This is a genomic window from Chitinophaga varians (assembly GCF_012641275.1).
GTDB lineage: Bacteria > Bacteroidota > Bacteroidia > Chitinophagales > Chitinophagaceae > Chitinophaga > Chitinophaga varians_A.
This window is the reverse complement of record NZ_JABAIA010000002.1, coordinates 979642-1094984: the sequence shown is the minus strand read 5'-3', so window position 1 is coordinate 1094984 and position 115343 is coordinate 979642. Positions and strand designations below refer to the sequence as shown.

92 protein-coding genes (2 of these 92 only partly in view) are annotated in these 115343 nt (G+C 51.5%); 41 read left to right on the top strand and 51 right to left on the bottom strand.

Features of this window, described 5'->3' with window-relative positions; genetic code table 11:
• From HGH92_RS19130 to HGH92_RS19100, 7 genes are all read right to left on the bottom strand, one after another.
• Positions 1-406 carry the 5' end (the start) of a fasciclin domain-containing protein gene (locus HGH92_RS19130; RefSeq protein WP_168872358.1) on the bottom strand. The gene continues 818 nt to the left of window position 1, outside the view, so the window shows 406 of its 1224 coding nt (coding positions 1-406); its start codon is at positions 404-406; its stop codon lies off the left edge, out of view.
• A 27-nt stretch (positions 407-433) separates the two neighbouring features.
• The gene (locus tag HGH92_RS19125) at positions 434-1516 is read right to left on the bottom strand and encodes a fasciclin domain-containing protein (protein ID WP_168872357.1); all 1083 of its coding nucleotides are present in this window, start codon (positions 1514-1516) and stop codon (positions 434-436) included.
• 22 nt (positions 1517-1538) lie between these two features.
• Complete coding sequence (locus HGH92_RS19120; RefSeq protein ID WP_168872356.1) at positions 1539-2711, bottom strand: hypothetical protein; 1173 nt, start codon at positions 2709-2711, stop codon at positions 1539-1541.
• Position 2712: 1 nt separating this feature from the next.
• Positions 2713-4416: a DUF4397 domain-containing protein gene (locus HGH92_RS19115; protein WP_168872355.1), complete on the bottom strand. Its 1704-nt coding sequence runs from the start codon at positions 4414-4416 to the stop codon at positions 2713-2715.
• Positions 4417-4447: 31 nt separating this feature from the next.
• Positions 4448-7927, bottom strand: coding sequence for a TonB-dependent receptor domain-containing protein (locus HGH92_RS19110; RefSeq protein ID WP_211092673.1), 3480 nt, complete (start codon positions 7925-7927; stop codon positions 4448-4450).
• 85 nt (positions 7928-8012) lie between these two features.
• Entirely contained in the window at positions 8013-8978 is a 966-nt protein-coding gene (locus HGH92_RS19105) for a FecR family protein (protein ID WP_168872354.1), read from the bottom strand.
• A gap of 109 nt (positions 8979-9087) precedes the next feature.
• Positions 9088-9657, bottom strand: a complete 570-nt coding sequence (locus tag HGH92_RS19100) for an RNA polymerase sigma factor (RefSeq protein WP_168872353.1) — start codon at positions 9655-9657, stop codon at positions 9088-9090.
• 212 nt (positions 9658-9869) lie between these two features.
• On the opposite strand from HGH92_RS19100, the gene HGH92_RS19095 reads away from it, so the two are divergent.
• The 6 genes from HGH92_RS19095 to HGH92_RS19070 all read left to right on the top strand — a co-directional run bounded on the left by HGH92_RS19095 (position 9870) and on the right by HGH92_RS19070 (position 17171).
• Positions 9870-11069: a glycosyltransferase family 87 protein gene (locus tag HGH92_RS19095; protein ID WP_168872352.1), complete on the top strand. Its 1200-nt coding sequence runs from the start codon at positions 9870-9872 to the stop codon at positions 11067-11069.
• A gap of 74 nt (positions 11070-11143) precedes the next feature.
• On the top strand, positions 11144-12196 hold the full coding sequence (locus HGH92_RS19090) for a sensor histidine kinase (RefSeq protein ID WP_168872351.1): 1053 nt from the start codon (positions 11144-11146) through the stop codon (positions 12194-12196).
• 9 nt (positions 12197-12205) lie between these two features.
• A complete protein-coding gene (locus HGH92_RS19085; RefSeq protein ID WP_168872350.1) occupies positions 12206-12925 on the top strand; it encodes a LytR/AlgR family response regulator transcription factor in 720 nt (239 codons plus the stop codon).
• A gap of 23 nt (positions 12926-12948) precedes the next feature.
• Positions 12949-15186 (top strand): CocE/NonD family hydrolase, encoded by a 2238-nt coding sequence (locus tag HGH92_RS19080; protein WP_211092672.1) that lies wholly within the window; start codon positions 12949-12951, stop codon positions 15184-15186.
• 253 nt (positions 15187-15439) lie between these two features.
• Entirely contained in the window at positions 15440-16255 is an 816-nt protein-coding gene (locus HGH92_RS19075) for a hypothetical protein (RefSeq protein ID WP_168872349.1), read from the top strand.
• Between the two features lie 103 nt (positions 16256-16358).
• Positions 16359-17171, top strand: coding sequence for a hypothetical protein (locus HGH92_RS19070; protein ID WP_168872348.1), 813 nt, complete (start codon positions 16359-16361; stop codon positions 17169-17171).
• Between the two features lie 142 nt (positions 17172-17313).
• Here the strand turns inward: HGH92_RS19070 and HGH92_RS19065 are convergent, their stop codons facing one another.
• On the bottom strand, positions 17314-18474 hold the full coding sequence (locus tag HGH92_RS19065; RefSeq protein WP_168872347.1) for an SGNH/GDSL hydrolase family protein: 1161 nt from the start codon (positions 18472-18474) through the stop codon (positions 17314-17316).
• 316 nt (positions 18475-18790) lie between these two features.
• On the opposite strand from HGH92_RS19065, the gene HGH92_RS19060 reads away from it, so the two are divergent.
• The 7 genes from HGH92_RS19060 (at position 18791) to HGH92_RS19030 (ending at position 29378) form a co-directional block, all read left to right on the top strand.
• Positions 18791-19390: an RNA polymerase sigma factor gene (locus HGH92_RS19060; RefSeq protein WP_168872346.1), complete on the top strand. Its 600-nt coding sequence runs from the start codon at positions 18791-18793 to the stop codon at positions 19388-19390.
• Positions 19391-19554: 164 nt separating this feature from the next.
• On the top strand, positions 19555-20712 hold the full coding sequence (locus HGH92_RS19055) for a FecR domain-containing protein (RefSeq protein WP_168872345.1): 1158 nt from the start codon (positions 19555-19557) through the stop codon (positions 20710-20712).
• 242 nt (positions 20713-20954) lie between these two features.
• On the top strand, positions 20955-24350 hold the full coding sequence (locus tag HGH92_RS19050) for a SusC/RagA family TonB-linked outer membrane protein (protein ID WP_247654980.1): 3396 nt from the start codon (positions 20955-20957) through the stop codon (positions 24348-24350).
• A 17-nt stretch (positions 24351-24367) separates the two neighbouring features.
• Positions 24368-26293 carry a RagB/SusD family nutrient uptake outer membrane protein gene (locus HGH92_RS19045; RefSeq protein WP_168872344.1) on the top strand — a complete coding sequence of 642 codons (1926 nt, stop codon included), beginning with the start codon at positions 24368-24370 and terminating at the stop codon, positions 26291-26293.
• 30 nt (positions 26294-26323) lie between these two features.
• Positions 26324-27529 carry a DUF5000 domain-containing lipoprotein gene (locus HGH92_RS19040; RefSeq protein ID WP_168872343.1) on the top strand — a complete coding sequence of 402 codons (1206 nt, stop codon included), beginning with the start codon at positions 26324-26326 and terminating at the stop codon, positions 27527-27529.
• Positions 27530-27547: 18 nt separating this feature from the next.
• Entirely contained in the window at positions 27548-28225 is a 678-nt protein-coding gene (locus HGH92_RS19035; protein ID WP_168872342.1) for a DUF4998 domain-containing protein, read from the top strand.
• 28 nt (positions 28226-28253) lie between these two features.
• Positions 28254-29378, top strand: a complete 1125-nt coding sequence (locus HGH92_RS19030; RefSeq protein WP_168872341.1) for a DUF4855 domain-containing protein — start codon at positions 28254-28256, stop codon at positions 29376-29378.
• A gap of 32 nt (positions 29379-29410) precedes the next feature.
• Here HGH92_RS19030 and HGH92_RS19025 read toward each other — a convergent pair whose 3' ends face one another.
• The gene (locus tag HGH92_RS19025; RefSeq protein ID WP_168872340.1) at positions 29411-30730 is read right to left on the bottom strand and encodes a hypothetical protein; all 1320 of its coding nucleotides are present in this window, start codon (positions 30728-30730) and stop codon (positions 29411-29413) included.
• Positions 30731-30855: 125 nt separating this feature from the next.
• Between HGH92_RS19025 and HGH92_RS19020 the strand changes: the two genes are divergently transcribed.
• Complete coding sequence (locus HGH92_RS19020) at positions 30856-31947, top strand: hypothetical protein (RefSeq protein ID WP_168872339.1); 1092 nt, start codon at positions 30856-30858, stop codon at positions 31945-31947.
• A gap of 78 nt (positions 31948-32025) precedes the next feature.
• Here HGH92_RS19020 and HGH92_RS19015 read toward each other — a convergent pair whose 3' ends face one another.
• The 3 genes from HGH92_RS19015 to HGH92_RS19005 are packed head-to-tail and all read right to left on the bottom strand — an operon-like array spanning position 32026 to position 36884.
• Positions 32026-33237 (bottom strand): PepSY-associated TM helix domain-containing protein, encoded by a 1212-nt coding sequence (locus HGH92_RS19015; RefSeq protein ID WP_168872338.1) that lies wholly within the window; start codon positions 33235-33237, stop codon positions 32026-32028.
• A 9-nt stretch (positions 33238-33246) separates the two neighbouring features.
• The gene (locus tag HGH92_RS19010) at positions 33247-34488 is read right to left on the bottom strand and encodes a DUF4374 domain-containing protein (protein ID WP_168872337.1); all 1242 of its coding nucleotides are present in this window, start codon (positions 34486-34488) and stop codon (positions 33247-33249) included.
• Positions 34489-34514: 26 nt separating this feature from the next.
• A complete protein-coding gene (locus HGH92_RS19005) occupies positions 34515-36884 on the bottom strand; it encodes a TonB-dependent receptor (RefSeq protein WP_168872336.1) in 2370 nt (789 codons plus the stop codon).
• A 307-nt stretch (positions 36885-37191) separates the two neighbouring features.
• On the opposite strand from HGH92_RS19005, the gene HGH92_RS19000 reads away from it, so the two are divergent.
• Positions 37192-38145, top strand: a complete 954-nt coding sequence (locus HGH92_RS19000; protein WP_262888799.1) for an NAD(P)-dependent oxidoreductase — start codon at positions 37192-37194, stop codon at positions 38143-38145.
• 61 nt (positions 38146-38206) lie between these two features.
• Positions 38207-38965 (top strand): class I SAM-dependent methyltransferase, encoded by a 759-nt coding sequence (locus HGH92_RS18995; RefSeq protein WP_168872334.1) that lies wholly within the window; start codon positions 38207-38209, stop codon positions 38963-38965.
• A gap of 103 nt (positions 38966-39068) precedes the next feature.
• Here HGH92_RS18995 and HGH92_RS18990 read toward each other — a convergent pair whose 3' ends face one another.
• From HGH92_RS18990 to HGH92_RS18980, 3 genes are read right to left on the bottom strand one after another with little or no spacing between them, the layout of a single operon-like run.
• On the bottom strand, positions 39069-39989 hold the full coding sequence (locus HGH92_RS18990; RefSeq protein ID WP_168872333.1) for a molybdate ABC transporter substrate-binding protein: 921 nt from the start codon (positions 39987-39989) through the stop codon (positions 39069-39071).
• A 5-nt stretch (positions 39990-39994) separates the two neighbouring features.
• On the bottom strand, positions 39995-40456 hold the full coding sequence (locus HGH92_RS18985; RefSeq protein ID WP_168872332.1) for a DsrE family protein: 462 nt from the start codon (positions 40454-40456) through the stop codon (positions 39995-39997).
• A 10-nt stretch (positions 40457-40466) separates the two neighbouring features.
• Complete coding sequence (locus HGH92_RS18980) at positions 40467-41462, bottom strand: c-type cytochrome (RefSeq protein WP_168872331.1); 996 nt, start codon at positions 41460-41462, stop codon at positions 40467-40469.
• A gap of 187 nt (positions 41463-41649) precedes the next feature.
• Here HGH92_RS18980 and HGH92_RS18975 point away from each other — a divergent pair, with 187 nt between their 5' ends.
• Together HGH92_RS18975 and HGH92_RS18970 are read left to right on the top strand one after the other, a co-directional pair.
• Positions 41650-42363 carry a 2OG-Fe(II) oxygenase gene (locus HGH92_RS18975; RefSeq protein ID WP_211092670.1) on the top strand — a complete coding sequence of 238 codons (714 nt, stop codon included), beginning with the start codon at positions 41650-41652 and terminating at the stop codon, positions 42361-42363.
• A gap of 24 nt (positions 42364-42387) precedes the next feature.
• Positions 42388-42633: an Ada metal-binding domain-containing protein gene (locus HGH92_RS18970; protein ID WP_247654979.1), complete on the top strand. Its 246-nt coding sequence runs from the start codon at positions 42388-42390 to the stop codon at positions 42631-42633.
• On the opposite strand, the gene HGH92_RS18965 is transcribed toward HGH92_RS18970, so the two are convergent.
• From HGH92_RS18965 to HGH92_RS18930, 8 genes are all read right to left on the bottom strand, one after another.
• Complete coding sequence (locus HGH92_RS18965) at positions 42630-43748, bottom strand: ABC transporter permease (protein WP_168872329.1); 1119 nt, start codon at positions 43746-43748, stop codon at positions 42630-42632. The genes HGH92_RS18970 and HGH92_RS18965 overlap by 4 nt on opposite strands.
• Complete coding sequence (locus HGH92_RS18960; protein WP_168872328.1) at positions 43745-44851, bottom strand: ABC transporter permease; 1107 nt, start codon at positions 44849-44851, stop codon at positions 43745-43747. The genes HGH92_RS18965 and HGH92_RS18960 overlap by 4 nt, the downstream gene beginning before the upstream one ends.
• A 9-nt stretch (positions 44852-44860) precedes the next feature.
• The gene (locus HGH92_RS18955) at positions 44861-45604 is read right to left on the bottom strand and encodes an ABC transporter ATP-binding protein (protein ID WP_168872327.1); all 744 of its coding nucleotides are present in this window, start codon (positions 45602-45604) and stop codon (positions 44861-44863) included.
• A complete protein-coding gene (locus tag HGH92_RS18950) occupies positions 45601-46536 on the bottom strand; it encodes an ABC transporter ATP-binding protein (RefSeq protein ID WP_168872326.1) in 936 nt (311 codons plus the stop codon). Before HGH92_RS18950 ends, HGH92_RS18955 begins: the two co-directional genes overlap by 4 nt.
• Positions 46537-46543: 7 nt before the next feature.
• Positions 46544-47485, bottom strand: a complete 942-nt coding sequence (locus tag HGH92_RS18945) for an HlyD family secretion protein (RefSeq protein ID WP_168872325.1) — start codon at positions 47483-47485, stop codon at positions 46544-46546.
• 15 nt (positions 47486-47500) lie between these two features.
• Entirely contained in the window at positions 47501-48775 is a 1275-nt protein-coding gene (locus HGH92_RS18940; protein ID WP_247654978.1) for a TolC family protein, read from the bottom strand.
• A gap of 67 nt (positions 48776-48842) precedes the next feature.
• Complete coding sequence (locus tag HGH92_RS18935) at positions 48843-49454, bottom strand: TetR/AcrR family transcriptional regulator (RefSeq protein ID WP_168872324.1); 612 nt, start codon at positions 49452-49454, stop codon at positions 48843-48845.
• A 191-nt stretch (positions 49455-49645) separates the two neighbouring features.
• Positions 49646-51901: an outer membrane beta-barrel protein gene (locus tag HGH92_RS18930; protein ID WP_168872323.1), complete on the bottom strand. Its 2256-nt coding sequence runs from the start codon at positions 51899-51901 to the stop codon at positions 49646-49648.
• Positions 51902-52007: 106 nt separating this feature from the next.
• Between HGH92_RS18930 and HGH92_RS18925 the strand changes: the two genes are divergently transcribed.
• Positions 52008-54824, top strand: coding sequence for an FAD-binding and (Fe-S)-binding domain-containing protein (locus HGH92_RS18925; protein WP_168872322.1), 2817 nt, complete (start codon positions 52008-52010; stop codon positions 54822-54824).
• Between the two features lie 213 nt (positions 54825-55037).
• On the opposite strand, the gene cas6 is transcribed toward HGH92_RS18925, so the two are convergent.
• Positions 55038-55838 (bottom strand): CRISPR-associated endoribonuclease Cas6, encoded by an 801-nt coding sequence (gene cas6, locus HGH92_RS18920; RefSeq protein ID WP_168872321.1) that lies wholly within the window; start codon positions 55836-55838, stop codon positions 55038-55040.
• 411 nt (positions 55839-56249) lie between these two features.
• Between cas6 and HGH92_RS18915 the strand changes: the two genes are divergently transcribed.
• Entirely contained in the window at positions 56250-57236 is a 987-nt protein-coding gene (locus HGH92_RS18915) for a terpene synthase family protein (RefSeq protein WP_168872320.1), read from the top strand.
• A 14-nt stretch (positions 57237-57250) separates the two neighbouring features.
• Here HGH92_RS18915 and HGH92_RS18910 read toward each other — a convergent pair whose 3' ends face one another.
• Positions 57251-59020, bottom strand: coding sequence for a hybrid sensor histidine kinase/response regulator (locus HGH92_RS18910; RefSeq protein WP_168872319.1), 1770 nt, complete (start codon positions 59018-59020; stop codon positions 57251-57253).
• A 150-nt stretch (positions 59021-59170) separates the two neighbouring features.
• Here HGH92_RS18910 and HGH92_RS18905 point away from each other — a divergent pair, with 150 nt between their 5' ends.
• Positions 59171-59533, top strand: coding sequence for a hypothetical protein (locus HGH92_RS18905; protein ID WP_168872318.1), 363 nt, complete (start codon positions 59171-59173; stop codon positions 59531-59533).
• A 5-nt stretch (positions 59534-59538) separates the two neighbouring features.
• On the opposite strand, the gene HGH92_RS18900 is transcribed toward HGH92_RS18905, so the two are convergent.
• Positions 59539-62457: an endopygalactorunase gene (locus tag HGH92_RS18900; RefSeq protein ID WP_168872317.1), complete on the bottom strand. Its 2919-nt coding sequence runs from the start codon at positions 62455-62457 to the stop codon at positions 59539-59541.
• A 208-nt stretch (positions 62458-62665) separates the two neighbouring features.
• Here HGH92_RS18900 and HGH92_RS18895 point away from each other — a divergent pair, with 208 nt between their 5' ends.
• Positions 62666-63046, top strand: coding sequence for a VOC family protein (locus tag HGH92_RS18895; RefSeq protein ID WP_168872316.1), 381 nt, complete (start codon positions 62666-62668; stop codon positions 63044-63046).
• A gap of 3 nt (positions 63047-63049) precedes the next feature.
• Here HGH92_RS18895 and HGH92_RS18890 read toward each other — a convergent pair whose 3' ends face one another.
• Both HGH92_RS18890 and HGH92_RS18885 read right to left on the bottom strand, forming a co-directional pair.
• Positions 63050-63673 carry a chloramphenicol acetyltransferase gene (locus HGH92_RS18890; RefSeq protein WP_168872315.1) on the bottom strand — a complete coding sequence of 208 codons (624 nt, stop codon included), beginning with the start codon at positions 63671-63673 and terminating at the stop codon, positions 63050-63052.
• Positions 63670-64362, bottom strand: coding sequence for an HAD family hydrolase (locus HGH92_RS18885; protein ID WP_168872314.1), 693 nt, complete (start codon positions 64360-64362; stop codon positions 63670-63672). Before HGH92_RS18885 ends, HGH92_RS18890 begins: the two co-directional genes overlap by 4 nt.
• Before the next feature lie 55 nt (positions 64363-64417).
• On the opposite strand from HGH92_RS18885, the gene HGH92_RS18880 reads away from it, so the two are divergent.
• The gene (locus tag HGH92_RS18880) at positions 64418-65080 is read left to right on the top strand and encodes a Crp/Fnr family transcriptional regulator (protein ID WP_168872313.1); all 663 of its coding nucleotides are present in this window, start codon (positions 64418-64420) and stop codon (positions 65078-65080) included.
• 38 nt (positions 65081-65118) lie between these two features.
• Here the strand turns inward: HGH92_RS18880 and HGH92_RS18875 are convergent, their stop codons facing one another.
• The 3 genes from HGH92_RS18875 to HGH92_RS18865 form a co-directional block, all read right to left on the bottom strand.
• Positions 65119-66432, bottom strand: coding sequence for a sulfatase-like hydrolase/transferase (locus HGH92_RS18875; protein ID WP_168872312.1), 1314 nt, complete (start codon positions 66430-66432; stop codon positions 65119-65121).
• Positions 66433-66489: 57 nt separating this feature from the next.
• A complete protein-coding gene (gene uvrA, locus HGH92_RS18870; RefSeq protein ID WP_168872311.1) occupies positions 66490-69018 on the bottom strand; it encodes an excinuclease ABC subunit UvrA in 2529 nt (842 codons plus the stop codon).
• Positions 69019-69438: 420 nt separating this feature from the next.
• Positions 69439-71589, bottom strand: a complete 2151-nt coding sequence (locus tag HGH92_RS18865; protein WP_168872310.1) for a T9SS type A sorting domain-containing protein — start codon at positions 71587-71589, stop codon at positions 69439-69441.
• Positions 71590-71840: 251 nt separating this feature from the next.
• Between HGH92_RS18865 and HGH92_RS18860 the strand changes: the two genes are divergently transcribed.
• Positions 71841-72899: a serine hydrolase domain-containing protein gene (locus HGH92_RS18860; protein ID WP_168872309.1), complete on the top strand. Its 1059-nt coding sequence runs from the start codon at positions 71841-71843 to the stop codon at positions 72897-72899.
• Positions 72900-72903: 4 nt separating this feature from the next.
• Here the strand turns inward: HGH92_RS18860 and zwf are convergent, their stop codons facing one another.
• Entirely contained in the window at positions 72904-74424 is a 1521-nt protein-coding gene (zwf, locus tag HGH92_RS18855; RefSeq protein WP_168872308.1) for a glucose-6-phosphate dehydrogenase, read from the bottom strand.
• A gap of 163 nt (positions 74425-74587) precedes the next feature.
• Between zwf and HGH92_RS18850 the strand changes: the two genes are divergently transcribed.
• Positions 74588-76093, top strand: coding sequence for an ADP-ribosylglycohydrolase family protein (locus HGH92_RS18850; protein WP_168872307.1), 1506 nt, complete (start codon positions 74588-74590; stop codon positions 76091-76093).
• Positions 76094-76095: 2 nt separating this feature from the next.
• On the opposite strand, the gene HGH92_RS18845 is transcribed toward HGH92_RS18850, so the two are convergent.
• On the bottom strand, positions 76096-76785 hold the full coding sequence (locus HGH92_RS18845) for a VIT1/CCC1 transporter family protein (protein WP_168872306.1): 690 nt from the start codon (positions 76783-76785) through the stop codon (positions 76096-76098).
• A gap of 134 nt (positions 76786-76919) precedes the next feature.
• Here HGH92_RS18845 and HGH92_RS18840 point away from each other — a divergent pair, with 134 nt between their 5' ends.
• The 3 genes from HGH92_RS18840 (at position 76920) to HGH92_RS18830 (ending at position 83025) form a co-directional block, all read left to right on the top strand.
• Entirely contained in the window at positions 76920-77318 is a 399-nt protein-coding gene (locus tag HGH92_RS18840) for a hypothetical protein (protein ID WP_168872305.1), read from the top strand.
• A 192-nt stretch (positions 77319-77510) separates the two neighbouring features.
• On the top strand, positions 77511-81875 hold the full coding sequence (locus tag HGH92_RS18835) for a CusA/CzcA family heavy metal efflux RND transporter (RefSeq protein WP_168872304.1): 4365 nt from the start codon (positions 77511-77513) through the stop codon (positions 81873-81875).
• A 1-nt stretch (position 81876) separates the two neighbouring features.
• On the top strand, positions 81877-83025 hold the full coding sequence (locus tag HGH92_RS18830) for an efflux RND transporter periplasmic adaptor subunit (protein ID WP_168872303.1): 1149 nt from the start codon (positions 81877-81879) through the stop codon (positions 83023-83025).
• A gap of 72 nt (positions 83026-83097) precedes the next feature.
• On the opposite strand, the gene HGH92_RS18825 is transcribed toward HGH92_RS18830, so the two are convergent.
• Entirely contained in the window at positions 83098-85482 is a 2385-nt protein-coding gene (locus HGH92_RS18825; RefSeq protein ID WP_168872302.1) for a glycosyl hydrolase family 95 catalytic domain-containing protein, read from the bottom strand.
• A 170-nt stretch (positions 85483-85652) separates the two neighbouring features.
• On the opposite strand from HGH92_RS18825, the gene HGH92_RS18820 reads away from it, so the two are divergent.
• Positions 85653-85958: a hypothetical protein gene (locus tag HGH92_RS18820; RefSeq protein ID WP_168872301.1), complete on the top strand. Its 306-nt coding sequence runs from the start codon at positions 85653-85655 to the stop codon at positions 85956-85958.
• Between the two features lie 4 nt (positions 85959-85962).
• Here HGH92_RS18820 and HGH92_RS18815 read toward each other — a convergent pair whose 3' ends face one another.
• From HGH92_RS18815 to tkt, 3 genes are all read right to left on the bottom strand, one after another.
• Positions 85963-86742 carry a porin family protein gene (locus tag HGH92_RS18815; protein WP_168872300.1) on the bottom strand — a complete coding sequence of 260 codons (780 nt, stop codon included), beginning with the start codon at positions 86740-86742 and terminating at the stop codon, positions 85963-85965.
• A 98-nt stretch (positions 86743-86840) separates the two neighbouring features.
• Positions 86841-87587, bottom strand: coding sequence for an HAD-IIB family hydrolase (locus tag HGH92_RS18810; protein WP_168872299.1), 747 nt, complete (start codon positions 87585-87587; stop codon positions 86841-86843).
• On the bottom strand, positions 87565-89595 hold the full coding sequence (gene tkt, locus HGH92_RS18805; RefSeq protein ID WP_168872298.1) for a transketolase: 2031 nt from the start codon (positions 89593-89595) through the stop codon (positions 87565-87567). The genes HGH92_RS18810 and tkt overlap by 23 nt, the downstream gene beginning before the upstream one ends.
• 161 nt (positions 89596-89756) lie before the next feature.
• Between tkt and aspA the strand changes: the two genes are divergently transcribed.
• Positions 89757-91175 (top strand): aspartate ammonia-lyase, encoded by a 1419-nt coding sequence (aspA, locus tag HGH92_RS18800; RefSeq protein WP_168872297.1) that lies wholly within the window; start codon positions 89757-89759, stop codon positions 91173-91175.
• 62 nt (positions 91176-91237) lie between these two features.
• On the opposite strand, the gene HGH92_RS18795 is transcribed toward aspA, so the two are convergent.
• Both HGH92_RS18795 and HGH92_RS18790 read right to left on the bottom strand, forming a co-directional pair.
• Entirely contained in the window at positions 91238-94462 is a 3225-nt protein-coding gene (locus HGH92_RS18795; protein ID WP_168872296.1) for a S41 family peptidase, read from the bottom strand.
• Positions 94463-94562: 100 nt separating this feature from the next.
• Positions 94563-95597: a cyclic nucleotide-binding domain-containing protein gene (locus HGH92_RS18790; protein WP_168872295.1), complete on the bottom strand. Its 1035-nt coding sequence runs from the start codon at positions 95595-95597 to the stop codon at positions 94563-94565.
• Positions 95598-95706: 109 nt separating this feature from the next.
• Between HGH92_RS18790 and HGH92_RS18785 the strand changes: the two genes are divergently transcribed.
• The 4 genes from HGH92_RS18785 to HGH92_RS18770 all read left to right on the top strand — a co-directional run bounded on the left by HGH92_RS18785 (position 95707) and on the right by HGH92_RS18770 (position 98390).
• Positions 95707-96084 (top strand): DoxX family protein, encoded by a 378-nt coding sequence (locus HGH92_RS18785; RefSeq protein WP_168872294.1) that lies wholly within the window; start codon positions 95707-95709, stop codon positions 96082-96084.
• A gap of 185 nt (positions 96085-96269) precedes the next feature.
• Positions 96270-96566 carry a DUF2089 domain-containing protein gene (locus tag HGH92_RS18780; protein ID WP_168872293.1) on the top strand — a complete coding sequence of 99 codons (297 nt, stop codon included), beginning with the start codon at positions 96270-96272 and terminating at the stop codon, positions 96564-96566.
• A complete protein-coding gene (locus HGH92_RS18775) occupies positions 96566-97120 on the top strand; it encodes a hypothetical protein (protein WP_168872292.1) in 555 nt (184 codons plus the stop codon). The genes HGH92_RS18780 and HGH92_RS18775 overlap by 1 nt, the downstream gene beginning before the upstream one ends.
• Positions 97121-97136: 16 nt before the next feature.
• Entirely contained in the window at positions 97137-98390 is a 1254-nt protein-coding gene (locus HGH92_RS18770) for a serine aminopeptidase domain-containing protein (RefSeq protein WP_168872291.1), read from the top strand.
• Between the two features lie 2 nt (positions 98391-98392).
• Here HGH92_RS18770 and HGH92_RS18765 read toward each other — a convergent pair whose 3' ends face one another.
• From HGH92_RS18765 to HGH92_RS18755, 3 genes are read right to left on the bottom strand one after another with little or no spacing between them, the layout of a single operon-like run.
• Complete coding sequence (locus HGH92_RS18765) at positions 98393-99583, bottom strand: glycoside hydrolase 100 family protein (RefSeq protein WP_168872290.1); 1191 nt, start codon at positions 99581-99583, stop codon at positions 98393-98395.
• Complete coding sequence (locus HGH92_RS18760; protein ID WP_168872289.1) at positions 99580-100722, bottom strand: glycosyltransferase family 4 protein; 1143 nt, start codon at positions 100720-100722, stop codon at positions 99580-99582. Before HGH92_RS18760 ends, HGH92_RS18765 begins: the two co-directional genes overlap by 4 nt.
• Entirely contained in the window at positions 100719-101363 is a 645-nt protein-coding gene (locus HGH92_RS18755; RefSeq protein ID WP_168872288.1) for a PIG-L deacetylase family protein, read from the bottom strand. Before HGH92_RS18755 ends, HGH92_RS18760 begins: the two co-directional genes overlap by 4 nt.
• A gap of 249 nt (positions 101364-101612) precedes the next feature.
• Here HGH92_RS18755 and HGH92_RS18750 point away from each other — a divergent pair, with 249 nt between their 5' ends.
• Both HGH92_RS18750 and HGH92_RS18745 read left to right on the top strand, forming a co-directional pair.
• A complete protein-coding gene (locus HGH92_RS18750) occupies positions 101613-102518 on the top strand; it encodes a hypothetical protein (protein ID WP_168872287.1) in 906 nt (301 codons plus the stop codon).
• 10 nt (positions 102519-102528) lie between these two features.
• Positions 102529-102825 (top strand): helix-turn-helix domain-containing protein, encoded by a 297-nt coding sequence (locus HGH92_RS18745; RefSeq protein ID WP_168872286.1) that lies wholly within the window; start codon positions 102529-102531, stop codon positions 102823-102825.
• Positions 102826-102863: 38 nt separating this feature from the next.
• On the opposite strand, the gene HGH92_RS18740 is transcribed toward HGH92_RS18745, so the two are convergent.
• From HGH92_RS18740 to HGH92_RS18700, 9 genes are all read right to left on the bottom strand, one after another.
• Complete coding sequence (locus HGH92_RS18740) at positions 102864-103355, bottom strand: 4'-phosphopantetheinyl transferase superfamily protein (protein ID WP_168872285.1); 492 nt, start codon at positions 103353-103355, stop codon at positions 102864-102866.
• Entirely contained in the window at positions 103352-103606 is a 255-nt protein-coding gene (locus HGH92_RS18735) for an acyl carrier protein (protein WP_168872284.1), read from the bottom strand. Before HGH92_RS18735 ends, HGH92_RS18740 begins: the two co-directional genes overlap by 4 nt.
• Positions 103607-103610: 4 nt before the next feature.
• Complete coding sequence (locus tag HGH92_RS18730; protein WP_168872283.1) at positions 103611-104888, bottom strand: beta-ketoacyl-[acyl-carrier-protein] synthase family protein; 1278 nt, start codon at positions 104886-104888, stop codon at positions 103611-103613.
• On the bottom strand, positions 104889-105314 hold the full coding sequence (locus HGH92_RS18725) for a 3-hydroxyacyl-ACP dehydratase FabZ family protein (RefSeq protein WP_247654977.1): 426 nt from the start codon (positions 105312-105314) through the stop codon (positions 104889-104891).
• A 26-nt stretch (positions 105315-105340) separates the two neighbouring features.
• Positions 105341-106132 (bottom strand): SDR family oxidoreductase, encoded by a 792-nt coding sequence (locus HGH92_RS18720; RefSeq protein ID WP_168872281.1) that lies wholly within the window; start codon positions 106130-106132, stop codon positions 105341-105343.
• Positions 106126-107178, bottom strand: coding sequence for a type III polyketide synthase (locus HGH92_RS18715; RefSeq protein ID WP_168872280.1), 1053 nt, complete (start codon positions 107176-107178; stop codon positions 106126-106128). The genes HGH92_RS18720 and HGH92_RS18715 overlap by 7 nt, the downstream gene beginning before the upstream one ends.
• Positions 107175-107885 (bottom strand): methyltransferase domain-containing protein, encoded by a 711-nt coding sequence (locus HGH92_RS18710; RefSeq protein ID WP_168872279.1) that lies wholly within the window; start codon positions 107883-107885, stop codon positions 107175-107177. The genes HGH92_RS18715 and HGH92_RS18710 overlap by 4 nt, the downstream gene beginning before the upstream one ends.
• Positions 107886-107956: 71 nt before the next feature.
• Positions 107957-109090, bottom strand: a complete 1134-nt coding sequence (locus HGH92_RS18705) for an NAD(P)/FAD-dependent oxidoreductase (RefSeq protein WP_168872278.1) — start codon at positions 109088-109090, stop codon at positions 107957-107959.
• A 70-nt stretch (positions 109091-109160) separates the two neighbouring features.
• Positions 109161-109520 carry an STN domain-containing protein gene (locus HGH92_RS18700; protein WP_168872277.1) on the bottom strand — a complete coding sequence of 120 codons (360 nt, stop codon included), beginning with the start codon at positions 109518-109520 and terminating at the stop codon, positions 109161-109163.
• 414 nt (positions 109521-109934) lie between these two features.
• Between HGH92_RS18700 and HGH92_RS18695 the strand changes: the two genes are divergently transcribed.
• The 5 genes from HGH92_RS18695 to HGH92_RS18675 form a co-directional block, all read left to right on the top strand.
• Positions 109935-110480, top strand: coding sequence for an RNA polymerase sigma-70 factor (locus HGH92_RS18695; RefSeq protein WP_168872276.1), 546 nt, complete (start codon positions 109935-109937; stop codon positions 110478-110480).
• 45 nt (positions 110481-110525) lie between these two features.
• Positions 110526-111641 (top strand): FecR family protein, encoded by a 1116-nt coding sequence (locus HGH92_RS18690; RefSeq protein WP_168872275.1) that lies wholly within the window; start codon positions 110526-110528, stop codon positions 111639-111641.
• A gap of 118 nt (positions 111642-111759) precedes the next feature.
• Positions 111760-114399, top strand: a complete 2640-nt coding sequence (locus tag HGH92_RS18685; RefSeq protein ID WP_168872274.1) for a glycoside hydrolase family 2 protein — start codon at positions 111760-111762, stop codon at positions 114397-114399.
• Position 114400: 1 nt separating this feature from the next.
• Positions 114401-114763, top strand: a complete 363-nt coding sequence (locus HGH92_RS18680; RefSeq protein WP_168872273.1) for a hypothetical protein — start codon at positions 114401-114403, stop codon at positions 114761-114763.
• A 142-nt stretch (positions 114764-114905) separates the two neighbouring features.
• Positions 114906-115343, top strand: the beginning of a protein-coding gene (locus tag HGH92_RS18675) for a GNAT family N-acetyltransferase (protein ID WP_168872272.1). The gene runs 816 nt beyond the window's last position; only the first 438 of its 1254 coding nucleotides appear in the window; its start codon is at positions 114906-114908; the stop codon falls past the right edge of the window.

Genomic DNA, 115343 nt, shown 5'->3' with positions numbered 1-115343 from the left:
TACCGATCACTTCTGCAAGAGAAGCCGGATGTATCTGATTAGCGCTGATGTGGAAAGACAACAGGCTGTCCAGCTGTTCCGGCGCAGCCTGATTGATTTTTTCCATCGTCCATCCTGCCTGTTCAAATGCCTTGTCTGTTGGCGCAAAAATGGTGAACGATATCGTGGCCGCTGCGTCCAGGCGGGCATCTATCTTCGCCCGTTTCCAGGCTGCTTTAAAATAGGTATAGGGAGATTTTTCCAAAGTCTCTTTCAAACCCAATACCGGTCCGGTGTAAGGCACCGGCTCACCGACAGGGTCCGGTTCAATATCCTGCTTGCGGCATGCGATGGTCAGCACCAGCAGTACAGGTAAGCAGTATCTCAACAGCTTGCCTGGTATGTTAACAGCGGTAAAAAATTTCATTTTCAATCAGCTTTAAAACGGTTTGTGCTATTTGCGTAAAGTGGCGGGGTCCAGTAACAGGTCATCGATACGATGCACCAGCCCATTGCTGGTCAGCTGGTCGGCCCCGATGGCAAAACCCTTCCGGTAATGCAGCGTAGATGGCCCGTTGGTGCTGAAGTTCTGCTGTATCACGTCCATCATATTGATCAGGATATTCTCAGAATTATCGTACCAGTTGTACTCATAATAAGGCTTGATGGCAAAATTCCCGACGTTGATCATGGAAGAGATAGGACCATAGGTACCGGAAATCTGCACCCAGTCGGTGGAGAAGATACGTTTGGACTTTAACGCCAACGAATATATGTTAAAGGCGACCGCCTCGTATTTATCCGGGTCCAGGCGCGCCGCACTGTCTGCCGTGATGTTGTATTGGCGAAAGGCGTCGTTGTCCGGCACAAATACGGTAAACGGCCCTTTGTCTTTCAGTCCGTCCCACAGCTTACAGCGCTTCATCACGGTGACAAAAATGGACAGGCTGGTGTCTGCCTGCAAATATTCCTGGATGGTTCCCGGCCTGTAATTAAGCGGCTTGCGGATAACATGCACCACACCGTTAGACAGTGCCACGTTGCGTTTAGAATCAGGGTACACCAGGGCGCCGTTCACGAAAACATTTCTTTTGTCAGGCGGCGTATAAGTCGCACCGGGATTGCCGGACGACGACACAAACATCTCTGCGCCCGCCAGGGTCATATATTTATTGCCCATCTGCAACGGGAATTCGGAGATATACTTACGGTCTTTGAACACATGGTACTTCACCATTGTACGCAGGCTTTCCGGGTCCATGGCATCAAAATCAGCCGGACTGGTAATGCCTATATCATTAAAAGCTTTGTTGTCCGGAACGAAGCAGGTGAAAGGACCGGGCTGGTTCAGGCTGTCCAGCAGACCCGCTTTTTGCAGGGCTGCAGCAAACAGGCTGAGGTCATAGTTATTGTGAATAAACTCCCCCATAGCACGGGCAGGAGCAGTGTCCCTCGGAGGTGTCAGATCATCTTTCTTACATCCTGTCATCATCAACAGGAAAAAGAAAAACAAACAGGACAAAGTATAATATCGCATAATCATCTTTTTTAAGGCCTGTTTAGTACACAGGTGGTTCATACTTACGCTGGATGGTCATCAAATAAAATTTACCATTGACATATTCGATAGTATTGACAGTGGCGAAAGACCGGTTTAAATACTTGCCGGAACGGATGGTCACCACCATACCGGTGAGGAAATCCGCCACCGTGCGATAGGCGACATCACCGGGCATACCGGCAGGCCCTATCCGCAGCTCGGAGAAGCGCCCGTTGGATTCGCCCATATATTGTATAAAAGGATTGTTCTCGTAGGTATAGGCAGGTGACAGAAAGGTAAAAGTCTGCGCCATCCTTCCGTCGTATATCTTATTGGCAGTGGTGTCCGGGAACAGCGGAAAGCTGTAATACGGATGTACGGCCGGGTCATGGGAGCGCACTACCTTGTCCATCAGTACACCTATATGACCAGCAACAGGCAAGGGACGGTTCTGCTCATTGACCTTGCCCAGTGAATAATACACATTCATGGTGTCCCGTATCTTCAGGTTAAAGACTTCGGAATTGTTTCGCAATTTTCCGCGTTCAAAAAATCCTGAAGAACTGAGGTTATAGAAATTGACATATACCATCGAATCAGAAAAAGGCTGGTTGATAAATGTCTCCTTTCGTACATAGATACCCGGTGTTTTAGTATCTACATCTTTTTCCAGTACGTGCATGGTATATACTTCCCTGCTGCCGAAGTCAATGGTGGTATCAATGATGACCTGGCTGCGCAGGTCTTTCGGCAGCTGAAAGAAGGGCACCTCGCTGATGGGACGGCTGATGAACATCACGCGGTGTTTGCCTGCGGGCACCTGTGCCCAGCTGGACAGGTCGTAGCCATTCAGCACCGGGCCGGCCAATACTTTGGCACTGCCGGGATACTCTGTCTGAAACAGCGTGGTGTTGACCGCATCCGGATAAGGCCTTGCCCATGCGGCGCGTTTATCGAGGAAATCACCGGTAGCTTTGGCGGCAACGGGAATGCCACCTGCATCCAGCTCAGGGTCCAGCAGGAACGTGAGGAACGGTTGCGGCGCTTCCTTGTTGTCAACAGTGATATTATAGTCCAGGTTATTGAATATCCGCAGGTAGGCCGGCTCGGCAATGGTGGTGTATTCCGTTTTCCGGCAGGCCGCACCCACAGCTATCCACAGTAAAAGCAAAAGGATAATTCTGTTATTCATGTTACTGATTATGTTTGATGATGATCATCCGGGCCTTTTCGCTTCCCGGCTTGCTGGTATTGAGGTTGCCGACCAGTGCCACGGTATATACACCGGTTTCGCTGATAGGCGAACGTCCGGCAGGATACAGTTCCGGGCGGGCGATAAAATCACGGCTCCGCAGTGGTGTAACCTCCCGCAGCCAGTTGCCCGGTATCACATTTTCCGCAGACGCATAGGCCAGCACGCTTTGATAAAAATTGGCATCCAGCATCACGTAAGGGTTCTTCACCACCGGGACACCCAGTTGCAGGCGCTGACCGGCAAGCGTAGTACCCAGCACCTGCCCGTCATCTGTTGTGAAAGTGGCTTCCGGCAGATCAGGACAGAAATTCATAAAGCGTATCCAGCTGGGGAATTCGATTTTAGTAGTGCTGTAGCTGCCATCTTCCGTGGCGCCGGAATAAAAGGTGTTGCTCAGGTTATTGGCCACTATGCTGATCGCCGCTTTACCGTTTTTTTCATATACCCATATCGTATTATTATCACCCGGTATCAGCGACACCGTACTGTCGGTCAGTGCCGTGCCGGCGGCGTCGGTCACTTTTACCACGTGCATGCCCGTTATATATGGTTTAAAAGCGGAAGCTGCTGAAAAAGAGAGGGCATTGCCCAACATATTTCCATCCACCGATACGCTGACAGATTTGCCAGGCAGCACATTGACAGCCTGTAACCGGGCATAGGTATTGTTTTGCGGCTCTGCATCAGCGATGATGCGGAAAGCATTGTTTTTGCCGGGATAAGTTTCGCCATTGTCACTACCGGTAGGATAACGGAAACTGGGCTGATCGGCTACCACAATGGTATACACACCCCCTGGCTGATAAGTCTTTAACGGTGCGAAGGTGAGCTTGCTGTCCACAAAACCGTTTACACGGGGCTTGGCTTTTACGCCAGGTAACATGATGGTGCCCGTCGGTGGGTTGATCACGTTGAACTCCTGCGTGCTGCCTCCTACGCCCGGCACCATTTGACCGTCCATGGCCATTACCTTCAACTGATAAGTGCCGTAAGGCAGTTCCACATATTCGGAATACTGTCCCACTCCAATATTATCCAGTCCGGCTACTGTTGTGCCATCAGCCCACACTACGCGCATATTGCCGCCGAAGGCTGCGCTGGAAGAGCTGAGGTTCAACAGCCGCACTTTACAGTGCTCCGGGTTCGCCGGCGGTGATACTGAGCGTGGAATAGCAAACAATGAATCCGTCAATTGCCCGGTATTAGGCGCGAAATAAGTGAAGTAATAATCCACCGGATGGTTAAAATCATCCTTCGCCACAAAACCTCTGGTCAGCGCCAGCGAGAAACTACGTACAAAGGATGCAAAACGTATATCCTTCACCGTTCCATCAGCACTAACAAATTGTTGCGGGATGGTATAGGTAAGGCCCATACGGCCCGTTTCCGGGAAAAAAGGCGTGCCCTTCGTGGTGTTTTCATCATAGTAACCCTCATAATTGGGCAACATAAAAGCAGACAGCTGCTTTCCATTCACCATCAGCTCCGTGGCCCCGCGCAGGTTCACAATACGAACGCTGGAAGCTGCATCGGCCTGCGGATTAACGCGGTTGTCATACGTAAAGTCCTCTTTTTTGGTGCAGGACGTCAATACGCCGGCACTCAACAGGTACAACATCACCGTGTGTAAGCATCTTTTCATTGTATTCAGATTAGCTTGTTTCAGTTAGTATTTACAGGGTGTAGCTCAGTCCCAGCATGATCTCGGTACCGCGTTTGTAACTGCGGCGGATATACTCTTTTCCGTAGTATTTGCCACCGGTGTTGGGGTTGGCATACACTTCCTGCAACGGACGGTCCAGGATGTTTTTGGCATACCCTTTAAACATCAGGCGTTTGTAGATACGCTGGCTCAGCACGAAGTCCAGGACAGGATTGGGCCTGGTGTACAGGTCAGGCGTACCATCGAGGTTCACCTGTATCAACCGCTCTCCCACCATGTTGAACGTCGTAGTCACATCGGTACCTGACTTGCTGTTGAAATAGTTGAGGAACACGTTAATGGAATAAGGGGCCTGTTCAAACAACGGGCTGTTGGACGGCGCGCGGCGGTCCAGCGCCTGTGAGGCCTGCATTCTTTCTGCTGTCTTTTTGATTTCGCTTTGCGCGAGCAATAGGTTGGCGCCCAGGTTAAAGTGGTTGAGCGCCGGCACCAGGGTGCCCAGATTCTTTACGGCTTCCAGCTCTATCCCGTATACGCGTCCTTTGTTAGGATCGTTCTGGAACTCAATAGCGGGGAATTCCGGGAAACGTGCATCCAGACCGGAAGTCTGTTGTTTATATACTTTCGTCAGCTGGTTATCGATCTCTTTATAAAAAACAGAAGCAGACAACACCTCTCCGGCGGAAGGGAACCATTCCCAACGGAAATCGTAATTGGTGGTCAGCTGGTTTTTCAGTTTCGGGTTGCCTACTACCAACGCAAACTGGAACGGATCGAAGTCAAAAACGTTGGTCAGTTCCCGTAGTTCCGGACGCGCCAGGGAATTGCTGTAGCCCAGGCGGAAATTCATTTTCTTGTTCAGTGTATAAGTCAGGTTAGCAGAATAGTAAGGCTTGTAATCTGTTTTGTAGATGGAGTTGGGTTCGGTATATACCAGGTTCACTTTGTTGCCGTCTTTGTCGGGCGTACTAATGGAGGGATCGAGGAATACGCCGGAAGTGTCTACCGCGGCCTGGATGTCTGTCAGCTCGAAACGTACGCCGCCCGTGAGCCGCAGGTTGTCCGTCAGGTGCAGGTCGAGCATGCCATAGAAAGCGCGTGTTTCATAAAACCCTTTATAGTTGTTGGGGGATTTCTGGATATTATACAGGAAACCACCGACAACAGGCTGGCCTTCGGGATTGTAAGCAGACGGCGGACGCACACCGATACGGTCATAACCTACGAGGCGGTTCAGGTCACCATTTACTTCATACAACGGCAAAGCCTTGTTGGCGGAGTAATTGGAGCCAGGCAGGAACAATACGTTCTCTGTGAATTCGCGCTTGCGGTGCAGATAGTTGGCACCTGTTTTAAATTCCTGCCTTAGCCCCGCCACTTTAAAAGGGATGGTCAGATCAGCTTTATAGTTATAGTTTGTTTCATGCAGCTTACGGAAACGGCGGCCGTTAGGATCGGCCTGGATAATGCCGTAAGGACCATAGCCATTTACATAGCCGGACACCAGGGAGTACAAGTCCGGGGTATACGCCCAGTCATAAGTGCCGCCCGGCATCTGGGTAGGCTTCTGATAAGCACCGCCACCAACGGGTTTGTAGTCCGCCAGGTTCACAAAACGGTAATCCGGATCATCCTGACTGGAAGAGGAAGTAGCCAGGTTATAACTCAATCGCGGGCTGTATTCCCCTTTCAGGAACTTGTGTTCACCCTGCAGGTTAAAAGTATTAAGGGTACGGTAGCTCTGTTTGAGAGAGTAGATGATATTAGAGACGGTGCCTGGCAAGCCGGTATACTCATATGCGCCATAGAGGTTGGTGGCTTTGGTTTCCGCGCCACGGCTGCCCAGGTACTGCATGCTGATTTCGTGCTGCGGGTTAAAGCGGTATGCCAGTCCGCCCAGAAATCCATAGTTAAGGGTTTGAACACCGGTATTCTCTTTATACGTGAGATACTTTCCCAGGTGAATATTATTAGGGGTGATATAGTTCGGGATGATCCGCGGACTGTACACATCGTTGCTGCCGGTGAGCACCCCCTGGTAGATGCTCCACTGGTTGAGTTCTCCACCGTGGGTATCTGTTACGCGGCTGTAATAGTTGGCGCCGGCAATGATACCTACCTGGTGTTTTTTAAATACTTTGAAGTTGTTACCGTAGGTGAGTGCATACTGCTGGTTGAGCGGTGCCGATTTGTATTGTGTGGTCAGCACGGGATCAAACTGATGCATGATGCGGTTAATGCGGGCAGCCTCGGCCTGCATGGCGGGATCGTTGCGGCTGAAGGCGATTTTGTCCTGTATCTCGCGCAGGCCGTTGGGGTATTGTTTGGCGAGTGCCTGGAATTCGTCGCTAAGGCCTTTGCTTTTGATTTTTCCGCCGAGGAAACCACTTTCACTGTTATAGAAACTGTTCATTTTTCCACCGAGGCCTACCTGTGTATTGAAGCCGCTCTGGATGGTGATATTGAACGTTTCACGGTCGGGGATGGATTTTGTTTTCAGCTCTACGATACCGGCGGAAGCATCTGCCGGTTTATCGGGCGTGCTGCTTTTATAAACGGTGATATTGTCCAGCAGGCTGGAAGGCACCAGGTCGAGGGGGATAGCGCTGCGGTCCGGATCGGAAGATGCGAGGCGTACGCCGTTGAGTTGTCCTATCACGCTGCGGTCGCCGAGGCCGCGGATGGCCACGTATTTCTCATCGGTGATCGTTACGCCGGACACACGCTGCAAAGCCTGCGTGGTGGTGATACTGGCGGTTCTTTCGATGTTCTGTGCGGAGATACCGTCGGATATCACGGCCGCGTTTTTACGGTCGTTAAGCAGCGACGCTTCCGTATTGGTACGGCGACGGGCTTCCACCGTTACGCCGCCGAGTGTTTTGCTGTCGGGCTGGATATGGATGTCCAGCGCTTTGCTGGCGCCTACTTTCACCATTCTGGTGGCATAGCCCACGAAGTAGACCACCAGTACGTCCACGGTGTCTTTTACTTCTACGGTGAAGCGGCCGCCGGCATCGGCGGTGAGATGATTACCGTTGCTCTGTACCAGTATCTCTGCACCTCCGATAGGCATGTTCTTTTTAGCATCTCTAACGACACCGCTTACAGTGCGCCATTTGCGGGGCGTTTCCGTTTTGGGCTGCGCTTTGCGGATGACGATCTTTTTATTGTCGGCCATTTCAAACTCCAGGCCGGTGCCCTGCAGCAGGTACACCACCACTTCCTGTACGCTTTTGTTGTCGAAGCCGATGTTGTATTTTTTGCCGGTGGCATTCACTTCGGCCGGGTTGTAAAAGAAAGTGACGCCGCCGCGTTGCTGCACCATTTCGAGGCAGCGGACCAGTCCTTCGTTTTTAAAGCTGACACTGATCTTTTTAGCCAGCGCGTTGTCCTGGGCGGCCGCTGTTGTCAGGAAACTCAACACCAGCGCAAGGCTGCACACCCATCTCCACCCTGTCTGTTTTAATCCCGGTAAAATTTTTTCCTTCATTCGTTTTGATTGTTTTTTGAAAAAGATCCCCCGTTACCACCGCTGGCGCGGTGGTGTAAACAGGTGAGTGTTTTAGTTTTAGCTGTTAGTTGCTGATGTTTATTGTTCCGTCTTTATGTTTCTGAATGGTCAGCCGGTAAGACAAGGCGATCACTTTCAGCATGTCCGGCAAAGGATCGCCGGCATCGAAGGCGCCGGTAAATTTCAGCTGACGGATGCTGGTATCGCTGACCTGTATTTTTACTTTGAACAGGTTTTCGATTTCGCGGAAGACTTCCGATAGGGACGCATTATTAAAAACGAGCTGCTTGGTCGTCCACCCGAGGTCTGCTTCATGATGACGGTTGATGTTCACGACGCCGCCGGCTTCATCATAGAACAGTTCCTGGTTGGCCGTCAGCTGTGTGACGGGGAAACCCTTCGTTTCGGCAGAAACGGCCACGCGGCCTGTTTTTACGCTTACCCTCGCCGCCTGTACGTGGCTGCTGTCGGTCATCACAAAGGAGGTGCCCAGTACCTGTACCTGCAGGTGCGGGGCGATAATAGTGAACGCTGCGGAAGGGTTGTGTGTGACAGTAAAGAACGCTTCCCCGTTGAGCCGCACCTGGCGCTTTTTTCCACGGAAATGGCGGGGATAGCTGATTTCGCTGCCGGCATTGAGTACCACGACGGAGCTATCCGGCAGTACGACCTGCTTTACCTGGAAAGCATGTGCGGTAACTGTTTCCAGCGGCACGGGATCTATAGCGTCGAGGATATCGTACTGGTATTTCCAGGCGAGGGAAGCGCCGCCCAGCAGCACGATGCAGGCCGCCGCGATGCTGCGCATTTTTGAAAAACGTATAACCTTTCCTGTTGGTCTTTCGTTCATTTCAAGGCGCAGGCGCTCCAGCACCTCCTGCCGGTAAGCCTCGCTTTGCGGAGAGGCGGCTGTTTGCCGGGCTTCGTCCAGCGCTGATCCGTACCATGTTTCTATCAGCGCAGTTTCCTTACCCGAGGCATTTCCTGCCAGGTACCTGTTGATGATCCGTTTTAGTTGTGCTACATTCATAATGACCGTATATCAGGCGTTCCATGCCTTCGGGTAAAAAACTGAACTTCTCTATCTATATGTTCCCGGAAAAGAGGACATTGTCCCGTGCGGTCAGGTTAAGGAATTATTAACAAACAAAAAGGTCGGCCAAAATAAGGGCAACAGCAATGTGGTGGCGGAGTGTCTTCAGCGCGATGTGCAACTGGTTACGGACGGTTTTTTCGGATACGCCCATCCGTTCAGCTATTTCAGCGATGGACAGCTGCTGGCGACGGCTCAGCAGAAACATTTCCCGGGTGCGGGGTGGTAGTGTTTCCAACTGGGAGGATATCTCATTAAAAAGGTCGGATTCATGAAGTTTATGCCAGATGCTGTTGAGCACTGGCAGGTAATGTTCGTGTACCCGGTCCAGGTGTTCGGGTTTGTCGAGTATTTCCTTTAGCCGTTTCAGTGACTGGTACCGCACGGCCTGTAACAGGTAATGTTGCAGGGAACCGGTGATCTCCAGTTGTTCCCTTCTTCCCCACAGGGAGATGTACACCATTTGCACCACGTCTTTGGCGTCGTCTTCTGATTTGAGTATGCGTTCCGCTAATGCGTACAATAGCTGCCAGTGCTTGTTGAAACAGGTTTCAAAAGCCTTTTTATCGCCATCCTTGATCTGTTGGAGCAACTCGAAATCTTCACGGGTTTGCATGAGCAACTGCTTTTTTTGACATTGCCCTGCAAAGTAAAGCAATCCGTTTTCGGCGTTATTTTAATTTAATGTTATCAATTATTTTTATCAAGCGACACTGTAACTCCGTCGTTTTTAAATACAATTAAAAACAATGTGATAATTTTTCAGTCCGTTAATGGAGGGAATAATCAATACCTGCGTTTATGATACAGAGAGTTAATTGATTTATTGTGCCAAAGCAACATTTACCTACGCCTGTATTTTCACTGTCCGTCGCCAACCGGCTGCCATCATGGTTTCAACGTCCGCTGACAGTGACTGTACTGTATTTCATCGGTACGCTGGTATTGTTTATCCAGTCACTGGCGACACAGCGATATAATAACTTTATTATTTTCCGCAGCTCGTGGGACCATATGCTGCATCATATGCCATTATATCAACTTTATCCCGATACCTATTTCGACTATTTTTTATACCACCCTACTTTCCCTATACTTTTTGCGCCACTGGCCATTTTACCGGTCACGCTGGGGCTTTTTGTCTGGCTGATGGGCAGCGCCGGTCTTTTTCTGTACGCCCTGCGTCAGTTGCCGGTAGCTGCCAACAAGCGCTATATCATCAGCTGGCTGTTGTTGCTGGAGCTGTTGAACGCCATCCAGTCCTCGCAGACGAACCCCATCATGGCAGCGCTGATGTTGCTCACCGTGATTAACCTGGACCGTAGCAAACCTATGCTGGCCGCGCTGTTCACTTGTATTTGTTTTTTCATCAAAGGATATGGCGCCATTACCGGCCTGGTATTTCTTTTCTACGACAGGAAGCTCACCTACCTCAGTTACTGTGCATTGTTTGGCATCATCGGCACCGTGCTGCCGCTGGTGGTGATGTCGCCGGCGGAGCTGTTACAGGCTTATCATGATTGGTTTAAGCTGATCACGAGCCCTGTTATTCTGGAAGACGGTTCCGTACGCGGAATGATCTACGCGATGCTGCATCTGCCACAACAATCCGGAGGCATCATCGGGAAGACCGTTACCGCACTGGCTTTTTCAGGCCTCGTGTCCGCACTTTATTTTGCCTGGAAAAACAGGCCGTTGCACTATCACTGGATCATTGCAGGCTACCTCCTGCTCTGGGTGGTACTGTTTAATCAAAGTACCGAATCACCTACCTATATCATGGCGGTGACCGGCGCGGTGGCCGGACTGATGATGCTGCCCGAACGGCCGCTGTCTGTCATCCTGCTGGGACTGCTGGTGTTCGTCACCTCCCTCTGTCCTACTGACCTCGTGCCTTCCTTTATCAACAAGGTAGCCGTGAACTATCAGCTGAAAGCGCTGCCCTGCCTGCTGGTGCTGCTGTATTTTCAGTATTACCTGTGTTTCACCCAACCAGATGATACTTCGCGGCAACGGCTGGCCGTATAGGCGCTTATCCCCGTTTTACGGCGCTCCTGTACTTTCCTTTTTTATGTCCGGCGGAACGGCTTACTTTGTCCGGTATGAAAAAGCTGACGCCTTTATCACCTTACTGGCAGTGCCAGCTGGCCGGCTGGACGATCGCCGCCCTTTACTGGGAGGTGGACGCTTTTCTGCGCAGCCCGACTTTCAGCTACTCCTTTGCAGCGCTCAATTTCGTAGCAGACATCGGCGTCAACCTGTTGCTGACGCATAGCTACCGCCGGTTTGCGCTGCAACACGGCTGGCATCTGTTGCGCCCCAAACCATTGATGCTGCGCATTATTCCTGCCATCGTAGTACTGGCGCTCTGCTTCGCCCTCGCGGTGACGCTGCGTTTCTACTGGTGGGGCCCTCATGAACAAACATTTTTCCGGTACCTGCAAACCTACAGCCAGGTACCACTGATGACAGGCATCCGTACCATGGCTATCTGGGTGCTCGCATGGCACCTGTATCATTATGCCCGGCAACAAAATGCGGCCGCGCGTGAAAACGCCCGGTTACAGCTGCTGGCAAAAGAAATGCAGCTTGATAATCTCACAGCTCAACTCAATCCGCATTTCTTTTTTAATTCGTTAAACAATATCAAATCACTGGTGCTGGAAGATCCAACGCTGGCACGCAGGGCCATTGACCTGCTCTCCGATCTGCTGCGCAATGCGTTGTACAAACGGTCCGATCAACTGGTGACGCTGGAGGAAGAACTGCAACTGGTCGGCGATTACCTGGAACTGGAGAAACTGCGTTTCGAAGACCGGTTACAGGCAGATATCCGCACAGACCCTGCACTGACAGGCATTGCCGTGCCACCGCTCAGTATTCAGACGCTGGTGGAAAACGCTATTAAACACGGTATCGCACATAGTATAGCAGGCGGTTGCGTCACTATCAGCGTCGCGAGGAACGGCGATCAGATCTGTTTGTCGGTACAAAATCCGGGGGTATTACAATCGACCGTTGCCGCCGGGCTGGGCATCCGTAACCTGCGCGAGCGGCTGCAGCTGCAGTTTCAGGGGCGTGCCTCTTTTCACATAACAGCGTTGCCGGAACAACAGGTATTGTCTGTTATTTCCATCCCCTTTGTGAAGCTATAATAAAACAGCATGCAAAAGATACAGGTAGTGATCATAGACGATGAGCGCGCCGCCCGGGAAGAAATCAAACGGGCGTTGCTGCCATACACCGATTATGAAGTGGCGGGGGAAGCCCGCCACGTGCCCGAAGCCCTGGCGCTCGCCAGGGATGTACAGCCCGGCCTGTTGTTTCTTGACATACAAATGCCTGGCGCCAATGGCTTCGAGCTGTTGGCCCAACTCACGAATGTGCCTGACGTTATTTTTACAACAGCCTATGACACTTACGCCGTTCAGGCTTTCGACAGCAATGCGCTGGACTACCTGTTGAAACCTTTCCGTACAGAACGGTTTGCACAAGCCATGGAAAAACACCGCACCAAAGTGCGGGAACGGGCCGCATTGTCCGGCAGCACGGTACCCGACAAACAATTATTCATCAAAGATGGCGATCAATGTTTTTTCCTGCGGCAAAACGATATCTTCCTGATAGAGTCGGTGAACAATTACGCCCGTATCTGGTCAGCCGACAGGCAGGCGTTGATCAAAACCTCGCTGAACCAGCTGGAAGAGCGGCTTGATCCGGCCTGTTTTTTCCGGGCCAACAGGAACCAGTTGGTGCATGCCCGTTATATCACCGATATTACGCCTGTCGATGGAGGCCGGCTGCAGCTGATTATCCGCGGAGACATATCCGTCATCGTGTCCGGCCGGCAGACCGTCCGTTTCAAACAGTGGAATAAAATGTAATCCTCCCTTTAATACTTTGTAAGATGATTTTCAAGAGACTTATTCTCCTGCCGGCATTGTTATGCCTGTACGGGAACATCATTGCACAGTCCTTTGCATTTCCGCGCGAAGCTGCCACCCATCCGGAAATGCTCGCCCGCGAAATGCCCGTCCTGGCAGCAAAGTTGCTGCCACAGCTCCATCCCGGGCAAGATACATGGACTTACCTGCAGCAGTTGCTGATGGTGCAGCTGACCACGCGGCAATATGCCGCAGCCCTCGCCACCATTCAGCAGTACCGCGATGCCTATGCGCAAAGTGATCCCGAAAAAGCAGCCGTGCGGTTTATTCAATACGAAACCTATGCGCATGCCATGCAGCGCAGACAGTCCACGGATGATGCCTTCCGGGAATCGTTCCGGATATCACTGTCACGGCTGCACGCCAACAGCAGGTATGACATTGATAACTGGTATACCGCCGACAGCGCCTTCCTGGCCGCCGACCTGCAGCGGCAGCTGGCCCAGCTGGCCGCACAGGACAGTATTTCCCTGCCAGACGCCATACAGCTGTGCCGGCGGTATACTGCGTGGCAACTGATGCCTCGTATTGCCGCTATGGCCGCGCCGCTGTTACGGCAGATGAACCGTGACCACTACCTCATCCGCGACAGCCAGCTGATAAATACACGCGATGGCGCCCGTGTGTCTGCGATAGTAGTGAGGCCCAGGCGTCAGCAGGGACCGTTGCCCGTTATTTTTTTCTTCACTATCTACACCGAAGTGGCTAATCTCACCATAGCCAAAGAAGCAGCCGACAAAGGTTATGTGGGCGTAGTGGCCAATACCAGGGGAAAACGCCTTAGTCCGGAAGCAACGGAGCCTTACGAGCATGACGGCCATGACGCCCGCGACGTGATCGACTGGATCAGCAGGCAGCCCTGGTGCAATGGCAGCATCGGTATGTACGGCGGCAGTTACGTAGGCTTCACGCAATGGGCGGCCGTCAAGGACGGCGTGCCGCCTGCGCTGAAAACGATTGTGCCTTCCGCCGCCGTGGTGCCAGGTTATGACGTGCCAAAAGAAAACAATGTATTCATGAGTTTCGTATATCCGTGGATACCTTATGTGACCAATAACAAATTCCTGGACAATGTAACATACAACGACCGGAACCGCTGGCGCAATATGCAGTTCAACTGGTATCACAGCGGCGCGGCCTATCAAACGCTGGACAGCGTGGACGGCACGCCCAATCCCATCTTCCGTCGCTGGCTGAAACATCCGGCTTATGATGTGTACTGGCAAAACATGACAGCTTATAAGGAAGACTTCTTCCGGATCAACATTCCCATACTGAGTACTACCGGTTACTTCGATGGCGCGCAAATCGGCGCCATGTATTACTTCCGTGAGCACCTGCGGTACCGCCCCAACGCCGAGCACTACCTCGTTATCGGCCCGTTTGATCACCTGGGCTGTCAGCATGTGCCGTCACCTTACCTTAACGGCTATACGTTAGATAGTGTGGCACGCATCAGTATCCATCAGCTGATTTACCAGTGGTTTGACCACATCCTCAAGGGCTGCCCCAAACCTGCGCTGCTGAAGGACCGTATCAATTACCAGGTAATGGGCACCAATCAGTGGAAACATGCGGCCTCCCTGCAGCAGATGAACAATGACACACTGACGTTTTACCTGGCGCCTCAACAGTTGTCACAACGACCACCAGCTGATACAGCATTCATTTCACAGCAGGCAGACCTTTCCGGCAGGAGCGGTCCGTTTACAGGCAACTACATTCTCCCCAGCCTTGTCAACAACAGCATCAATACGGCCAATGGCCTTGTGTTTATAAGTGAACCATTGCCGGCTGATATTTGTATCAACGGGTCTTTCCTGGGCCGGCTGCAGGTCATTCCTAATAAAAAAGATATAGACCTTGGTATCAACCTATATGAGCAAACATCCGACGGGCGGTACTTTCAGCTTTCCTATTTCCTTGGGCGGGCCAGCTATGCCGTCAGCCTGGAAAAGCGTCAGCTACTGACACCAGACAGCATCAATGATATTTCGTTTAGGAATACCCGTATGATCAGCAAACGACTATCAAAAGGCAGCCGGCTGGTAGTGGTGATCAATATCAACCAAAATCCGTTTGAACAAATCAATTATGGCACAGGGAAAGATGTCAGCGAAGAAACGGTTAGCGATGCCGGTGCGCCGGTGAAGCTGCGGTGGAGAAATGACAGCTATATTAAAATCGGTATCTCACACTAGAAAAGATCACTTGACAAGAATATATTTATTGTAAAATTTTTATTTACAAACAGTTTGATATAATCAATATAAAATATATTTTAGCATCCGACAGTAACAGACCCAGTTTGTAAACCATAAAAAACGAGGAATAATACATCACACATAACAACCTATGAAAAACAGTTACCAGGCCACGGGCATGGAGGTTACCGTTTTTGACTATTATCAATAAGCGAACTATTCAATTATCAAATCACATACATAACAACCTATGAAAAAACAATTACTCGCACTGGCGGGCATCGCCGTATTGTTTGCAGCCTGTTCCAAAAAAGATGATGCACCTGCTGAAAACCCACTCACCGGCCTGCTGAAAGGCATGTACAGCGTAACAGACACCAGCCGCATTGAATACAACAACGACAAAACCGTATCCAAAATATCCTACGGATGGATCGATGGCACAGATGTTGGCGGCGGTATCACCACCGTGAAATACGCTAACAACAGAGTATCTGAAATCTGGGAAACCACTTACGCGGAATCAAAAGTATTTGGACCGAACGAACTGGTTGCCCAATTTGTATATGTTGACAACAAGATCCAAAAGATCATCAATCCGGCCAAAACCAACGACTACCTGTACTATGATTCCGCACGTTATAATGCCAGCGGAAAAATTGAGAAAGTATTCAGTATCGGTGGCATGAAACCCAATATCTATAAAAACAGCACAGACTCCATCGTGTGGACAGGTAACAACATTACCAAGGTAATACACGAGAGCTTCTATTTGCAGGATGGAGTTGAGGTGCTTAGCTCTACCTATACGGACACCTACACGTTTAACGACAAACCAAACTGGCAGGGGCCTATCGGAGCAGCCGGCATGGAAGGCGGTTTTGCCCCCGAAGCGCTCAACGCCAACAACATCCTGACACATACAAGAACGCAGGAAGGACAGGCAGACCGTACCAATACGTATGCCTACGAATACGAGAAAAACAAAGTCATCAAAAGAACAGCTACCTATGTGTTTGACCAACGTGCCGGTACAGAGGTATCAGTTTTTGAATACTATAAATAATTAAGATCACCATCAACAAAAGAGCCGTAGCATCAGTCTACGGCTTTTTGGTGCAGTATGAAAAACCACTTGATAAATTAACATCCAGATAAATTAACAACCCATGAAAAAACAATTATTAGCATTAGCAGGAGTTGTACTGCTGTTTACCGCCTGCTCCAAAACAAACACTCCCCTGCAAGCCGGTCTCACCACATCTTCCGGGCTGCTGAAAGGCTTCTACAGCGAAACAGACACCAGCCGCATTGAATACAACAATGACCAGACTGTATCCAAAGTAACTTACGGATGGGTAGACGGCAGAGACGTAGGTGGAGGTATTGACACAATGAGATATGCCAATGGCGTACTGTCGGAAGTCTGGCAGAGCGACTATGATGAATCAAAAATATTCAGCCCCAGTGCGCTGAACCTCCAGCTGGTGTATGCTAACAACAGACTTCAGAAGATCGTCCATTTGAAATACCCCGCCTACGATTCGGCACGTTACAATGCCAATGGAAAAATCGAGAAAGTATTCACCTACCGGGGTCTTCCCGGCGCCTGGCAGCTGGGAGAGACAGACTCCCTGGTTTGGACGGGCAACAATGTTACACAGGTGATTTACAAAAAATACAGCCTTCACAACGGGGTTGAATCTGTCTATGCAACTTACACAGACACCTACACGTTCGACAGCAAACCTAACTGGCAAGCGCCACTCGGGTTTGGTACTATAAGTGACAGGCTTGTGCCCGAGGCGATGAATGCCAACAATATTCTAACAGCAACAAGGACGGAAGCGGGACAGCCTGTCCTTACCAATTCCTACATATATGAATACAATGCTCAGAATAAAGTCACCAAGAGCACTGCTACCTACCAGTTTGTAAGGGTCCCTGGTACGGAAGTAACCGTTTTCGAATATTACCAATAGCCGTTACCGTTATTAAAATAAAAAACCGTCTTCATACCAAAGGCGGTTTTTTATATCCTTTGAATTTCTCTTTTTCCGCGGTATGCAGTGTTTTGTCCCATTAGCCAGCGGGGTGTGCCCGAAGGAATAATAATATAAATTTTCACCGGTTAACCAGAAAATGAACAATACGGCAGACACTGCCTGGCGTAGTCGTTATTTTTAGTGTATGCGTCCCCGTAGTCAGCCCGTCGCCCAGCACCAGGTACCATGGCAGATAAAGGCTGCGGCTCCATTGTGTGCGGGTGTCCAGCTGTTGCTCCGCCTGGCCGTCAATACTATACCGGATAATACCCGCATCGGGGCCTGACAACAGCGCCACGCCCACCGCACGGCCGGTGAAAGGCAGCTCCAGAGAGGCCTCCGCAGTACCGGACACCAACATAGGCACTTGTACAAATCCAGGGCGGGTATGCACCTTGTCTGAGGGTTTCCAGGATTCATCCACCACAAAACCCTGCAGATGATTGGCCATATGTACGTCCACGTAGTGGCCGCCGGCATAGTTGAACGGCTCCGTCGCCCGCGGCATTTTCGCGGCCACGGACTTCTCCGGCACCGGCCTGTTGAACGCGCTGTCCAGCAACTGCCGGATGGTATTGAAATAAATCTCCTGTCCAAATGGCGACGGATGCAGGTCTTTAAAATCATCTTTCCAGGAGAATTCGCCTGCATCAATACGGGCGGTGACTTCTTTCGCCAAATTGACAAACGGCAGTTGGTAATGTCGGGCCATCTCCTCATGCAGCGCCACTTCTGCCGGTATTTTCCCTGCGCGGTAGTCCGTCATTTTATCTTCATCCACGAAAGCCATCAGTACAATATTCATACGCGGATTAGCCGTGAGCGCATGGCGGATAATACCTTCCAGCGCCCGGCGCTGCACCGTTGCCGGCGTACCATTCACCTTGTCATTCACCGCTGCTTCCACAAAGAGCAGGTCCACCTGGCCTTTGTCCAGCACGTCCTGCTGTAACCGGAAAGCATGCGGCAGACTGCCCAGCGAAGGGATACCGGCATTCAGCAAGGTGAAGGCCGTGGCCGGATAAGTGCGGACAAGATAATCCCCTACCCTGCCGCGCCAGCCTTCCATATTGGTAATGGAACCGCCCAGAAAAGCCACTGTAGCCTGCTTACGGGCACTGATCCGGTACCAGGCATTATCCAGGTTGCCATAGCGGACAATAAAAGCTTCACTTTTTAACTGTGCCCACGCAGGAAGCAGGGCCACTAATGATAACAATAGCAGAAATATTTTTTTCATAACGGAACATTCTGCCGCCAAGATAATCAATCAATCCCAGGGCTAAAGCCCTGGGCTACATTTTGTGGATGTTCTGATGTAATGCATTGTGATTGATTTTTCATACACTGCAAACCACGTATAGGTGGCTGCTTCTCACGCTGAAAGCGCTTCCCGTTACTTTAGTACGCTGCAAACCAGGCAAACCACTTATTGTAGCCCAGGGCTTTAGCCCTGGGAATTCCGGCATTTTTCTGAATTTGAATATTAATTTGATTTAGCTATCTTAAAGCTGCTAATGCTGCCAACAGCGATGATGTAATTTCATGGACCTGATATGAACAACCTGCCTGATGATGCTGCAATGATGACCGGCCTGTGCCAGGGCGACAGGGCGTCTTTTGTACTGCTGTATGAACAGCATGCCGGCGAGTTATATCGTTACATTTATCTTTTTATCCGTTCCCGTGAAGATGCGGAGGATATCCTTCAGAATGTTTTTACCCGTATCTGGATGAAACGGGAGACCCTGGGAGAAGTCCGTTCCATGCGCAGTTTCCTCTTCCGTGTCACCCGCAACCAGGTGCTCAATTATTTCCGCAGCGCCAAGGTGAAGATGCGGGTACAGAAACTGATGGCCACTGAAGATGCCGCCGAAAACGCCGATGCCGGCGAGCTGCTGCAATACAAACAATATTATGAGCTGGCCAAAGACGCTATCAACAAACTGCCTAAACGCCGGCAGGAGGTATTTCGCCTGAGCCATGAAGGCGGACTCAATACGCACGAAATTGCCGACCAGCTGCATATCTCTTCTTCCGCGGTGAAACAACACCTCTATGCCGCTTCAGACTTTATCCGCGACTATTTGCAGAAACACGGCGATATCACCGCTTCCCTGCTGATTTTCCTGACACTCTTCGACAATTGTTGCTGACCATCGGCTTAAAATCCGTCCACCCCACCTACTTATCTTGTGGGCATACTTTAAATACGATTTAGGTATCTCGCTAAGAATTAAAAAATTTTTTTTCTAACTGACCTGTCTTATTTTGGGAGACGCGTGTCTTATTAACAGCTGTGCAACCAAAATGTCGCTTTATGAACAATGAAGAAGCAGGCCTCTTCGTAAAAAGATACGCTGCCGGGACCGCCACTCCTGAAGAACATGCGGACTTTGAGCAATGGATATACGAACAACCACTACAGGAAGTACAAAGCCTGCTGGATGAATATACCCTGTTGCTGGAACAGCATCCTGTATGGCTACCTGCCAACCGGGAACTGCTGGAACGCATGTTGCGTGAACTGGACCTCCAGCAACCGGCCCGGATCGTTCTTTTGCCATGGTGGAAAAGAAAACGTACGCTCGCTGCAGGCGTGGCCCTTCTGCTGGCCGCCACCGGCTATGCGCTGTGGCACCAGACTGCTTTCCGCAAACAGTCCCTGATGGCTGCGGCAACCATTATCCCCGCCGGCAGCAGCCGCGCTACCCTGCAACTGGCAGATGGCACCACCATTGAGCTGGACAGCGCCGGCGCGCCAGGGGCCATAAAGCCCAGCCACGTGTTGAAAATAGCTGCCGGGCTATTGCAGTACGATCCGCAGCAACAAACTGCCAACACCGTATTTAATACCCTTTCCACCCCGCGTGGCGGGCAATACCGGCTGCTGCTACAGGATGGCACACGGGTATGGCTAAACGCAGCTTCTTCGGTCCGCTTTCCGGTAGCGTTTAACGGTAACGCCCGTACGGTGGAAATCAGCGGTGAAGCATATTTTGAAGTGGCGCCACAGGTGAACAAACCCTTTATCGTAAAAGCAGGCGCCATGCAGGTCAACGTGCTGGGCACCCATTTCACAGTCAGCGCCTACTCGGAAGAAAACCAGGTACGCACCACCCTCGCAACAGGCAAAGTGGCCGTCACCGCCGGTAATAACACCCTGCAACTGTCACCCGGTCAGCAGTCCGTACTGCCTAAAGGCAGCGACGCCTTCACCCTCCGTACCGTAGATACCGAACAGGAAATGGCCTGGAAAGACGGACGCTTCATTTTCAACGGCAACATCCGCGACATCATGCCGCAACTGGAACGCTGGTACGACATACAGGTGGAATATGAAGGCAACATCAGTAACCAGGCATTTATAGGAGATATTTCACGGAATGAAAACCTGAGCGAAGTACTGAAAATACTGGAGCTCACAGGAAACATACATTTCAGGTCGGTTAACAGAAAGATTATCGTATCACCGTAAAAACAGCATATCGTATCAACCAAAATTAACAACATGTAATTCCATCAGAACAGGATAACCGAAGAAAAACCCAGACGCGGTCGCAACGCGTCCGGGGAAGTATTGCCCGGTCTTAATCCTTCATCAGTGGACTGAATGAATTCTTAACACATTAAACCAAGCGTACCAAATTTATGCTTTTTAAACAAAAGGTCAAACGGGGTATGCAGGCCACCGGCTTGCCCCCCACAATTCTGCTGTTTATGAAACTGACGCTCGTCCTGATGATCGCAGCTACCTTACAGGCCACCGCCGGCGCCTTCGGCCAGCAGGTGACACTTCACCAGAAAAACGCCTCCCTGCTGGAAGTGCTGAAGTCTATCCGCAAACAAACCGGATGCAGTTTTATCGGCGACCGCCAAATGCTGCAACGCACACACGGGATAGACGTCACCGTGACCAACGCCACCCTGGAAGAGGCCCTGAAAGCCTCCATGAAAGAGCTGCCCCTCAGCTGGTCGGTGGTAGGCTCCACCATTATCATCCGCGAAAAGGAAACGCCCACGCCTGTACGTAACCCGGCAGTGGCAGACTCGACTATCGTTATCCGCGGAAAAGTTACCGACAGCAGCGGCATGTCACTGCCCGGCGTGTCCGTTACCCTGAAGTCAGACCCCAAAAAAGGCGTACAGACAGACGCAGGCGGCAATTTCACCATGCGCATGCCCACGAAAGACGTCCTCGTCTTCACGTACATCGGCTTTGACAAAAAAGAAATACCGGTGGCCCGCAGCGGCATCATCACCACTGTCCTGGACCCGGTAGACAGCAAACTGAATGAAGTGGCCGTAGTGGCCTACGGCACCCAGAAAAAAACCAGCATGGTAGGCGCTGTCACCACCATCAACCCTAAAGAACTGAAAGGTCCCACCAGCAACCTCACGACCATGATGGCCGGCAGGCTGGCAGGTGTGATATCCTTCCAGCGCAGCGGAGAACCCGGCCGCGACAACGCCGAGTTCTTCATCCGTGGCATCACCTCCTTCGGTAGCGGCAAGGTAGATCCGCTCATCCTCATCGACGGCATGGAAATGACACCTAACGATCTCGCCCGCATCCAGCCGGATGACATCGCAGGCTTCTCCATCCTGAAAGATGCCACCGCTTCTTCGTTATACGGCGCCAGGGGAGCCAACGGCGTTATCCTCGTTACCACCAAGTCAGGCCAGCTGGGCAAGACAAGGTTTAACGTACGCGTTGAGAACTCCACCTCTTCCAATACCCGCAACTTCAAACTGGCAGACAACATCACCTATATGAAACTGGCCAATGAAGCTGTCATCACCAGGGAACCGCTCACCACCAGGCCTTATACACAAAGCCAGATAGCGCATACCGCCGCCGGTGATGATCCGTACGTTTATCCCAACAACAACTGGATCAATGAACTGGTGAAGAACACGACCAACAACCAGCGCTACAACCTCAACCTCAACGGCGGCGTGGAAAGAGCGCAATACTATATCGGCGCCACCTACAACATCGATAACGGCGTGCTGCGCACCATCAACGATAATAATTTCAACAGCAACGTTAAAACACGTAACTACGAAATACGCTCGAACATCAATATAAAACTCACTCCCACTACCGATGCCGTGGTCCGTACCTCCGGCAGGTTCTCCGACTACAACGGGCCTATCGGAGGCGGCGGCGAAATATTCCGGCAGGCCATGAGCGCCACGCCCGTGCGCTTCCCCGCCTACTTCCCCGCCAGCTTCGCGCCCGATGAAAAACATCCGCTCTTTGGCAATATGAAAGCCGATGACGGCAGTTTTTATACCAACCCCTTCGCCAACGCGGTGTCCGGCTTCCAGCAGGAAACATCTTCCACGCTGATCGCACAGCTGGAACTGAAGCAGAATTTCAACTTCATCACCAAAGGGCTGTCAGCCAGAATGATGGCCTATACCAAACGGTACTCCTTCTTTAACATGAGCCGGAAATTCAACCCGTTCTACTACAGCGTTAGCATCGACCCGGAAGAAGGCCTCCGTGGCCTCACCCTGCTCAACGAAACACAGGGCACGGAATACCTGAACTACAGTCCCGGCGACAAGCAGGTGACCACGTTCACTTACATGGAAGCAGCAGTGAACTATGATAAAGTGATCAACGACCGGCACGCTATCAATGGTATGCTCATCACCATCCTCAACAACCAGCTGAGCGCCAATGCCGGCTCCCTCATTGCTTCGCTCCCGCGCCGCAACCAGGGCGTATCCGGCAGGTTCACCTACGCATATGACGACCGCTACATGATGGAATTTAATTTCGGCTACAACGGCTCCGAAAGATTCGACAGAAACCACCGTTGGGGCTTCTTCCCGTCTATCGGCGGCGGCTGGACCGTCAGCAACGAGGCGTTTTTTTCCGGCCTGCTGCCCGTCGTGTCACGGCTGAAACTCCGCGCCACATATGGGCTGGTGGGCAATGACCAGATCGGCAACAACGATGATCGTTTTTTCTATCTCTCTGATATCGACCTGGGTGGCGGTAACGGCTATACGTTCGGTGAGAATTTTACAGAAGGCAGACCCGGCGTCCGTATCAACCGTTATGAAAACAAAAACATCACCTGGGAGAAAGCCTACAAAACCAACCTCGGCTTCGAACTGGAGCTGTTTAAAAACCTGCACCTCGAAGCAGATTTTTTTCATGAGCGCCGCACCAATATCCTGATGTCGCGCGCTTATATCCCCACTACCATGGGACTGTATGGCACCCCGCAAGCCAACGTCGGCATCGCTGAAGGCCGCGGCGTGGACATGACGATGGAATACAAACGCAACTTCGGCAAAAAGACATGGCTGCAGGTAAGGGGCACCTTCACTTATGCCACCAGCAAAATACTGGTCAATGAAGAACCGCTGTACCCCGACCAGAACAAGTACCTCTCCCGCGTTGGTTATCCTATTGCACAGACGTGGGGCCTCGTGGCCGAACGTTATTTCGTCGATGAACATGAAGTGCTGAACTCTCCCCGGCAGAACTACGGCAAGTACATGGCCGGCGATATCAAATACAAAGACATCAACGGCGACGGCCAGATAACCGATCTCGACAGAGTGCCCATCGGTTATCCCACTACACCAGAAATCAACTACGGCTTCGGTTTCACCTTTGGATACGGCGCGTTCGATATCAGCGCGTTCTTCCAGGGCTCCGGCCGTTCATCCGTCTTCATCAACCCCGGCGCCATGGCGCCCTTTATCACCGGCCACTACGGCTCATCCCCAACCATGGACCAGCATGGCCTGCTGCAGGTCATCGCCGACGACCACTGGTCAGAAAACAACCGCGACCTGTATGCCTTCTGGCCACGCCTCAGCTACAGCTATCAAAACAATAACCTGCAGACTTCCACCTGGTGGATGCGCAACGGCGCCTTCCTCCGGCTTAAGACCGTGGAACTGGGATATACCCTCCCGCCGCGGGGACTGAAACGCTACGGCCTCAGCCAGCTGCGCCTTTATGCCAATGGCTTCAACCTGCTCAGCTTCAGCAATTTCAAACTATGGGACGTGGAAATGGGAGGTAACGGTCTCGGCTATCCGGTGCAACGAGTGTTCAACGTAGGCGTGAACCTCGGATTCTAACGCTAAATATTTGTCACATGAAGAAAAACTTTCTACACAGCATATACGGAATAGTCCTCACTGCGGGCATGCTCACCACCGCCTGTAAAAAACCGTTCCTCGATATCGTTCCGGACAACGTGGTAACGCTCAAAAACGCCTTCTCCAATAAAACGGAAGCAGAAAAATACCTGTATACCTGCTACGGCTATCTCCCCGATGCAGGGCCCGTTTCCAATATCCTGTTCTTCGGCGCCGATGATATGTGGACCTATTATGAAAACAACTACTTCTATCAGTCGCCCTGGAAGATAGCCCGCGGTGAACAGAACATCGTGAACCCATGGGTGGATTTCTGGAACGGTAACAATCACGCCAGGCCGTATTTCAAAGCTATCCGCGATTGTAACATCTTCCTGGAAAACATGATGGAAGGTGAATCCTACAAACATATTTCCTATCTCAGCCCCGATATGCAGAAACGCTGGATAGCCGAAGTGAAATTCCTCAAAGCTTATTATCACTTCTATCTGTTACGCATGTACGGACCTATTCCCATCACCGATAAAAGCCTGCCCGTTTCTGCTACGCCGGAACAGGTAAAAGTAAAACGTGATCCTGTTGATAAAGTGGTGGACTACATCACCCGGCTGCTGGACGAGGCTATACCTGAACTGCCCGCCGATATCACCAACCGTGGCACCGAGCTGGGACGTGTCACCAAACCCGCAGCACAGATGCTGAAAGCCAAACTGCTGGTACTGGCTGCCAGCCCGCTGTTCAACGGCAACCCGGACTACTCCGCTTTCAAAGACAAAGACGGTCAGCTGCTGTTTAATCCTGATTATGACGCCGCTAAATGGGAGAAAGCAGCCGCCGCCTGCGAAGCAGCCATACAAACCTGCGCCGGCACAGGCATCCGGCTGTACGAATTCACCGATCCTTTTGTGAAGATATCCCCGGCTACGGCCACACAAATGAGCATACGCGGCAGCGTCACCGAACGATGGAACACAGAAACGGTATGGGCGCTCTCCGGCCGCGTGGACAATGTGCTGCAAACCTATTCCATGGTGGACCGCATAGATCCCACCTTCCCCAATCCGACCTACCTGAACTCCTATATGGCGCCTACGATCAAGATGGCGGAGACATTCTACAGTAACCATGGCGTTCCTATCAATGAAGATAAAACGTGGGACTATGGCCGGCGCTATGAACTACGGACAGGCACCTACGCAGACAGGCTGAACATACAGGAAGGCTACACTACCGCACGGCTCAACTTCGACCGCGAAAACCGCTTCTATGCCTGCCTCGGCTTTGATGGCGGCCGCTGGTTCATGCAGAGCAATGCCTCCGATGAAAACGCCTGGAACGTGAAGGCCAAATTCGGACAGCCGCAGGGAAAAGTGTCCGATCAGTTCTACTCTGAAACCGGCTACTGGCCCAAGAAACTGGTGAACTGGAAATTTACGCAGACCAATAACGCCTATACCACCGAAAGTTACCCCTGGCCCGAAATGCGCCTTGCAGACCTCTATCTGCTTTACGCAGAAGCCCTGAACGAAACGGGCAAAGGAACGGAAGCCATTACCTGGCTCGACAAAATCCGTAAACGCGCCGGCCTCGACGGGGTAGTCAACTCCTGGACGAACTACTCCACCAGTCCGGGTAAATTCTCTACCAAAGAAGGCCTCCGCGACATCATACACCAGGAACGTATGATAGAACTGTGCTTTGAAGGATCACGCAACTGGGACCTGAGAAGATGGAAAAAGGCAGTCATATACGAAAACAAACCCGTACTGGGATGGGATGTGAACCAACGGGTGGCCAGCGAATACTATCGCCCCCGCGTGCTGTTCCAGCAAACTTTCGTAGCGCCACGGGATTATCTCTGGCCGCTCCGCGAATACGATCTTACCGTAAATACCAACCTGGTACAGAATCCCGGCTGGTAAACCATCATCCTCTACTAATACATGCAACTTATGAAACGATATCTCTTCTTAATACTCGCTATCAGTTGGCTGTCCGCCTGCAAGGAAGAAATAATGAAACCTAAGCTCGATGACCCCACACCGCCGGAGAATGTGACGAAGATAACGGAAACGCCTACACCGGGCGGCGCCAAACTTACCTACGTATTACCTTCCAACACCAACCTGCTGTATGTGCTGGCGGAAGTCTCCACCAAACAAGGGCTGGTCCGTCAATTTAAGGCCTCCTATTATACCAACAGTTTACAGATAGAAGGCCTGGGTGACACTTCCCCCTATGAAGTGAAACTGTATTCCGTCAACAAAAGCGAGGTACGCTCCTCACCGGTGTCTGTCACCATACACCCGCTGGAACCGCCTTTCACGGACGTATTCAAATCTTTTGCGATGATCGCTGACTTCGGAGGTGTGAACCTGAAGTTCAGCAATCCATCCGGTTCCGAACTGGAAATAGGTTTCTGTGGCCCTGACTCCGTCAATAAAAAGCTTGCCTTGCTGGACACGTATTTCTCCGCCGCCAAAGACGGCAATCATACGTTCCGTGGCCTGCCGGCCGTCAAAGCCCGCTTCGGTGTTTTTATCCGCGACAAATGGGGCAACACCTCCGATACCCTGTTCCGGGAGCTGACACCGCTGTTCGAAAAAATGCTCGACAAGTCAAAATTCAGAGAGATCAAATTCCCCGGCGACGGCCCCGTGTATACGACCGAATGGAACATCGCCACCCGCTTCGTCTGGGACGGCAAATATTCCTCCACGTTCGACAGCCCCTACGACGGCAACGGCAACAACTGGCTTAACCTCTCCACCAACGGCACTACAGACGGCACGCCTATCCATGTCACCATCGATCTCGGGCAAACAGCGCACATCAGCCGTTTCCGCCTCAACAATTATTACCGCTTCATCAATAAAGCCATGCGCAAGTATGAACTGTGGGGCAGCAACAATCCATCCGCCGATGGCAGCTGGGACAGCTGGACCAAAATACTTTACTACGAACAGGTAAAACCTTCCGGGCTGCAGGGCGAACAATACAACGACGCTGATGCCGAAGTATGGCTGCGTGGCGATATGGCCAACTTCCCCGACGGCATGCCTGCCTTCCGTTACATCCGTGTCAAATGCCTGGAAAACTGGATGGGCAATGGCAATCTGTGTTTTTCCGAAATCACTTTCTGGGGAGATACCCAATAACGATCAAAAGTATACCACATGAAAAATCAATCCGTCTTATTATACCTGTTGTGGGGCATGATGATCATCGCCAGCTGTTCTAAAATGGACGCCTACCTGGATATCGCCGGGCGGCAGGAAATATCCTACACCGGCCGCGTAGACTCACTGAAAGTATTGCCCGGCGATGGCCGGCTGCTGCTCACCTGGCTGCTCATCTCCGATCCCAAGATCACCGGCATCACCATTTACTACAACAGCAAAAGAGATTCTGTGATCATGCCCGTCAAAAGAACACAGGGCATAGATTCCATGGACCACCTGTTCAGCAACATGCCGGAAGGCTCCTATAGTTTTGAAGTGTACACCTGGAACAATACCGGCTCCCGCTCAGTGCCCGCTTATATCACAGGACGTTCTTACGGCACTATCTACAAAAACAGCCTGCTGAACCGCGCGCTGACCAACGCCGTCATCAGTGAGGGCGATGCTGTGCTCAGCTGGGGACTGGCAGAAGAAACCGTTACCGGTATGGAGGTGACCTATACCAACAATGCCGGTTCCACTATCACGGTAAAGGAGCCGCGCACCGCCGGCAGTACCACACTGAAAGATTATAAGCCCGGCAGCAGTTTTTCGTACCGCACCTTGTTCCGTCCGGACACGCTCTGCATAGATACGTTCTATACTACCGCCGTTACCCGGACACCACTATAACCATTATTCACTTTTAAACCGGCATATTATGTTAAAACTATCATTACTGTTGACAAGCCTGGCCTTCGCGGTATCTACGGCTTCTGTTACTACTTCCTGCCAGAAGGTACAAATGGTGGCATCTCCGGGGGAAGAAAAAACTACCATCATGGCGAAGCCAAAGCCTCAGCCAGCACCCGTCTTCTATATTTCCGACCTGGCGTTGATATACCAGGGCGGTATCCACCGGCTGCCCTGGACAAAAGACCAGCTTAAACCTTACGTTTTCCGGACTACCAGCACCGGCGCCGTGGAGTGGCTGTTCGACGGCTTTCTGTTCATCGAATTCACAGACGGCATGGGCCATGAGTATGCAGAAGGTTATGAACCCACGCCCGCCGGAAAAACAGAATGGCAATGGCTGCTGGACCGCAACTTCGAAGCCGGGAAAGCGCTGCACGCCCTCGATGATGAACTGGACAGCCTCGCACAACTAAACGTGAAGCCTGCACGAAAAAGAAGGGTGGTATTAACACTGCCTGAACCTATCCGCAGCCTGAGCAACTGGGGCGATCTGAACGGCAAAACGCTCAATTTCGCAGACAGCGCCGACAGAGTGGCCGCCTGCACCTGGTTCGTGGAAACAGCCATAGCCAAATGGCAGGCCGCCAATTTCAAACATATTGAACTGTCAGGCTTCTACTGGGTAGCAGAACAAAATACCGGCGCGGTGGAAATACTGCCTACCGTGGCCAATATGCTGCACAACAAACAACAACGTTTTTACTGGATACCTTATTACGGTGCCGCAGGCGCGGCCAACTGGCAATCCATGGGCTTCGATATCGCCTATCAGCAGCCTAACTATTTCTTCGATTTGTCATCACCCTACTCTATCCTCACCGGTGCCATCAACTTTGCCAAAACCAATAAAATGGCGCTGGAAATGGAATTTGACGATCGCCTGATGACACAGGCCGGCTATCGCCAGAAGTATACCGACTATATGAACGAATTCGGTAAGAGCGGCGCCTGGAAGAACCTGCCTGTGGCCTATTACGAAGGAGGCGGCGCCTGGCTGAAAATGTGCGGCAGCACAGATCCCGAAATAATGGGGCTGGTAAAAAGACTCTCTGACACAATTGTAGTCAGACAAAAAGCGGCAGGCAATTAACAGTGAATTAGTCTCTTCCCTCAGTCATGCCCTCACAGTGCAAGCACCCGGTCATCCTGTATGAACCGGGTGTTTTTAATAGCGCCGGGGCCGAAGAACCTGTATTGCAGCCCTATAATATCTGTTGCTGCACCGGGGCAGTCCATTTCATATGCCAGTTTTTCGTCTACCCAGAACCGTAGTCGCCGGCCTTTTCCTTCCACTTTCAATGGCACCCAGTTGTCGAGGTCACAGCCGAAGCCCGAGAGATCGGCTGCTTTGCTGGAAACACTGCTGCCACGGCCATACAGCTGCAAGTCGCCCACGCAGCCTTTGGGACACAGCGGCACCACGATAACGTCGTCCTTGCACAACAGCAGCACCTGCACCAGTTGACATGCAGCGCTTTTATCGTTCTTCGGATTTTTGACCATCGTTTCAAATACAAAATGATCGTTTCGTAGCGGGCCCATGTCCTGTACGTTCACAAAACGCACAGGCGCCGGTTCCGGCTGGTCATAGAGGTAATATTGCTGTAACAGCGGTACGTCGACCGACAATACGCTGTCACGCTGGAATTCGTCTTTTTTGAAATACACCGGTACCGGCGATGTCTTTTCACACAAAGCCACCCAGCCTCCGGAAGTAATCAACAGATCATGCGTCTTTACGATCTGCTCTCCCACCATCAGCTTCGCTTTAAAATAACCCGGTATGTAATAGATGGCAGAGTATTGATGTTTGTCTTTCGGCACGGCCACTTTGCGGCTTACATCCCATGTCTGGGCTATAAACACAGTGTCATCGCCAGCTGCGGCCGCATCATAGTTAAAGACAACAGAATTGGGCACACCTTCACTGACCATCTTGTTACTGCTGAACTGATAGGCGGTAGCATTGATCTTTTTCATCGGCTGCCGGCCCCGCCACCACCATACAGCGCCGGCTATCAGCAACAATAACAGCACCCACCATGCATACCACCTGCGCTTTTTATTTTGTTGAGGGAGATGACCGGATATTGAATGATGATCTGTTGTGGACAGATCCTCTTTAGGGAGATGATTTTCTGCGGATGCATTTTCCTCCACAGGAAGATCGGCCTGCTGTTTAAAATCCCGCCAGTCTTCGTACCCGGCAAAACGTGCGATCGTGTTCAGCGTCGTCATGGCCGGCATATGCTGATAGGAAAGTTTGCCCCACAGTCTTTTCAGCGTAGTCACGCTTAAGGATACACCCGTCGCTTCCTGTATCTCCACACTGAGTTTATCAAAGTCGTACGTGGTCCATTCGCCGGAACATCCCCGTTTCAACTTTGTTTCCACCTGTTGCAGGCACAAACGTATATAGTAATTATCTGTATTGTTTTCCATTTAAAAACAGCTACTTACAAACTTGCACACACTTGCACCAACTTGTTGGCGCTTTGAATCGCCGTTAAGTTACTCATTATTCACTTTTGCCGCATGTGAATTTCAAATCCAAAAATCAACAGATCATGACAAGAAAAATCACCGGCATGGTGCTGCTGTTTATCAGTATGCAGGGAGTGGCGCAACAGGTACCTTTAAAAGAAAACAGATGGGAATTTGCACCTGACAAAGTCCGGTTTCTGACCCACCGGGACATACCTGCCATGCAACTGACAGCGCCCGACAGCCATGCCTTGCTGAAAGGCCCCGATTTCACCGACGGCACCATTGAATATGACATCGAACCGCTAGGCGATGATTTTTCATCGATGTATTTCAGAAGGGCCGATGCAAAGGAAAAAGAATGCTTCTATATCCGCACTCCCTTTGCCGGACAGCCCCACGCGCCGCAAGGCGTACAATACGCGCCCTTCATCGATGAAGTCAATCTGTGGGACCTGCTGTATCAGTTCCAGGGCAACGCGCCCTTCGACAAAGGGAAATGGAACCATGTGAAGCTGGTCATTTCCGGAAGACAAATGCGGGCATATGTCAATCATCAACCTGTATTGGCTATTCCTTACCTCGAAGGCAATACCGATCGCGGCGCCATCGCTTTCGGCGGACAGGCCTACATTGCCAATCTGGTGATCAGGCGCGGCGACACAGAAGGGCTCTCCCCGGTCCCCGGCATCGATCCTACGTTTAATGATCCCCGTTACCTCCGCAAGTGGCTGGTGAGCAAACCCGATAGCCTGCCGCACGAACTCAACATCCTTACCGGCTTCCCCAAACAAACCGCCTGGGATACCATCACCGCCGAAAGACGCGGCCTGATCAACCTTACCCGTCAGTTCGGCAAAAGCCACACGCGCCGCATCGTATGGCTGAAAACCACCATCCAGGCCCAGGCTGCGGGCATGAAAAAAATCAGCCTCGGCTTCAGCGATGATGTATGGGTATACGTTAACGGTCAACCGGTGTACCTCGATAAAAACAGGTATGGCACACCGCTCGCGAAAGTGCCCGCCGGCCGCTGCACTCCCGACAATACTTCCTTTTACCTGCCGCTCAAAGCCGGCAATAATGAACTGGTGATCGGTGTGGCCAACGATTTCTTCGGCTGGGGCCTCATCGCCCGCATGGACGACCTGGACGGCATACAACTGGAATACTGATACACCCTCCTTCCGCCAATAAAGAAGGCTGGCCTTTTTACAGGCCAGCCTCACACAGCATAATTGTTACGTACCTCTCTATGCAACCGCAGCTTTCGCCGCTTTTTTAGCAGGTGCCGGCCGCGGCTTTTTCTTTTTACGCCCCCACCAGATCAGGAAACCGGTGACGGGCAACGTAGCACCAATAAGGCTGCCAAAGAAAGCCAGGAACTTGCCTGGCAGTCCCATGATGCTGCCTACGTGAATATCATAGTTCATACGTCGCAGTTTGGTCCCGAAGCCGGCTTCTTCATACCGTTGCGCATATACGCTGTTGTCTTTTATTTCCGCCAGTGTATAACGGTCAAATGCGTACCGGATATTATTGTAATACTGGCCCTTGCTGGGGTAAACAATCATCGAGATCACTGATGCCGCTTTGGCCGTATCCGGGAAACCCATATAAAAGCCTGAGGCACGGGGGTTTTTAGCCGCTACCTCATACCAGGTTTTATCCAGCGCTTGTGGCAAGGTGAGGTGGCTGTTGACCGCCTGAGTACTGTCGGACTTCAGCTCCGTATATTCCGGCAGCGGTTTTCCTCCGGCAGTTACCCAGTATAGTCCTTTGCTGAACCATTCCAGTCCCCAGACCATACCGGTAACGCCTATGGCAAACAAAAGCAGCAGCGCATAAAAACCCAGTACATTGTGCAGGTCATAGTTGACCCGTTTGAAACTCGCGCCCCACTTGATCTTAAAGCTCTGTTCCCGCGTGGCCTTCGTCCATTTTTTGGGCCACCACAGCACCATCCCTGTTACCAGTGTGATCACAAACACCAACGTGCTGTAGTTCACAATAGGCCGGCCTATCTTATATGGCATCCACAGAAAACGATGCCCGTTCAGTATCCAGCGGAAAAAATCCACTTCGCCCTCTTTACGGGTCACTTTACTGACGATATCACCCGTGTAGGGATCAAGCTTCAATGTAGAACCGCTGCGGCGGCCACCCACATTGACTTCTATCACCCTGCCTTCCCGGTAGATGGCGTAACTGGCAGCTTTGCCCGGGTATTCCCGCGCGGCTATTTCCAGGATACGCGATGGCTGTATCACCGGCGCATCCCGCTTTGCGATCTTCGTCTCCGGCTCCAGCCATCCGGTGATCTCTTCATTAAATACCCAGATGCAGCCCGTCACGCACACAATGACCATGATAATACCGGAAATGAGCCCCAGCCAGAGATGCAGCCAGGCAGAGATCCGGTAAAACAACGACTTGTTCTGTTTCTTTTGCAATGTCTTTTTCATAACGGCGGATTAATAGATCATTTTAGTGATCGCTGTGATAGTACCACCTTCGACTTTCATTCCCGGTGTTAACATGCCTGATGCTATGTCTATCTTATATATCTGGTTACCGGAGGGCGTGTTCAGTCCGATGAAAGCAGTCTTCCCGTCGTCAGACAAAGTATTGTTGTTATAAGGAGCAGAAGTACTGATAACACTTTCCGGCGCACCTTTCGCCCACTCAAAGGTTTGGCTGACCAGGTCCACCACGGCCAGTTTCAGGTTACCACTGAAGGCGCCGGGTTTATCGTACATCATCAGCAGCATTTTATTGTTGGCCAGGTACATCTGGGCAGAGATGTTATACCCTCCGGACTTCTCCCGCACATTAAAGAAATAGGACTGGTCAAACTCTGTAGTACCGTTCAACACGCGCACAATAGCGGATGGTTTTGTAGAAGTATATTTTGATCCGTTCTTCGCAGATGCCGGTGAATAACCATACACATCGCCTTTTTCGGTGACCGCCAGTCCATTGTTAAAGTAATTGCCGATAAAGCTGGTGCGGTTGTCGCGGATTACTTTTTCCAGGTTGAGGTCAGGATAAGAGAATACGGCGATCCAGCTGCTGTCGGGATAAGCAGTGCCGAAGGCATCACCGCAGCAACCTTTGATGCTCATATAGGGCGCAAACACTTTATTGCCTACCTGCGTGGCCCATGTGAAATGCGCGCGTTCGCCATTGGCCGCCAGTTGCACAATGTTCACCTGCTTCTCCCCGTTCACCCTTGACTTCAACGCGTCAATGCGGTAAAAGGAAGCATTCTCATTACCGGAACGGGGCACCTTCATCAGCAACAACTCGTCCTGCACTTTGGCCAGCACCTGCACGGTTTCAGCCTGGAAAAAGCGGGTCATCACCAGTTTACCTTCCTGTGTGAGGCGATAGGTGGTCACATCGCCGGGATTGCCCTGCCCATATAACAGGCTGAAGAAACGTCCCTTATGGGTGAGATAATAACGGTAGGAACCATCCTGTTCTTTACCATTGCCACTGGTGGAAATAGAACCGCCGCTTACGTCTTCTGCTGTCAGCAGGTAGTCAGCGATACCGGTGGTACCTACAGGCGTGGCCGTTATGATATATTTGGTTTTGCCCTGCGGCTCATATTCTTTGAAATCCTCTGTACTCAGGGTATCGTCCTTATCACAGGCGGACATGGAAAATACAATGCCTGCCGCCAGAAACAAATATTTGCTGATTTTCTTCATGACTGTTTATTTAACCGCTGTCCTTATTAATTTTTATTGAAAAAGTATCTCACCTTGGCGTAGAATGCCCGTCCTGGTTTCTGCAATGTGAAGTTGTCATACAACCGGTTATCAGCCAGGTTCTTGCACTCCACCGCGATATTGTACCTGCCATTGGCAAGGCTGTACACCAGGTTCACATCCTGGCAGAACTGACGGGGAATTTCCAGCTTCTCATCGCCCTGGCTGGGCCATGACAGGTAATATGCATGTACATACAGGAAATTGTAGCCCAGTGTCAGCGTATTGCCTTTCTTCAGCACATTATGGAAAAAGAGGGACGCGTCCGCATTGCCAAAGAGGTAAGGCATATTGGGAATACGGTCCCGGTACAACGGACTTTGTTCTTTCCGGCCGTCTTCAAAACGCGTATTGTTACGCAGGTTCTGGTAGGTCATGTTCACGCCTGCGGTGAACAGTTGTTTGTAAGAGTAACGTACCTCACCGTCCACGCCCAGGTTGGTCACGTCCGCCAGGTTACCATTGGTTTGTTTGGTTTGGTTGGGGTTCAGCATAGGCCGGATAAAGTCTTTGGCATCGCGGTACAGCAGGTTGCCATCGAAACTCAGCCGGTGATCTTTCTGTATATTCATCTGGTAACTGATGCCCAGGTTGTAGTTGTTACTGCTCTCCGGCTTCAGGTTCACATTACCTTCCAGGTTGATCAGGTCACCAAATAATTCTTCTGTTTCAGGAAGGCGGTAGCTTTTTTCATAGGAACCCTTTACCTGTAGGGTGGGTTTGATAAAGTAGGTAGACGCCACGCCATAGCCTACTTTATTAAAGCTGCTTTCCTGGTTGCTGTAAGCCACATCGCCCCAGTTACCGGACGGATTGTAGCTTTGGGAATAGCTGTTGCGTTGGGCATAGTTCTTTACAAAAACAGAAGTATTCCATTTTTCGCTGTAGTCGAACTTATAGCCCAGGCCAATTATATTCTTGCGTACTTTCTTTGGCTGGTCATATTTTTCATCATTGGGAAACAGTTCGTCCTTACCGGAACGGCTAAACGTACTGAACACGTTGTTCAGGATGAAGGAATGGCGCTGGCTAAGCTGGTAGCTGAGATTGGCAGTGGCCAGTCCGTTATTGTTACGGAATTTGTACATAGACCGTTCCCGTTCGCTGCCTTTACCGTTGTACTGTTTGTACTGCTGAAACCAGTTGTAACGGCGGTACATGGTGTCGATGTTCTGTTCGTATCCCAGGTTGTAGTTGCCGGTAAGGCTGAAGTTGAGGCCTTTGATGAACATGTCTTTCACCTGGTACTTAATGCTTGGCATAACGATGTCGCCTCTACGGTGCCAGTCTCCGAACACGCTGACCATACGGGCGCCTGTCTGTATCTCTGAGTAGTTTTTTCCCAGGGTGATGCCCACCAATAGTTTGTCAGCCCACTTTTTGCCCACTACTCCTACGTTGGCGATCACGGTTTCGTTATGATAAGTATCATGGAAACGCCTGATATGTTGTTTAGGGTAATAATCGCCGGTATTGATATCCGCTACATTGACCCATACCTTATAATTATTATCGGAATAGTTCTGGAAAGCGTTGAGCTGTACGGTGAAGCCACTTTTGGCGGTGTAGCCGGCATTGAGCGTGGAGCGGTGTGTGTTAAAGGATCCGAAGGAATAAGAAACGTCCACATAGGTGTTTCGGTTGGTGTTGGTCACGATATTGATAGCGCCGCCCAATGCGTCAGCGCCCAGCCAGATAGGTACTACGCCTTTATATACTTCCACTCTTTCCGCCAGGTTGATCGGGATATTGTTCAGCTGGAAAGAGGAACCAAAGTTATCCATTGGCACGCCATCCAGGAAAAACTTCACCTGCCGGCCGGTAAAGCCGTTCAGGGAAAAGTTCATGCGGGAGCCAAGGCCGCCGGTTTCGCGTACTCTTACGCCGGAAACACGGTCCAGCGCGTGTGACAGGTCCAGCGTGGAGTTATAGAGTTTTTTTGCATCGATGGCCGTTACATTGAACGCCTGCCTGTTCACCTCCTGGCTGGCAGAGCGGCCAATCACCGATACGGCGTTGATCTCACTGATAGCATTTTCCAAATCGATGTTCAACTGCAATTGTTCACCTTCTTTCAGCGTCAGTTCTTTCTTTTGGCTTTTAAAACCTACGGCAGATATCAACAGCGTATGTTTGCCCGGATGGATGTTTTTAATATGATAATAGCCTTCTATGTTGGAAACAGCATAGGCGGTGCCATGCTGCACTTTGATGGACACGCCCGGCACAGCCGCGCCGGAGGCGTCTTTCAGCTTTCCGCTGATGCTGCTCTGTGCGTACAGGGATAGGGATAAAATACTTAAAAAGCCCGTCAGTAGAATCTTTTTGATGTGCATTGTTTATATGTTGTTAGTTCGTTTCGTTGGGTACAGGCAATACGATGCCGGGCGGGAATTCCCGCCAGTTTTAACAATACAATACCGGGCAGGGATTCCCGCCTTTCTTAACGATACATGATTGTCAGGTCAGTGTCCGGAGCTACATTTCCGGAAAAGAATGTACAATGTGTTATAGGTAATCGACCGGATGCAAAAGTATCTCACGAAAAATGAAATCATTTTCGATATCAGGAAAAATTACGGCCCGTATTTTTTCCGCATTGCGAACAGCAGATAAAAGGTACCCGGAAAAAAATGTCCGTATCTGAAGATTTTTGCCCTTATTGTCCGGCATTGTGATTCATTTGACATTTGTGTCATCAACGATAAAAACTATATAGCGATGACAACAGCAACAAAGAAAAAAGTCAGTGTAATAGGATTGGGAGATATGGGCGCGGCATTGGTACGCTCCTTTCTTCAGCAGGGACATACCGTGACCGTCTGGAACCGCAGTACCGCCAAAGCAGCACCACTGCAGGAAGCCGGTGCCCTCGTAGCAGATAGTGTCACAGCAGCCATTGCCGCCAGTGAGGTGGTTATCTTCTGCGTGACTAACTATCCCATCAGCCGTACGCTGCTGGACACGCCAGGGGCAACCGCCGCACTGAAAGGAAAACTGTTTGTGCAGCTCTCTTCCGGCACGCCGCAGGAAGCGCGCGAGCTTGACGCCTGGGCCACGCAGGAAGGCATCACTTACGTTGACGGCGCCATTATGGCTGTACCGGACCAGATAGGCCGGCCTGACACCGTGTTTTTTATGTCCGGTAACCACGACGCCTATACGCAAAGTGAAGCCACATTAAAATCCGTCGCGGGCGCAATGCAGTATATGGGCACCGACCCCGGCGCCGCCTCTGCATGGGACATGGGCTTCCTCGCCGTTCTCTTTGGCGCCATGAGCGGATTTTTCCATGGCATCAAACTTTTCGAGTCAGAAGGACTGACAGCTGCCGCATTGGGCAATATGATCGCGCAACTGGCGCCGGCGTTAGGTGAAATGCTCAAACAGCAGGGTGATATCATCGCATCAGGAAACTACAAGGTAAACCACAGCTCGCTGGGCCTCTGCGCAGGCTCGATGGACATGTTTATCCAACATGCCAAAGAAGCCAATATATCCACGGAAGTGCCCACCTTTATTAAAGGTATCTTCCAACGCGGCGTAGACGCAGGTTATGGCAGTGAACACGTGGCAGCGGCCTACAAAACCTACTAGGTACGTCACATCTTCTTCCACACGTTTCCCAAAGCGGTGAAATATTGTTAATATTGTAAGTATGCAAAACAATACCAGTCGCTTTAGTAACCGTGTGGAAGACTATGTAAAATACAGGCCACACTATCCGGAAGAGATGATCACCTACCTGGAGCAACAAGCGGTACTGCAGCCCGGTATGCTGCTGGCCGACATCGGCTCCGGCACCGGTATATCTTCACAGCTGTTTCTGCAAAAAGGATATACGGTACTGGGCGTGGAGCCCAACAAAGAGATGAGAGAGAAAAGTGAGGAACTGCTGAAAGACTACCCGCAATTTAATGCTATAGACGGCACTGCGGAACATACTACCCTTGAAAAGCACTGCATCGATGTGATCATCGCCGGACAGGCATTCCACTGGTTCAACCAGGAAGCTGCCCGCACAGAGTTCCGGCGCATCCTGAAAAAGAATGGCCATGTGCTCCTCGTCTGGAATGAAAGAATGACCGGCTCCCCTTTTGAAAAGGCCTATGAGCAACTGATAGAGCGCCATGGCAAACAATATAAAGAACTCAATCACCGGAATATAGATATTGCCGTGATAGAAAAGTTCTTCCACCCTTCCGCCGTAACACTCACGGAGTTCGCCAACAAACAGGTGTTCGATTACGAGGGACTGGAAGGCAGGCTGCTGTCATCTTCGTATATGCCATCCCGGGAGGATGAACGATATCCGGCACTGGTGGCTGATCTTAAACAGCTGTTCGGCCAGTTCCAGGAAGAAGGGCATATCACGATTCATTATACCACCCGGATGTACCAGGGAAAGCTGTCTTAATCTATCATTATGGCCAGATGACCAACAAGATCTCATTTTTCATACGGCCTGCATATAAAAACAAAAGGTGGCACGTGGCCACCTTTTGTTTTTATATAGTACATCAGCCAGGCTGTTCCACACTAAAACCATACTTACGATAAATAGCCTTCGCTTTATCGCTGACCAGGAAATCCATGAAATCAGCCGCAGCCTGCTGGTGTGGCGCATTTTTCAGCTGTCCGGCCATATACGTGGCCGTTATATTGTGTTTGTCCGGAATAGTTACCAGCGACACCGGATGTCCGATCATCTGCTGGTACCAGGCTTCAGAATACCATACCGGCGCAGCGTCGCTCTGGTGATAGAGTATCCGCATGGGTGACTGCCTGTGGTGGATCTGCGTCAGGAAAGTGGTGCTGTCCTTTACTTTAACGTCCATGATCTGGTGCTTCAGCTGTTCACCGCCCGCTTTCACATAAGCCTCTTCTATCCTTTTGCCGATGCCTTCCCAGGCGGGATTGGGCATGGCCACCCGCACACCGGGCTTTGCGAGGTCGGCCAGACTGTTCACTTTCGCCGGATTACCTTTGGGCACCATCAGCGCCAGTTTGTTATAGGCGTATACTTCCGTCCGGCTGAAGTGTTCTGTCATGGCGTTGATACGTGTTTTACCGGCGGTGTACACATCAGGCTTCAGTGTTATCCGCATATTGCCCAGCGTCAATGAGCCACCTTCTATCTGCTGCGCCAGGATGCCCGGTGGCAGCGTTTCTGCAAACACGCGCTGATAAGCGGGGTACTGTTGTTTGAATGCCGCCAGCAGTTCATCGATGCACATAAACTGGTTGCCGGCAAAGAACACCACCAGCTGCGGGTCGTTGATATCACCATACAGATCGGGCACATTGTCCACGCCGGGCACGGTAAACATTACCTTGCTCTCCGGCGGCTTATTCCATGGCGGATCGAAGCGGTGGTCTTGCGCATAGGCGCTATGTGTCAGTCCTGCCAGCAGCAGGACGGGAAAAAACAATCTTTTCATCAACGTTATGGTTTAACGACAGACCAGCCTTCGGCCTGACGGATGATCAATTCTCCATTACCACTGGGCACCAGCGCGATGAAGTCATACAGCTGTTCTTTCGGAATTTTTCTTTCCTCGAGGGTATTCTGGCATTGTGCCACAATTACGCCGCGGCCTACCAAAGCTTTCAGCGCCTCTTCATACTCGCTGCCTTTGAGATAGGCGTCAGTACCGGCAGAGAAGGCCACCAGTTCTATTTGCAGCTTGCCTTTGAGACGCGGGTCATTCAAGGCGTTATTGATATTGCGGATGGCTTTCTGGATTACTTTAGGATCGTTCTTGTCCAGCTGATAGATGGCGTGGTACTGCTTCTGTTTGGCCACGGCGCCGGTGTATTCGCGGTTTTTGCGCAGCTGTGCGTCGGTCGTTTGTGCGTAACCGGTATACATCATCAACATCAGTGGAACTACAAGGAATTTCTTCATATCTGGGTTTTTATTTTGTGCGTTGTTGTGCTTCCTTTATCGGTTGGTAAGGACCAAATTTATGTTGCTCCTCCGAAAAAGTGTCGGTGTAAGGTTTGAAAGGAAAATCCACGGGCTTCTTCGCCACTACTTTCCAGTCGTTGTCCTGGTTAAGATGTGGCCGGGGCCGGCTGTTGACAAACGCCGCCACGTCCCATGCTTCTTCTTCTGAAAGCAGCGGGTTGTGGTAATTGGTGCCCAGCGGCATATTGTTATACACGAAGCCCGCGAAATTACTTAAGCGGTAAAGTCCTGCACCGTCGTTATAACTATGCGGTCCCCATAAAGGCGGATAGCTATACCCCGGACCAACCGGGCTGGGCTGTCCTTCGCCTTCTTTACCATGACAACTGCTGCATTTCTCTTTGTACACCAGCATGCCGGCGGAAGGGTTGGCGCTTCTGTCGAGATAGGGCAGCTTCATGATGCTGGTGCCTGGTGGCCTGGTGCCTTTCGGCACATCTTCGCCCAGCCATTGTATGTAGGCGTAGATGGCCTGCATCTCCCGGCTGCCGGTGTCCGGTGCATGACCGTTAAGGCTCCTTTCAAAGCAGTCCTTCACACGGTCGTAGATAGTCTGTACGCCGTTGTTGCGTGCCCGGAACAACGGGTACGTGGCATATACCTTGCCGAAGTTGTTGCCATAAGGGACCGTACCGGCCTTCAGATGGCAGTTCTGGCAGTTCATGCCATTGGAGATCTGCGCAACGGCGCCCTGCGGTCCCAGGTATTGCGCGGTGTTGGCGATCAGGTCGTGGCCATATTGTATCAGGCGGCCACGCTCTGTGGAATTAGGTATCTGGCTGCTGGCTGAGCCACTCCAAACATTTTCCGGCTGGTGGGTCGTAAGCCAGGCGGCGTAAGCCTCGTCATCCTTTTTCTTTTGACGACGGGCGCTGATACATTCATTTGCTACTACGAGGCCGGTAGTGGCAAAAAGCAAAACGGGAATCCAGTCTTTTTTCATTGTACTATAGTTTCCGAACACAATTCAATAGCTCAAAGATAATAGCAGCCTCAGAGTTGTTATCATCACAATTGATTATCATCCATAACCGAAAGTTATAAAACCGATAATACATTTCAAAACCGCAAGAAACGGGTTTGTGACGAATGGCAGCCGTCCTACTTTTGTAATGATATAATCACGACATATGAGCAACATCATCAAACGGCTGGAAACACAGGACTGGCAAGACATTACAGCAACGCTGCACGACAGGGGGTTTTGTGTGGTGGACCAGGTGCTGACAGAAGAAGAATGCAACCAGCTGATCAGAAATTATGCTTCGCCCGACCTGTACCGCAAAACGATCGTCATGGAGCGCTACCGTTTTGGCAGCGGGGAATACAAGTACTTTAAATATCCGCTGTCCACGCTGATCACCGCGATACGGCAAACGGTATATACGCATATTGCCCCCGTGGCCAACAAATGGATGGACGTCCTGCAAACAGGAAAGACTTTTCCGGACACGCACGAAGAATTGCTGCAACAATGCCAAACCGCCGGGCAGGACAAGCCCACGGTGCTCATCCTGAAATATGGCGTTGGTGGCTTTAATACGCTGCACCAGGACCTCTACGGCGATATTTATTTCCCGTTACAGATCGTGCTGTTCCTGAATGAGCCGGGAGAAGACTATACCGGCGGCGAGTTCGTTCTCACCGAACAAATCCCCCGGGCACAATCAAAAGCCAATGTGTTACAACCCCGGAAAGGCAGCATGCTCATCTTCACTACCAACTTCAGGCCTGTGAAAGGCAGCAAGGGCTATTACCGGGTAAACATGAAACACGGCGTCAGCCCGGTCCATAACGGTAACAGGCATACGCTGGGCATTATTTTCCATGACGCGTTATCCTGAGGCATTATGTTTTATCATGCAGCAATGGGAAAGAGCGCTATAGCGCGCAACCGGCAGATATGCCAGCTCAGGCAGGAAGGGCGGCTGACGCTGGGCGGCAACCGCCGGCTTAAAATATACGGACTGCTCTCCTGCCGTTCCGGCAAAAGAATGCTGACCGGCAACAGGGTATTTTTTTCGGGAGAAACAGAAGCACAGGCACATGGATATAGGCCCTGCGGACATTGCATGCCGGAAGCCTATCGCCGCTGGAAAACACAGCAGGGCTAACTGGTTTTCCGGTAATTCCAGATGGCCCAGCTATTGAGCACTACCGCAAAACCCACGAGGTACAGGAACTCTTTCTGCACATCGGCAAACGTGCTGCCTTTGAGCACAATCATCCGCACTACTTTCACAAAATGTGTCACCGGCGTCAGCGCAGCGATGTCCTGCGCCCAGCCAGGCATACTGTCCACCGCGGTAAACAGCCCGCTCATCAACATAAAAATCATCACAAAAAAGAAAGCCACAAACATCGCCTGCAACTGGCTATCGGTATAGGTGGACACCAGCAGGCCAAACCCCAGCAACGCCACCAGGTACACCGCGGCAAACAGGTACAGCAACGCGAAACTGCCCACCGGCCATATACCGTATACTACCCGCTCCACTGTGAGCGCCAGCGTAAATACCACCAGTCCCATCACCCAGAAAGGGACCAGCTTCCCAAGGATAAACTGCCATTTTTTTATCGGCGTCACATTGATCTGCTCAATCGTTCCCATCTCCTTCTCCCGCACAATATTCAACGCAGAGAGAAAACCGGCGATCAGCGTCAGCAACAGCACCATCACCGCAGGCACCACGTAGAAGCGGTATTCGGCCAGAGGGTTGTACCAGTTGGAATACGTAATACCGATGTTCATGCCTTTGCCGGGAACAAATTTTCCACCTTCGTTCAACCGGACATGCTGGTTAAAATCAGCGATAACGGTCAACAGGTAACTACCTCCCAGCGCGGCCTTGGTGCCATTGATCGCGTCAACGGACACGCCTATATGCTGTTCGTTTTCCCGCACCAGGTTACGCTCAAATCCCGGCGGAATCTCCAGCACCACGTCGGCCTGTTCCCTTTCAATATATCCCAGCGCCTCACGGAAAGAAGGCGCCGCCGCTATAATCCGGAAATAACCTGAAGCTCCTATTTTGTTGATCAGCTGTTGCGACCAGGTACTGTGATCGTTATCCACCACCGCGAGGTTCACATGCTTCACATCGAAGTTCATGGCCAGTGGCAGGATGATCAGCTGCACCGTCGGCATCACCAGCATCATGGCCAGGATGGTCTTGTCACGGAAAATCTGCCGGAACTCCTTCTTCAGAATGAAACGCAGCACCTTCATGACAAACGGATTTTGAAGTTCTTTAATGCAATGGAGAGCGCGATCACCGTCATCCCCAGCAATACCGCCGTTTCCTTCCAGATATAGGAGAAGCCCAGCCCCTTCAGCATCACCGCCTTAATGATCAGAAAATACCAGCGGGCGGGCACTACGTAGGAGATCATCTGGAAGATCCATGGCATATTCTCCAGCGGAAACATAAACCCGGTAAAAATCAGTGTGGGTATCATCATGCCCATCATCGACAGCAGCAGGGCCGTTTGCTGGGAGTTAGTAGTATTGGAGATCATCAGCCCGATAGATAAACAGGCAATGATAAACAAAGTGCTCACCAGGAACAATAAAATGATGCTTCCCTTTACTTCCACATGCAACACAAAAACAGCCAGTATCAATATCAGCGTAAAGTTGGCCAGCGACAACACCAGGTAGGGCACCGCCTTCGCCAGCAATACCAGCAAGGGCTTAAAAGGCGATACCAGCAGTATTTCCATGGTGCCCAGTTCTTTTTCGCGCACCACCGCTACAGAGGTCAGCGCCGTGCATACCAGCATCAACACCAGTGCCATTACGCCGGGAATGAAGTTCAGCGAACCGTTTCCCTCTTCGTTGTACAGCATGCGCTGCTCCGGGATAATCCTGTACGGCAGCTGCGCTCCCGGACTGATCTCACGCTGGTAGGTCGTGAGGATAGTCGTCAGGTAGTTGATCACCGTTTTGGCCATATTGGGGTCGGAGCCGTCTGTCAGCACCTGCACCTGCGCCTGACCAGCATGCTGCAGGTCGTTACCAAAACCGGCGGGGAAAATCAACGCGCACTTGGCAGTGCCCTTTTTAAAAGCCGTGCTTACCGCGTCATAGTTGACCGCCGATTCATCGACAATAAAGTAGGAAGATGATTTTATCTTATTGATGATCTGGGTGGAATTTACATCCCGCGCCTGGTCTATAACGGTGAGGGTTATATTTTTCACTTCGCTTGTCAGCGCAAAACCGAACAGCACAATCTGTACCACCGGCAGGCCAAACATGATCAGCAGGGTGCGTTTATCCCTGAACACGTGAAAAAATTCTTTCCTGATGAATACCAACAGCTGTTTCATATCATCGTTTTAATCGGCCGACCTCTTTGCGCCGCGGGCCAGTTGATAAAATACTTCATCCATGGAAGCAGCCTGGAACCTGGATTTCAGGTTGCCGGGCGTATCCAGTGCCTCCACTTTCCCGTCTACCATTACCGTAATCCGGTTGCAATACTCCGCTTCATCCATGTAGTGCGTGGTGACGAACACCGTGATCCCTGAAGCTGCCGCTTCATAGATCATGTCCCAGAACTGCCGTCGGGTGATGGGATCTACGCCGCCGGTAGGCTCATCCAGGAAAACGATCTGCGGGTTATGAAAAATAGCCACCGAAAAAGCCAGTTTCTGTTTCCAGCCTAACGGCAACGAGCGAACGAGTTTTTTCGCCTCCTGTGCCAGTCCCAGTTTATTCACCAGCTGGTCGCTGCGGCGACGTATTTCCGCCGGGGACACGCCATATACGCCACCAAAAAATTCTATGTTCTCCACCACTGTCAGGTTTTCATACAGGGAGAATTTCTGGCTCATATAACCGATGTTCTTTTTGATGGACTCCTGTTGTTTGTATACATCAAAGCCGGCCACCATGGCTTTACCGGAGGTGGGATACGACAGTCCGCACAAAATACGCATGGCAGTGGTTTTCCCCGCGCCGTTGGCGCCGAGGAAACCGAATATCTCCCCTTTCCTCACGTCGAAGGATATATGATTAACGGCCACAAAATCGCCGAATTGTTTCGTCAGTTCTTCGCATACGATCACCTTGTCATTCATGGCTGCGCATTTTGTTTTTCATTCATAAGGCGGATAAAACTGTCTTCTATCGACGGACTGATTTTTTTTGCTTCCACCTGTTCATGTCCTTTTGCAGCAAGGCTTTGCTGCCATTGCAGCAAATCACGGCCGGTATCTTCCCGGAAAGTTACGTGTACGTATTCGCCAAAGGCGTAACAGCTGTCGATGGCCGCATCTTCCCGCAGTGATGTCAGCAGGCGGTAGATATTGGCCGCTTTCACCGCATATAGCGCCACCGGAAAAGTAGCGATCACATTGGCTGGCGTGTCCACCGACATGATTTTTCCGCCCTGCATGAGCGCGATACGTTCACAGAGCACCGCTTCATCCATGTAAGGTGTAGACACCACGATGGTGATACCCTGTTGTTTCAGCCTGCGCAGCATTTCCCAGAACTCTTTGCGGGACACTGCGTCCACACCGGTGGTAGGCTCATCGAGGAACAGCACTTCCGGCTTGTGTACCAGCGCACAACACAGTGCCAGCTTCTGTTTCATGCCGCCGGACAATTTGCCGGCACGGCGGTCGCTGAATGGCTTTATCTGTTCGTAGATATCGCAGATAAGATCGTAATTGGCTTCAATAGTAGTACCAAAGAGCGTAGCGAAAAAGTGCAGGTTCTCTGCCACGGTCAGGTCCTGGTACAGGGAAAAACGGCCGGGCATATAGCCTACGCTGCGGCGGATGGCTTTGTAGTCTTTCACACAATCCCGACCGTTGACAGAGGCAGCGCCTTTGTCGGGCAAGAGCAGCGTGGTCAGGATGCGGAAGATGGAAGTCTTGCCGGCGCCGTCAGGGCCAATCAGTCCAAACAGCTCTCCTGCGGCCACTTCCAGCGACACATCGTCCACCGCCAGCACTTTGCCGGCTTCATACGTTTTGGTAATATGGTCCAATACGACTGCGTTCATGTTGCTGTTATTGATGGATCAGCATTTCGCCATACATGCCTATTTTCAGATAGCCGTCATTTTTCACCCTTACCTTGATCGCATATACGAGATTGGCCCTTTCGTTTTTTGTTTGAATGGTTTTCGGGGTGAACTCTGATTTATCCGAAATCCAGGTGATAGTGCCTGGATAACTCTTGTAATCTTTTTTCCCCTGGTCGATACGTACCTGCACCTCCTGTCCCAGTTTGATATTAGGCAGGGTGATGCCCGTCACGTAAGCTTTCAGGTACAATGTATCGATGTTGGCAATTTTGTATAATGGTTTGCCCACCGTGGCCATCTCCCCTTTCAGGGCGTAACGGGAAAGTACTACGCCGGCCACGGGATTGATGATCTGGCCTTTGCGTACCTGCTCTGCAAACTGCGCCATCGATTTTTCCAGCGGCACCTGTTCACTGAGAATAGAGCGGTTCTGTGTAGCGATGTTTGAATTATAGAGGTTACGTTGTTGCCTGGTGACGTTCAGTTGTTTCTCCAGTTGGTCCACCTGTGCGTTCATATCGTCCAGTTGCTTTTGGGTGGCGGCGTCGCTTTTCACGAGGTTCTCTGTTCTTTTTCTTTCGTGGTAGAGTTGTTGCAGCTGTGCTTCCTGTACGACCAGCTGCCGTTCTACCAGCAGGGCTTGTGGCTGCGGGTTGTTGGTTTTCTGCCGCAGGGCCTGAATGGAAGCCTGTACCTGTTGCTGTTGCAGCGCCGGGATGGTCACATCGATCTGACCGATCACCTGTCCGACGTTGAGTTTATCGCCTTCATTCACCGGGAAGGAAAGTATTTCGCCATTCTGTTGCGCAGATACGATCACTTCGTCCGCTTCGAAATTGCCGGAGGCGTCATATGCCGGTTTGCCGTCCCCGCAGGCACTTATCATCATCACGGCGGTTGCTGTCCAAATGAGATGGTATTTCATGTTACAAGAAATTAATCAGTTCCCGGAAGTGTTTTTATAGTTGTATTGTGCCTGTAGCAGCTGTATTTCGTGCAGGATACGCGACTGTTTGGCCAGGTTCTCCGCGTTTACCTGTGAGATGTATTCGTGTACGGTGATCACGCCGTTGTCCAGCTGGGCCCTGGCAGATTGCAGTACAGCAGAACGAAGGCGGATCGCTTCATCGTCCTGTTCCATCAGGGCGGCGTACTTGTCCACGTCCTCCTGTTGTTGCTGCATAGTCAGCGTAGTGTTGAGCAGGAATGTTTCCCGGTTGACATCTACCATATGCCGGTTGATGTCTAACAGGCGGCGGTTGTTTTTAAGGGAGTAGAGGCTGCCGAGCGACCAGTTGAGGCGTATGCCGCCCATCCACCAGGAACCGAAATCGTTGCTTACAATATTGAGGGTGGGTCGTCCGTAGCCGCCTTGCAGAAAGGCGTTCAGCCTGGGGAGGTAGGCTGATTTCAGCTGCCGCTCCTGCACATCGTATGTTTTCTGCTGATAGTCGTATAATGCCAGCTCGGGGCGACGGATGCCTTCAGCCGGGCGGGCCGCGTCCGGGTATGCCAGTACGGCACTATCGCTTAACGGCTGGTGGATGAAGGTCGCCAGCATTTTCAGATAGGCTTTACGGTTAGCGCGGAATTCTGTTGAGGCCATATCGGCATTCACTATTTCCGCCTGTAGCTCCGCTACGTTGCTCCTATAGGCGACGCCGTTAGCCAGCGCCGCTTTCATTTTGTCGGTCGTGCTTTGCAGGTTGCTGCGCCGCAGGGCGTTCTGCCGGAGCTGGGCATCCATGAGCAGCACCGCGAAATACAGCTGCGTAACCCTTTCGCGGATAGCATAGAGGCTGACTTCCAGGTTCTGTTGCTGTACTTTTTCATTGGCACGGCTGGCCTCCTGCTGATAGCGGGTGACGCCGCCGTCGTAGATTTGCTGGGATAGCTCCGCCTGCAAGCGGTATTGGTCTTTGCTAAGCTCCGGTGGATGCAGGCCCGGGACAGGCGGCAGCACCGCTGCGAAGTTCACCACCTCTGACTGGTAAGAGGCTTGCCCGGACACGGTCAGCTGCGGCAGGTATAGCTTACCGGCATTGGCGACGGTATAGCGACTGGTACGGGCTATCAGATCGTACTGTTTGATGAGCGGATAGTTCTGTCTGGCCAGGGCGTAACATGTTTCGAGGGTCAGCGCCTGTTGCTGCTGCGCCTGTGCCGTCAGCCCGGCCAACATCATGATACAACTCAGCAGTTTACATACTTTCATGATGCATGATTCGGTTTGAATTATTGTTTTAAAAAACTGTTCAATCCATCTGCAAAAAAAGGGGCGGTTACCCCAACATGCCTTTCAGCCATAACGGGATCAGCTTTCTACGTTCATTCATCAACGTTACAAACTCTCCGTCTTTCACCAGCTCGTTGCGCTCCAGGAGTGGCCTCGCCAGAAAAGGCATTACCACCAGCCCTATTACGTTCATCATAATATGCACCGGGTGAACAGATAATTTACCTTCTTCTTTCATGGCAAATAATTGCCTGAACAGGTCCGATTGGAACAATGTGTTCTGCTGTGCATAACGGGTAAACATATCATCTCCCGTAATCACCTCATTGACCAAAAACAGGGGAAAATCGGGGTTTTCCAACAGCAGGTCTATATAGTAGTTGACCGCCTTGGTGATCTTCTCCGGGATGCTCAGCTGTTTATCATTAAAAAAGGTACTGATCTCAAATACCAGCTTCTGTACAGCTTCCGCCATCACCACTTCAAAGAGTTTCTCTTTACTGCGGAAATAGTAATTGACCAGCGACAGGTTGATATCCGCCTCCGCAGCGATATCGCGCACCTTAGTGGCCGCAAACCCTTTACGGGTAAACACTACTCGTGCTGCTGCCAGTATCCTTTCTTCTGTGCTGGCGTCCTGTTCCTTTTTTCCTGCCATATGCCTGATTTTACTATAAAGCTAAAGCAATAAATTGAAAATTGAACAACTTTTTAAAACAATTGTTCAAATTCCACACAAAGCAGCCACAGCATTGATTCTACAGGAAAAACCCCATCTAATTAATTTTTAAATCTCCAGAAAAACAGCCTGACTCACATCGTAGCCAAGGCTTCAGCCCCGGGACGGGATCACGTTCGTTTCTTCTCCTCTTCATTGCCGGTGCCCCGTATCTCCCGCTTACGGGTAGATTGTCCCAGTTTGTAACTAACGGAGAGGCGTATATGACGGTTCACCTGAAAATGGGTAAACGTCTGCGGGATGTAGTTCACTTCAGACCGTATGACACTGGCACTGGACCGGAACAGGTCTGCCCCGTTGAGCGCAATGCTCATGCGGTTTTGCAGGCAGAGGGCTTTAATGCCGAGGTCCATATTGTAATAGGTATTGGATTTGCCGTTATGGTCCACTTCGGGGAACTGGCACCAGAAATTGAGTGCCACCATCAGTGTTTTGTCTTTATTAAGCGCGATATTATTATTGGTGGCCAGGTATACGCTCATGCCATCAATATCAGGGATATTGGGCAGCGCGCTGCGGGCGTCAGTATGATAACCGCTCACCTGGTTAATGCTTTCCAGCCAGGGCAATGGCTGCAGCGTAGCGCTGGCAGAGAGGCCATAGCGGTATATCTTCAGGAAGTTTAACGGTGTGGTATATACGGTATGATCATCCGGCATGGCCAGGGTGATACGGTTAAAGCCGTTGTTGGTGATATTCAGAAAAGCTGCGGCAGTAAAGCGTTCGCGCCAGTGATGCGACAGCTCGAAGTTGCTGTTGTATTCCGGTTGCAGGTAAGGGTTGCCTTCCAGGTAGCTGTAGGCGGTGGTCAGTGACTTATAGGGGTTCAGGTCCCAGAATACCGGCCGGTTGATACGTTTACCAAACGTAAAAGCAAAATGGTTATCATCATTGTAATTCCAGGCAGCGGAGAAAGACGGGAACAGCTTCACGTAATTGTTGTTCATGGTTTTGTCCTGCACATGGGAAACCCCTTTTGTCTGTGTGGCTTCCATACGCAGGCCGGCATTCAGTTTCCATTTACCCGCTTCTTTAGATGCAGTGGCATATACCGCCTGGGTATTTTCCGTATAGTCGTATTCGTTACTCAGGTTTTTATCATACTCCATTTCACCATGGAGATTTTTATAATAGAAGACGTTGCTGTAGTTATCAATAAAGCTCAGTTTTCCGCCGAAGGCGTAGGTGGCAAAGGTGGTAGGCCATTGCAGGTCGGCTTTCAGGGTGTAAATATTGATGGCCTGTTTGTTGGTGTCAAAATATTTGGTGGTGCCGTTGGCGATGGCGTCTCCTTTTCCGTCATACCGTTGACTGATGAAGTCTGACTGATCGGTACGGTAGTAGTTAAAATAATCGGCATCAACAGACAGCTGTCTGCCACTGGAATCCAGTTTTGTCACCAGGTGCAGGTTCAGCCCTGTGCTCCAGGCTACCGGCTGATAGGTCGCAAAAGTCCGCAGCAGCGAATCGAGCTGCCCGCGGGTATTATATACCGGGTTGTTCACATGGTCATCACCAATATATACCGGGTTATTCACATGGTCATCACCAATGTAGGCGGTACGGGCGCCGCTGTAGTTAAATCCGATGGTAGTGCGGTTACTTATCTTGTAGTCCGTACCCAGCACCAGGTTGAGATTACGGATTTTATAGTTGCCGGTGTCCGTCTGTGACCAGAACTGATTTGGATATTGCAGGTCTATGCCGAAGCCTTCCAGGAAGCGGCCGTGTTCGTAGTTGGCATTGCCATAGAACGACCATTTATGGGTATTGTAGCTGAAATTGCCACCTACCGCCGCTGTGCCGTAGTTAGTCACCCCATACAACGGTTTGAAACCGTAGTCCGACAATTTGCCGCTGGCCTGGATTTCCCCGCTGAAGCCTTGGTTCCTGTCACGCCGCGTGACGATATTGATCAGACCGGCATTGCCATCTGCATCGTAAGCGGCCGACGGATTGGTGATCACTTCCACGCGGGCAATCTCTCCTGCTGACATGGACTTCAGGTACCGTTGCAGGTCTTCCCCTGCCAGCGGGATAATCCGCCCGTTGACCATCACCTTCACCGCACCTTTGCCGGCGATGGCGACCAGGTTGTCTGTCACCCGTAGTCCCGGCACCCGGGCCATTACCTCCAGTCCATTGGCGCCGGCAGCACTCACGCTACTGGTCACATTGTAGATCACACGGTCTGTCTTCCGCTCCACCAGCGCTTTCTGTTGCACAACAGAGATCTCCGACAGCTGGCGGACTTTAGGCGGAGGCACCGTATCTTTCGATGGTTGCTGGGCATGGGCCAGCACAGGCATTATCAGAAGAAGTTCAGCAAATAGAAAAAATGGCAACAGGTTTTTAGTTCCGGGCATGGTTGATAGTGGTTATTAAGAAAAGCGGTGGCTAAAGATATAAAAGTTATATAACTTGCTACCCATAATGTGAAATTCAACCAGTCAAGGAATAAGGAAAGTCGCCATGAACATTGCACACGAACTCAAAAACATCTTACCTGATAATCGTATCAAGTCCAGGTATATAGATCTTATCTCATATGCCTCAGATGCAGGCTTCTACCACCTGGTGCCGCAGGCGGTGGTACAACCGATCGGTGAAAAAGAGATCGTGGCTTTGTTTCGTTTTTCGCAGCAGCACCGGATTCCGCTGGTATTCCGTACCGGTGGTACCAGTCTTTCCGGCCAGTCCATCACTGATGGCATCCTGGTAGACCTCAGCCAGTACTGGAATAAAATACAGATAGAGGAAAACGGGCAGGCCGTGCGTGTGCAGCCGGGCATCACCGGGGCTATGGTGAACACCTATCTGAAGAAACACGCCCGCAAAATCGGGCCTGATCCTTCCAGTATCAACTCCGCCATGATGGGCGGTATCCTGTCCAACAACTCCAGCGGCATGTGTTGTGGCGTAGCGCTCAATTCCTACCATACCACGCGCTACATCAAATTTATCCTGCCTGATGGCAATACCTTCAGTACAGAGCATAAAAATGATTATGCCCGTTTTGAGATGGAGTGTGCGCCGCTGTTTGTAAGCCTGGCTGATTTCCGCGACCGGATCGCCGCCGATCAGGCTTTACACGACCGTATCCGTCAAAAGTACCAGACCAAAAATACGGTAGGCTATGCGCTGAACGCCTTCATCGACTATCACCATCCGCTGGACATCATGGCCCACCTGCTGATAGGCGCCGAAGGCACCCTGGCGTTCATCGCCGAAGCCGTGATGGACACTGTGCCGGACTATGCCTACAAATCCACCGCGCTGCTGTATTTCCCGACCATCTACGCCGCCTGCCAGGCTATTGTGCCGCTGACCAATGCCGGCGCCCTGATGGTGGAGCTGATGGACAGGGCTTCCCTGCGCGCCGTAGAAGATATGGACGGCATGCCCGCCATCGTGAAAACGCTGCCCGAAACAGCTGCCGCGCTGCTGATAGAATTCCAGGAAGAAACGCAGGCCGCCCTCGACGCCCGTGTCAACGGTTTCATGGCTTCCGCCACCAGTCTTGATATGTCCGAACCGCCGGTATTCACTACTAACCCGGCCGAGCAGGCTTTCTTCTGGAAAGTGCGTAAGGGGCTGTTCCCCGCCGTAGGCGCCGTTCGCGCCAGCGGTACTACCGTTATCCTGGAAGATATCGCATTCCCGGTGGCCAAACTCGGCGACGCCATCCTCGATCTGCAGAAGCTTTTCGTTCAATATAATTATCTCAACGCCATCATCTTCGGGCACGCAAAAGATGGCAACATCCACTTCGTTGTTACACAGTCGTTCAACACGCCCGACGAAGTGACCCGCTACGAGCTTTTTATGCAGGACGTGGTAGCGCTCGTAGTCAACAAATATGATGGCACCCTCAAAGCAGAACACGGCACCGGCCGTAATATGGCGCCGTTCGTGGAAACAGAATGGGGCGGCGACGCCTATGAGATCATGAAAAAGGTCAAAGAGGCCGCCGATCCGCATAACCTGCTCAATCCCGGTGTGATCATCAATCCCGATGCCCGCGCGCATCTCAAGCACCTGAAGGAGCTGCCTACCGTAGAAGAAGAGGTGGACCGCTGTATCGAATGCGGCTACTGCGAACATAAATGTCCCAGTCGTGATATCACCACCACGCCCCGCAGAAGGATCGTTATCCGCAGGGCGCTCAAACAATTGCAGAAAAACGGCGACAAGGCCAATTATAAAGTCCTGCTGGACCAGTACCAGTACGATGTGCTGGAAACCTGCGCGGTGGACGGCCTCTGTGCCACCGCCTGCCCGGTAGACATCAATACCGGCGACCTGGTGAAACGTCTGCGCCGGGAAAACCATTCGGCTACGGCCAACAAGTTCGCGCTGCAGGTGGCCAAACACTTCAAAACTGTGGAATGGGCCGCCAGAACAGCTATTCAGGTCGGCACCGGCATCAACCAGGTATTTGGCGCCAAGGCGATGACCAACCTTACCAAAGGTATCCGGAGCATTATTCCTTCCGTGCCGCTATGGTCCACGCAGCTGTCACCTGCGCCTAAGCTGAACATCCTTCAGCCGCGGCAGTCCGCCGATGCCTCCATCGTATATTTCCCGGCCTGTATCTCCCGTATGCTCGGCACCTACGAAGGGAAATCCAAAAACCTCATGGAGACCTTCCTGAGCGTATGTGACAAAGCCGGTATCTCCGTAGTCGTTCCCGATAACCTTAGCGGTACCTGTTGCAGCCAGATCTTTTCTTCCAAAGGATATAAAGATGCGTACCAGCATACCGCCAATCATATCATCGACAAGCTGTGGAACGATACCCGTCAGGGCACGCTGCCGGTAGTCATCGATGTCAGCTCCTGCGCTTACACGCTGCATCATGTGCGCCCTACACTCACTGATGCCAACAAAAAGAAATTCGATCAGCTGCAGATCCTTGATGCCGTAGACTTCCTGCATGATTTCATACTGCCGAAAGTCACGGCCGTCAACAAGAAAAAAAGCATCGCGCTGCACCCGGTGTGCTCACTGGAGAAAATGAAGACCGGGCATAAGTTTGTCCGTGTAGCACAGTTTTTTGCAGAAGAAGTGATTGTGCCCAAAAACGCAGGGTGCTGTGGCATGGCCGGAGATCGCGGGTTCTTGTTCCCCGAGCTAACGGCGTCGGCTACACGTCCTGAGTCAATGGAAGTGAAATGTAACGAGCATGATGGGTATTATTCGTCTACAAAGACATGTGAAATTGCGATGTCTGCGGCGGTGAAGAAGAATTATGAATCGGTGTTGTACCTGGTGGATGAAGGATTGTAGAAATTCAAATCCAATCATCGTCTTCAAATAAAAATCGCCAACCGCCAAACATAAAATTTATGCTGACGATTGACGACTTTCCACATTCTATTTCACTGCAGCAACTATTGAAACATATTTGAAGTGAATAGATTTTCCTGTTAGATCGACTCAAAAAAGCAACAGGCGGTGTACATGTATAAAAAAGGGAAAATAAGCTTCTTAAAAAACATCTCACAGGATATGCAGGCTTCCCATGCCTGAGCTGTTATATACGCCTGCGCCAGCATCTGCCAATAGTTTCAGCGCCTGTCCCGCGCCTTTGACTTTAAGCCGGAAGTTAGTGTAGCCGCGGATCTTCGTTTCCTGTGGTGTATCAGCCTTAATGGTCACCAACCGTGATTTGGGTGGTTTCTCCATCATCACCACTTCTACGCTGACCGGATCAAACAGCTTGTCTGCCTGGTCTTCGCCGTACATAGTGATAAATTTCTCACGCCAGTTATGCACCAGCTGTGTCACGAAATCAGGATGCTGTGGCGACAGGAAATCATAATATCCCCGGTCGTTTTTAGTGCCGCAAACCAGCGGTGAGAAGGGTTGCAGCAGGATTTCCCGGACTTCCCTGTCCGGAATGTTTTCCAGCGGCGTCGGCGTGGGATGCACTTCTGTCACGACAAACGCCGCCTGACTGCGACGGTCGCCGATTTCAATGGTTTCTTCGAGAAACAGCCCCCGGATAAAACTTTGGGCGGCCTGCGGCAGATGAAAAGAGATCATGAACATCGCCTCATCAGTGAGAAAACGGAAACGGTCTCCTTCAATGCGAAAGGCAGTACGGATCTCTGAAAAAGAAAACAGTTTAAATACTTTGAGGGAGCCGGGACGGGAATATCCTCTGTCATGGAGGAAAGCTGCATATGCTTCATCCGCCTGGTGTAATATCTTAAAAATCACTGCCGATAAGGCGTAAGGGTAATTAATTGGAATGACGGCTGCTGGTTGAGTGGCTTTTAGCTTAATTCGGAAACGCATGTTTACAAATGAATAAATGATGACTGTAGCAAACAACAACACGAACAATACGATCAGTTTTCTGAACTACTAACTGCCTTAGACCCCAATAAGTACTATCAACCCAACAAAAAAAATACAGCCGGGGGTGAACGACCTCCTTCAACCCCGGCTTTTCACCCCCCTGACGGGCAGATCCCAACCTCGTATTATCCTCCCGCTTCCATTAAACTGCGGAATTGCTGCGGCTAATTAACGCCACAGTCTTAATTTTAGGTGCGTCCTGTTTTGCCCTGCCAACTATCCCGGCCTTATTCGAGCCAACGAACGAGCAGATTGATCCGTGAAGACTGTTTACCACCGGTACAGGTTATCAAAGCACCCAAAACACGCGTCCACCTCCGCTTTTTAAACACTTAAATATTCAGTTTTATGGAAACGACAACACTTCCGGGGCTGTATTGCCCCTTCCCGGGAAAACTCAATCCTTTGGTTGAAAAAGCCGACCGTCATACGGCGGCGTGGGTCAGGAAATTCGGGCTGGACAGCGGCAACGGCCAATGGCAGCTGTACCAGGAACAGAAATTCTCCTGGATGGTGGCCCGCATGTTCCCCAATGCCGACCTGTTCAGGCTGTCTGTTGCGGCCGATTTCAACACCCTGCTGTTCCTCTGGGACGACGAGATAGACCGTATCACCCTCAACAACCCTGGCGGCTTTGAAGCCCTCGCCGGCAAAATGATCGGCGTACTGAAAGGCAAATACCAGGCGGTGCCCCAGCAAGACCCGCCCCTGCTGGTGGCCATGCAGGACATCTGGCTGCGCATGGTACAGATAGGACCGGCCGACTGGCAACAACGGTTCACCAGCAGTCTCCACGCCGCCTTTATGTCCAACAGCTGGCGCATGCAACATGTGACCTCCACAGATGATATCACATTAGAAGATTATATGCTGCATCGCCCGGGCATCGGCGGCGCCAACTTCTTCCTCGACCTCGCCGAAATCATGGAAGACGTGTTCCTGCCAGCGTCCTGGTATGCTGACTCCCTGATCAAGGACCTGGGCCTGCTTACCAGCCGGACCATCTGCTGGGCCAACGATCTGTTTTCCTATACCAAAGAACTGGAACAGGGAGATGAACTGAACCTGGTGATGATGATCAAAAACAAAAAGCAGGTGTCTCTGGAGCAGGCAGTCCACGAAGCGGCCGCTATCCATGATGACGAAATCAGGCAATTCCTGCATACCGCAGATGTGGTGCTGTCGCTCAGCTCCGGGCATGATTATCCGTTGCTGGACCGCTATATCCTTATGCTGGAACATATGATGGAAGGGAATATCTCCTGGAGCACGCGCGATACCAGCCGTTATGGCATCGCCCGGACCAACTACGAATTACGGGTTACCAACTACTAGTGGTCCTATGCCAACTACTGCTTATGTGAATTTGTAAGACGGGGCTCAAATTTGACCATTAACTCATTGAGGGTTTTCAGATCGATAGGCTTGGTCATAAAATCATCGGCGCCGGCTGTGAGCATCTCTGCGATGGATGCTTCGGCCGCGTCGCCGGAAACGATGATCACGATGGCATCACGCGTTGCGGGGTTTTCCCGCAGCGCCGCCAGCGTGGCTTTGCCGTCCATTCCCGGCATATGGGAATCCAGAAAGATAATGTCAGGATGTGTGCCGATAGCCATTTTCAGCCCTTCTTCACCACTATAAGCTGCTGTGGTCTGGCATTCCATCCGTTCCAAAAAACGGCTGAGGATCATATTGCTCATCTGGTTATCATCCACCACCAATGCCTTTACACCGGGAAATGCACGGAGCGTGATGTTCCTGTTCACCGGAACAGTCGGCGCCGGCGTTTCTTCCACCACCACCATCGGGAGGCTGACGGTAAATACAGACCCTTCACCGGCTTTACTGGTCACGGTAATGGTACCGCCCATCAGTTCCACGAAACGCTGTACAATCGGCAATCCCAGCCCCGTACCGCCGAAAGCATGCTGCTCAGACACATACGGTGAAAAAATAGTCGACAGGCGTTCCGGCGGAATCCCTTCGCCGCTGTCTTTCACCATTAACTGCCATTGTGTTCCGTTTGGCCCGATCTGTACGGTGACCGTACTGTTTGCATGGGTGAACTTGATGGCGTTAAACAACAGGTTGTTGAGTATCTGGGTTAGTTTGATTTTATCTCCTTCTACCCGCGCAGGCATTTGTGGGTCTATCTCCAACGCAATACTGACATCCCTCACATTGGCGATGTACTGGTAGATGGCTGTTGCTTCGCCGGCCCAGTCCCGCACATTGAACACGCCTGTTTCCAGCTGCGGCGCCACGCCTTCCTGCTGCCGGAAGTGCTCCAGGTTGTTGTTGAGGATCTGCAACACATTATGCGAGGCCGAATACAAATGCTCGATGGAGGCTTTCAGCTCAGCCGGATACAGATCGCTTTTCTGTACCTGCATCAACAGGTCCTGCGATATGCCGTACACGGCGTTAAAAGGATTCCTCATTTCATGGGAAGTTTCCATCGCCTGACGCCTCGTGGCCTTGTCAGCCATTTCCAGCTCGGTGGCTTTCCGCTCCAGCTGTGCGTTTTTACGCCGCAACGTACGTACATATAAGGCAAAAGTGATCACGTCCAGCACTAAAATGGCCGGGATGGTCACCCAACGGATGAGGAACTGCTCTTCCACCGTCAGCGGCAGCGGTTCTATGAAATAGTAGTAGTAATTCAGTTCGCACAATACCAGGCATATCACGGAGATGGCTATACTGAATTTTATCAGTAGCCGTTTACCGTGAAACACCATCAATGCAGCGCCCAGCAGGAAAAAGAACAGCAGGTACACTTCTGTTACCATGCCCAGCAATGCGCTGAAATAAACGATGGAAAGGTTATGCACACAAGCCGTCAGGATGGCTGCTGTATTATGCCACCGGAAATGGTTGAGCATAAGCACCACCACAAACAAAAGGGCTTCTGCGTAAGCGGGTATCAGGATCTCCAGGTTACTGGTAAGATAGTAAATAACAGTGCCGAAGATCAGACAAAGAGCAATTGATGCAAGACTGAGGGTGTTGATGATACTGACTCGTTTCTTCTCCTCTCCTTCCAGCTGGGCAGTCCCGGTATGTATAATTTCCCGTGCAAGCAGCACGGGGTGGAACAATCTAAAATAGGTCATTGGGATATCGGTTTGCTGAGCACATTCTCCACGGTGAACATCACATGCTTGATTTATTCTGTTACGAAATTAATCACAAATCGCCGTATAAAGATAAAATGTATTTTTGCAATATATTTTTATCTTTCGATGAATAAATTACTGATTTTTTTGCTCTTTTTAGCATTCGCGCCACAGATTGCCAAATGCCAGACTTACAAGGCCCCGACAAGTACCAACGCAACATTTCTGGGCACCGTTAAAGGTATCAGTTACACCTATCAGAACGGCGTTATCACCGTTAAGAATAACGGCCGGTACAATATCGGTATCCTGCGTATCGCTGCAGAATCTACGGCTGACAAAGAACTGTACGGCGTAGCCCTCTTTGAAGACGGGCTGGATAAGGGCCAAACACTGAAAACCACGGTATATTTCACCCGTGGCCTGGATAATGATAAGGAAATTCCTTTGAAGGAGATCGATGCCCAAAAGCTGGTGTTCTGGATTGACAAAGCCACCAGGGCGCAATAGGCATATTAACGGCTGCTCGTTTTACCCCATTCATCGCGATAAACCAGGATGCTTTTCCATTGAATCCCGGAAGACCGCACACTGCGGAGCCACTCCGTGGCATCAGCAGCCCTGACGACCTTAACGCCGGAAATCTCCGCTCCTTTTACGTCATCGAGGAAGAGCGCATACCGGCCGTCCTGCTTCTCATAGCTGAACGAGCTTTCCCTGACCATCAATCCTTCCACATGGCGCGCCCACAGCCCGTATGAAGGCTGGATTTTCAGGTTTGAAACATTGTATTGTCCCACTCCCAACTCCGGTGGCCGGTTGGCCGTATCCGCCAGCGGACGTCCGCCTTTGTCGGTAATGTGTACATCGTTAAAAACAACATTCCGGATGTAACCGGTATGACGGCCATCCGGCAGGGTGAAGTCCAGTCCGCCTTCCACATCACCGGATGCCGGCAGGCCATAACCGGCTATGATGGAGGTAGACCGGCTTTGTGAGCCATCGAACGGCTTCCAGCGGATGCCATTGCCGAAAGAACTGCCGCTGTACACTTCCGAGATATCTATACTGTTGATAAGGATGTTTTCCACCTGTCCGATGCTCACGTTCTGCACCAGCAATTCCGTACGTTTCCGGTCTTCTTCCCGGAAGGTGTATTTACCCACGGTAGCGCCGATGACCCGTCCGCGGTTGGAGATGGAGATAAAAAACGGCGCCGTAGTGCGCTGCATACGGGAACGCCGGTTCACCGGACCGGTATGCCCGCAGTTGAGGTGGATGTCTTTCACATGGCCTCCGTCATTCGTGGAGATGGAGAACCCTGCTTTATTAGCGCCCAATACGTATATATTGTCCACGCAGATGTCCATGATATCGTCCGCTGTTTCAGAGCCAATCTGGAAAAGATTGCAGTTCGTATCGCCGATCACGTTACGTACCCTGTAATGCCGCGCCGGACGGGTAAATCCGAGAGAGCAGTCAGATCCTGGCTTGACGATATCATCCGAACTGACGCGGGAAAAAATATTCCTGACCGTTACCTGGTTACAGCCCATAAAATCGTAGATGTCCCGTACGTTGGTCTGGTTCATTTTCCCGAAATAGGTATCATGTACAAAGAGCGTGTCTGTGCCGGTGGCCAGCAGCACGAAATGGCCGGCGCGGTCTATCTGTAGCATGTTGCTGTCATCAGCTGTGTCCAGACCTTCATAATAAGGCATGTCTTTGGTAGAATCGTACCACAGGTCATTATCCCGGTGGATGCCGCCTATCTCCACATTGGTACATAGTTTCAGCGAGAACATTTTATCCGCGCGTTTGTCTGGCGGGTTGTTCATCACTTTGTCGCTGGTGACGAGGTTGCCGTTTCCCGTGATAAGGCCGTTGCCGATGATTTTGATGTTGTCCAGCCGTTCGCCGAAGAACATGGCATTGTGAAAGTAGTGATGCCCGACGTCCTGTTTGGTGAGGTAGTTTTCCGGGTCTTCGTAGGGACCGGCGTCTGTCGGTGAAAGGCCGGAGCGGTAGGCTTTATCGCTGAACCAGGTGCTCTCCGGTGCATCTGCGCCCTTCAGGGCCCGGATTGTTGCCTGCCTGCCGATGTAGAGGTACACGTTGCTTTGCAGGTGTACCGTACGCACGTTGTAGGTGCCTTCGCTGAAAAGCAGTGTGCCGCCACCGATGTTATGGACGAAGTTGATAGCCTCATTGATGCGGTCCGTATGATCGGTAGTATCGCTGCTCTGCACGCCGAAGTGTTTTATATCCAGCAGGCCGGTATAATAACCGGCGATATTGGAACCGCCGCCTTTGAATACCAAACGGAAATGATACAGCCGATCCTTCCGTAAGCCCGTAACCGTAGCAGTGCCATGTTCGGCGTCTATTGTGGCTTTCGCGGCCGACCAGCGGCGGCCGGTGTCTGTAGACAGTTCCATCGATACTTTGGCAGCACCGTGCGGCGTCCAGCGGAACTGCGTTTGTGTATAGTCGTTAGAATGTTCATGATAAGGTTTGTCTTTTATCAGCACTCTTTTAAAATCGGAGATGTTGTTCGTTACCCAGAGGGAGGTTGTTTCTCCTGCCAGTCCCGAGCTGGTCAACACGGCGGGCTGCGACGTGGTACAGGCAGCGCTGATGAAATACCGGCCGGTATTTGCCGGTGTTACATCATGTATTGTCAGGACGATGTCCGGCCCGTTCGCCGGGCGCAGGTCCAGGTGGCGGAGCGTGAGGGTATTTCCATTACCTGATATGACGGCTTCGCCTGTACGTGTATAGGAATAGCGGGTACCGGTGCGGCCGATAGATTGATGGGGAAGGTCCTTTAGCAGTACGGCGCCACGGCCTATTATGTTGACCGTGGTATTTTCCTCCGTGATGTTAATGCCTGCCGGGAATTTTATCACTACCGTGGCATCCGGGCTTCGCTGGCCGGCGGTATAATGCAGCGTGATGGTGTTTTTTACCTGCGCCGTTATTGTTGGTCGTTGTAGCTCCAACCGGCCGGTGAGGGCTTGTTGTTGCGGCAGCAGGTAGTAAATTGTGCTGCCTCTGGCGTTGGTAAGTGTGAGGCGGTCACCGGCCGTGATAATGCCGGTGTCTTTGGGTTTGCCATCCGCTCCTGTGATCTGGCGGCTGTATACGGCTACGTTGGTTTGCAGTTCTGCTAACAAATGCGCTGCCGTGGTGGCGGTGCTGACCAGGCCTTCGTTTGCTTTCGTATCTACGGTATAGGCGTAGGTGCTGCCGGTAACGACTTTTATCGTGTCTGCGGAAATAGCAGCGATGTGCGGGGATATTGGGCGGGGAATGGCGCGGGGGAGCGGCAGCGGGATGGTCGCGTTGCCATTGGGCTTTCCCGGGCCATTGGCCGCCATGGTGGCCGTTATACTGAGTATACTGACGCCTATCAGGAAGAGTAATTTTTTCATAACAGAAGGGAATTAGGGTTAAGTTACGCAATCGATTGAAATTTTTATAATTTGACTTTAAAAGAAGGGGGATTGATGGCTTCTGTTCTCCGGCAATTGTTGTTTTAATTGGACGATACGGAAGTCGAAACGATACCGGCGTTTCGTGTAGATCAATATCAGAAATAGTATTAGTTGTACCTTCAGGAATTAACACCAATCCTCCGTCATGAAAATATCACACCTCGACCACCTCGTCCTTACCGTCGCCGACATAGAGGCCACCTGCCGCTTCTACCAGGAAATTCTGGGCATGGAAATCCAAACCTTCGCCAATAACCGCAAAGCCCTCAAATTCGGCCAACAAAAAATCAATCTGCATCAAAAAGGAAATGAATTTGAGCCGAAGGCTACACATCCAACACCCGGCTCGGCGGACCTCTGCTTTATAACGGGAACACCTATACGCGAAGTAAAAGAGGAGCTGATCAATAAAAATATTCCCCTCCTGGAATCAGAAGTAAAGAGAACAGGCGCCAACGGCCCTATTATCTCTGTTTACTTCCGGGACCCGGACGGGAATCTCATCGAAGTGAGCAATTATCTGTAATAGCTAAATATCCAGCTGCCGCTGGAACTCCTCCAGGAACAGCCCTACATGGTATCCGTCCATCAGTGCATGGTGTACATGTACAGACACCGGCATCATCATCTTCCCTTCTTTTTCGGTCATCTTACCGAAAGATATTTTAGGGCAACTGTCTTTAAAAGAAAAACTGCGGGCATGTGATAGTGAGGTGAACTCAATCCATGGCATGGAAGAACAGTGCACCACGTTTTCTCCCGATACCGCAGGCACCAGCCCGGTGCTGTTCCGCACCCTTTCTGCTTCTTCTCCTGCGGTGACTGCGAACGTCTTAAAATCAGGATGGTACGGAAAATAGGCAAAGCCGAAAGTACCGTCCGGCCGGTTGATGGTAGGCGAAGGACCGATATGGTCATATACCCACACCTCTTTATCGATGATACGGTAGCGGAACGGTTCTATAACGTTCATGGCTACCATGGCTTTATGCAGGTAGTACAGGAAAAAGGAATACCCGTTTGCCTTTGATGTAAAATACGCACGGGTACAGTCCACGTTTACGCATACCCCAAAGAAAGGCTCCTCGAACTGACTAAAAAACTGAAAATGGTCTTTTCTGGCCCAGGTGTTGATGTCCAGTTGTTGTTTCATGACAATAGTTTCGGCAGTATGGCCGTAATGTTTTCAAATGAATAAAATCTTTCGTCTTTCACTTCCCCTTCCACTACTTCATGTGCCCATACGGTATGATAAGGAATGTGAATGGCATGCCCGCCGATGGCCAGCACCGGTAAAATATCTGATTTGATAGAGTTGCCGATCATCAGAAAACCTTCCGGCGGACAGTCCAGGTGACGCAACAGTTTGCGGTAGTCTTTTTCCTGTTTGTCGCTCATGATTTCGATATGATGGAAATAGTGGGCGAGACCGGATTTATTGAGTTTCCGTTCCTGGTCCAGCAGGTCGCCTTTGGTGGCCACTACGAGGCGGTATTTGCCTTTAAGGGCTTCGAGGACGTCCTTCACACCGTCCAGCAGTTCTATGTCTTTATTCAGCTGCTCTTTGCCATATTCGAGCACTTTAGCAATCAATACCGGATTGGCGGCGTTCTCCGTTACGCGCAGGATGGTTTCTATCATTGCCAGCATGAATGCTTTTACGCCGTAACCGTACAGCGACAGGTTCTGCATCTCTGTTTTAAACAGCTCCTGCTCTACGGTATGATGCGGCAGATAGTCTTCCAGCAGGCCGCAGAATTTGTTCTCTACTTCCCGGAAATATGGTTCATTGACCCATAAGGTGTCATCAGCGTCGAAGGCGATGGTTTGTATGCCTTTCATAAATTCTTAAAATTTCTGTAAAATTAATAGCTTCAACTGCGAAAAAACGGGACATTTGTCCCAGCTCATCATGATACATACCAATCGCGCAATATTAACATTCATTGAAAACCAGCTGACGGAAGCCGAGAAAAAGGACCGGGTATTTCTACAGTCATGGCCCGCCGGCAGTCACCTGCTGAAGCAGGGGCAGGGCAACAAGTACGTCTTTGTACAACAGACAGGGCTTTCCAAAGTTCACATCACAGAAGACAACGGGAAAGATTTTATTGTCCAGTTTTTGGGAGAAGGGGAACTGCTGGGAGAAATTGAAGTGATTCAAAAGACACCGAACCTGACCACCGTGACAGCCCTCACGGAAGTAACCGCCTGGTGTATCACTACCGATTATTTTGCCTACCTGATCACGCATAACGCGGAACTGAACAGGCTGCTGCTGTTATCACTCGCGCACCGGCTGAATCAGACCTCCGCCCGCGCGTCCTATCAACAGGTTTACCCGGCGGAATATGCCATGCTGAAATTGTTGTCTGTCCTGGCCACCCAACAGACCAGCTTCGCTAAAAAAGACCTGGCCGATTACCTGGGCGTATCGGTGAGAAGTTTTAACCGCTCCCTCAAACAACTGCGGGAAAGAAGTATTGTTCACCCGGATAGCTTTGACCTGTATATTGAAAGAGATGTGTTTGAACGACTGATGCGGGAATACGGGGAGTAAAAAACCCCGGCGGGAGGCCGGGGTCGGATATAGGTAGCTTAATATTTATCCAGCAACTGTTTCATCGACGATACAATCTCCGGGTACTTGCCCGCCACATTATGTTTTTCACTGTTGTCCAGTGTCAGGTTATACAACTCCACTTCAGGCGTTTTGCCTTTTTCCGCAGTAGCGATGCGCAGTTTCCAGTCACCGAGGCGAACGGCTTCCAGTTTACCGAGCGCGCTCAGATAAAAGAGCGGTCTTTGCGGCAGCTGTGGCTGCCGGCCGGTAATATGTCCCCAGCAATTGATCCCGTCCAGGTTAGCGGGCAACGGCTGCGTATAGCCGGTAGCGGTAGCCAGCGTGGGCAAAATGTCATTGATAATAAAAGGTTGGTCCCCTTCGATGCCCGCAGGGATACGGCCAGGCGCCCAGGCAATGAACGGCTCACGGTGACCGCCTTCGTAGGTATTGGCCTTGCCACCGCGGAAAGGGCCGGTGGAGCCATGGTCCCATGGTTTTACGATATCACGCTGCAACATGCGGTCGGGCATGGCGTTCCATGGACCGTTGTCACTGGTGAACATCACGATAGTGTTCTTGTCCAGCTTCAGCTGGCGCAGCAAGGCAATGATTTTTCCGATACAGGCGTCCTGCTGTTCAATCACATCGCCGTATAGCCCTGCCCGTGACTTGCCCGCCCATTCCTGCGGAACGGCCAGCGGCGCATGCGGCATCGGGAAAGGCAGGTACAGGAAAAACGGCTGGCTGCTCCTGCCGGCGCGGTTGATGTAAGCCAGCGCGCTGTCGGTGTACCAGCCCATCAGTTTACTGTAATCCGGTTTTTCGATGACACGGGTATTATCGTGGAAGACGGCCAGCGTGGTGTCTGTGTTCACAAAAGGCGACTGGTAATCGTGGCTGTACAGCATGCCGAAAAAATGGTCGAAGCCGTGTGACAGCGGACGGCTATTGGCCTTATCGCCCAGGTGCCATTTGCCGATCATCATGGTCTGGTAATGATTGGCCTTAAACATTTTGGCGAGGGTAAAAATACTGTCTGCCAGCGCGTGACTGTCACCCGGCGCCACGGCATAAGGCATGTTCACTTTATCGGGATAACGGCCGGTCAGCAAAGAAGCGCGGCTGGGCGTACAAGACGGTGCAGACACCATAAAGCCGGTGCTGCGGAAACCCTCTCTAGCCAAGCGGTCTAGCTGCGGTGTACGGATCTGCGGACTGCCATAGCAGCTGGCATCGCCATAACCCATATCATCGGCCAGGATAAAGATCACATTAGGCTTGCGCTGCTGGGCGGAGAGCTGTAAGGACAACAGCGCCGGCAGCAGCCATAAAAACGTTTTCTTCATTGTTGTACTGTTTTCGTACTGCGAATTACACATTTTACCACGGAATTTCCGGAGAAATTATCCACGCAGGAAGCTGGCCAGATAAGGGGCAGTGCGGCTACCCTTCGCTTTGGCCACCGTGGCCGGCGTACCGGCAGCGACAATATGACCGCCTTCTTCACCTGCGCCGGGACCGATATCGATCACCCAGTCACTGGCAGCCACCACCCGCATGTCATGCTCCACAACGATGACGGTATTGCCGGCATCCACGAGCCCTTCCAGCTGGGCAACGAGTTTTTCCGTATCGGACGGATGCAGGCCGGTGGTGGGCTCGTCGAGTACATACAAGGTGTCTCCTCGTCCCATACGTTGTAGCTCCGTCGCCAGTTTAATGCGCTGCGCTTCGCCGCCCGACAGCTGCGTGGCCGGCTGACCGAGACGCAGATACCCGAGCCCCACTTCCCGCAGCACACTGAGCGAACGGTGTATTTTCGGATCATCGGAAAAGAATTCGTAAGCCGCATCGACCGTCAGCTCCAGCACCTCAGCAATGTTTCTGTCTTTATAGACGATCTCTAGTGTCTTCGCATTGTACCGGGCGCCATGGCAGGTAGGACAAGGCGCATAAACACTGGGCAGGAACAGCAGTTCCACCATCACAAAACCTTCACCCTGACAGGTTTCACAACGTCCTTTCGCTACGTTGAAGGAAAACCTGCCGGCATCATATTTACGCGCACGGGCTGTCTTCGTGTCGGCAAACAGCTTCCGCACATGATCAAACAATCCGGTATAAGTGGCCAGGTTAGAACGGGGCGTACGGCCAATGGGTTTCTGGTCTACCTGCACCAGGCGTTTGATGTGTTCCATGCCCCCGGTGATGTGTCCTCCCAGCGTGATGGGCGCCGGTTGGTCCAGCCCATCCCCTTCTTCCGTTTCAGCAGCGAGGTCCATGCCCAGCTGCGTGGCCACCAGCTCCACCAGCACCTGGCTGACAAGGCTGGACTTACCGGAGCCGGAAATGCCCGTCACGGTGGTCATACAGCCTAAGGGAAATGCAGCGGCCAGCTCATGGAGGTTATTGCGCGTCACGCCCTCCAGTTGCAGCCAACCGGCTGGCTTACGAACGGAACGGGGTGCTGTCTTTTCTTCTGCGAAAAGGTATTCACGTGTACGGGAGGCTTTCACAGCTGCCAGTCCGGCAGTAGGGCCGCTATACAGAATATGTCCGCCATGCTCGCCGGCAGCGGGACCCACGTCCACTATCCAGTCTGCATGCCGGATCACGTCCAGATCATGCTCTACCACAAAGAGAGAATTGCCGGAGGCCTTCAGTCTTTCAAGCGCGCGCAACAGGGCGGCGGTATCCGCCGGATGCAGACCGGCAGAAGGCTCATCCAGCACATATACTACGCCAAAGAGATTAGAGCGCACCTGTGTGGCCAGTCTTAACCGTTGTAGCTCACCGGGCGATAACGTAGGCGTGCTGCGTTCCAGGAGAAGGTATCCAAGCCCCAGGTCCAGCAACACCTCCAGCCGCCCTACCAGGTCTGCCGCAATGCGTTGGGCCACAATGGCCCTTTCCGGATGATCGGTGTTGTTATTGACTTTCCCTTCCCCGTAAGGACGCATCAGTTCCGTCAGCCGTGACAGCGGCAGGCGGGCAATCTCCCCGATGTCCATTCCCGCGAAAGTCACCGACAGCGAAGCCGGCTGCAGCCGTTTACCATGACAGGTGGGGCATTCCGTACTCACCATGTACTGTGATACCCTTTTCTTCATGGAAGCGCTTTCTGTATTGGCAAACGTATGTAACACATAACGACGGGCGCCGGAGAAGGTGCCCATATAGGAAGGTTCTACTTTTTGTTTGATGGCCCGCTTCACCTCTTCATGCGTGAAACCGGGATATACAGGCACCACAGGTTGTTCTTCGGTAAACAGTATCCAGTCGCGGTCCTTTTTGGGCAGCTCTTTCCATGGTTTGTCCACATCATAGCCCAGGGTGATAAGGATATCGCGCAGGTTCTGCCCGTACCAGGCGGTAGGCCACGAAGCGATGGCACGTTCGCGGATGGTCAGCGTATCGTCCGGCACCATGGAGCGTTCCGTCACTTCATACACCCGGCCCAGGCCGTGGCATTGCGGGCAGGCGCCCGCCGGTGTGTTAGGTGAAAATGCTTCCGCTTCGAGGTGTGGCTGCCCTTTGGGATAATGTCCGGCCCTGGAATAAAGCATACGTAGCAGGTTGGACAAGGTGGTGACGCTGCCTACGGAAGACCGCGTAGTGGGCAGTCCCCGCTGTTGCTGCAACGCCACGGCCGGTGGCAGCCCGGTGATTTCATCCACCTCCGGCACCGACATCTGATGAAACAACCGGCGTGCGTACGGCGATACTGACTCCAGGTAACGACGCTGCGCCTCCGCGTAGAGGGTGCCAAACGCCAGTGATGACTTGCCCGAGCCGGACACGCCGGTAAACACCACCAGCGCGTCTCTGGGTATATCGAGGTCTACATTTTTGAGGTTATGCTCGCGCGCTCCACGTACACGCAAAAATCCTTGTTGTTCTGGTGATGCAGGGTTTCCTGTTGTTTTTCGCATGATTTGGGCGCACAAAGACTGTGCCCGCTGTGATCATTCAAACAAAAAATACACAGTAAATATTTTTTCATAAATCAAACTGGTAAAAAGTGTTGTTTATCCCATGAAAAACAACTCGTATACTACAGAATGAAGTAGCCAACCAGGGTCGCGACCGGAAAAGAAAAAAGATGAAATGCTGAGTTATTTTTTTGTTGATCTTCTCCCGCAGGATATCCTGCGGGCCGCATATATGATTTCACCGGGCAGGACAGGGAACTATGGGATAGCTCATAAAGTAGTACTGAATGATACCGCGGACCCGCATCGCCTGTCACGACAACATCCGCATTACCGCTCTCTGATAAAACTATTTCAAAAAGAAGAGGATGTCTCAACATAGCTGAGACATCCTTCTTTTTGATCGTATATTATTATCTTTTATCGTTTCAGTACAACCCGGCCTCTGTATACCTCATTTACACCGTTCCTTATCTCAATAAAATAAATACCGTTGGCCAGTTGCGTCGAAAGCGCAAGGCTGTTGCCTGTAAGTATACTCCGCTGCACTTCCACGCCGTGAATATTTCGCACAATGATCAGGCTGCCCGGAGATAGTTTGCTGGTATTCAATCTTACTTCACCGGCGCTGGGGTTAGGAAACAATTCCAGTGTATGCTTTAACGTTATATCCTTTTGCAGCCGTGCAGATACCTGACGTACACAGGGGGTTACTACTACCTTCACCGGTGTGCGTTCAGGATATTCGCATCCGTAGCCGGCCGCCGCATAGTACACCGTAGTATTTTGCGGACTTACTTTGTAGTCGCCACCGGTAAACAGTCTGCTGCCACCAGTAGGCACGTCGTACCAACGAATGCGCGCCAGTGTATAGATGGGCGCAAATGCATGCAGCACAACGCTGTCACCTCTGCAGATGATCACACTGTCTGAAGTTACTGAAGGCTTTTGTGCATACCCGTCCGTGTTCATGCGACGGTAGGCAGAATCCGACCGGCATCCCGTTATTGAATCCACAGCCTGCACCCATATGTCTACCGCCGCCGGCAATGGTGGCAGGAAAGGCGGCGTGGAAAACGTATCGGTACGGGGCACAAAGAAAGAGGTATCATGCAATATCTGCGGAGAATACCGGAACCTTACCCGCACGTTATAGCTATAACCCGGTTGATAATTCTGTATTTTTATTTTAGTGACGCCGCATGTCATTCCCTGTGGGACACTGAAAACAGGCTCCGGCAGTTTGCGCACATTCACCGTCACTTTCGTGCGTCTGGGGTATTCACAATAGTAACCCGGAACTACGTAGTAATTTGTTGTGTCCGGCGGCGCTACTGTAAAATACTGCCCTCTGTGCAACTCCGTGCCTCCGGTGGGCACACTGTACCAGCGTATATTGAGTACAGTATTACCCGCCTGCCCGTGACCATAAGCATGGAGGGTGATACTATCTCCTTTACAAATGGTAACATTATTGGTGTCCACATCGGCATAGGTGCCGTGCGCACCGAATATCATTGTCTGCATCACGGTATCGGAACGGCATCCGGTAATTTTGTTAACAGCCTGTATATAAAGATTGACAGTCACATTCAGGTAAGCGCCCAGGTCCCGGACAACAACCGTATCGCTGTTTGGCACCGTAAACGACGAATCAAGCAATAGTCCGTCAATGCCGGTATATACCGTACGAACATTATAATACACATCCGGCGTATAATTGGCGACACCTATGCCAATGCTGCTACAGATAATACTTGGCGTCACCGAAAATTCAGGATTGGCAGGTTTCGGGTTTACCTTTACCGTTGTGCTTTTACGGGCACTGGTACATCCGCTCAATGCAGCATCTGCATAATAGGTAGTAGTAACGGCAGGGCTCACTTTGTAGCTGGCGCCGGTATAAAGCAACGTGCCGCCTGTGGGCGCATTATACCAATGCACGGTGGTACCGGCTGGCACTGAAGCAGCTATGGCAGCGGTGTCGCCTTTGCACAGCTGAATAGTGTCAGCCATTACCGGTGGCGGTAATGCAGGTTTACGATAGGCGTAGTAGAGCTGCAAGGCATTGAGCAGTCCCACAAGACTGCTGGACAATGTCACCTTCACCCGGTCAAAGGAGGCTGCCGGCTTTAGCCTGATCTCTCCGCGGTTATTGCCCCAGGAGCGGAAATTGCTGGTGTCAACCACATGGGCATCATTGTTGGCCACGGCGCCGTTAAATGTCTGTACGGTGACACCTCCTACCAGGTTGACTGACAACAGGGAATTACCGCTGCCGACGCCTATCACTAGTGAATCACAGCCGGCAGTGCTGCCGGAAGGGAAGATCAGCGTCTGGTACACTGTAACGCCCAGCAACCCCACGCTGATATTGAAGGTCGAAAAATCATCGGGATTGCTGTTGACAGCATTCTCCGGAGTGGTAACCCCGCATAACAGGCACAAACCCGTGACGCCGTTGGTCTGGCTGTTGGCATATGTCTGCGCGCGGGCACTGTGCAACAATAAGCAGCTGAAAAAAAGAGCCAGGCACAATATTTTTCTGAAAGGGTAAAATTTGGATAACATAACAAGAACGATTAATGGTTAATGAGAGGTCCGGATACGTACTTGATTTAACTACAGGCATTATCAGGGAGAGAAAAACAGCTACATCAGGATAGTTCCTATTCAACAATAAAAATAATCAGCATGGACATAGACAGACCGCAGTGGAATGGCGCATGTATATTTCGGTGATAACAAAAAAGTCACACGTTCATATAATAAATCATCAACTTATCCTGTTTATATTGCAGTGTTATCACCAAACAACTGTCATGAAAGATTTATCCCTGTTCATCCTGCTAACAATATGTGCTACAGGCATGGCCTGTAAAAAAGACACGACCGGCGGCAAACCTGCTACTCCCGGCTACGAGGCTGTGGATAAAATACTGGATGATTCCGTACCGGTGAGGTTCGGCGGAAAGTGTTATACCGTTATTCATGTTGATGGAAAGGAAGTATATACCCGGAGCTATGGCGGCTTTGACGGCAATACCCGGCAACTGGTCGCCTCCTGCTCCAAATGGCTGTCAGGCGCGGTAGTCATGAGCCTTGTAGATGAAGGGAAGCTGAAGCTGACAGATACCGTAGGGAAATTTCTGCCGGTATTTACGGCCAACGGCAAAGGAAATATAACGATCGCACAACTGTTTTCCCATACATCCGGATTTCCCGGCAATTCCACGCAGGGCTATGAATCCAATCCGGCATTGACAATGGAAGCAGCCGTAAATGCCATCGCGCAGAATGTGGCGTTGGACAACCCTCCCGGCAAGGTGTTTTATTACGGCGGTGTCAGTATGCAGATAGCAGGACGCATCTGCGAAGTAGTCAGTGGTAAAAGCTGGAGTGAGCTGGCTGCCGCGAAAATATTCGTCCCCTGCGGGATGACCAGCACAGATTACGGTATCAGCGCCAACCCCCTGGTGGCCGGCGGCGCGCGCAGTACCGCCAACGACTATATGAAATTCCTGGACATGCTCGCCAATAAAGGAGTGACCACCAACGGCACACGGGTGCTCAGCGAAGCGGCGGTCACCGCGATGGAACAGGGACAGATAACCGGATCAACAGTGGGATACAGTCCCTATCCGCTGGCATGGCTCAACACCGCCAATTTTTACGGCATCGGCAACTGGCGTGACTATACCGGTCCCGGCGATGTGATCATCGAAAGCAGCAGCCCCGGCGCCTTTGGCAGCGCTCCGTGGATCAACTACCCCAAAAAGATAACGGGCATGATCTTCACCTTCATTATCAATGACGGCTATCTCACTACGGCCCCCACTTATATCAAAGTGAAGACCACAGTGAGAAATATCGTTCAGTAAATAGTTACTTGTTAACGGCCAGCTTTTTAACGGTTTCCCGGGAAGGAAGCCTGTACCACTCTTTGGCGTATGGTTTCAGCAGATTGCCGGCAGCAGCGGGCCCCCAGGTACCGGATTCATAAAAATGTAACTGTTTGGACGGTGATTTCTTCCAGGCATCGAGAATAGGCATCACCACTTTCCAGGCAGCTTCCACCTGGTCGGCACGCATAAAGAGCGTGGCATCGCCCTGCAGCACGTCCAGCAGCAGCGCTTCGTACGCTTCCGGGAGCGACTCCGTATAGGCTTCCTGGTAAGTAAAGTCCATCTCCACCGGTACCAGCTTCATTTGCAGGCCTGGCACCTTGCTTTCAAACAGCAGGCTGATTTCCAGCTCCGGCTGTATGCTGATGATCAGCCTGTTGGGAACGATGTCGTCTTTGAAGATCTTATGCGGTGAATCCTTGAACTGCACCACGATCACGGAAGACTGCCGCGCCATGGACTTGCCCGTGCGCAGGAAGAAAGGAACTCCCTCCCAGCGGGGGTTGTCGATCATCATCTTCAGCGCCACGAATGTTTCGGTAGTCGATTCTGGTGATACCTGCTCCTCCTGGCGATAAGCGATTTTGGGCACATCGTCCACCTCTCCGGCGGTATATTGTGCCCGCACCACATTTTTAAATACCTGTGGCGTGGTAAAAGGACGGATATTTTTCAGCACTTTGGTTTTGGCATCACGGATAGCTTCGGCCTTATAAGCGCCGGGGCATTCCATGGCCACGATACACAGCAGCTGCATCAGGTGGTTTTGTATCATATCGCGCATGGCGCCGGCAGCGTCGTAGTAGCCGCCGCGTTTGCCCACACTCACCTGTTCGGCTACACTGATTTGTATATGATCGATGTAGTTTTTATTCCATAACGGCTCAAATACGAAATTGGCGAAACGGAACGCCATAATGTTCTGCACCGTTTCCTTGCCCAGGTAGTGATCAATTCGGTATATCTGTTTCTCTGAAAACCGTTTGGTAAGAAAGCGGTTCAGTTTCTTCGCAGTGTCCAGGTCGGTACCGAACGGCTTTTCCACCACGATGCGGTCATGCACTTTATTGCTGCACAATTTGCGGGTGTACAACGCTTCGGCGATCACTTCTATAAACCGTGGCGCCACAGCGAAATAAAACATACGGTTGCCCCGCTGCTTGCCGCTTTTCTCAAAGTCTTCCACTTTTGATTTCAGGGAGACATAGGTTTCTTTTTTGGTGAAATCCCCTTGCAGATAACTGATACGTGCGGCAAAGTCGGCCCATTTCGACGGTTCCGCCTTGCCATTGCGACTGAATTCATTCACACCGGCAAGCAGGTCGTTTTTAAATGCAGCTTCATCTACTGTCTGAAAATCCACACAGAAGATCTCGAACAAAGCGGGAAGATGGTTCTCTATAAACAAATTATACAGCGCCGGGATCAGCTTACGACGGGTAAGATCGCCCTTGGCGCCGAAAATTGTGATGGCGGCAGGATATGCTTTTCTAGGTTTCATATCCTGAAAGTAGTCCATTTTCAGGAGATGCCCGCAACAGTTTTACAGTCTGGCGGATGAGTATCACGTTTTTATATTCATATTTTTTTTCCTAATAAAAACATAGTTTTTAAAATAATTTATAAATATTATATTCATCTCCTGGTAACAATTTCCATCGCTCATGAAAACACATGTTATACTGTTATTGGCATGCCTGGCGGGCTGCCTTGGCCTGGCGGCCCAAACACCCAAAACAATTACTTTACCGAAAAAAACACTACAGGATAAGATCAAGGGCGGATGGGCCGGACAAACCATCGGCGTTACCTTCGGAGGCCCCTATGAATTCCGGTACAACGGCACCTTTATCCAGGACTACCAACCGCTGGAATGGCACAAAGGCTACGTAAAGGAAGTGATGGACAGCTTCCCCGGCCTGTATGATGACCTGTACATGGACCTCACCTTCGTAGATGTGATGGAGCGCCACGGCCTCGATGCACCGGCCGACTCCTTCGCACAGGCGTTTGCCCATGCAGGTTATGTCCTGTGGCATGCCAACCAGGCGGCCCGTTATAACATTCTTAACGGCATCCGCCCTCCTGCCTCCGGCCACTGGCAACACAACATGCACGCGGATTGCATCGATTACCAGATAGAAGCCGATTACGCCGGCCTGATGAGCCCCGGCATGCCCAACGCCGCTTCCCGCATCAGTCATAAGATCGGGCATATCATGAACTATGGCAACGGCTGGTACGGCGGCGTATATGTAGGCGCCATGTACGCACAGGCTTTCGTCTCCAACGATATCAAACAGATTGTGCGCGACGCGCTGCGCGTTATTCCGGCCAGGAGCAAGTTTTACCAGTGCATGTCCGATGTGATACGCTGGCACCGGCAGTATCCGGACGACTGGCACCGCACCTGGTTTGAACTGCAAAAGAAATGGTCTTCCGACGTCAGTTGCCCGGACGCCATCTTCAACCCGGTGAACATCGACGCTACGATCAACTGCGCTTACGTGATCATGGGATTATTGTACGGCAACGGCGACTACGCCAAAACACTGGAAGTGTCTACCCGCGCAGGTCAGGACGCGGACTGTAACCCTTCCACCGCCGGCGGTATCCTGGGCACTATGTTAGGATATGAAAAAATTCCGCAAAAATGGAAAGACGGGCTGGCAGGAGCAGAAGACATCGACTTTAAATATACCACCATCTCACTCAACAAAACCTACGATATCAGCTACCGTCACGCATTGGAAAATATCAAACGGAATGGCGGAAAAGAACAGGATGACAATGTGATCATCCCGCTGCAAACACCCGAAGCAGTGGCATTTGAAGAGAGTTTCCCCGGCCTGCTTCCTACTGATAAAAAAGAATTCCATGTAAACGGCAATGAGATCACGCTCACGATAGAAGGCAATGGCTTTGTATTAGGCGGCTATGCTGCGAAAAAAAGGGAAGTGGCAGACCATGTCATCACCGCCACGGTCAGCATTGATGGTCAGGTGACTGACACCATCCGCATGCCAACCAACTACCAGCTGCGTAAAGATGAAATCTGCCACCGGCTGGACCTGCCTGCTGGTAAACACATCATTAAAATACAGGTCACCAATCCGCATCCGGATTATGAACTACGTACAGGCTATTACGTGACCTTCCTGAGAAAGTAATATTATCCGCCAATCAATCGGGCAATGGCAAAGGCACAGCCCGCAGCAATGGTACCGATAACGGCTACACGAACGCCGCCGAGCAGGGGATTCAACCCGGTGAGGCGGCTCTTGAAATAGCCGAAAACAAAAAGGCATATGATGGTGATCACCGCGGAGATCTTCAACCCTTCCAGGCCGTCGTTGACAAAGAAATAGGGCATCAGTGGTATCAGTCCGCCTACGATGTAGGACATACCGATATTGAGCGCGCTTTTAGTAGCCCTGCGTGCGTCCGGTTTTTCCAGCCCCAGTTCATACTTCATCATAAAATCGGCCCAGCGGTCTTTGTCGGTGATCAGTTCCGCGGCAGCTTTCTGCTGTAGTTCCCGGCTGAGGCCCAGTTCTGCGAAAAACGTTTCCACCTCCTCTCTTTCTTTTTCGGGAACGGCTTCTATTTCTTCATATTCCCGTTTTAGTTCACTGTTGTAGTGGTCCTGCTCCGTTTTACCGGCCAGGTACCCTCCCAGGCCCATGGCAATGGAGCCTGCCGCTATTTCCGCCAGTCCGGCGATCACAATGAGGTTCACATCCTTCACCGTGCCGCTGAGGCCCGCTGCCAGGGCAAAAGGTACTGTCAGTCCGTCGGACATGCCGATCACGATGTCACGTAACAACTCAGAGCCGGTGAAATGTTTTTCCTGGTGTGTCATAAAAATGAAGCTGTTTGAAAAGAAGGAGCTATAGGACAAAAGTAGTCTGTATGTCCCAATAATCTCCTCTGCGGTTCGATTTTTTATCGGGTATCAATTTCCAAATATGATTATCTTTGCCCCGTTAATCATTTATGAAGAAGGCCACTGCAATATTTCTTTTACTGGTGTACCTGTTTGGCAGTACCGATGCCAGCCAGTTGCTCAAGTTCCCGTTGCTGGTGGAGCATTTCCAGAAACATAGGCAGGAGAATAACCATATGACCCTGCTGACGTTCCTGAAATTGCATTATGTGGATGACCAGCCTTTTGACGATGATTATCTGCAGGACATGCAGCTGCCGTTCAAAACACCGGACATTATCTGTATGACACTTCCCACAGTAGGCCCACCGGCGCCGGTCACCCTGTTTACTCCTGTGATAGAACTGCCCCGGGAAGATTACCTGGTCATCAACGACGGGCCTCCCCCCTACCGGCTGCCGGACGTCATTTTACAGCCTCCCAAATCCTCATCAGCGCCCTTGTCCTGATATAACTGAATGATACAGGCTACTGTACCCTGCGCAGCGTTTTACGCCGCAGCATGGTCTTTTTTCCTGATGCCTGAACTTTTTCTGTCCTCCCCGGGTTAAAAAACCGGGCGTACAACACTGTTGTGCCGCCTTGCGGGGATACCGGAAAACGTATCATTCTGCATTCATCAATTTTTTAAAGTTTACGTTTTGTTAAACAGCATTATCCATTTTTCCATTAAAAACAAACTGATCATCGGTTTGTTTATGCTGGCGCTGATTGGATGGGGAACCTATTCCGTTACCCAACTGCCTATCGACGCGGTGCCCGACATCACCAACAACCAGGTACTGGTCATCTCTTCCGCCCCAAGCCTGGGAGCACCGGACGTGGAACGTCTTATCACCGTTCCCATTGAACAGGCCACCCGTAATATTCCCGGTATTATCGAACAACGCAGCTTCTCCCGCTTTGGATTGAGCCTTGTCACCATCGTCTTCAATGACCAGACAGATGTTTACTGGGCCAGGCAACAGGTGAGCGAGCGATTGATACAGGTACGCCAGCAAATACCACCAGGCATTACTGAACCGGAACTGGGGCCTGTTACCACCGGCCTCGGCGAAGTGTTCCAATATGTCGTAAAGCCCAAGCCCGGCTACGAAGGCAAATACGACCTCACCACCCTGCGCGATATACAGGACTGGACCGTGCGGCGCCAGCTCCTCAGCACCGAAGGTGTGGCCGATGTCAGCTCATTTGGCGGTACGGTCAAACAATATGAGGTGGCCGTCAACCCCGACAAACTGAAAAGTTACCAGATCACTATCTCCGATGTGTTCCGCGCCCTGCAGGAAAACAACCAGAACACCGGTGGCGCCTACATCGAAAAAGGGCCCAACGTACTGTTTATCCGCAGTGAAGGCCTTGTTCAGGGACAGGAGGATATCGGTAATATCGCTGTAAAAAGGATCAACAACGGTATCCCTGTCCTCATCCGCGATGTGGCCACCGTGAAAATAGGCACTGCTATCCGTTACGGCGCCATGGTGTTCAACGGCGAAAGTGAAGTGTCCGGCGCGGTAGTGATGATGCTGAAAGGGGAAAACAGCAATAAAGTCATCAAGAATATCAAAGACAAGATTGCCGCCATCGAAAAAACACTGCCGGAAGGCGTGGCCATCGAGGCCTTCCTCGACCGTACCAAGATGGTGGACAACGCCATCTCCACGGTAGAACGCAACCTGCTGGAAGGCGCCGCCATCGTGATCCTGGTATTGGTGATCTTCATGGGCAATATCCGCGCAGGCCTCATCGTGGCCTCTGTGATACCGCTGGCCATGCTGTTCGCCCTCATCATGATGAACCTGTTCGGCGTAAGCGGTAACCTGATGAGCCTCGGCGCGCTGGACTTCGGCCTGCTGGTTGATGGCGCGGTGATCATCATCGAAGCGGTGATGCACAAGCTCACACGTGGCGCCACGCTCAGCGGCGTAAAACAACTTACGCAGGAACAGATGGACGAAGAAGTGGAGTCTTCCGCCAAAACCATGATGAACAGCGCCGCTTTCGGCCAGGTGATCATCCTGATCGTATACCTGCCCATCCTCTCGCTGCAGGGCATCGAAGGCAAGATGTTCCGCCCCATGGCAGAAACCGTGTCCTTCGCTATCCTCGGTGCCTGCCTGCTGTCACTCACCTACGTACCTATGATGGGCGCGCTTTTCCTCAACAAAAAACTCAGCCATAAGGAAAGCTTCGCAGATAAAATGATGACGCGCATCAAACGTATCTACGATCCGCTGTTGCAGAAAACACTGCGTATCCCGATGCTGATCGTTAGCGTGGCGGTAGCGCTCCTGATCGTGGCAGCGTTTATCCTTTCCCGTATGGGCGGGGAATTTATCCCGCAACTGGAAGAGGGTGATTTTGCGGTAGACACCCGGCTACTGACCGGCTCTTCCCTCACCACCACGATAAAAGGCACCAGCCAGGCCGCACAGGTGCTGCGTAAGCAGTTCCCTGAAGTGGAAAAAGTAGTGATCAAAATCGGTTCCGGTGAAATACCCACCGATCCCATGCCGATGGACGCAGCAGACCTTATGGTGATCCTCAAGCCCAAACATCAGTGGACCAGCGCCTCTTCCTTCCCTGAGCTGGCCGGTAAAATGAGCAAGGCGCTGGAAGCAGTACCGGGTATCAATACCGGCTTCCAGTTCCCGGTACAAATGCGTTTTAATGAACTGATGACCGGCGCCCGCCAGGACGTGGTCTGTAAAATATTCGGCGATGATCTCGATTCCCTTGCTGCCTATGCCGATAAGATCGGCGCTGTGATCGGTACGGTAAAAGGCGCGAAAGATCTTTATGTGGAAACCGTGACCGGCATCCCGCAGCTGGTGGTCAACTATAACCGCGAAGCCATTGCCCGCTACGGCGCTTCTGTCAGCGATGTCAACAACACCATACAGGCCGCCTACGCCGGCGCCGCCGCAGGACTGGTATTTGAAAACGACCGGCGGTACGACCTCGTGGTACGTATGGACGATCAGCAGAAACAGGACATCGACGAAATCAGTAACCTCCAGGTGGGATTGCCTAACGGGGAACAGGTGCCGCTGCATGTACTCGCTGATATCAGCATCCAGGACGGCCCTTACCAGATACAACGTGAAGATGCCCGCCGCAGGATCACCGTCGGCTTCAACGTGCGCGGCCGCGACGTACAGAGCATCGTAAAAGAACTGCAATCCAAAGTAGGCAAACAGATCAAACTGCCTACCGGCTATTATATCACCTACGGCGGACAATACGAGAACCTGCAGCATGCCACCAAAAGACTCAGTATAGCCTTGCCCGTTGCCCTGCTGCTGATATTCCTCATGTTGTTTTTTGCCTTCCGTAAATTAAAATACTGCCTGCTGATATTTTCCGCCATCCCGCTGTCCGCTATCGGCGGCGTATTCACGCTGTGGCTGCGGGGCATGCCTTTCAGCATCTCTGCGGGCATCGGTTTCATCGCGTTGTTTGGCGTGGCAGTATTAAACGGGATTGTATTAATCGGAGAAATGAACCAACTAAAAATCAGTGGTATGACCAATATCCGGCAGATTATCGTACAGGCCACCCACGACCGGTTGAGGCCCGTACTGATGACCGCCACCGTGGCCTCCCTTGGCTTCCTGCCCATGGCCCTCAGCACCGGCGCCGGCGCGGAAGTGCAACGCCCGCTGGCCACCGTCGTGATCGGCGGACTGATCACCGCTACCATGCTTACGCTGGTAGTGCTTCCCGCCCTCTTTTTATTATTTGAAGAAGGATGGAAAAAACCGAAACCGGCTGCCCTGATGATACTCCTGCTGGTAGCAGCCCCCTCTTTGCTGAAAGCACAGGATGCCCGTCCGCTGACGTTACAACAGGCCCTTCAGACCGCGCAGCAACAGAACCTGCAACTGAAGCTCAACCAGCAACAGGCGGCCTATTATGAAGCCATCACGCGCAGCAGCACTGATCTGCCCAAAACCTCGCTGGCGGCTGAATTGGGAAGCGTCAACAGCGCCATGTTCGATAATAAATTCACGATATCGCAGGGCTTCTCTTTCCCTGCTGTCTACAAACGGCAACGACAGGTATACGAAGGCGAATGGCAACAGGCCAAACTGCAGACAGCACTGCAACAGGCAGAAGTAGCACGCCTCGTAAAACTGGCCTATCTTCAGTTGCAATACCTGAAAGCCAAGAAAACATTATTGCAAAAAACAGACAGTATCCTCTCCAGTTATTCCAGGGTCGCCAAAATCCGCTACGACAACGGCGAAAGCAATCTCCTGGAAAAAGCGACGCTCGATAACCAGTCACAACAGGCCCGCATACAACTGGACATGATACAGTCTGACCAAAAAACCGCCGTCACCCAGCTGGGCATGCTGCTGCATGAAACCACGGCCAACATCGATCCGGTGGACAGCCTCTCCGGCGCCGTGGTACTGTTTGACAGCACCACGCTGCAACAACACCCTTTCCTGCGCGCCTATCAGCAACAACAGCAAGTCAGCAACAGCAGAACACAACTGGAAAAAGCCAAACTGCTGCCCGACTGGAACCTCGGCTACGTGAACCAGTCCTTTATCGGATGGCAGTCAGACAAAAACCAGGCAGAACGCTACTACGGCGGCGGGCACCGCTTCTCTGCCGCACAGATAGGTATTGGCATTCCTATCTTCGCGTCGGCGCAGAAAGCCCGTATCAGGGCAGCGCAACAAATGCAGGCCAGCGCCGCTACCGCCACAGAACTGGCTACCGTACAGCTGCGCACACAACTGGAACAAAACTGGAACGACTATCAGAAATACCAGCAGGCGATCCGCTACTATCAGCAATCGGCCCTGAAACAATCCGATATCATCATCCAAACAGCCAATATCAGCTATAAAAACGGCGAAATAGGGTACATCGAATGGAGCACCCTCATTAGCAATGCCATCGCCCTGCAAAGCCAGTATATCGATGTTTTGAAGGAACTGAACACCCGGAAAACTGAACTGGAATATTTATTACAATTCAATCAGCAATAGCATGCGGAAGATATTCATATACATCGCCATCACCGGCTTCCTATACGCCTGTAACAATAAACCGGCAGCAGAAAAAACACCGGCGGAAAACAAACCGGCAGCAGATAACAACACCGTTACCCTCGACAGTGTACAGAAAAAAAATGCGGGCATCGTACTCGATACCGTACGGATGGTCAATATGCACGCCACGCTCCGCGCCACCGGCACCGTAGACGTGCCACCGCAAAACCTTATCTCCATCAGCTTCCCGATGGGCGGCTACCTCAAAAGCACGCGCCTCCTGCCCGGCAGCCAGGTGTCCAGGGGAGAAACGATAGGCACCATGGAGGACCAGAGCTATGTGCAGCTGCAACAGGAATACCTGACGGCCAAAGCCAATATGGAATACCTGTCGGCCGATATGGACCGGCAACGCACCCTCAGCGAAGCAGATGCTATCAGCAAAAAACGATATCAACAGGTGCTCAATGAATATAAAACCGCACAGGTAACGCTGAAGTCTGTCGGAGAAAAGCTGCGTATCATCAACATCAACCCGGACAAACTCACGGTAGGCAATATCTCCCGTACGGTGCCGCTCTTCTCTCCCATCAACGGTTACGTTACCAAAGTGAATGTCAACATCGGCCGTTATGTAATGCCTTCTGATGTGATGTTTGAACTGGTCAACCCGGAAGATATCCACGCGGCCATCACCGTGTTTGAAAAAGACATCCCCTCCTTCCACAAAGGCCTGAGAGGTAAAGTGACGCTGGTAGACAGACCCGATAAAGTCTACGATATTGAAACCATCCTGGTCACTAAAAACATCAACGACAACCGCAGCGGCCTGATACACTGCCACTTTGAAAACCCGGGACACGACCTGCTGCCGGGCATGTTCCTCAATGCCACCTTTGACATGGACAACCAACAGGCGCTCGCCGTACCGGAAGACGCCGTAGTGCGCTATATGGGCAAAGAATATGTGTTCACCACCAAAGATGGCAACAGCTTCACGCTGGTACCGGTTAATACCGGCCTGAAAGAAAGTAAAATGGTACAGCTGCTGCCCGGCGGTAAAGACCTTACCAATGAGAAGATTGTGACAACAGGCGCCTATTCGCTGTTAGGTAAACTGAAAAATACCGGCGAAGGAGAAGAATAAATTTATTTGATCATTTAGTCATTTGATCATTTATGTATTAAGTAAATGATCAAATGACTAAATGCCTAAATATTACTGCAGCAGTGCATTCAGCGGATAATCTTTACCAGCTTCGGTATTGAGCACCACAATCTGATCGCGGTAACGCACCTGGCAGCCGCCGTTTTTGGTGGCATGCAGCGTAGCCGTCGCCAAACGGCCGTCTTTCCACGACATATTCACCACAAAACCGCCACGGGCACAAAGACCGTTGACAGCCCCGTTTTTCCATTCCGCCGGCAGCGCCGGTAACAACGTCACCATATTTTCATGGCTTTGCAGCAGCATTTCGGCGATACCGGCAGTAGCGCCGAAGTTGCCGTCTATCTGAAATGGCGGATGCAGGTTGAACAGGTTGTTTGCTGACTTATGTGCCAGGATGATATTAAAAGCCTTTAATGCTTCGGGGCCGTTTTTCAGGCGCGCCCACATGTTGGTCACCCAGGCGGCGCTCCAGCCTGTCTGTGCCCCGCCGTGTTGCAGGCGGTATTCAAGCGATTTACGTGCTGCGTTGACATATTGCGGTGTCTGGGCTTCATTGAAGGCAGATCCCGGGTACAAGGCATATAAATGCGACATATGCCGGTGTCCCGGTTCTTTCTCCAGATAAGGTTTAGCCCATTCCATCACCCTGCCGTCTTCACCTATCTGCGGTTGTAGCAGGTTGTTTTTAGCTTCGCGCAGTTTGTCCAGGAATGGGTCCGACTGTTGCAGCACAGTGGCGGCCTGTAATACGTTGGTGAACAGTTCCTGTATCACTTCCTGGTCATGCGATGGGCCCATGCTGATGGTACCGTTGCTGCCGTCCGGCGCTTCGAAAGCGTTTTCGGGTGAAGAGGCCGGACCAGATACCAGTTTGCCGGTCTCCGGATCTTTCACCAGCCAGCCCAGGTAAAAACGGGCGGCTTCGCGCAGTGTGGGATATACCTTACGCAGATAGGCCGTATCGCGGGTGAAAGCAAAGTGTTCCCAAAGATGTTCGCAGATCCATCCGCTGGCGCCGGTGGTAAGGCCCCAGGAAGGCTCTTCCCCCGGTGAGGTGAAACCCCATACGTTAACGATGGGATTGATGCACCAGCCGCTACCACCAAACTGTACGGCGGCTGAACGGGTGGCAGGCTTCTCAATACCCTGGATAAAATTGGTCAGCGACAAATGCAGCTCGCCCAGGTTGGCCACTTCCGCAGGCCAGTAATTCATTTGTACGTTGATGTTAGTATGATAGTCCCCGTTCCACGGAGCCAGTACCTTATTGGCCCATATGCCCTGCAGATTGGCCGGCAGCGTGTTTTTCCGGGCAGAAGAAATGAGCAGGTAACGGCCGTACTGGAAATACAATTCCGTCAGGTGGTTATCGTTGCCCGTTTCTTTTATGCGTTGCAACCGTACATCGGTTGGGATATCGTCTGTGGTATCATCAGACAGTTGTATCGCTACCCTGTTAAACAGGCGCTGGTAGTCTTTTACATGTGCCTGTTTCAACTGCGCGTAAGGCTGCGCCGTGGCGGCTTGCAGCGCTTTGGCCGTCAGGCCGCTGAAATCGCGCCCTTTGTAAGTGGGATAGTTAGGCAGATAATCCGTGGATGCTGCCAGGTACAAAATCACTTCGTCAGCATTCTTGACGGTCAACTGATTGCCCGTATATGTTACCTGTCCGCCTTTGTTGCGCGCTTGCAGGCGCGCCATGTACTTCATGCCATCGCCGCCTTTACCGTTGTTTAAAGCCCCGGTCATTACGAGTTCATGGCCGCTTGCTTTTGTGGTAAACCGTTCGGGGCGGTCCATGGTAGCGGAAAAACTGATGGCTCCTTTTTTGTCGGCCGACAGTTTTACTGCCAGTACATTCGCGGGGGCGCTCACAAAATATTCGCGGGTATAACGCACGCCGTCCTGTTCATAGCTGACACGAACAGTAGCATCGTCCAGTTGCAGGCTGCGTTGGTAGCCGGAAACAGCGCTGCTTTTACCGAAATCCAGCCGCAGGTCGCCCAGCGTCTGATAGGTACCGAAAGGCACGTTGGAGCCGTTGCCATGACCGGAGCCGGCGCCTTTGCAGATCTGTGTTTTATTGGTAAGGGCCGTAGCTTCTTTAAACTTGCCCTCGAAGAGAAGCTTTCTTATTTCGGGGAGATATTTGGCTGCCTCGGGATTATCATTATCATCGTTGCTGCCGTTCCACAACGTCTTTTCGTTTAGCTGTACCCGTTCCTGGTTGACATCGCCGAATACCATGGCGCCAATATTGCCATTGCCCAGTGGCAGGGCCTGTAGCCATGCCGGATCATCTTTCCAGGGAGAAGTGCCGTCTTTCGCGGTAGCGCTGGCAGGGGAAGTGTACCACAGCTTCATCGGACGTTGCTGTGCGAATCCTGTGGCGGTGGTTGTAGCCGCCAGCAGGCAGGTGATCAGGTATTTCATATGCGCTGCAGTTTACATGCTATGGACGAAAGATAATAATATTATCGGCTATCCGTATGCCTGTAACAAGCTGTTAACGCCACTAATCGTATTTTAATGCCGGAGTAACGGTATTTTAACTTTTTCGCGCCAATTCTATGATTTAAATTGACGGACAGAAAAGGTTGGTTATGGCAAACGAGAATAACAAATCACCACACATCCTCAATACCTCCAGCAACCTGCTGGGGTTTTGTCTGATAGTGCTCACCTCCATCAAGGTGGCACATTTTAACCAGGTCACTATTATCGATGATATTACGGGGGTGGCAGCTATTTTGCTGACGGGCAGCTGTATATTGTCTTTTCTGTCGATGCGCTCGAAACAGCGAAGGAGGAGTGAAAAACTGGAGGAAGCTGCGGATTACATCTTCCTCCTGTCTTTGGTATGCATTAGTGTAACGATTATTATCGTTTCATTTAACCTGCTGGCTTAACAGCTTATTTTTTGTCTTTAATACGGTAAGAGTAACCCAGTACCACTACACCTGCACCGGTGTTGTTTTCACCGTTTTTGGTGTCTTTCTGGATTTTCACGAAACCGTAGTTGCCACCACCTTCAATGAAGATAGCGCTTCTGCTGTTGACATGGTACGCCACACCTACCTGACCGGAGATACCAAAGTTGGCTTTCTTCAGGTCATCTTTGATGTTCTGGGTATGGTTGAAATCCACAGCAGGGAAAGGCAATTGTTGTGTGTGCGCTTCGTCCAGGTAAATCGGGCTGCTGCCGCTGGTTTCATTTTTACCGTCCAGCAGGAAGCTCACAAACGGACCGGCAGCTACATACAGGTCCCATTTGGGGCTGAAGCCGAAGTGATATTTAGCCAGTACCGGCACCATCAGGTAGTTGAACTTGGCAACGCTTTTATATGTTCCATACAAATACTGAGGAACAGGTTGGCCCTGCTGTTGAAAGAAACCTGCCATTTCCGGAGTTGGTGTAAAGCCCTGGTTACCGTCTTTTTTACCACCCTGCGCAGAATATCTGATTTCAGGCTGTATAGAAAAACGTTTGGTAAGGTGAAATTCTGCATGTATGCCTGCGTCCAGCCCCAGTCTGGAACTCCAGCCGCTATTAATAGGATTGGAAGAACTGCCGGAAGTCAGATTAGGGATACTTAAACCAGCCTTTGCACCGAGATCAATTTGTGCTTTTGCAATGAACGGAGACAGTGCAGCCACTGCTATTACGGCAACGGCTAAACGTAATTTTTTCATAAGGTTTTGTTTGTAAAAGAATAGTTTCCCGGTAGCATTCCATACCGGTTGATCATATAAAGCTACGACTATAGGATTAATTACAAACAATATTTTTGTTAATCACCCAGACAAGCCAGAATGGCATCTATTACCCTCCGGGTATCTTCAGGGTCTCTTACGGCCACACAGCGAACGCCGGCCTGCAACGCAGGATAATCGTTTCCCCCTTCAAACAGGGCGTCTCCTACAAACAACATCTCTTCAATAGTGACATGCAACGTATCGCGCAGCTTACGGATACCATATGCTTTATCTATACCTTCTTTCGTAATATCAACAGATGTCATGCCGCCAAGATTAACAGCAAAGCCAGGAATCAATTTATCAAGTATCTGTTGTATCTTCTTTCGTTTGGCGAAATCAGGGTCCCATGTTTTTTTGGCATCCACGGGCGCTTCCTGTCCCAGCGCTGACCATGTGATCTGGCTGCCACGGTCTTCTATCTGTTCACCCCAGGTTTTTTCTACGGTATAACCCGCTTCACTGACAGCAGTTTGCAGTGATTGGATAATTTTCGTTTTTTCTTCTTCGGTAAAATTTTCTGCGTACAGCAACTGCCACGACTGCTGGTAATGATAAAACTGCGTGCCACAGGTAGGCAATATGTACAACGCGGTGAGACGCGCTTCCGGCGGCAACAGCCGCAGCACCTGCTTTTCAAACTGCTCCCATTTGCCTCCGGAAATAATGGCCACCTGTGTTATCTGTGTCAACCGCGACAACAGACCGGCCATCGCTTCGTCAACAGGCGACTTGCTCACCGCCAACGTCCCGTCCAGGTCAAACACGATCAACTTTTTCATGCTGCAATAGTTTACGCGATTTTTCCAACACGTTGTCTACGGTAAATCCATAGTGTTTGAACAGTTCTTTTGCCGGCGCACTGGAGCCAAAATGGGAAAGACCGATCATCACGCCTCTTTCACCGGTCCATTGTCCCCATCCTTCCGGTGAACCCGCTTCTATTGCCACACGGGCTTTCACGGCCGGCGGCAGTACCTGGTGCCGGTAATTCTCCGACTGCTCGCTGAACAACTCCCAACTAGGCATACTGACCACCCTGGCGTCAATATTTTCTTCCCACAGCTTTTGCTGGGCATCAAGTGCCAGCTGCACTTCTGAACCGGTGGCGATCAATATCAGCGCGGGCATGTCTCCTTTTTCCTTTGACAGGATATAGGCGCCCTGCTGTAAGCCGCGGGCACTCCCTGTTTTGGTGCGATCGGTAATGGGCAGTTTCTGCCGCGTCAACACCAGCATGGTAGGGCCTTTGGTGCGGGCAATGGCCGTATGCCAGGCCCAGGCGGCTTCATTGGCGTCCGCAGGCCTTATCACACAAAGATGCGGCATGGCGCGCAACGATGCCAGGTGTTCTACAGGCTGGTGCGTGGTGCCGTCTTCCCCCAGTCCGATACTGTCATGCGTCATCACGTAAATCACGGGCAGCTCCATGATACAGGCCAACCGGATAGCGGGCCGCGCATAGTCCGTAAAAATGAAGAAGGTAGCGGCATAAGCCCTGACGCCACCGTGTAACTGCAGCCCGGAGCTGGCGGCGCACATCACATGTTCGCGTATGCCCCAGGCGATATTGCGGTTTTCATAATGTTCTTTGCTAAAATAACCGGATGATTTGATCATCGTCAGCGTGGACGGCTCCAGGTCGCCGCTGCCGCCCATCAGCCAGGGCAGCTTCCCCGCTACGGCGTTCAGGAATGCGGCAGAGATTTCCCGCGTGGCCTTGGGACCGTCTTCCGGTTTGTATACCGGCACATCTCTGTCCCATCCTTCAGGCAGTGCCTGGGCAACATACTGCTGCAACAACGCATATTCGCCGGGATATTTGTTCTGATAATCTTCCTTCAGCTTCTCCCACGATTGTTCGGTATCCTTCCCTTGCTCAATGACCTTTTTCATGTACACTCGCACATCTTCGGGCACATAAAAATCTTCATCCGGCGGCCAGCCGTAAAATTCTTTGGTGAGCTTTATTTCGTCAGCACCCAGCGGAGAGCCGTGCGCTTCAGGCGTATCCTGTTTATTGGGGGACCCATACCCGATATGGGTACGCAGCAGGATCATGGAAGGCATGTCTGTCACCGCCTTGGCGGCCTCGAAAGCAGCTGATATGGCTTCCAGGTCATTCCCCCTGTCGCCCAGGTCCTGCACATGCCAGTGGTATGCCTCAAACCGTTTGGCCACATCATCGGAATAGGCCAGCGATGTATTACCTTCTATCGTGATATGATTATTATCATACAAACATATGAGTTTACCTAAGCCCAGGTGGCCCGCCACCGAAGCGGCTTCATGAGAAGCACCCTCCATCAGGTCGCCATCACTACAGAAAACATAAGTATGATGGTCAACGATCTTTATATCGTCTTTATTAAAAACAGCAGCCAGGTGCGCTTCGGCCATGGCCATCCCCACAGCGGTCATAATACCCTGTCCCAGCGGACCGGTAGTAGTCTCTATGCCCGGCGTAAGGCCATATTCGGGATGTCCCGGCGTATTACTGCCCCACTGCCGGAAAGCCTTGATATCATCCAGAGAAATATCATAGCCGGTGAGATGTAATACCGCATATTGTAGCATCGAAGCGTGGCCATTGGACAACACAAAACGGTCGCGGTTAAACCAGTCCGGCTTCCGGGGATTATAACGCAGATGCTTCGTCCACAATACAAATGCCGCCGGCGCCAGTGCCATCGGCGTACCCGGATGCCCTGAATTCGCTTTCTGTACCGCATCCATTGCCAGGCAACGAATGGTGTCAATACACTTTTCTTCGATGGTCATAGCTTTCATGTTTTGCTTTTTAGTGGAGAGGGTAGGTAGGCAAAGCCACAAATAAAGTACCAACTGACGTAAATCATCCGCCGGCTGACTGGTATCATTTACCACCCCTACAGACCGGGGTACTTTTGTGTTGTCAAAACAATGATCCTGACCACTAAAAATATTCAGCCATGAAACAGACATTCAGAAAAGAACACGACTTCCTCGGAGAAAGAAAAATAGATGACACCGTATTTTATGGTATCCAGACATTAAGGGCCATCGAAAACTTCCACATCACCGGCGTGCCCGTTTCCCGCGAACCGGTGTTCATCAAAGCCCTGGGTTATGTGAAGAAAGCAGCGGCCATGGCCAATATGGAACTGGGCGTGCTGCCCCGCGAAATAGGCGAGGCTATTATGAAAGCCAGCGACCGGCTCATCGCCGGTGAACTGACAGACCAGTTCCCCACCGATATGATACAGGGCGGCGCCGGCACTTCTGTCAACATGAACGCCAATGAGGTCATCGCCAACGCGGGACTGGAATACATGGGCCATCCCAAAGGAGCATACGAATACCTGCATCCCAACAATCATGTCAACTGCTCCCAGAGCACCAATGACGCCTACCCTACCGCCATGCGCATTGCCTTGTACCTGAAAGTCAATGACCTGCTGACTTCCATCGATCTGCTGCAAAAGTCTTTCGGCAAAAAGGGAGTGGAATTTGCCAACGTGCTCAAAATGGGACGCACACAGTTGCAGGACGCCGTGCCGATGAGCCTCGGCGCTGAATTCAACGCTTTCGCCACCACGCTGCGGGAAGACATACAACGCCTGCGCGAAATACAGGCGCTGCTGACAGAAGTCAATATGGGCGCTACCGCCATCGGTACCACTATCAATGCGCCGGCCGGCTACCCAGAACTGGTGACCCAATACCTGGGCGAAATCACCGGATTGCCGATCGTGCTGGCTACCGACCTCGTGGAAGCCACTTCCGATACCGGCGCGTTTGTACTGCTGTCCGGCATGCTGAAACGTACCGCCGTAAAAGTGTCCAAGATATGTAATGACCTGAGGCTGCTGTCTTCCGGACCACGGGTAGGGCTAAACGAAATCAACCTGCCACAGCTGCAGCCCGGTTCTTCCATTATGCCAGGCAAGGTAAACCCGGTCATTCCGGAAGTAGTGAACCAGACAGCCTACTACGTTATCGGCAGCGACCTGACCATCACCATGGCCGCAGAAGCAGGCCAGCTGCAGCTCAACGTGATGGAGCCGGTGATCGCTTTCAGCCTGTTCAATATGATCACCTATCTGCAGCATGCTTTTGATACGCTCCGCCTCAAATGTGTGGACGGTATCACCGCCAACGCAGACGTTTCCAAAGCAATGGTGATGAACAGCATCGGCATCGTTACAGCACTGAACCCGTTGCTGGGCTATGAAACCTGCGCTGCCATTGCGAAAGAAGCTTTAAAAACAGGCAAAACCATCCATCAGATAGTAGTAGAAGAGAAAGGATATATCACAGAAGAACAGTGGAATGACATCTATTCATTCGAGAACATGATCCATCCGCACGGCATTTACACAAAGGCATAACTAAAAATGGAAAAGCCCGGGAACAGTAACGTTCCCGGGCTTTCCATTTTTATTGTCAGCTCTTATTTGATCTCTTTCAGCATTTCTTTCACAGCAGTTTCCAGCTGATCATCTTTGCCGGCCAGGAAGTCCTCATAGCGCAGCGGCACACAGATATCCGGTTCCACTTGCAGGTTTTCCGTAGGACGGCCTTCTTTACCGATAGTAGCGATCATCGGAATACCGAATACCAGCGTAGGATCTATTTGTGTTTCCCACCATACGGCAGTACCGGTGCCCGGAACAGGCATACCAATGAGTTTGCCCAGTTTACCCTGTTTGTAAACATATGGGAAGATAAACGCATCACTGTAGTTGCCTTCGCTCATGAGCACGCAGCTGGGGCCCTGCCACTGGCCTTGTGGCTCACCGCCCTTCACCAGGTTGCCCTGGGGCGCAAACTCCAGGTATTTCTTGCCGCTGAGGAAGTTGTACAGATCATCGTGCAGCCATCCGCCGCCATTGAAGCGGGTATCCACGATCAATGCCTGTTTACCTCTGTTTTTGCCCATCACTTCGTCGTATACGGAACGGAAGCTGGCGTCGTTCATGCCTTGTACATGTACATAGCCTACTTTGCCGCCACTGAGTTTGTCTACCAGCTTACGCATGTTGTTCACCCAGCGTTTGTACATCAGGCCACTTTCTCCGCCGCGGCTGATAGGTTTCACGGTTTCTTCGTAGTGTTTGCCGTCTGCATCGGTGAAGCTGATCAGGACATTACGTCCTGCTTTGCGGTTGAGCTGTTCTGCCCAGTCTCTTTTGGCAGTAACGGCTTCTCCGTCAATTTTATCGATCACGGCGCCGGCTTTCATTTTGCTGCCAGCTCTGTCAAATGGTCCACCGGCAATAATTTCGTCTACTTTCAGGCCGTCTTTGGTGAAACGTTCATCAAACAGCAGGCCGAGGGAAGCGGTCGCGTCACCATCGGGGCGCACAGGAGAATAACGGCCACCGGTGTGGGAACCGTTCAGCTCACCCAGCATTTCGCTGAGCAGCTCCTGGAAGTCGTAGTTATTGCTGATATGCGGGAGGAAACGGGCATAAGTGTCGTGGTACATTTTCCAGTCCATGTTGCGGATGGTAGGATCATAGAATTTCTCTTTCACCTGTTTCCATGCATGGTCCAGGATGTATGCACGTTCGCCGGCCTGGTCCAGCAGCATCTCAGAACTGATGCTGATAGGCGTGATTTTGCCGGAAGCGGCATCCACTTTCACTACGCTGCCTCTGTTGCTCACAAAGAGGGAGTTGCCGTCTTTGCTCAGTTCAATGCTGCCGGGTGAGCCACCCAGTTTGGCGAGGATCTTGGTATCGCCGGTGCGGGGCTCTGTTACCCAGAGGTCGTAGCCTTTTTCAAAAGAAGCGGTATAATACAGCTTGCTGTTGTCTTTGCTCATCACATAGTCGCTGATGGAAGCGCTGTTGATGGTAAGGCGCTGCTGGCGGTTTTCCAGGTTATTGAAATCCGGGCGGAAATCTTTTTTAGCGGCGGCAGTATCTTTTTTCGTGGCCGTGTCTTTACCGCCTTTCTTCGCGTTGTCTTCCTGGTCTTTCAGGAGGTTAAATTCATCTTTGGACAGTTTGTATTTGTCGTAAGTTTCCTGGTCAAAGAACACCGCGTAGATATCTGTTTCGCGGCTACCCTGGCGTGCCAGTGATTTACGGCCTTCACGGCTGCTTTCCCATGTCATCATTTTGCCATCGGCGCTCCATTTCACGTTGCCTTCACCAAAACCGCTGCTGATAGGTCTGATAGGTTCACCTTTTCCGTCAACCGGGATGATGGAGGCATTGCTGGTGAAAGCATACCCGCCCTGGTCTTCCACCACGATCCATTTGCTGTCGGGGCTCCAGGAGAAGGTCCAGTCGCCATCGGAATAGGAGTGGTTATGGCCTTTAGGCAGCAGTACGCGGCTTTTGCCGGAAGCAATGTTGAATACTTTGAGGATGTTACGGTCTTCCACATACGCTATTTCTTTTCCGTCAGGAGAGAACAGCGGCTGGAATTCTTCCGCGGCGGTAGCGATGAGCGGTTCTTCCTTCAGCACGGTAGCAGCGAAGAAATAAGGCTCTTCCTTACGTTCGATGGTGCTTTGGTAGATGTCCCAGTTGCCGTTACGTTCAGCGGCATAAACGAGGCGTTTGCCATCAGGGGACCATTGCACCATTCTTTCCTGTTGTGGTGTATTGGTCACTCTTTTGGTCATGTTGCCTTCCACGCTGGTCACAAATACTTCACCGCGGGCTACGAAAGCCATTTGTTTGCCATCGGGGCTCATCGCGAACTCAGTTACGTTACCGTTTACCGGCAGTGGCTTCTGTATGCCGTTACGGCCATCATTGAAGATGCGCACGTTTATTTTCTGCGGTTGGGCGCCTTCTTTCAGCGTATATATTTCACCGTTATAGGTAAAGCAGAAAGTGTTGTTAGCGGAGCGGGACAGGTGACGTACCGGATGTTTGTCAAAACGGGTCAACTGTTCCATTTTACTTTTATCTGTCAGCGATGATTTAAAGAGGTTCTGGGAGACACCGTCTTTTTCGCTCAGGTAGTAAACGTTGTTATCACTGCCAAACAGCGGCTCACGGTCTTCCCCTTCAAAAGTGGACACCTGCTGATAGCTGTTTTTGTTGATGTCATACACCCAGATATCGCGGGTAACAGAAGACACATGATGTTTACGCCATGGGTCTTCATAACCTTTGCGGTCCTGGAAGATGATCTGATCGCCTTTGCTGTTGTAGCGGGCAAATTCAGCACCGGCAGCGCTGACCAGCATAGGACGGCCGCCTGATACCGGAACGGTGTACAGGTTGTCGAACAGGCGGTAGCTGAAGCGGATGCTCTGGGCGGGGGCGTTACGCGCCGAGCCGAAAAGCACCTGTTTGTTGTCCGGTGTAAAATCGTAAGGATAATCCGCGCTGCTGTTGCTTGTGAGCCTTACGGGCGTACCGCCTTCTGCCGGCATCACAAAAACATCGAAGTTACCGTAACGGTCACTCGCAAAAGCGATGTATTTACCGTCATGGCTCCAGACAGGCATCATGTCCTGTGCCTCATGAATGGTAAGGGGAACAGCAACGCCGCCGTTGGCGTCTACGCGGTAGATATCTCCTTTATACCCGAAGGCGATGGTCTTCCCATCCGGGGAGATGGCAGGATAACGCAGCCAAAGCGCGTTCTCCTGGGCATAGGTGGCAGTGGCCATCAGCCAGGCTGCACAGGTGAAAAGCAATTTCTTCATAAGCTTTAAAAGCGATTTGTTGTTTGGTCAGTAAAGCAAAATAAAAAAAAGCGGGGGGAGTTCTTCCTAATTAATGATAAATGGCACATTCAGGTGATGGTCAGTGGTAGGCGATTTCCTCCAGCCTGCCGGGCTGCTGCAAGGTAATGCTGCTGCCTTTGATGGCAATCAGCTTTTCACTACGGAATTCACTCAGGGTGCGTATCAGCGATTCGGTGGCGGTACCGGCCAGCGCGGCCAGCTCATCACGTGCTATATCAATGGTATAGTTGGCGGAACGGTCTGCCTGGTATTTGTTGCGCAGGTGTATCAGGGCGCTGGCCACTTTCTTGCGCAAGGTGTTGTAGGCGATGCCCAGCAGGCGCTCCTCTTTTTCGGTGACGTTGCGCGCCAGCAAACGGACGAAACGCTGTATGATCAACGGGCTGTGATCGAACAACGCGATGGCGTCGTCTTTAGGTATCAGGGCTATCTCGGCATCTTCCATTACTACGGCGGTGGCTTTGTAGGTCTCTTCTTCCAGCAAGGCGATGTAACCGAAAAAATCACCTGTATTGTACAAACCGATCACCAGGTCTTTCCCGTCTTCATGGGTCTTGACGGTCTTCACTTTTCCCGACATGATGTAATACAGGTACCGCGGCGTACCGCCTTCCCGGTATATCTCTTCATGCGCGGCGGCCCGGATGGTATTACGGTCTTCCAGGAAACGGGTTATCACCGACTTAAAATCATTTTCCGTTTCCGGCTGATGTGCATATAACAGCTCTTTTTTCTTTAGCCGGTTCACGATGGTCTGCACCAGGTCGTGGCTGGTATAGGGTTTCACCAGGTAATCGTCGGCGCCCTGGTTCATCACTGTGCGGAAAGCGTGTGGTTCATACTTGTCTGCCAGCATGATAAAAGGCACCGGCAGAAAACGGGTGTCTTGCCTTAGGATGTCCAGGACCGCCGGCCCGTCGGTACCTTCCATGGCCATTTCACAGAGTATCAGGTCCGGCAGGTGCAGCCGGGCTGTTTCAATGCCGGTTATACCAGTGGAGGCCGACAGTACTTCGTAGCCCTGTAACACCAGCATATCGCGTATAGCTGTGGCCGCAGCTTTTTTGGTCGAGATCAGTAAAATGGTATGCATACAGTTTGATTAACAACTGATGCCCGGCATTGTTATGCCTCCCCAAAAATTGTGGGCGACCTTGTCCAAATTGCAGGCAGCCTGTTCGTCACTGCATTAAAATACACTGATGAAAAAAGACAAATTCATTTATTGGGCCTCAACTGTTGCTATTGCATTGATTTCCGCCGGTGGCGGCCTCGGACTGCTCACCTCCTCTTTTATGATCCGGACTGTTGACCTTATGGGCTATCCTGCGTATTTCAGGGTGGAACTGGCCATTTTTAAAATCATGGGCGGCATTGTATTACTGCTGCCGGTAGCACGGCGTGTCAGGGAATGGGCGTACGCCGGCCTGGGCATCAATGTGCTCTCCGCTTTCGTGGCTTTTGCAGCTATCCATGGAACGCCCGGCCAGTATATATTTCCGGTGGTGGCGCTGGTGCTGTTGATTATTTCTTATTGCTACTTTAATAAAATTAATACGCCGGCAGGCGTTATCGCCTAATACTTCCCCGCCAATATTCGCTGAATAAGCAGGCCACAAGCGGACCATTTCCAGTCATGTCCCCGGGTTATAAAGCCCGGGGTTAATTTGTTTGCCCCTTTCTCTATTTTATTCGTTTAAACACCTATTAATTTTATTAAACTTTAAATCAATTTTATTAAAAATTGATTTAACTTTGTTAAACAATGAAACAGATAAAAAAATCTTTACCTCTTTCCTGCCCCAGTTGTGCCTCGCCGCTCAAGGTTACGTCCCTGGCCTGCGAGGCCTGCGACACCACGGTATCCGGCAGCTTTGAGCTACCGTTACTGGCGCGCCTGTCAGCAGATGACTTACAGTTTGTGATTGATTTTGTAAAAACCAGCGGCAGCCTGAAACTCATGGCGCAGCAGCTGGGACTGAGTTACCCGACAGTACGCAACCGGCTCGATGACATTATCGCCAACATAGAAAAGATTGAAAAAAATATAAAAATACCCTGATGAACACCTGGTTATTACGTCCGTTTACCTACATCGCCGGTGGCAAAGCGCTGCTGGCAGGATGGGTCATCATGCTGATCACCTCCGTGGTGGCTTATTTCAGCAAAACCCATTTCGATGGCGCCATTGATGCGCATATCGGTTCCACTGTTACGCCTTATTATATTTATCTACTGGAGACGTTGATAGCCTGGGGATGTATGGTGCTGGCCTGTTATGCAGCGGCCGCCCTCTTTGCGCGTACCTCCTTCCGCCTCATTGATATTGCCGGCACCCTGGCCCTCGCCAGGGCCCCGCTGCTGCTCGCCGCGCTGATCAACTTTGCCATGCCGGCCAGAGTAGACCCTACTGCTATCGACCCGATGGTGATAGTATTTGCACTGATTTGCCTGCCCGTCTTTGTCTGGATATTGGTACTGATGTACCAGGCGTTCAGTATCTCCGCCAACCTGAAAGGCAACAAAGCGGTGATCATATTTATCGTCACGCTGCTGGTAGCGGAGGTAGTCTCCAAGTTATTGATGCAATTCACCCTTCCGCTCATGTTATCCTGATTTTAAAAAAAACGGTATGAAAAGAATTTGTTTACTGACAACCCTGCTGCTGTCTTTTTCTCTGGAGATAGCAGCGCAGGCTGATTACCCCACTGCTGCCGCAAAAATCCAACGCTACTACAACCGGCAGCTGGCCGACAGCCTCTATGGCATGTTTGGCAATTCCATCAAATCTGCATTGCCACCGGACCAGACCAGGGCCATGCTCTCTCAGTTACAAAATCAACTGGGCGATATGATGCGCCTCACCCCTACCGGCGGCGATGCCAGTTACCACACCTGGAAAGCGGATTTCGCCAAAGGCACCCTGACAATGATCCTCGCGCTGAACGCCGGCAATCAGCTGGAAGGATTTCGCTTCGTGCCTTACCAGGAGAAAAAAACAACAGAAAACGAAGTGGACAACTATAACCTGACGACTACCGACGCCACTATCCGCGGCACGCTCACCCTGCCAGTAAGTAACGGCCCTGTACCGGTAGTATTGATTATTGCCGGCTCCGGTCCCACTGACCGCGACGGCAATAACAACATGGGACTTAAAACCAATGCCTATAAGATGCTGGCAGAAACCCTTCAGGCTGATGGCATCGCCTGCGTGCGTTACGACAAAAGAGGCGTAGGCGCCAGTGCCACCGGAAAACTGGAAACAGACATTTCGTTTGAAGGCACCATCAACGATGCCGCAGGTTTTATCAAAATGCTGAAAGCTGACAAACGTTTTTCCAGCGTTATCGTGGCAGGCCACAGTGAAGGTTCCATGATCGGTATGCTGGCCATACAGCGCAGCCCCGCCGATAAGTTCATTTCCATCGCCGGCGCAGGTGAACCAATCGATATCATACTCCAGCGGCAACTGGCCGCACAATCACCACCGTTGGCGGCCAAGGCGAAAAGCATGCTGGACAGCCTCAAACAGGGACATAGCGTGGTGAATACAGAACCGGCATTACAAAACTTGTTTTACCCGGCCGTACAACCTTACATGATGTCATGGGTAAAATATGATCCTGAGAAGGAAATCGGTCAGTTAAAAATCCCTGTACTGATCATACAGGGCAATACAGATGCACAGGTGAGCGTGAAAGACGCGAAACACCTGAAACAGGGCGCTCCCACCGCTCAACTGGAGATCATTGACCAGATGAACCATGTGCTGAAAGACGCTCCGGCCAGTGGTGGCATCAACGATATTACCTATGCTGATCCTACTAAACCGTTGAACACACAGTTTGTAAAAGATGTAAAAAACTTTATCAAAAGCAGGTAAAATTATTTTTCCCGTGAACTGTGTTTACGCATCTCCTCAAAAAAAGGCGTCCTGCGTTCTTCCACGCATCTCAGCGCATACAGGTACAGCGCCGCTGACCAGGATTGCCAGTTCTGTCCTTTAGGCAAGCCATTCTGCGCGCGCAGCCATTCGTTGAATCCATATTCCAGTGGCTGCGCGTGCGACGGTTTTACTGCATGCGCCAACGCTATAAGTTTTTTCTCCGCCAGCTGGTACTTGCCTGCTGCCACTAACGCCGCTATATACACGCCGCAGACAAAAGGCCATATGCCACCGTTATGATAATCGCCGGGCATATTAAATTGTTCGTCCCGCTTCCGCCAGTCAGGATCACCAGGCTGTACAAAAGGGAAAAAATTGGGCGGCAGCTCAGAAGCCAGGTCTCCTTTTTCCCGCATCACCGCACATTCTTCTTCAATCCACGCAATCATCCGTTCCGCCCTCGACGGTGAGGCGATGCCTGTCAGGATAGCGAGGCTGTTGCCCAGCAGGTCAAACCGTTCGCTGCTATAAATTTTATAAGACCAGCAGGCATAGTAAGGTTTGTTTTTCACGGTGAGACCTTCGTGCACATGCTTGTGCATAAAGTTGCAGGTAATGGTAAAATGCCTCATCTCCTGCAAAAACGCGTCGGCACGCTGATGCCGGTCAAACATGCGCAAACCGGCATACACCAGTGTATTGACGTATAGTCCATACCCCAGCACCCACTGTTCGTCGCGCCAGTCACTGGTAGGTAATTGAGCCACCAGCAGCCGGTCAGACGGACTTTGGTAATACAGCCAGAGGAGCGCTTTCTCCGCTGCCTCCTGCAAATAATCTGTTTCACCTGTAAGCTGCCGGTAGATGCTGATCCCTACGAGGAACAGCGGCGTAGTATCGCTGGCGCCGAGGTTTTCAGCGTCATGCGCCAGTGAAGGGATATGCCCGTGTTCCGTCTGGTTGTGCGCCAGCACGTCCAACACCTTCCGCATACTGATGATCAGCTGCTCATCGCCGGAGACAGCAATGCCAAAGAAGGTAAACACCATATCGCGGGTATAGGGCTCCGGATAAGCCCAGCCGGCAGTGCGCGGCAAACCGCCAAAAGGCCCGCGGCGGTTATGATGCAATACCTCCAATGCCGCTTTCCTCGCCTGCTCCACTTCTTCGGTAACGGTATACTTTTTCATACGATACCCAGTTTTTCATGTACTATCTGTAAAAAACGACGGGCCACCACCCGATAGTCAAAACGCTGTTTCACCCGCTCTCTGCCGGCGGTGCCCATCTGTATCCTTAAGTCCTTGCTGAGCAGCAACTCACGCAGGTGCCCGGCAATATCCGCTGCATTGGCGCGGTAATCCACCGTGCGTGGCTTATCAAATACCACGATGCGCCGCTTGTCAAAACCTGATTCGGTGCCTACTTCCACTTCCTTCAGCACTACTTCACGCTCAACGCCGGCCAGCAATGCTGTTTCCCCGTGTACGAGCGTATCCAGCATGCCCATCGCCCGGAGGCTCACCACCGGTTTGCCACAGGCGCCGGCTTCTACCTGTGTCATGCCAAAACCTTCCAGCCGGGAAGGCGCGGCATAGATATCACAGGCGCTTATCAGGTAAGGCATGAAGTTGCGTGATATTTTATACTGTGTGTAAATCACCCGCTGATCTATGCCCAACTGTTTTGCCAGCTGCATGTCCGCCTCATTCTGGCAATTGGTGCGTTCCTGCGGCCATACCTTGCACACGTATTTCCAGGGCGGCATCTGTCCGTTGAGCTGCGCCAGCGCATGCATCACTTCCTGCGCGCCTTTAGAGGCGGCATCACCGCCAATGGTCAGTATCATCAGCTCATCATCCCGGATGCCCAGCGATTCCCGTACGGCGGCCACTTTAGGATCTGAAGCGCTGAAAGGACGGAAACTGTCCGTATCACAGCCAACAGGCAGCACTTCAATATCACGGCCGCTGATGCCGTCACGGACGTACATTTCCTTTACCCAGTTGGAGGTGACCAGTATCAGCGGCAGCGTGTTGAGCACGTTCTGGTAATTGGCGATAAAACCATCGGCCACCAGCCAGGGCACAGCGGTACAGCCAAAATGCTGCGGATGCAGCACCAGGTGCGGGATATATCCCCAATAGCCAACACCTGTGACCACGTCCGGCTTAAACCACCGGTAATACCATTCCTTTTCCTGGTTGGATTCGTAATGGACAGCGTGAACATCCACGCCCAGTTCTTTCAGGCCTCTGTATAGCAGGTCTCCCTGTGTGGCCAGGCCGCCGGGGCCGGCCGGATAATCGTATAACACAAGTACTTTCATGGCAGGATACGGTTTCTGTTCAGCCATTGTGCCGCCTCCGCTACCGTGCTGAACGTCCGGAACGCTTCTGCGGAAGGGGTGATCTTCGCTTCCCAGCTATCGTGACTAAATCCATATATATCGGTGATGATTGTTTTTTTCTGTTGATAGATGTCCGCCGGCAACGGCAGATAGATGTCCGCCGTGGGGTCTGCCAGCGGAAAACGGCTGCGGCCGGCGTCATCGTAGGCAAAGAACCACAGCTCAGGTGATGACAAACGCTGCTGCTCCCACAGTTGAAATACCGCTTCGCTGACTTCCTCATGGCGGCGGTGCCTGGTATATTCCCCGGAGATATTGTGGGTAATGATCAGGTCAAACTGTGTATATGGCAACAGTTGCAGTAACTGTTCCGCCACGGCCGGAATGGGCAATGGGTTTTGTTCCGGTCCGTCGTCCATGTCAGCCATGTTTCCCGTGGCGCCCAGCGCCTGTAATACGGCGGCGAAGCGGGGCGCCCTGTCTGCGTCGCCGGCCCGACAGATACAGGCCACAAAACATTCCCACTCAGGATGGCCCAGCAGTGTGCCGCCTGCCCACAACGTTTCATCGTCCGGATGCGCCACGATGACGGCCACCTTTTTGTGTCTGGAGAATTGCATGGTTTGTCCTGATGTGGTATACAGCTGAGCAAGGCATCAAGAAACGTACCTGAACGCAACAGGCTCGCCTCATTTTTCGGTGATAATACAACTATCATGTTAACACTCATGTCTACCGGGGCTTTCCCCGATAACATTTGATTAACCACAAATTAATCATATTGATTTTAAATTTGTCCGGATTTTTTTTGGTTAGGATATCTACCATAAAAAAAATCAACCAAACCGGTGGCTTAACCCATCTGCTGTATGACCCAAAACCAACCATTTTCCGCTGATACCGGAAAACTACAACGTTATGCAAGCATAGCTGCATCTCTCGATGAACAGCTCGACAGTATGCTCCGACGGGGAGATCTGACTACCTTCTCCCTCGACAAACTGACGATAGTGCCACTGAGAGAAGTCAGCCAATGTTATCCGCAGGCAACAACGCCAGTCAGCCTGACATGCGACTCCTCTGCAACAGCGGCCCAGAACGACGGAATATCCTGTCAGTCTGTGGAAGAGCCATCCTTGTCCAGGAACTGTTTACCTCCGTCCGCGGCGCATAACAAGCCTTCTGCCTCTCCCTCCCGGGACCCAATGCTTCGCTGGCTTTCATTGGTATGTGAGCAGTTGCTGTCTTTACATACCGTCGTTCCACTGGTGCAGAAAATCAGGCAGGGCGCAGTCACCTGGTATATCAGGGACAATATGGCCAACAGCATACAGATAAGTATGTCTGCCCCTCGGCAGTCCATCGGTTTCCTTAACAATAAGGCCCGCCAGCTGACCTATCGCCGTAACAGGGTAGTCAACCTGCCGGTCTTACGTAACATTGTGTTACCTATACGCATTATATTTCGTACCTTGAAACTACACCCCGACGACGGTAAGGATGGTGGTGACGTGGACCTTATTCCAGTGACAGGAATTATTTCACTAACCACTAAACCGCTAATCATGCAGTTACGAGAAAAAATCATAAAACTGGCAAACGACGCCATCGCCCGGATGGAAGCGTGTCCCGACAGAAGTGAGGAAGACAACGATAAATTAGAGTTGCTGATGATACTCCGGGACGGAGTAACAGAAGTGAGTTCTGAAGAGGCGCTCGACCAATGGCTTGATTTTATGTGGAAAGTGCTGACTGATCTGGGATTTTCATATTGAAACAACGACTATGAACTTTGGAAAAGTCATTAAAACGCTGAGAGAGCAAAAACAACAGAACCAGCGCGATTTCGCTGATTACATTGGCATTAGCCAAACCAGTCTCTCTTTAATTGAAAGCGGGAAAACAACACCTACTGATGCGACCCTCGACAGGATCGCCGCCCGGTTTAATACCCGGAAAGCCTTACTGGTAATGGCCGCTATTGAAACAGACAAGGATCTGCCACCCAAAACAAGAAAGCGGTTTAATGACCTGTTTCCCTCTTTTGAGGAAGACATATGGTCGTTGATACTTACTAAATAAACGTAAAAGGAGTAGCAGGGGCGCTACTCCTTTTTACATTATATCTTCAGGCAGACCACCTCCCGGTACGCACCATGGTGACTGACCGACGCCGGAGAGACGCCTCCGATACCACTGATAAAAGGCACGCCGTCGTCGTCTTTCTGCAACGTTTCCGCCGGCTGCAACCGGTACACCACCCGCGGCCACCAGCTTCCCGATGCCACCGCCACCGTATGCAGGCAACTATCGCTGACCACCGTACGAAAAGGAAATACCCTGTCAGCATATTGAATGAAGCCTGTATCTGCTCCGGAAAGTCGTACTTCATATTTCAGCGGTGCATACGTCCGCTCCCGGGTATCCCGGTGAATGATCTTATATGCCGCTTCCTTGGCGCTCCACAACAGCCATACCATGCGATGCTGATCAACAGCCTGCGCTATTAGTTGTTGTTCTGCCGGGGAGAACAGTTTATCCAGATAGCCCCGTCTCCGCCAGTTGCTTTCCACAGCCGCCAGCTGCAGGTCTATCACATCATTGCCAATCATGGCGTGGCCAGCTTGTTTTCCACCACTTCCATGGCAGCACGCACATTGATCATCTTTTCCATGGAATCGTTATCGATCACGATATTAAATTTCTCTTCGACGTCCAGCACCACGTCCACCAGGTTGGCCGAGTTGATTTTGAGGTCACGGATAAAGTCCGTGTCTTCATTCAGCGTAGCCAGCGCTTCGGGATTTTTGGTATAAGGCGCCACCACTTCTTTGATAGTGGCCATTAAAGCTGTTTTATCCATGATATCAGTATTTGTATTTTTTTAAAATGATACAGGCATTTACATCGCCGAATCCGAAGCTGGCTTTGGCGATTACCTGAAGGTCTTTATGTATCAATTGCTGTGGTATTTTCTCCCGGGGCACGATCGCGGCAATCTCCGGGTGCAGGTCTTCGCTGTTGATATTGGGAAACAGAAATCCCTCTTGCAGTTGCAGCACCGCTGCCACCAGCTCAATACTCCCGGATGCGCTCAGACAATGCCCTACCATACATTTCAGCGCATTCAGGTAGGGGAACTGTTCCCCGCTCCTGTTCAGCGCCAGGCTCCAGTTCGTTACCTCTGCGGCATCTTTGCTGGTAGCTGTCAGGTGCCCGTTGATCGCATCAATGTCATCCGGATGAATACCGGCGTCCCGCACGGCTTCCCGGATACAGCGTTGTACCGCTTCACTGTTGGGGGCCGTCATGCTGCCTTCATTGCGCTGACCGCCTGAGTTCACATGGCCGCCGGCGATCTCCGCGTAGATGTGCGCGTTCCTTTCCAGGGCGCTCTCCAGCGATTCCACGACCAATGCGCCGGCACCTGCGCCGGGCACAAATCCTGTAGCGCTGGCGCTCATAGGCCTTGAACCTGCCGCCGGCCGGTCGTTGTTTTTGAAGGTGCAGACTTTCATGGCATCGAAACCGCCCCATACATAAGGGCCGCCATCTGTTGTACTACCCGCCAGTATCCGACGGGCTTTGCCGGCGCGGATACGGTCATAGGCCATCAGCACGCTTTCCGCGCCGGTGGTACAAGCCGATGAATTGGTGGTCACCTGATTGCCCAATGCCAGTTTACCTCCCAGCCACGCACTGATGCCGCTGGCCATGGTCTGCGCCACTACGGTACTGCCTAAACGCCGTACCTGCAACTCGTCCATACGGTAAATAGCTTCCCGCATTTTATCGATGCCGGAAGAACCGGTACCAAATATAGCGCCGCTGTCCCAGTCCGGATACTGTATGTCGTTACCCGCGGGCAAACCGGCGTCATGCCATGCTTCCATACCGGCCATCACGCCGTACAGCACCGCTCCGCTGTTGAAGCCTTTCAGCTCCAGCGGCTCAAAATACCGCAGCTTCATTTCTTCTGTCACTTCGGGCGTGCCGGCTATGCGGCAGGAAAAATCCAGTGCCTCCAGCTGTGGATCGTAACGGATACCCGATACTCCCTGCCGCACCGCTTCGGTAAAAGCAGGGACACCTGTTCCGTTGGGAGCTACCACGCCCAGCCCTGTTATCACTACTCTGGTCATCATTTACAAATTATGATCAGCAGGGTTGATGATCATGCCCGCTATCTCTCCACTACTCACTTCTTCTCCTTGCGCATTGGTCATCGTTACCCGGCATTTCAGTTTACCAAAACGGAAATATAGTTTTTCGCCGGTCACCGTCACCTTTTCTCCCGGTAACACCGGCCGCATAAACTCAACATTAGTGGAGGTAAGCCCGAAAGTCATGCCCTCCGGGCCTCCTGTGAGATAGATACCCAGGCATACCAGTCCTATCTGCGCCATCACTTCTGTCAGCAATACGCCGGGGGTGACCGGATATCCTTTAAAATGTCCTTTGTAACAATCCATCTCCGGCCGGAAGGTAAAACTTCCTGTCACCTTCTGTTCATCAATATATTCCAGTGTATCAACAAACAAAAAAGGTTCCCCGTAGGGTAATTTCTCCATTATTGTCGTTATCGTCATAAATCCGTTTACTGTATATGTGCGCCTCCGTCTACGGGGATAACGGCCCCATTCACCCAGGCGGCTTCGTCTTTACATAAAAGGTAAACTACGTCCGCCACATCGTCCGCTGTGGTCAGCCGTCCAAACGGACTGCGGGCAATGCTGTGCTCCAGCAGCTGCTCATGGCCGGGTATCATCCGCAACGAACGGGTGTCTGTCACGCCCGCCTGTATACAATTGGCCCGGATGCCGTATGGCGCAAACTCCAGTGCTATGCTACGGCTCATCGCCTCCAGGGCCGCTTTGGCGGCTGATACGGCCGCATAATGTTTCCAGGCGCGATGGCTGCCTTCGCTGGTGAACGCCAGCACGCGCGCGTCCGCGGCAAAAAGCTGCTGCTCCCATATGGCACGTGTCCAGTCGTACAAACTCACCGCCATATGTTCCAGCGTGATCATCAGGTCGTCCGTTTGCAACGCCGGCGCAGTTGTCATCCCTTTCAACGTGCCTTTGGCCACACTGTGCAAAAGACAACGGACACGCCCCTCCGGGCCCATCTTTTTCCGCAGTTCTTCCAATACCAGCGTGCGCCGCTCTGCCTGTGCCGCATTGATGTTAAATGCCAGCACCTGCACACCGGTGGCACGCAGCGCTTCAAAAGCAGTATTGACGGCGTCCATCTCTACGCCAGCATTACGATGCACAATACACAGGTGCATGCCATGCGACGCCAGCCTGTACGCAGACGCCAGGCCCAACCCGCTGCTGCCGCCCAGCACCAGTGCCCAGTATTGTTTGGAGGCAAATTCTTTTACCATTGCAATAATATTCTTTGTGCGGAAAATCCCGGCCCGAAACTCAGCATCAGCCCCTTATCGCCCGCCGGCACACCCCTGTCGAGGATACGCTCCAGCACATATAACACGGTGGCGCTCGACATGTTGCCGTATAACCGCAATACTTCTTTGGTATCGTCAATATTTTTTCCTGAGCCGGCAAACAGCTCTTCCACTGTCTGAATAATTTTTCTTCCTCCCGGATGGAAGATCAGCTGGTTCACTTCTTCAATGGAAGTGCCGTGACGCGCCAGGAAAGGATGAACAATATCCCCGAAATGCGACGCTATCTCTTCCGGCACCGCGATGTCCAGCACCATCTGTAAACCGGAGTTGGACAGATGAAAACCCATCAGGTGTGTGGCATCATAAAAATGGTACATCTCCGTTCCCACAATGGCCGGCCCGGGGTCTTCCTCATGTGACGACAATATCACGCAGGCGGCGCCATCACCGAAGATGGCCGCACTGACAATATTGGCCATGGAAAAATCCTGGTGCTGGAAAGTGGCCGTTGGCGACTCCACCGCCACCACTGCCGCCCGTTTCCCCGGATTGGCCTTCAGGAATTGGTAAGCGTAGATCATCCCGGAAACACCCGCAGCGCAACCCATCTCCGTCACAGGCAGGCGCACAATGTCCTGCTTCATCTGCAATGTATTGATCAGATAGGCGTCCATAGACGGGATCATAAAGCCGGTGCAGCTGACAGTGATGATAAAATCGATATCGCCGCCCTGTAAACCGGCTTTGTCCAGCGCGCCCTGCAGGCAACGCCGGCCCAGTTCTGTGCCCTCGCGGATATACAAATTGTTTTTTTCTTCGAAGGAAGTGGCGTTGAACACTTCTTCCGCATTCATGATAGAATACCGTTGGTCAACCGCCGCGTTCTCAAAAATTTTTTTAACCTTTCTGATAAACCGCTCGTCTTGTCCAGCCAGCCATAGGTCCAGGTACGGCATAATTTCACTGGTAGGCCTGGTATATGGCGGCAATGCCTTGGCTACTGATTGAATTTTTACACTCATAAATTAGATATGACCCATTGGTAACGGAAAGCCCATTGCCAACGGAGGCTTTGATGCCTGATATTTAGTTTTTTTGACAGTTGTACCAGCTCCGAACGTTTGAACCCGCGCATGATGGAGGTAAGGCCGTCATAACGGGTCATTTCTTCCAGGCGCAGCGTATAACATAACAGCTGAAAAAGCCGGTAGGCGATGCCACTGCGGTGCAGGTCGTTGACCACAATGCCGGCAGTGGCACTGCGGCGGAAACGTTGCATCAGCGCCAGTATTTCCTGGTCTGTGAAATGATGCAGCGTGAGTGTCAGCAGCAGGATGTCTCCTTCCATTTCGGGAAACGGCCCCTGCGTCACATCGAAGCAGTGGTAACTGATTTCCGGATATGCGGCCGATAACTCTCCTGCCAGCCGGATGGTGAACGGATTGGCGTCGATGCCTGCCAGCTGCAGGTTCCAGTTTTTTTTGCGGCCATGTGCGGCCAGTGCCCGCAGCATATCACCGTTGCCGCAACCGATGTCCACGATGCGCACCGTTTTGCCTGCCGGCAGCTGACGCATCAGCATATCTACGCCTTTTACCGTAATACGGTTGCCTCCCAGGCGCCGGTTGATCTGAGCGATTTTTTCCAGCGCCCGCTGCAGTTGTTCCCCTTCCATGGCAAAATCGTCCATGATCTCTGGTGCCAGTATACGTTGTCTGGTATCGGGCATAAATTCATTTTAATATTCTGTTATTTGATCATTTAACTGTTCTAATGGCTGTATGTGTCACGACCGAACCGTTAAATGGCAAAATCTTTTGGTCGTCCGTGTGTTTGCCTGATGATAAATGGCAGCACTGCCGGCAGTGAAGCCATTTGTTGCACCAGCCAGGTGGACAACCTGTCTTTCAGGAAGAGGTTATTCAGCAATCTTCCCATTTTCATACGGCGGTTAAATGCTTTGTCCCATTCCCTTGCATAGTCGGCTTCCATACGGCTACGGTCATACGATGCATCGTTACAGAAGCGCAGTACCGTCGTGGCCGCCAGGCGGGCGCTGTGGATGGCCATGGCCATCCCGTTGCCGCACAGTGGATGGATAAGGCCGGCAGTATCTCCCGTCAACAGCATATGTTGTTCCACTTTTGTCTTCTGTTCAAAAGAAATCTGGCTGATAGCCAGTGGCTGATCAAACAAGGGACGGCTATTATTAAAAATAGTTTTCAGGTGATGGTTTTTGAACAACACGGCTTCCCGGTGCTGGTCGATATCGCGGTAATGGCGGAAGCTGTCCATCTGTACGAGGTAGCAGATATTGAGCGCGCCTGTTTCAGTTTTGGAGACGCCGCAATAGCCGCCGGGGAAGTTATGCAAAGCCACCTGTCCGTCGGGGAACGGCCCTTCGTAGTGCCCTTTTACCGCCAGCCATGGTGCAGGCTTGCGGAGGAAAGAACGGGACAGCCGCTGGTCGAGGGTGGAGCGTTTGCCAAAAGCGCCCAGCACGACCGTGCCGGCCAGTGGCGCATGTGATTTTGTATAAACCATACAGTGGTCGCCCTCGTATTGCACGTCCGTCACCGTATCGGTGATCAGTTGTGTGCCGGCGGCCAGTGCTTTGCGTAACAGGAAATGGTCCAGTGTGTACCGGCTGACGCCGAAGCCGCCGAGCGGCAGCGGGGCCGTAATGGTTTTCCCGTTGGCCGCCGATAACAGCAGGCTGGAAATGTCCGCCGGCGCCAGTTCAGCAGGATCGGCGTGTAGCCATTGCAGGTATGGCAGCACTTCATTGGAAATATATTCTCCGCAGACTTTATGTCTGGGGTAGGTATTTTTTTCGATCAGGGACACCCGCAGTCCGGCCCTGGAGAGGTGGATAGCGCTGGTAAGGCCTGCCAGGCCGCCGCCGATAATGATAATATGATGCTCTAAGCCCATGTACATTAGCAATATACGACATATTTAACAGTGCAGTTGCCGTTTTGCCGCAGTGGGCCGAAGCAGGAGGTCAGGGAGAGCGGGAAGCGTTACGGGAAAGGACGTCCGTTACCGGTGCTGTGGGCGAAGTATTTTTAGTGCTGATAATGATCACTTTACCGGATATCTCCCAGGAGCAGTGGAGCGGCTGGAGGATTTCATCGAGCAGGTTGCGGAGTTCCGTGCCGCTTTGCTGAAGGGATACTTTGGCATCGTAAGGGGTGGTGTTGCTGCCAAAGAAGCGGAGGCCTGTTTGCTGGCTGATTTGCCGGAAGACTTCCCGGAGCGGGGCGTTACGGACGTTGAGGTTGACTTTTATTTTCTCCGCCTGGTTAGACGAGCTATGGGGTGAGAGCGAGAAAAGCCAGAGGATAAGCAAGTGTGTCTTCATATATATTAAAGAGGGAAATTTGGAATGGTGAATAGCTAAAGGGGTAATACCGGGCAAGGGTTTCAGAGAGGTCTTTCATCAAGTCAAAAAAACAATTCATAATCTAAACGCGGTGAACGACAAAAAGTACCATCGGCCACTATAAACTGCGCCCTGTTGTTAACAAGTCACCGGTAATAAATTCATGCTTTACAAATGCTTAACAATCTGTGATGGTTGCGGTTGTTTCGCCGATAACAGAATATCTTAATTTGGTAACAATATATTAACCTGGAGTTAATATTACACTTGTAACTGTTCTGAAGACCCCTTTTCATTTTCATTCCCGGACATAACCATTGGCAGATACAGGAGAATATTATTTATTGACAGGTAAGCTATGTTAAACTCATTATTCAACAGGGGGAAAGTACGATGGAACCTTACACTGATGCACAATTGGTAGCAGACCTGAAGGTCGGCAGCGAGTGGGCATTCACCCAGCTTTACAATCGTTATTACAAACGGCTGCACATAGAGGCCAACTACATCCTGAAGGATGCAGAGGAAGCGGCTGACGTGGTACATGACGTTTTGATCGTGATCTGGAACCGGCGCGACAAGCTGGTGGACAATCTCCATCTGAAAAGTTACCTGGCCACCTGTGTGCGCAACAAGTGTATGGACCGTATCCGGCGCAGTGTGGTAAAAGAGCGTAATGTACATCAATATATGAGCCTGAAGGAGCTGACCGTTTGTGTTAATCCCATGGAACGAAAGGAACTGTCGCTTCAGCTGGCCACCGCCATTAATGCGCTGCCCCTGGCCCAAAGGGCCGTTTTTGAAATGTCATACATGGAAGATAAAACGCAACGGGAAATTGTTGCGGAAAAAAACCTCTCTCTCCAAACGGTGAAAAATCAAATGAGCACTACCCTCCGTATTCTCAGAAAAAAACTAAAATCTTCCCGTGACCTATAGTACTTTTTGTCGTGAACACCGTTAATAGGATAACATCCCATTCAAATGGATTATGAAAAAATCAGAGACCTTTCTTTGGATGAGCTGCTGGGAATGATCAGCGAGGAAGACAAAACCTTTCTGCAAAGCGCCATCAGGGAAGATCTCCAGGCACGCAATATCTGGGAGGGCATCCAACGTGAACGTTCCCGGCTACTGGCTGATGCAAGCGAAAGCCATGATCAGCATCCCGTTGAAGAGGTACTGGCAGACCTCAACAAAGGGAACAGGCTTCGTTTTGTCAAAAAAGCCGGCAGCATTGCCGCAGCCTGCCTGATGGCCCTCACGGGAAGCTGGTACCTGTTCAAACATGCGGCCAGGCAGCCACTGGCAGCATTACAGGACAGTTCCGTCCACACCATCCGCCTGGTAACAGCTGAAGGCAAAACCATTGACCTCAGCAACGACTCGGCAGGCATCCGCGTGGGCAACACCGTATTAAACAACACACAACATACACTCAGCTTCGATGCCAGCCACCAAAGCGGTACCGGGATTAACACCCTCACCGTGCCGGCAGGCAAGGACTACCACCTTTTACTGGCAGACGGCACACAGATTCAACTGAATGCCGCCACCACCATCAACTTCCCGTTCACTTTCCCGGGCAAAACCCGCGAAATAACCATCGACGGGGAAGCCTACCTCCAGATTGCCGCCAAAGCAGACCAGCCCTTTATTGTGCACCTGCCCGGCAATACTGTCAACGTACTGGGCACCGCCTTTAATATCAATACCTATGATGCAGGCCTCGTGAAAGTAGCCCTCGTGGAAGGCGCAGTGAAAATAGCCACCGGCAGGGAAAACGTTCTCCTTAAACCCGGCTACGAAATCACCAGCAGCCACAACGGCGTCACCAAAGAAGCATTCGACGAAGACAAAGTGCTGGGCTGGCGCACAGGGGTGTATACCTTCGAAAACGCCTCCCTGCAGGAACTGGCCCCCGTCATACTCCGCTGGTTCGGCGTGACCATCGCCCTGGACAACCAAAGAGTCAGCAGCAGACGCTTCTTCGGCATTATAGACCGGAACCAGCCCCTGCAGGCTTTCCTCCATAACCTGGAACGTGCAGACGGCATCAAATCCAGGTATGACCAGCAAGGCGTCCTCCATTTTGAATAGGCCCGTGAACCGGCACTATCCCCCAAAACCAACCAAAATACACGGCTGCGGCCTGTAAGCACCCGCATAACGTATATTATAGACATCGATTATCTAGTTATTATTAACCGACCTGAACATGTTACGACAAATCAGCGTTGCATTCCTCGTTTTGGGATGCACCACCCTCAGTATCCTCGCATCCGGCCAGACGGCGGTATCCTGGAAAATGAAACCGTCCCCTCTCCAGACAAGATGGGCCAAAGAAGTCAGTCCCTCCAACGCCCTGCCCGAATACCCCCGGCCACAAATGGTACGGCCCAACTGGGAAAACCTCAACGGCATCTGGCAATATGCCATCACCAGCGCCGGTGACCAGACACCCCCCCCTTCGTTCAACGGCGAGATACTCGTTCCATTCCCACTCGAATCAGCCCTCTCCGGCGTACAGAAAACCTTACAGCCAGACCAACGCTTATGGTATAAAAGAACTTTCAATAAACCCGCCGCTAAAGGAAAAGACAGAGTACTGCTGCACTTCGGCGCAGTCGATTTCGACGCGGCCGTTTTCCTCAACGGTAAAAAAATCGGCACCCACACCGGCGGCTACACCGGCTTCCAGTTCGATATCACCGACCAGCTGAAAGACAAAGGCAATGAACTGGTCGTGTCTGTACTGGACCCAACCGACGCAGGCGACAACCCGCACGGTAAACAGGTGCTGCAGCCCCGCAATATCCTCTACACCGGCAGCAGCGGCATCTGGCAGACCGTCTGGCTCGAAACAGTGCCGGCGGTGTATATCGACGGACTGAAAATGGTGCCGCAGGTAGACCAGCAACACCTCGACCTGCGCGTAAACACGCCCGGTAACGCTGCCGGTTATACCGTGGAAGCCGTGGCATCCTCCAACGGCGCCGTGATAGGCACCATCAAAGGCAAACCCAACACAGATCTGCAACTGCCCGTTCCAAACGCCCGCCTCTGGTCGCCCAACGAACCGTTCCTCTACAACCTCACCGTAAAGCTGCTGTATAACAACAAAGTAGTCGACACCGTTGGCTCTTACTTCGGCATGCGTAAAATAGAAATCAAAAAAGACGAAAACGGACAGGAACGTATCTTCCTCAACGGAAAATACACCTATAACCTCGGCGTGCTGGACCAGGGATTCTGGCCCGACGGACTGTATACCGCTCCTACCGACGACGCGCTGAAATTTGATGTCCTCGCCATCAAATCCATGGGCTTTAATACCATCCGCAAACACGTAAAAGTGGAACCCGCCCGCTGGTATTATCATTGCGACAAAGAAGGCATCCTGGTATGGCAGGACATGGTTACCTGTCCTAACAACAGCGCGGACGCCCGTAAGAATTTCGAAAAAGAAAACGCGGCTACCGTGGCCCAATGTTTTAACTCCCCCTCCATCGTTTGCTGGGTACTGTTCAACGAAGGCTGGGCGCGCTATGACCAGCAACGCCTTACAGAAACCATGAAACAGATGGACCCTTCCCGTATCATCAACGGCCACACCGGCGAAAACTATGACCGGGAATCACCCAAAGACCCCAACGAAAAATGGAAAAGCAGCGACCTGACAGACATACATGATTACCCCGGTCCCGGTATTGCCCCTGCCCTCCCCGGCAAAGCAAGAGTACTCGGCGAATGGGGTGGCGTGCAGGTAAAAACACCTAACCATCAGTGGAATGAAGCCGACGGATGGGGCTATATCTCCATCCCTGCCGCTGCCTTCGCACGCAAATACGGCTTCATGAACAAACACCTGAAAATATTCGAAGAAGAAGGCCTCAGCGGCTCTATCTATACAGAACCATTTGACGTGGAAACAGAAGAAAACGGCCTGATCTCCTATGACCGTGAAGTGATCAAAGTACCGGTGGCCGAGTTGCGCCAGATACACAGCGCCTTCATTCCGCCCACCAGCGATGTGGCCGCCGCATTTATCGTTAAAGACATCGACACCACCAATCCGGACAACCAGTATGCTACCATGCTCGATGCCTACAACAAAGGCAAAAAAGATGGCCCGTTCCTGCAGCAACTGGCACAAATGGCCCTCCGTGTAAATGACAAGCCCAACGCAACTAAAATATCCAATGACTATATCGGGCAGATGAAAGCACCACTGACACGCAGCCAGATGGCATTCATCAATAAATTCACAACCAGCAGCCGCGACAAAGGTTTTGCACTACTGATGGACAACCGCGACCAGATCAATAAAACCCTTGGTCAACGCCAGGCCGACGCAAGACTGATGACCATCATCTACAGCGAAGAAATCAAACCTTATGTACAAGACGCTGCCGCCCGCCCCGACTGGAATAAAATAGAAGCGAAAACCAAACAATATGGCGCCCCCGGAGAAGAAATATTCCTGCGCGCCAAAACAATCCACCTCCTGAACCAGAAGGACTGGGACAACTTTGCCGCCACTGCTGACCAATATGTAGGCAAATGCGCCGCGTACATCGCGCCGAATGAACTGAACACCTACGCATGGACCGTCTTTGAAAATATCTCTGATCCCACGCATCTCAACAATGCGGCCAATTGGTGCCAGCACCTGCTGAAAGCAGACAACAACCCGGCCTATATAGACACCTACGCTAATGTGCTGTATAAAGCCGGCAAAAAAGACGACGCCATCGCCAATGAAGAAAAGGCGGTGGAACTAGCCCCCTCCAGTGATAAAAAAACATATCAGGATATCCTGGATAAAATGAAAAAAGGTGAAAAAACATGGAAATAAAATGAAGCCAGCAGCGGCATATTATGAAATGTCATTGCTCGCCGCTGCTCATTTTAATGTCCAACCTTTCCTGGCAGACTATGTAATGGTGCATACCCTTTTTCCGTTATGCCAGGAAACAGCAGCCGGTTATATGGCACAAGGCGCCCTCAGAAGGTTACTGCTTAACACCCTCGGACGTTTTCAGGTGAAACAGGAAAAACACCAGCTGCTGCTGACATTTGAAAACGGCTATACGCTCGCCCACTATAACAGCGATATCACCTGGACCGATTTTTTCGCAGGTGGATGTATACCGTTTGAAGGCCCTGTTCTCAATAAGATAAGGGCACAATACAAGGACTGGGGGATGACTGAAAACTGACCAACGTTACTCATTTTGGCGACCATGATCATAACAGAAGCCTGCATTGTGTATACAATGCGGGCTTCTTCTTTTTTATAACCGGCCATTTTTTTATTGTAGTTTTAATTCGTTAATTCCGTTTGCCCATTAATCAGACGCCATGAATACCACTTTATGCAACGCCACGCCCACGCAACTTGAAACTGCCATCGCGCAAAATCATTGTGAATTATTCCTCCTCGACGCCCGTATCAAAAACGGCATCATACACCAGGAAGCAGGCCTTTCCTGGACTTACATTGAAGCAGAAGGCAGCGGCACAGTTCTCTTTCCTGCACTGTCCGCCGATACCGCAAAGCTGAACGATATGATGGCCTTCTATCAGGCCCATCCCAGCCGTAATCTGGGCTGCTGGTCACTCAACCCGCCGGCGACACCGCAGCTGGACGTACTGCTGCTGGCCCGTGGATTTCAGCCGGGATGGCAACCCTGCTGGATGGCGCTGGACCTTCAAAACATCAACGCCACCTACGCATCACCGGAAGGGCTGCATATTGCAGCAGACAACACCACGCCGCTGCATTCCATTAAAGAACTC

What these genes read in the sequence shown, in the direction of transcription:
- HGH92_RS19125 (WP_168872357.1), bottom strand. Translation starts at nt 1,516, where the DNA reads ATGCGATATTATACTTTGTCCTGTTTGTTTTTCTTTTTCCTGTTGATG.
- HGH92_RS19120 (WP_168872356.1), bottom strand. Translation starts at nt 2,711, where the DNA reads ATGAATAACAGAATTATCCTTTTGCTTTTACTGTGGATAGCTGTGGGT.
- HGH92_RS19115 (WP_168872355.1), bottom strand. Translation starts at nt 4,416, where the DNA reads ATGAAAAGATGCTTACACACGGTGATGTTGTACCTGTTGAGTGCCGGC.
- HGH92_RS19110 (WP_211092673.1), bottom strand. Translation starts at nt 7,927, where the DNA reads ATGAAGGAAAAAATTTTACCGGGATTAAAACAGACAGGGTGGAGATGG.
- HGH92_RS19105 (WP_168872354.1), bottom strand. Translation starts at nt 8,978, where the DNA reads ATGAATGTAGCACAACTAAAACGGATCATCAACAGGTACCTGGCAGGA.
- HGH92_RS19100 (WP_168872353.1), bottom strand. Translation starts at nt 9,657, where the DNA reads ATGCAAACCCGTGAAGATTTCGAGTTGCTCCAACAGATCAAGGATGGC.
- HGH92_RS19090 (WP_168872351.1), top strand. Translation starts at nt 11,144, where the DNA reads ATGAAAAAGCTGACGCCTTTATCACCTTACTGGCAGTGCCAGCTGGCC.
- HGH92_RS19085 (WP_168872350.1), top strand. Translation starts at nt 12,206, where the DNA reads ATGCAAAAGATACAGGTAGTGATCATAGACGATGAGCGCGCCGCCCGG.
- HGH92_RS19080 (WP_211092672.1), top strand. Translation starts at nt 12,949, where the DNA reads ATGATTTTCAAGAGACTTATTCTCCTGCCGGCATTGTTATGCCTGTAC.
- HGH92_RS19075 (WP_168872349.1), top strand. Translation starts at nt 15,440, where the DNA reads ATGAAAAAACAATTACTCGCACTGGCGGGCATCGCCGTATTGTTTGCA.
- HGH92_RS19070 (WP_168872348.1), top strand. Translation starts at nt 16,359, where the DNA reads ATGAAAAAACAATTATTAGCATTAGCAGGAGTTGTACTGCTGTTTACC.
- HGH92_RS19065 (WP_168872347.1), bottom strand. Translation starts at nt 18,474, where the DNA reads ATGAAAAAAATATTTCTGCTATTGTTATCATTAGTGGCCCTGCTTCCT.
- HGH92_RS19060 (WP_168872346.1), top strand. Translation starts at nt 18,791, where the DNA reads ATGAACAACCTGCCTGATGATGCTGCAATGATGACCGGCCTGTGCCAG.
- HGH92_RS19055 (WP_168872345.1), top strand. Translation starts at nt 19,555, where the DNA reads ATGAACAATGAAGAAGCAGGCCTCTTCGTAAAAAGATACGCTGCCGGG.
- HGH92_RS19050 (WP_247654980.1), top strand. Translation starts at nt 20,955, where the DNA reads ATGAAACTGACGCTCGTCCTGATGATCGCAGCTACCTTACAGGCCACC.
- HGH92_RS19045 (WP_168872344.1), top strand. Translation starts at nt 24,368, where the DNA reads ATGAAGAAAAACTTTCTACACAGCATATACGGAATAGTCCTCACTGCG.
- HGH92_RS19040 (WP_168872343.1), top strand. Translation starts at nt 26,324, where the DNA reads ATGAAACGATATCTCTTCTTAATACTCGCTATCAGTTGGCTGTCCGCC.
- HGH92_RS19035 (WP_168872342.1), top strand. Translation starts at nt 27,548, where the DNA reads ATGAAAAATCAATCCGTCTTATTATACCTGTTGTGGGGCATGATGATC.
- HGH92_RS19030 (WP_168872341.1), top strand. Translation starts at nt 28,254, where the DNA reads ATGTTAAAACTATCATTACTGTTGACAAGCCTGGCCTTCGCGGTATCT.
- HGH92_RS19025 (WP_168872340.1), bottom strand. Translation starts at nt 30,730, where the DNA reads ATGGAAAACAATACAGATAATTACTATATACGTTTGTGCCTGCAACAG.
- HGH92_RS19020 (WP_168872339.1), top strand. Translation starts at nt 30,856, where the DNA reads ATGACAAGAAAAATCACCGGCATGGTGCTGCTGTTTATCAGTATGCAG.
- HGH92_RS19015 (WP_168872338.1), bottom strand. Translation starts at nt 33,237, where the DNA reads ATGAAAAAGACATTGCAAAAGAAACAGAACAAGTCGTTGTTTTACCGG.
- HGH92_RS19010 (WP_168872337.1), bottom strand. Translation starts at nt 34,488, where the DNA reads ATGAAGAAAATCAGCAAATATTTGTTTCTGGCGGCAGGCATTGTATTT.
- HGH92_RS19005 (WP_168872336.1), bottom strand. Translation starts at nt 36,884, where the DNA reads ATGCACATCAAAAAGATTCTACTGACGGGCTTTTTAAGTATTTTATCC.
- HGH92_RS18995 (WP_168872334.1), top strand. Translation starts at nt 38,207, where the DNA reads ATGCAAAACAATACCAGTCGCTTTAGTAACCGTGTGGAAGACTATGTA.
- HGH92_RS18990 (WP_168872333.1), bottom strand. Translation starts at nt 39,989, where the DNA reads ATGAAAAGATTGTTTTTTCCCGTCCTGCTGCTGGCAGGACTGACACAT.
- HGH92_RS18985 (WP_168872332.1), bottom strand. Translation starts at nt 40,456, where the DNA reads ATGAAGAAATTCCTTGTAGTTCCACTGATGTTGATGATGTATACCGGT.
- HGH92_RS18980 (WP_168872331.1), bottom strand. Translation starts at nt 41,462, where the DNA reads ATGAAAAAAGACTGGATTCCCGTTTTGCTTTTTGCCACTACCGGCCTC.
- HGH92_RS18975 (WP_211092670.1), top strand. Translation starts at nt 41,650, where the DNA reads ATGAGCAACATCATCAAACGGCTGGAAACACAGGACTGGCAAGACATT.
- HGH92_RS18970 (WP_247654979.1), top strand. Translation starts at nt 42,388, where the DNA reads ATGGGAAAGAGCGCTATAGCGCGCAACCGGCAGATATGCCAGCTCAGG.
- HGH92_RS18965 (WP_168872329.1), bottom strand. Translation starts at nt 43,748, where the DNA reads ATGAAGGTGCTGCGTTTCATTCTGAAGAAGGAGTTCCGGCAGATTTTC.
- HGH92_RS18960 (WP_168872328.1), bottom strand. Translation starts at nt 44,851, where the DNA reads ATGAAACAGCTGTTGGTATTCATCAGGAAAGAATTTTTTCACGTGTTC.
- HGH92_RS18955 (WP_168872327.1), bottom strand. Translation starts at nt 45,604, where the DNA reads ATGAATGACAAGGTGATCGTATGCGAAGAACTGACGAAACAATTCGGC.
- HGH92_RS18950 (WP_168872326.1), bottom strand. Translation starts at nt 46,536, where the DNA reads ATGAACGCAGTCGTATTGGACCATATTACCAAAACGTATGAAGCCGGC.
- HGH92_RS18945 (WP_168872325.1), bottom strand. Translation starts at nt 47,485, where the DNA reads ATGAAATACCATCTCATTTGGACAGCAACCGCCGTGATGATGATAAGT.
- HGH92_RS18940 (WP_247654978.1), bottom strand. Translation starts at nt 48,775, where the DNA reads ATGAAAGTATGTAAACTGCTGAGTTGTATCATGATGTTGGCCGGGCTG.
- HGH92_RS18935 (WP_168872324.1), bottom strand. Translation starts at nt 49,454, where the DNA reads ATGGCAGGAAAAAAGGAACAGGACGCCAGCACAGAAGAAAGGATACTG.
- HGH92_RS18930 (WP_168872323.1), bottom strand. Translation starts at nt 51,901, where the DNA reads ATGCCCGGAACTAAAAACCTGTTGCCATTTTTTCTATTTGCTGAACTT.
- HGH92_RS18925 (WP_168872322.1), top strand. Translation starts at nt 52,008, where the DNA reads ATGAACATTGCACACGAACTCAAAAACATCTTACCTGATAATCGTATC.
- cas6 (WP_168872321.1), bottom strand. Translation starts at nt 55,838, where the DNA reads ATGCGTTTCCGAATTAAGCTAAAAGCCACTCAACCAGCAGCCGTCATT.
- HGH92_RS18915 (WP_168872320.1), top strand. Translation starts at nt 56,250, where the DNA reads ATGGAAACGACAACACTTCCGGGGCTGTATTGCCCCTTCCCGGGAAAA.
- HGH92_RS18910 (WP_168872319.1), bottom strand. Translation starts at nt 59,020, where the DNA reads ATGACCTATTTTAGATTGTTCCACCCCGTGCTGCTTGCACGGGAAATT.
- HGH92_RS18900 (WP_168872317.1), bottom strand. Translation starts at nt 62,457, where the DNA reads ATGAAAAAATTACTCTTCCTGATAGGCGTCAGTATACTCAGTATAACG.
- HGH92_RS18895 (WP_168872316.1), top strand. Translation starts at nt 62,666, where the DNA reads ATGAAAATATCACACCTCGACCACCTCGTCCTTACCGTCGCCGACATA.
- HGH92_RS18890 (WP_168872315.1), bottom strand. Translation starts at nt 63,673, where the DNA reads ATGAAACAACAACTGGACATCAACACCTGGGCCAGAAAAGACCATTTT.
- HGH92_RS18885 (WP_168872314.1), bottom strand. Translation starts at nt 64,362, where the DNA reads ATGAAAGGCATACAAACCATCGCCTTCGACGCTGATGACACCTTATGG.
- HGH92_RS18875 (WP_168872312.1), bottom strand. Translation starts at nt 66,432, where the DNA reads ATGAAGAAAACGTTTTTATGGCTGCTGCCGGCGCTGTTGTCCTTACAG.
- uvrA (WP_168872311.1), bottom strand. Translation starts at nt 69,018, where the DNA reads ATGCGAAAAACAACAGGAAACCCTGCATCACCAGAACAACAAGGATTT.
- HGH92_RS18865 (WP_168872310.1), bottom strand. Translation starts at nt 71,589, where the DNA reads ATGTTATCCAAATTTTACCCTTTCAGAAAAATATTGTGCCTGGCTCTT.
- HGH92_RS18860 (WP_168872309.1), top strand. Translation starts at nt 71,841, where the DNA reads ATGAAAGATTTATCCCTGTTCATCCTGCTAACAATATGTGCTACAGGC.
- zwf (WP_168872308.1), bottom strand. Translation starts at nt 74,424, where the DNA reads ATGAAACCTAGAAAAGCATATCCTGCCGCCATCACAATTTTCGGCGCC.
- HGH92_RS18850 (WP_168872307.1), top strand. Translation starts at nt 74,588, where the DNA reads ATGAAAACACATGTTATACTGTTATTGGCATGCCTGGCGGGCTGCCTT.
- HGH92_RS18845 (WP_168872306.1), bottom strand. Translation starts at nt 76,785, where the DNA reads ATGACACACCAGGAAAAACATTTCACCGGCTCTGAGTTGTTACGTGAC.
- HGH92_RS18840 (WP_168872305.1), top strand. Translation starts at nt 76,920, where the DNA reads ATGAAGAAGGCCACTGCAATATTTCTTTTACTGGTGTACCTGTTTGGC.
- HGH92_RS18830 (WP_168872303.1), top strand. Translation starts at nt 81,877, where the DNA reads ATGCGGAAGATATTCATATACATCGCCATCACCGGCTTCCTATACGCC.
- HGH92_RS18825 (WP_168872302.1), bottom strand. Translation starts at nt 85,482, where the DNA reads ATGAAATACCTGATCACCTGCCTGCTGGCGGCTACAACCACCGCCACA.
- HGH92_RS18820 (WP_168872301.1), top strand. Translation starts at nt 85,653, where the DNA reads ATGGCAAACGAGAATAACAAATCACCACACATCCTCAATACCTCCAGC.
- HGH92_RS18815 (WP_168872300.1), bottom strand. Translation starts at nt 86,742, where the DNA reads ATGAAAAAATTACGTTTAGCCGTTGCCGTAATAGCAGTGGCTGCACTG.
- HGH92_RS18810 (WP_168872299.1), bottom strand. Translation starts at nt 87,587, where the DNA reads ATGAAAAAGTTGATCGTGTTTGACCTGGACGGGACGTTGGCGGTGAGC.
- tkt (WP_168872298.1), bottom strand. Translation starts at nt 89,595, where the DNA reads ATGAAAGCTATGACCATCGAAGAAAAGTGTATTGACACCATTCGTTGC.
- aspA (WP_168872297.1), top strand. Translation starts at nt 89,757, where the DNA reads ATGAAACAGACATTCAGAAAAGAACACGACTTCCTCGGAGAAAGAAAA.
- HGH92_RS18795 (WP_168872296.1), bottom strand. Translation starts at nt 94,462, where the DNA reads ATGAAGAAATTGCTTTTCACCTGTGCAGCCTGGCTGATGGCCACTGCC.
- HGH92_RS18790 (WP_168872295.1), bottom strand. Translation starts at nt 95,597, where the DNA reads ATGCATACCATTTTACTGATCTCGACCAAAAAAGCTGCGGCCACAGCT.
- HGH92_RS18785 (WP_168872294.1), top strand. Translation starts at nt 95,707, where the DNA reads ATGAAAAAAGACAAATTCATTTATTGGGCCTCAACTGTTGCTATTGCA.
- HGH92_RS18780 (WP_168872293.1), top strand. Translation starts at nt 96,270, where the DNA reads ATGAAACAGATAAAAAAATCTTTACCTCTTTCCTGCCCCAGTTGTGCC.
- HGH92_RS18775 (WP_168872292.1), top strand. Translation starts at nt 96,566, where the DNA reads ATGAACACCTGGTTATTACGTCCGTTTACCTACATCGCCGGTGGCAAA.
- HGH92_RS18770 (WP_168872291.1), top strand. Translation starts at nt 97,137, where the DNA reads ATGAAAAGAATTTGTTTACTGACAACCCTGCTGCTGTCTTTTTCTCTG.
- HGH92_RS18765 (WP_168872290.1), bottom strand. Translation starts at nt 99,583, where the DNA reads ATGAAAAAGTATACCGTTACCGAAGAAGTGGAGCAGGCGAGGAAAGCG.
- HGH92_RS18760 (WP_168872289.1), bottom strand. Translation starts at nt 100,722, where the DNA reads ATGAAAGTACTTGTGTTATACGATTATCCGGCCGGCCCCGGCGGCCTG.
- HGH92_RS18755 (WP_168872288.1), bottom strand. Translation starts at nt 101,363, where the DNA reads ATGCAATTCTCCAGACACAAAAAGGTGGCCGTCATCGTGGCGCATCCG.
- HGH92_RS18750 (WP_168872287.1), top strand. Translation starts at nt 101,613, where the DNA reads ATGACCCAAAACCAACCATTTTCCGCTGATACCGGAAAACTACAACGT.
- HGH92_RS18745 (WP_168872286.1), top strand. Translation starts at nt 102,529, where the DNA reads ATGAACTTTGGAAAAGTCATTAAAACGCTGAGAGAGCAAAAACAACAG.
- HGH92_RS18740 (WP_168872285.1), bottom strand. Translation starts at nt 103,355, where the DNA reads ATGATTGGCAATGATGTGATAGACCTGCAGCTGGCGGCTGTGGAAAGC.
- HGH92_RS18735 (WP_168872284.1), bottom strand. Translation starts at nt 103,606, where the DNA reads ATGGATAAAACAGCTTTAATGGCCACTATCAAAGAAGTGGTGGCGCCT.
- HGH92_RS18730 (WP_168872283.1), bottom strand. Translation starts at nt 104,888, where the DNA reads ATGATGACCAGAGTAGTGATAACAGGGCTGGGCGTGGTAGCTCCCAAC.
- HGH92_RS18725 (WP_247654977.1), bottom strand. Translation starts at nt 105,314, where the DNA reads ATGGAGAAATTACCCTACGGGGAACCTTTTTTGTTTGTTGATACACTG.
- HGH92_RS18720 (WP_168872281.1), bottom strand. Translation starts at nt 106,132, where the DNA reads ATGGTAAAAGAATTTGCCTCCAAACAATACTGGGCACTGGTGCTGGGC.
- HGH92_RS18715 (WP_168872280.1), bottom strand. Translation starts at nt 107,178, where the DNA reads ATGAGTGTAAAAATTCAATCAGTAGCCAAGGCATTGCCGCCATATACC.
- HGH92_RS18710 (WP_168872279.1), bottom strand. Translation starts at nt 107,885, where the DNA reads ATGCCCGATACCAGACAACGTATACTGGCACCAGAGATCATGGACGAT.
- HGH92_RS18705 (WP_168872278.1), bottom strand. Translation starts at nt 109,090, where the DNA reads ATGGGCTTAGAGCATCATATTATCATTATCGGCGGCGGCCTGGCAGGC.
- HGH92_RS18700 (WP_168872277.1), bottom strand. Translation starts at nt 109,520, where the DNA reads ATGAAGACACACTTGCTTATCCTCTGGCTTTTCTCGCTCTCACCCCAT.
- HGH92_RS18695 (WP_168872276.1), top strand. Translation starts at nt 109,935, where the DNA reads ATGGAACCTTACACTGATGCACAATTGGTAGCAGACCTGAAGGTCGGC.
- HGH92_RS18690 (WP_168872275.1), top strand. Translation starts at nt 110,526, where the DNA reads ATGGATTATGAAAAAATCAGAGACCTTTCTTTGGATGAGCTGCTGGGA.
- HGH92_RS18685 (WP_168872274.1), top strand. Translation starts at nt 111,760, where the DNA reads ATGTTACGACAAATCAGCGTTGCATTCCTCGTTTTGGGATGCACCACC.
- HGH92_RS18680 (WP_168872273.1), top strand. Translation starts at nt 114,401, where the DNA reads ATGAAGCCAGCAGCGGCATATTATGAAATGTCATTGCTCGCCGCTGCT.